Source organism: Chengkuizengella axinellae (genome assembly GCF_030730905.1).
In the GTDB taxonomy this organism is placed as follows: domain Bacteria; phylum Bacillota; class Bacilli; order Paenibacillales; family KCTC-33759; genus Chengkuizengella; species Chengkuizengella axinellae.
Map to the genome: position 1 here is coordinate 57,672 of NZ_JAVAMP010000007.1, position 115,343 is coordinate 173,014.

The 115,343-nt window shown below is 35.7% G+C and carries 95 protein-coding genes, 8 pseudogenes, 1 riboswitch and 2 other annotated features (2 of these 106 cut by a window edge); of the genes and pseudogenes, 28 read left to right on the forward strand and 75 right to left on the reverse strand.

Annotation, left to right across the window (positions count from 1 at the left end):
• From Q5Y73_RS24880 to Q5Y73_RS14410, 9 genes and pseudogenes are all read right to left on the reverse strand, one after another.
• Positions 1-4,675: the 5' portion of an S-layer homology domain-containing protein gene (locus Q5Y73_RS24880; protein WP_371320219.1), read on the reverse strand. Its footprint begins 3,941 nt before the window's first position; 4,675 of the gene's 8,616 nt are visible here — the first part of the coding sequence; the start codon lies at positions 4,673-4,675; its stop codon lies beyond the left edge, outside the window.
• A gap of 42 nt (positions 4,676-4,717) precedes the next feature.
• Positions 4,718-6,049 (reverse strand): annotated as a pseudogene (locus Q5Y73_RS24885) (cadherin-like beta sandwich domain-containing protein); the annotation flags it as partial.
• Positions 6,029-6,553: pseudogene (locus tag Q5Y73_RS14385) on the reverse strand (RCC1 domain-containing protein); the annotation flags it as partial. The pseudogenes Q5Y73_RS24885 and Q5Y73_RS14385, both read right to left, overlap by 21 nt.
• Before the next feature lie 6 nt (positions 6,554-6,559).
• Positions 6,560-6,784 (reverse strand): annotated as a pseudogene (locus tag Q5Y73_RS24995) (chromosome condensation regulator); the annotation flags it as partial.
• Positions 6,785-6,889: 105 nt separating this feature from the next.
• A pseudogene (locus Q5Y73_RS14390) lies at positions 6,890-7,717 on the reverse strand (cadherin-like beta sandwich domain-containing protein); the annotation flags it as partial.
• 1,136 nt (positions 7,718-8,853) lie between these two features.
• Positions 8,854-9,831: a leucine-rich repeat domain-containing protein gene (locus Q5Y73_RS14395; RefSeq protein ID WP_305992608.1), complete on the reverse strand. Its 978-nt coding sequence runs from the start codon at positions 9,829-9,831 to the stop codon at positions 8,854-8,856.
• Between the two features lie 371 nt (positions 9,832-10,202).
• On the reverse strand, positions 10,203-11,633 hold the full coding sequence (gene ltrA / locus Q5Y73_RS14400) for a group II intron reverse transcriptase/maturase (protein WP_305992609.1): 1,431 nt from the start codon (positions 11,631-11,633) through the stop codon (positions 10,203-10,205).
• Positions 11,634-12,104: 471 nt separating this feature from the next.
• Complete coding sequence (locus tag Q5Y73_RS14405) at positions 12,105-12,398, reverse strand: hypothetical protein (protein WP_305992610.1); 294 nt, start codon at positions 12,396-12,398, stop codon at positions 12,105-12,107.
• Positions 12,399-12,585: 187 nt separating this feature from the next.
• A complete protein-coding gene (locus Q5Y73_RS14410) occupies positions 12,586-14,610 on the reverse strand; it encodes an S-layer homology domain-containing protein (protein WP_305992611.1) in 2,025 nt (674 codons plus the stop codon).
• Positions 14,611-15,301: 691 nt separating this feature from the next.
• On the opposite strand from Q5Y73_RS14410, the gene Q5Y73_RS14415 reads away from it, so the two are divergent.
• The gene (locus Q5Y73_RS14415) at positions 15,302-16,654 is read left to right on the forward strand and encodes an alanine/glycine:cation symporter family protein (protein ID WP_305992612.1); all 1,353 of its coding nucleotides are present in this window, start codon (positions 15,302-15,304) and stop codon (positions 16,652-16,654) included.
• A 195-nt stretch (positions 16,655-16,849) separates the two neighbouring features.
• Here the strand turns inward: Q5Y73_RS14415 and Q5Y73_RS14420 are convergent, their stop codons facing one another.
• From Q5Y73_RS14420 to Q5Y73_RS14460, 9 genes and pseudogenes are all read right to left on the reverse strand, one after another.
• A complete protein-coding gene (locus Q5Y73_RS14420; RefSeq protein ID WP_305992613.1) occupies positions 16,850-17,470 on the reverse strand; it encodes a hypothetical protein in 621 nt (206 codons plus the stop codon).
• Positions 17,471-17,689: 219 nt separating this feature from the next.
• Entirely contained in the window at positions 17,690-19,033 is a 1,344-nt protein-coding gene (locus tag Q5Y73_RS14425; protein ID WP_305992614.1) for a GH1 family beta-glucosidase, read from the reverse strand.
• Between the two features lie 316 nt (positions 19,034-19,349).
• Positions 19,350-23,003 (reverse strand): glycosyl hydrolase, encoded by a 3,654-nt coding sequence (locus Q5Y73_RS14430; protein WP_305992615.1) that lies wholly within the window; start codon positions 23,001-23,003, stop codon positions 19,350-19,352.
• Positions 23,004-23,710: 707 nt separating this feature from the next.
• Positions 23,711-24,229, reverse strand: coding sequence for a DinB family protein (locus tag Q5Y73_RS14435; protein ID WP_305992616.1), 519 nt, complete (start codon positions 24,227-24,229; stop codon positions 23,711-23,713).
• A 37-nt stretch (positions 24,230-24,266) separates the two neighbouring features.
• Positions 24,267-24,680 (reverse strand): GNAT family N-acetyltransferase, encoded by a 414-nt coding sequence (locus tag Q5Y73_RS14440; protein WP_305992732.1) that lies wholly within the window; start codon positions 24,678-24,680, stop codon positions 24,267-24,269.
• 6 nt (positions 24,681-24,686) lie between these two features.
• A pseudogene (locus Q5Y73_RS14445) lies at positions 24,687-25,129 on the reverse strand (GrpB family protein); the annotation flags it as partial.
• A gap of 54 nt (positions 25,130-25,183) precedes the next feature.
• A complete protein-coding gene (locus Q5Y73_RS14450; protein WP_305992617.1) occupies positions 25,184-25,354 on the reverse strand; it encodes a hypothetical protein in 171 nt (56 codons plus the stop codon).
• A 49-nt stretch (positions 25,355-25,403) separates the two neighbouring features.
• Entirely contained in the window at positions 25,404-25,943 is a 540-nt protein-coding gene (locus Q5Y73_RS14455) for a GNAT family N-acetyltransferase (RefSeq protein ID WP_305992618.1), read from the reverse strand.
• Between the two features lie 82 nt (positions 25,944-26,025).
• Positions 26,026-26,325 carry a hypothetical protein gene (locus Q5Y73_RS14460; RefSeq protein ID WP_305992619.1) on the reverse strand — a complete coding sequence of 100 codons (300 nt, stop codon included), beginning with the start codon at positions 26,323-26,325 and terminating at the stop codon, positions 26,026-26,028.
• Positions 26,326-26,443: 118 nt separating this feature from the next.
• Here Q5Y73_RS14460 and Q5Y73_RS14465 point away from each other — a divergent pair, with 118 nt between their 5' ends.
• Together Q5Y73_RS14465 and Q5Y73_RS14470 are read left to right on the forward strand one after the other, a co-directional pair.
• On the forward strand, positions 26,444-27,739 hold the full coding sequence (locus Q5Y73_RS14465) for a NarK family nitrate/nitrite MFS transporter (protein WP_305992620.1): 1,296 nt from the start codon (positions 26,444-26,446) through the stop codon (positions 27,737-27,739).
• An 18-nt stretch (positions 27,740-27,757) separates the two neighbouring features.
• On the forward strand, positions 27,758-28,948 hold the full coding sequence (locus Q5Y73_RS14470) for a nitrate/nitrite transporter (protein WP_305992621.1): 1,191 nt from the start codon (positions 27,758-27,760) through the stop codon (positions 28,946-28,948).
• A gap of 18 nt (positions 28,949-28,966) precedes the next feature.
• Here the strand turns inward: Q5Y73_RS14470 and Q5Y73_RS14475 are convergent, their stop codons facing one another.
• A complete protein-coding gene (locus tag Q5Y73_RS14475; RefSeq protein WP_305992622.1) occupies positions 28,967-29,482 on the reverse strand; it encodes an undecaprenyl-diphosphatase in 516 nt (171 codons plus the stop codon).
• A 189-nt stretch (positions 29,483-29,671) separates the two neighbouring features.
• Between Q5Y73_RS14475 and Q5Y73_RS14480 the strand changes: the two genes are divergently transcribed.
• From Q5Y73_RS14480 to Q5Y73_RS14510, 7 genes are all read left to right on the forward strand, one after another.
• Positions 29,672-33,355 (forward strand): nitrate reductase subunit alpha, encoded by a 3,684-nt coding sequence (locus Q5Y73_RS14480; protein WP_305992623.1) that lies wholly within the window; start codon positions 29,672-29,674, stop codon positions 33,353-33,355.
• Positions 33,345-34,874, forward strand: coding sequence for a nitrate reductase subunit beta (gene narH / locus Q5Y73_RS14485; protein WP_305992624.1), 1,530 nt, complete (start codon positions 33,345-33,347; stop codon positions 34,872-34,874). The genes Q5Y73_RS14480 and narH overlap by 11 nt, the downstream gene beginning before the upstream one ends.
• Entirely contained in the window at positions 34,864-35,394 is a 531-nt protein-coding gene (narJ, locus tag Q5Y73_RS14490) for a nitrate reductase molybdenum cofactor assembly chaperone (protein WP_305992625.1), read from the forward strand. The genes narH and narJ overlap by 11 nt, the downstream gene beginning before the upstream one ends.
• A 17-nt stretch (positions 35,395-35,411) precedes the next feature.
• Positions 35,412-36,122, forward strand: a complete 711-nt coding sequence (gene narI / locus Q5Y73_RS14495; protein WP_305992626.1) for a respiratory nitrate reductase subunit gamma — start codon at positions 35,412-35,414, stop codon at positions 36,120-36,122.
• A 39-nt stretch (positions 36,123-36,161) separates the two neighbouring features.
• Positions 36,162-36,581 carry a hemerythrin domain-containing protein gene (locus tag Q5Y73_RS14500; protein ID WP_305992627.1) on the forward strand — a complete coding sequence of 140 codons (420 nt, stop codon included), beginning with the start codon at positions 36,162-36,164 and terminating at the stop codon, positions 36,579-36,581.
• A gap of 144 nt (positions 36,582-36,725) precedes the next feature.
• Positions 36,726-37,433 (forward strand): Crp/Fnr family transcriptional regulator, encoded by a 708-nt coding sequence (locus Q5Y73_RS14505; protein WP_305992628.1) that lies wholly within the window; start codon positions 36,726-36,728, stop codon positions 37,431-37,433.
• Between the two features lie 55 nt (positions 37,434-37,488).
• Complete coding sequence (locus Q5Y73_RS14510) at positions 37,489-37,944, forward strand: flavodoxin (RefSeq protein ID WP_305992629.1); 456 nt, start codon at positions 37,489-37,491, stop codon at positions 37,942-37,944.
• Between the two features lie 155 nt (positions 37,945-38,099).
• Here the strand turns inward: Q5Y73_RS14510 and Q5Y73_RS14515 are convergent, their stop codons facing one another.
• The 12 genes from Q5Y73_RS14515 to coxB all read right to left on the reverse strand — a co-directional run bounded on the left by Q5Y73_RS14515 (position 38,100) and on the right by coxB (position 50,093).
• Complete coding sequence (locus Q5Y73_RS14515) at positions 38,100-39,191, reverse strand: bifunctional 3-deoxy-7-phosphoheptulonate synthase/chorismate mutase (protein ID WP_305992630.1); 1,092 nt, start codon at positions 39,189-39,191, stop codon at positions 38,100-38,102.
• Positions 39,192-39,770: 579 nt separating this feature from the next.
• Complete coding sequence (locus Q5Y73_RS14520; RefSeq protein ID WP_305992631.1) at positions 39,771-40,322, reverse strand: TVP38/TMEM64 family protein; 552 nt, start codon at positions 40,320-40,322, stop codon at positions 39,771-39,773.
• A gap of 226 nt (positions 40,323-40,548) precedes the next feature.
• Positions 40,549-41,235, reverse strand: a complete 687-nt coding sequence (locus tag Q5Y73_RS14525) for a hypothetical protein (RefSeq protein ID WP_305992632.1) — start codon at positions 41,233-41,235, stop codon at positions 40,549-40,551.
• A complete protein-coding gene (locus Q5Y73_RS14530; protein ID WP_305992633.1) occupies positions 41,228-42,106 on the reverse strand; it encodes an ABC transporter ATP-binding protein in 879 nt (292 codons plus the stop codon). Before Q5Y73_RS14530 ends, Q5Y73_RS14525 begins: the two co-directional genes overlap by 8 nt.
• Before the next feature lie 6 nt (positions 42,107-42,112).
• Complete coding sequence (locus tag Q5Y73_RS14535) at positions 42,113-42,490, reverse strand: GntR family transcriptional regulator (protein ID WP_371320216.1); 378 nt, start codon at positions 42,488-42,490, stop codon at positions 42,113-42,115.
• 197 nt (positions 42,491-42,687) lie between these two features.
• A complete protein-coding gene (locus Q5Y73_RS14540; protein ID WP_305992635.1) occupies positions 42,688-43,992 on the reverse strand; it encodes an ABC transporter permease in 1,305 nt (434 codons plus the stop codon).
• On the reverse strand, positions 43,985-44,890 hold the full coding sequence (locus Q5Y73_RS14545) for an ABC transporter ATP-binding protein (RefSeq protein ID WP_305992636.1): 906 nt from the start codon (positions 44,888-44,890) through the stop codon (positions 43,985-43,987). Before Q5Y73_RS14545 ends, Q5Y73_RS14540 begins: the two co-directional genes overlap by 8 nt.
• 201 nt (positions 44,891-45,091) lie before the next feature.
• Complete coding sequence (gene ctaG / locus Q5Y73_RS14550; RefSeq protein ID WP_305992637.1) at positions 45,092-46,009, reverse strand: cytochrome c oxidase assembly factor CtaG; 918 nt, start codon at positions 46,007-46,009, stop codon at positions 45,092-45,094.
• A gap of 283 nt (positions 46,010-46,292) precedes the next feature.
• Positions 46,293-46,613, reverse strand: coding sequence for a cytochrome C oxidase subunit IV family protein (locus tag Q5Y73_RS14555; protein ID WP_305992638.1), 321 nt, complete (start codon positions 46,611-46,613; stop codon positions 46,293-46,295).
• A 4-nt stretch (positions 46,614-46,617) separates the two neighbouring features.
• Positions 46,618-47,235, reverse strand: coding sequence for a cytochrome (ubi)quinol oxidase subunit III (locus tag Q5Y73_RS14560; RefSeq protein ID WP_305992639.1), 618 nt, complete (start codon positions 47,233-47,235; stop codon positions 46,618-46,620).
• Positions 47,236-47,237: 2 nt separating this feature from the next.
• Positions 47,238-49,076, reverse strand: coding sequence for a cytochrome c oxidase subunit I (gene ctaD / locus Q5Y73_RS14565; protein WP_305992733.1), 1,839 nt, complete (start codon positions 49,074-49,076; stop codon positions 47,238-47,240).
• Between the two features lie 72 nt (positions 49,077-49,148).
• Positions 49,149-50,093: a cytochrome c oxidase subunit II gene (gene coxB / locus Q5Y73_RS14570; protein WP_305992640.1), complete on the reverse strand. Its 945-nt coding sequence runs from the start codon at positions 50,091-50,093 to the stop codon at positions 49,149-49,151.
• Between the two features lie 434 nt (positions 50,094-50,527).
• Here coxB and Q5Y73_RS14575 point away from each other — a divergent pair, with 434 nt between their 5' ends.
• The 3 genes from Q5Y73_RS14575 to Q5Y73_RS14585 all read left to right on the forward strand — a co-directional run bounded on the left by Q5Y73_RS14575 (position 50,528) and on the right by Q5Y73_RS14585 (position 52,423).
• Positions 50,528-51,190, forward strand: coding sequence for a hypothetical protein (locus Q5Y73_RS14575; RefSeq protein WP_305992641.1), 663 nt, complete (start codon positions 50,528-50,530; stop codon positions 51,188-51,190).
• A gap of 181 nt (positions 51,191-51,371) precedes the next feature.
• Positions 51,372-51,575, forward strand: a complete 204-nt coding sequence (locus Q5Y73_RS14580; protein WP_305992642.1) for a PLDc N-terminal domain-containing protein — start codon at positions 51,372-51,374, stop codon at positions 51,573-51,575.
• Between the two features lie 38 nt (positions 51,576-51,613).
• Complete coding sequence (locus Q5Y73_RS14585) at positions 51,614-52,423, forward strand: Cof-type HAD-IIB family hydrolase (RefSeq protein ID WP_305992643.1); 810 nt, start codon at positions 51,614-51,616, stop codon at positions 52,421-52,423.
• 73 nt (positions 52,424-52,496) lie between these two features.
• Here Q5Y73_RS14585 and glsA read toward each other — a convergent pair whose 3' ends face one another.
• The 12 genes from glsA to Q5Y73_RS14645 form a co-directional block, all read right to left on the reverse strand.
• Positions 52,497-53,420, reverse strand: a complete 924-nt coding sequence (gene glsA / locus Q5Y73_RS14590) for a glutaminase A (protein WP_371320220.1) — start codon at positions 53,418-53,420, stop codon at positions 52,497-52,499.
• A 4-nt stretch (positions 53,421-53,424) separates the two neighbouring features.
• Positions 53,425-53,658, reverse strand: a complete 234-nt coding sequence (locus Q5Y73_RS14595) for a hypothetical protein (RefSeq protein ID WP_305992645.1) — start codon at positions 53,656-53,658, stop codon at positions 53,425-53,427.
• 147 nt (positions 53,659-53,805) lie between these two features.
• Complete coding sequence (locus tag Q5Y73_RS14600) at positions 53,806-54,522, reverse strand: hypothetical protein (RefSeq protein ID WP_305992646.1); 717 nt, start codon at positions 54,520-54,522, stop codon at positions 53,806-53,808.
• Positions 54,519-55,610 carry a hypothetical protein gene (locus Q5Y73_RS14605; protein WP_305992647.1) on the reverse strand — a complete coding sequence of 364 codons (1,092 nt, stop codon included), beginning with the start codon at positions 55,608-55,610 and terminating at the stop codon, positions 54,519-54,521. The genes Q5Y73_RS14600 and Q5Y73_RS14605 overlap by 4 nt, the downstream gene beginning before the upstream one ends.
• The gene (locus Q5Y73_RS14610; RefSeq protein WP_305992648.1) at positions 55,603-56,049 is read right to left on the reverse strand and encodes an anti-sigma factor; all 447 of its coding nucleotides are present in this window, start codon (positions 56,047-56,049) and stop codon (positions 55,603-55,605) included. Before Q5Y73_RS14610 ends, Q5Y73_RS14605 begins: the two co-directional genes overlap by 8 nt.
• Positions 56,046-56,561: an RNA polymerase sigma factor gene (locus Q5Y73_RS14615; protein WP_305992649.1), complete on the reverse strand. Its 516-nt coding sequence runs from the start codon at positions 56,559-56,561 to the stop codon at positions 56,046-56,048. The genes Q5Y73_RS14610 and Q5Y73_RS14615 overlap by 4 nt, the downstream gene beginning before the upstream one ends.
• 175 nt (positions 56,562-56,736) lie before the next feature.
• Positions 56,737-58,203 carry a nucleoporin-interacting protein gene (locus Q5Y73_RS14620; protein ID WP_305992650.1) on the reverse strand — a complete coding sequence of 489 codons (1,467 nt, stop codon included), beginning with the start codon at positions 58,201-58,203 and terminating at the stop codon, positions 56,737-56,739.
• Between the two features lie 13 nt (positions 58,204-58,216).
• Positions 58,217-59,182 carry an FTR1 family iron permease gene (locus Q5Y73_RS14625; protein WP_305992651.1) on the reverse strand — a complete coding sequence of 322 codons (966 nt, stop codon included), beginning with the start codon at positions 59,180-59,182 and terminating at the stop codon, positions 58,217-58,219.
• Positions 59,183-59,204: 22 nt separating this feature from the next.
• A complete protein-coding gene (locus Q5Y73_RS14630) occupies positions 59,205-59,963 on the reverse strand; it encodes a hypothetical protein (RefSeq protein WP_305992652.1) in 759 nt (252 codons plus the stop codon).
• A 74-nt stretch (positions 59,964-60,037) separates the two neighbouring features.
• Positions 60,038-60,808, reverse strand: coding sequence for a glycosyltransferase family 2 protein (locus tag Q5Y73_RS14635; RefSeq protein ID WP_305992653.1), 771 nt, complete (start codon positions 60,806-60,808; stop codon positions 60,038-60,040).
• Positions 60,805-62,289 (reverse strand): alkaline phosphatase family protein, encoded by a 1,485-nt coding sequence (locus tag Q5Y73_RS14640; protein WP_305992654.1) that lies wholly within the window; start codon positions 62,287-62,289, stop codon positions 60,805-60,807. The genes Q5Y73_RS14635 and Q5Y73_RS14640 overlap by 4 nt, the downstream gene beginning before the upstream one ends.
• Before the next feature lie 79 nt (positions 62,290-62,368).
• Positions 62,369-63,589 carry a hypothetical protein gene (locus Q5Y73_RS14645; RefSeq protein ID WP_305992655.1) on the reverse strand — a complete coding sequence of 407 codons (1,221 nt, stop codon included), beginning with the start codon at positions 63,587-63,589 and terminating at the stop codon, positions 62,369-62,371.
• Between the two features lie 223 nt (positions 63,590-63,812).
• Positions 63,813-64,038 (forward strand) — a binding site (T-box leader).
• A 59-nt stretch (positions 64,039-64,097) separates the two neighbouring features.
• Positions 64,098-64,353 (forward strand) — a binding site (T-box leader).
• 42 nt (positions 64,354-64,395) lie between these two features.
• On the opposite strand from Q5Y73_RS14645, the gene Q5Y73_RS14650 reads away from it, so the two are divergent.
• Positions 64,396-65,937, forward strand: a complete 1,542-nt coding sequence (locus Q5Y73_RS14650; RefSeq protein ID WP_371320217.1) for a 2-isopropylmalate synthase — start codon at positions 64,396-64,398, stop codon at positions 65,935-65,937.
• Positions 65,938-65,996: 59 nt separating this feature from the next.
• Here Q5Y73_RS14650 and Q5Y73_RS14655 read toward each other — a convergent pair whose 3' ends face one another.
• The 3 genes from Q5Y73_RS14655 to abc-f form a co-directional block, all read right to left on the reverse strand.
• Positions 65,997-66,335, reverse strand: coding sequence for a winged helix-turn-helix transcriptional regulator (locus Q5Y73_RS14655; protein ID WP_305992657.1), 339 nt, complete (start codon positions 66,333-66,335; stop codon positions 65,997-65,999).
• Positions 66,336-66,449: 114 nt separating this feature from the next.
• Positions 66,450-68,042, reverse strand: a complete 1,593-nt coding sequence (locus Q5Y73_RS14660) for a glycoside hydrolase family 43 protein (protein WP_305992658.1) — start codon at positions 68,040-68,042, stop codon at positions 66,450-66,452.
• A gap of 519 nt (positions 68,043-68,561) precedes the next feature.
• The gene (gene abc-f, locus Q5Y73_RS14665) at positions 68,562-70,217 is read right to left on the reverse strand and encodes a ribosomal protection-like ABC-F family protein (RefSeq protein WP_305992659.1); all 1,656 of its coding nucleotides are present in this window, start codon (positions 70,215-70,217) and stop codon (positions 68,562-68,564) included.
• A gap of 608 nt (positions 70,218-70,825) precedes the next feature.
• Here abc-f and Q5Y73_RS14670 point away from each other — a divergent pair.
• Positions 70,826-71,212 (forward strand): annotated as a pseudogene (locus Q5Y73_RS14670) (ATP-binding cassette domain-containing protein); the annotation flags it as partial.
• Between the two features lie 115 nt (positions 71,213-71,327).
• On the opposite strand, the gene Q5Y73_RS14675 reads toward Q5Y73_RS14670, so the two are convergent.
• From Q5Y73_RS14675 to Q5Y73_RS14690, 4 genes are all read right to left on the reverse strand, one after another.
• A complete protein-coding gene (locus tag Q5Y73_RS14675) occupies positions 71,328-71,927 on the reverse strand; it encodes a cadherin-like beta sandwich domain-containing protein (RefSeq protein WP_305992660.1) in 600 nt (199 codons plus the stop codon).
• A 442-nt stretch (positions 71,928-72,369) separates the two neighbouring features.
• Positions 72,370-74,448 carry a right-handed parallel beta-helix repeat-containing protein gene (locus Q5Y73_RS14680; RefSeq protein WP_305992661.1) on the reverse strand — a complete coding sequence of 693 codons (2,079 nt, stop codon included), beginning with the start codon at positions 74,446-74,448 and terminating at the stop codon, positions 72,370-72,372.
• A 165-nt stretch (positions 74,449-74,613) separates the two neighbouring features.
• A complete protein-coding gene (locus tag Q5Y73_RS14685) occupies positions 74,614-76,680 on the reverse strand; it encodes a right-handed parallel beta-helix repeat-containing protein (RefSeq protein ID WP_305992662.1) in 2,067 nt (688 codons plus the stop codon).
• A 110-nt stretch (positions 76,681-76,790) separates the two neighbouring features.
• The gene (locus Q5Y73_RS14690) at positions 76,791-78,080 is read right to left on the reverse strand and encodes an MFS transporter (protein ID WP_305992663.1); all 1,290 of its coding nucleotides are present in this window, start codon (positions 78,078-78,080) and stop codon (positions 76,791-76,793) included.
• Between the two features lie 210 nt (positions 78,081-78,290).
• Here Q5Y73_RS14690 and Q5Y73_RS14695 point away from each other — a divergent pair, with 210 nt between their 5' ends.
• Positions 78,291-78,905, forward strand: a complete 615-nt coding sequence (locus tag Q5Y73_RS14695) for a TetR/AcrR family transcriptional regulator (RefSeq protein WP_305992664.1) — start codon at positions 78,291-78,293, stop codon at positions 78,903-78,905.
• Positions 78,906-78,941: 36 nt separating this feature from the next.
• Complete coding sequence (locus tag Q5Y73_RS14700) at positions 78,942-79,709, forward strand: hypothetical protein (RefSeq protein ID WP_305992665.1); 768 nt, start codon at positions 78,942-78,944, stop codon at positions 79,707-79,709.
• A 149-nt stretch (positions 79,710-79,858) separates the two neighbouring features.
• Here Q5Y73_RS14700 and Q5Y73_RS14705 read toward each other — a convergent pair whose 3' ends face one another.
• From Q5Y73_RS14705 to Q5Y73_RS14725, 5 genes are all read right to left on the reverse strand, one after another.
• Positions 79,859-80,227 (reverse strand): VOC family protein, encoded by a 369-nt coding sequence (locus Q5Y73_RS14705; RefSeq protein ID WP_305992666.1) that lies wholly within the window; start codon positions 80,225-80,227, stop codon positions 79,859-79,861.
• Positions 80,224-81,264, reverse strand: coding sequence for an S-adenosylmethionine:tRNA ribosyltransferase-isomerase (locus Q5Y73_RS14710; protein WP_305992667.1), 1,041 nt, complete (start codon positions 81,262-81,264; stop codon positions 80,224-80,226). The genes Q5Y73_RS14705 and Q5Y73_RS14710 overlap by 4 nt, the downstream gene beginning before the upstream one ends.
• A complete protein-coding gene (locus Q5Y73_RS14715; RefSeq protein ID WP_305992668.1) occupies positions 81,261-81,989 on the reverse strand; it encodes an SDR family NAD(P)-dependent oxidoreductase in 729 nt (242 codons plus the stop codon). The genes Q5Y73_RS14710 and Q5Y73_RS14715 overlap by 4 nt, the downstream gene beginning before the upstream one ends.
• Positions 81,990-82,180: 191 nt before the next feature.
• Positions 82,181-82,639, reverse strand: coding sequence for a VOC family protein (locus Q5Y73_RS14720; protein WP_305992669.1), 459 nt, complete (start codon positions 82,637-82,639; stop codon positions 82,181-82,183).
• 204 nt (positions 82,640-82,843) lie between these two features.
• The gene (locus Q5Y73_RS14725) at positions 82,844-84,079 is read right to left on the reverse strand and encodes an aminopeptidase (protein WP_305992670.1); all 1,236 of its coding nucleotides are present in this window, start codon (positions 84,077-84,079) and stop codon (positions 82,844-82,846) included.
• 179 nt (positions 84,080-84,258) lie between these two features.
• Here Q5Y73_RS14725 and Q5Y73_RS14730 point away from each other — a divergent pair, with 179 nt between their 5' ends.
• The 4 genes from Q5Y73_RS14730 to Q5Y73_RS14745 all read left to right on the forward strand — a co-directional run bounded on the left by Q5Y73_RS14730 (position 84,259) and on the right by Q5Y73_RS14745 (position 87,518).
• Positions 84,259-84,909: an ABC transporter ATP-binding protein gene (locus Q5Y73_RS14730; protein WP_305992671.1), complete on the forward strand. Its 651-nt coding sequence runs from the start codon at positions 84,259-84,261 to the stop codon at positions 84,907-84,909.
• Positions 84,902-85,687 carry an ABC transporter permease gene (locus tag Q5Y73_RS14735; RefSeq protein ID WP_305992672.1) on the forward strand — a complete coding sequence of 262 codons (786 nt, stop codon included), beginning with the start codon at positions 84,902-84,904 and terminating at the stop codon, positions 85,685-85,687. The genes Q5Y73_RS14730 and Q5Y73_RS14735 overlap by 8 nt, the downstream gene beginning before the upstream one ends.
• Positions 85,688-85,784: 97 nt before the next feature.
• Entirely contained in the window at positions 85,785-86,474 is a 690-nt protein-coding gene (locus tag Q5Y73_RS14740; RefSeq protein WP_305992673.1) for a M50 family metallopeptidase, read from the forward strand.
• A 219-nt stretch (positions 86,475-86,693) separates the two neighbouring features.
• Positions 86,694-87,518, forward strand: coding sequence for a DUF368 domain-containing protein (locus Q5Y73_RS14745; RefSeq protein ID WP_305992674.1), 825 nt, complete (start codon positions 86,694-86,696; stop codon positions 87,516-87,518).
• A 92-nt stretch (positions 87,519-87,610) separates the two neighbouring features.
• On the opposite strand, the gene Q5Y73_RS14750 is transcribed toward Q5Y73_RS14745, so the two are convergent.
• Positions 87,611-88,060, reverse strand: coding sequence for a hypothetical protein (locus Q5Y73_RS14750; protein WP_305992675.1), 450 nt, complete (start codon positions 88,058-88,060; stop codon positions 87,611-87,613).
• Positions 88,061-88,471: 411 nt separating this feature from the next.
• Here Q5Y73_RS14750 and Q5Y73_RS14755 point away from each other — a divergent pair, with 411 nt between their 5' ends.
• Complete coding sequence (locus tag Q5Y73_RS14755; RefSeq protein ID WP_305992676.1) at positions 88,472-88,642, forward strand: hypothetical protein; 171 nt, start codon at positions 88,472-88,474, stop codon at positions 88,640-88,642.
• 39 nt (positions 88,643-88,681) lie between these two features.
• On the opposite strand, the gene Q5Y73_RS14760 is transcribed toward Q5Y73_RS14755, so the two are convergent.
• Positions 88,682-89,575, reverse strand: coding sequence for a DMT family transporter (locus Q5Y73_RS14760; RefSeq protein WP_305992677.1), 894 nt, complete (start codon positions 89,573-89,575; stop codon positions 88,682-88,684).
• A gap of 369 nt (positions 89,576-89,944) precedes the next feature.
• Between Q5Y73_RS14760 and Q5Y73_RS14765 the strand changes: the two genes are divergently transcribed.
• Positions 89,945-90,802, forward strand: coding sequence for an SDR family oxidoreductase (locus Q5Y73_RS14765; RefSeq protein ID WP_305992678.1), 858 nt, complete (start codon positions 89,945-89,947; stop codon positions 90,800-90,802).
• Between the two features lie 81 nt (positions 90,803-90,883).
• On the opposite strand, the pseudogene Q5Y73_RS14770 reads toward Q5Y73_RS14765, so the two are convergent.
• The 12 genes and pseudogenes from Q5Y73_RS14770 to Q5Y73_RS14825 all read right to left on the reverse strand — a co-directional run bounded on the left by Q5Y73_RS14770 (position 90,884) and on the right by Q5Y73_RS14825 (position 103,992).
• Positions 90,884-91,476, reverse strand: a pseudogene (locus Q5Y73_RS14770) (kinase).
• Between the two features lie 111 nt (positions 91,477-91,587).
• On the reverse strand, positions 91,588-92,802 hold the full coding sequence (locus Q5Y73_RS14775; protein WP_305992679.1) for an MFS transporter: 1,215 nt from the start codon (positions 92,800-92,802) through the stop codon (positions 91,588-91,590).
• A 327-nt stretch (positions 92,803-93,129) separates the two neighbouring features.
• The gene (locus Q5Y73_RS14780) at positions 93,130-93,939 is read right to left on the reverse strand and encodes a MetQ/NlpA family ABC transporter substrate-binding protein (RefSeq protein ID WP_305992680.1); all 810 of its coding nucleotides are present in this window, start codon (positions 93,937-93,939) and stop codon (positions 93,130-93,132) included.
• Between the two features lie 22 nt (positions 93,940-93,961).
• Positions 93,962-94,627 (reverse strand): methionine ABC transporter permease, encoded by a 666-nt coding sequence (locus Q5Y73_RS14785; RefSeq protein ID WP_305992681.1) that lies wholly within the window; start codon positions 94,625-94,627, stop codon positions 93,962-93,964.
• Positions 94,620-95,645: a methionine ABC transporter ATP-binding protein gene (locus tag Q5Y73_RS14790; RefSeq protein WP_305992682.1), complete on the reverse strand. Its 1,026-nt coding sequence runs from the start codon at positions 95,643-95,645 to the stop codon at positions 94,620-94,622. Before Q5Y73_RS14790 ends, Q5Y73_RS14785 begins: the two co-directional genes overlap by 8 nt.
• A 272-nt stretch (positions 95,646-95,917) precedes the next feature.
• Positions 95,918-96,026, reverse strand: a riboswitch (SAM riboswitch).
• 126 nt (positions 96,027-96,152) lie between these two features.
• On the reverse strand, positions 96,153-99,245 hold the full coding sequence (locus Q5Y73_RS14795) for an AAA family ATPase (RefSeq protein ID WP_305992683.1): 3,093 nt from the start codon (positions 99,243-99,245) through the stop codon (positions 96,153-96,155).
• A complete protein-coding gene (locus Q5Y73_RS14800) occupies positions 99,242-100,399 on the reverse strand; it encodes an exonuclease SbcCD subunit D (protein ID WP_305992684.1) in 1,158 nt (385 codons plus the stop codon). The genes Q5Y73_RS14795 and Q5Y73_RS14800 overlap by 4 nt, the downstream gene beginning before the upstream one ends.
• Positions 100,400-100,622: 223 nt before the next feature.
• On the reverse strand, positions 100,623-101,480 hold the full coding sequence (locus tag Q5Y73_RS14805) for a tetratricopeptide repeat protein (RefSeq protein WP_305992685.1): 858 nt from the start codon (positions 101,478-101,480) through the stop codon (positions 100,623-100,625).
• A 7-nt stretch (positions 101,481-101,487) separates the two neighbouring features.
• Positions 101,488-102,438: an ATP-binding protein gene (locus Q5Y73_RS14810; RefSeq protein WP_305992686.1), complete on the reverse strand. Its 951-nt coding sequence runs from the start codon at positions 102,436-102,438 to the stop codon at positions 101,488-101,490.
• Positions 102,439-102,585: 147 nt separating this feature from the next.
• On the reverse strand, positions 102,586-102,912 hold the full coding sequence (locus Q5Y73_RS14815; protein WP_305992687.1) for a hypothetical protein: 327 nt from the start codon (positions 102,910-102,912) through the stop codon (positions 102,586-102,588).
• A gap of 34 nt (positions 102,913-102,946) precedes the next feature.
• The gene (locus tag Q5Y73_RS14820) at positions 102,947-103,255 is read right to left on the reverse strand and encodes a DUF5316 domain-containing protein (protein WP_305992688.1); all 309 of its coding nucleotides are present in this window, start codon (positions 103,253-103,255) and stop codon (positions 102,947-102,949) included.
• A 257-nt stretch (positions 103,256-103,512) separates the two neighbouring features.
• A complete protein-coding gene (locus Q5Y73_RS14825) occupies positions 103,513-103,992 on the reverse strand; it encodes a hypothetical protein (RefSeq protein ID WP_305992689.1) in 480 nt (159 codons plus the stop codon).
• Between the two features lie 285 nt (positions 103,993-104,277).
• On the opposite strand from Q5Y73_RS14825, the gene Q5Y73_RS14830 reads away from it, so the two are divergent.
• Positions 104,278-105,501 (forward strand): threonine synthase, encoded by a 1,224-nt coding sequence (locus Q5Y73_RS14830; protein WP_305992690.1) that lies wholly within the window; start codon positions 104,278-104,280, stop codon positions 105,499-105,501.
• A gap of 116 nt (positions 105,502-105,617) precedes the next feature.
• Here Q5Y73_RS14830 and Q5Y73_RS14835 read toward each other — a convergent pair whose 3' ends face one another.
• Positions 105,618-106,106 carry a nuclear transport factor 2 family protein gene (locus tag Q5Y73_RS14835; protein ID WP_305992691.1) on the reverse strand — a complete coding sequence of 163 codons (489 nt, stop codon included), beginning with the start codon at positions 106,104-106,106 and terminating at the stop codon, positions 105,618-105,620.
• 279 nt (positions 106,107-106,385) lie between these two features.
• Between Q5Y73_RS14835 and Q5Y73_RS14840 the strand changes: the two genes are divergently transcribed.
• Positions 106,386-107,399 (forward strand): catalase family protein, encoded by a 1,014-nt coding sequence (locus tag Q5Y73_RS14840; RefSeq protein WP_305992692.1) that lies wholly within the window; start codon positions 106,386-106,388, stop codon positions 107,397-107,399.
• A gap of 322 nt (positions 107,400-107,721) precedes the next feature.
• Here Q5Y73_RS14840 and Q5Y73_RS14845 read toward each other — a convergent pair.
• Positions 107,722-108,197, reverse strand: a pseudogene (locus Q5Y73_RS14845) (GNAT family N-acetyltransferase).
• The gene (locus Q5Y73_RS14850) at positions 108,194-109,582 is read right to left on the reverse strand and encodes a dipeptidase (protein ID WP_305992693.1); all 1,389 of its coding nucleotides are present in this window, start codon (positions 109,580-109,582) and stop codon (positions 108,194-108,196) included. Before Q5Y73_RS14850 ends, Q5Y73_RS14845 begins: the two are co-directional and overlap by 4 nt.
• Before the next feature lie 274 nt (positions 109,583-109,856).
• Here Q5Y73_RS14850 and Q5Y73_RS14855 point away from each other — a divergent pair, with 274 nt between their 5' ends.
• Positions 109,857-110,408 (forward strand): LysR family transcriptional regulator substrate-binding protein, encoded by a 552-nt coding sequence (locus Q5Y73_RS14855; RefSeq protein ID WP_305992734.1) that lies wholly within the window; start codon positions 109,857-109,859, stop codon positions 110,406-110,408.
• 83 nt (positions 110,409-110,491) lie between these two features.
• Here Q5Y73_RS14855 and Q5Y73_RS14860 read toward each other — a convergent pair whose 3' ends face one another.
• On the reverse strand, positions 110,492-110,833 hold the full coding sequence (locus Q5Y73_RS14860; RefSeq protein WP_305992694.1) for a VOC family protein: 342 nt from the start codon (positions 110,831-110,833) through the stop codon (positions 110,492-110,494).
• Between the two features lie 98 nt (positions 110,834-110,931).
• Here Q5Y73_RS14860 and Q5Y73_RS14865 point away from each other — a divergent pair, with 98 nt between their 5' ends.
• Entirely contained in the window at positions 110,932-111,441 is a 510-nt protein-coding gene (locus Q5Y73_RS14865; protein ID WP_305992695.1) for a TetR/AcrR family transcriptional regulator, read from the forward strand.
• Between the two features lie 68 nt (positions 111,442-111,509).
• On the opposite strand, the gene pdxR is transcribed toward Q5Y73_RS14865, so the two are convergent.
• Complete coding sequence (gene pdxR / locus Q5Y73_RS14870; RefSeq protein ID WP_305992696.1) at positions 111,510-112,928, reverse strand: MocR-like pyridoxine biosynthesis transcription factor PdxR; 1,419 nt, start codon at positions 112,926-112,928, stop codon at positions 111,510-111,512.
• Between the two features lie 112 nt (positions 112,929-113,040).
• On the opposite strand from pdxR, the gene Q5Y73_RS14875 reads away from it, so the two are divergent.
• A complete protein-coding gene (locus tag Q5Y73_RS14875) occupies positions 113,041-113,613 on the forward strand; it encodes a GNAT family N-acetyltransferase (protein WP_305992697.1) in 573 nt (190 codons plus the stop codon).
• Between the two features lie 514 nt (positions 113,614-114,127).
• On the opposite strand, the gene Q5Y73_RS14880 is transcribed toward Q5Y73_RS14875, so the two are convergent.
• Positions 114,128-115,343 carry the 3' portion of an RtcB family protein gene (locus Q5Y73_RS14880; RefSeq protein ID WP_305992698.1) on the reverse strand. It continues 11 nt past the right edge of the window, so the window shows 1,216 of its 1,227 coding nt (coding positions 12-1,227); the start codon falls outside the window, past its right edge; its stop codon occupies positions 114,128-114,130.

Below are 115,343 nucleotides of genomic sequence, written 5' to 3' on the forward strand. Positions count from 1 at the left end.
ACTCCAATTTCGCGATTGTTGTTTCGGCTGCTAACAAGACATTCAGGTTCGTGATTTCACTTTCCGTTGCTCCTTTTGTGAGCGCTAAATTTACTTTTGTTCTTGCTGATTCCACTGCTGATTTTTCTGTCAACGTAATGGTGTCTGGTAAACTAGCAATTACTGTTTTCGCTTCATCTATCGCTGTGGCTTTCTCTAACTCCAATTCCGCGATTGTTGTTTCGGCTGCTAACAAGACATTCAAGTTCGTGATTTCACTTTCCATTGCTCCTTTTGTGATCGCCAAATCCACCTTTACTCTTGCTACTTCCACTGCTGATTTTTCTGTCATCGTGATCGTGGCTGGCAAATTATCGATTGCTTCTATTGCTTCGGCTATTGCTGTCGATTTCTCTGCTTCCAACTGTTCCAATTCTGCGATCGTTGTTTCGGCTGCCACCAAGACATTCAGGTTCATGATTTCGCTTTCCGTTGCTCCTTTTGTGAGCGCTAAATTTACTTTTGCTCTTGCTGATTCCACTCCTGATTTTTCTGTCAACGTAATGGTGTCTGGTAAGCTAGAGATTGCTACTATCGCTTCATCTATCGCTGTGGCTTTTTCTATTGTCTGTTTTGCAACGTTCACCCTTTCTTCTAATGCTGTTTTATCCTCACTTTCAGAAAGGGCTGATAATGTGTTTTCTGCTTTCTGTAATGCTTCTGTAGCTGTTATCAGATTTGCTTCTATTGATAAATCTTCTTTCACTGCATTTTCTAACTCCGTGAATACATTATCGTGTAAAATCCAGGCTGACACATTTATCTGATCATAACTGTTCGATCCTGCTGCTACCACCGTTCCATCTGATTTCAAGCCTATTGTATGATATTCGCCTACTGATACCTGCTCTATATTAATCCAGCCTGACACATTCAACTGTCCATACCAATTGTTCTTTCCTGCTGCTACCACCGTTCCATCTGATTTCAAGCCTACTATATGAAATTTGCCTGCTGCGACCTGCACAATGTCTGTCCACATAGAAACTTCCGTCAGTCCTTCACCCAAGTTAACAAATCCTCCTACAGCTACCACCGTTCCATCTGATTTCAAGCCTACTGTATAATTACCTCCTGAGGATACTTGCACAATGTCTGTCCAGTCTGATACATTTATCTGACCATAACTGTTCCATCCTACTGCTACCACACTTCCATCTGTTTTTAAGCCTACTGTATAATAAAGCCCTGCCACTACCTGCACAATGTCTGTCCAGTCTGACACATTCAACTCTCCATGGGAATTACTCCCTACAGCTACCATGGTTCCATCTGATTTCAAGCCCACAGTATGAGAATATCCTACTGCTATCTGACCGATATCTGTCCAAGCTGGATACAAATCTGACAAAAAATTCATCTGTCCATAGTTATTACTTCCTACAGCTACCACACTTCCATCTTTTTTCAACCCTACCGTATGATGCTGTCCTGTCCCTATCTGTATGATATCTGTCCAAGCTGACACTTCCAGCTGTCCATCATCACTTTTTCCTATAGCTACCACGTTTCCATCTGTTTTCGATCCTACTGTATGATAAGGTCCTGTTGCAATGAATGTAGCTCTATTGACGATAAGGGTATACTCTCTTCTCGATCCATTTTCTAAGGTAATAATGACTTTAATATGATTGAGACCAACATCTAAATCAATAGCATTAGACTCAACTCCACTTGGTACTAGATCACCATCCACTGTAATCATGGTTTCACTTGCAGCTGTTGGTGTAACTGTAATGGTTTCTGTTTCGTTTCTTACATTTATTTGATAATGACTAGCGAGGACATCAAACGCTGGCTTTAATGTCCCTTCACTGACTTCTAATCCACTTAAGAAGACACTGCCACCTAATTCGATTCTTACCTTTATGATCTTTCGTTTTGCATTGTTTACTCTTTCTTCTAATGCTGTTCTATCTTCACTATCAGCAAGGGCAGATAGCGTGTTTTCTGCTTTCTGTAATGCTTCTTCAGCTATAATCAAATTTGCTTCTATCGTTAAATCTTCTTTCACTGCATGTTCTAATTCCGTAAATACTTTATCGTGTAAAATCCAGGTTGACACTTCTGTCTGTCCTTCATCACTCTTTCCTACAGCGATTACAGTTCCATCTTTTTTCAAGCCTACGGTATGATATCCACCTGCTGCGATCTGCTCGATATCTGTCCAGCCTGATACTTCCGTTTGTCCATCGTCGTTCAAACCTACGGCGATCACACTTCCGTCTGTTTTTAAGCCTACAATATGTTGTTCTCCTACGGCGATCTGCTCGATATCTGTCCAGCCTGATACTTTCATTTGTTCCTCATCGTTCAAGCCTACAGCGACCACACTTCCGTCTGTTTTTAGGCCTACAATATGTTGTTCTCCTGCGGCAATCTGCTTGATATCTATCCAGCTTGACACTTCCGTTTGTATCTCATCATTCAAACCTACAGCGACCACACTTCCGCCTGTTATTAAGCCTACGGTATGTTGTCCGCCTGCTGCGATCTGTTTGATATCTACCCAAGCTGACACTTTCGCTTGTTCATCATCATTCAAACCTACGGAGACCAGACTTCCATCTGGTTTTAAGCCTACAGTATGTTGTTCTCCTGCTGCGATTTGTTTGATATCTACCCAAGTTGACACTTTCATTTGTTCATCATCATTCAAACCTATGGAAACCACGCTTCCATCTGGCTTTAAGCCTACAGTATGTTGTTCTCCTGCTGCTATATCTATAATATCTGACCATACTGGCGCCTCCAGTTGTCCTTCACCGTTCAGACCTGTGGCGACCACACTTCCATCTGTTTTGATTCCTACAGTATGATATCCGCCTGCTATAAGGATTGGATCTAACTTTGCAGCTCTTGTAACTGATATCGTGTATTCTCTTGGCAGTCCACCTTCTAAAGTGACATTCACTTTAATGTCATTTTGACCGATATTTAGATGAATAGCATCAGATTCAAATCCACTCGCCACTGGATCACCATTCACTGTAATCATACTTGCAGCTGTTGGTGTGACTGTAATAGTATCTATTTCGTTTTTTACATTTATTTGATAATGAGTAGCGAGGAGATCAAATGATGGCTTTAAAGTCCCTTCACTTACTATTAATCCACTTAAGTAGACACTATCACCTAATTCGATTCTTGTCTTTATGATCTTTCGCTTTGCATTGTCTACCCTTTCTTCTAAAACTGCTTTATCTTCACTATAAGTAAGGGCTGACAATGTGTCTTCAGCTGTTTGTAATGCTGCTTCAGCTTTTATCAAATTTGCTTCTATTGTTAAATCTTCTTTCACTGCATCTTCTAACTCCGTGAATACATTACCGTGTAAAAGCCATGATGATACATCCAATTGACCAAAGTTAATATTATGTCCTTCTCCTCCTACGGAGACCACGGTTCCATCTTCTTTCAAACCTACTGTATGATATTCTCCTGCGGCTATCTGGACAATATTAGTCCATTCAGACACATTCATCTGACCATAGTTTTTATCTTGTCCTCCTCCTACGGAGACCACAGTTCCATCTTCTTTCAAGCCTACTGTATGATATCTTCCTGCGGATACTTGGACGACATCTGTCCATGTTGATACTTCCAGTGCTCCATAATGATACTGTCCTGCGGATACCACCGTCCCGTCGGATTTCAACCCTGCTATATGACTGTACCCAACGGATATTTGTTTGATATCTGTCCACTCTGATACTGAATTATAATAATCCTCCGATGTTGCCATTACTACGGTTCCATCTTCTTTCAACCCTGCTGTATGAAACTCATATCCTGCTGAGACCTGTTTGATATCTCTCCAGCCTGACACTGCCAAACCAATGTCATCCCTGGTACTTACTACAGTTCCAGTTGATTTTAATCCTACTGTATGATCATATCCCGTGGATAACTGCACGATATCTGTAAAGTCTGAACCACCCAACCTTCCAAAAGTTGCGTTACCAAAGTTTTCTCCTACATGAACCGCGGTTCCGTCTGACTTTAACCCTACCGTATGCCAATATCCTGCGGATACCTCCACGAGATCTGTCCAACCATGATTAAACAATGGATCTGACACCTTATCCTCTCCTGCGGCGACTGCTGTTCCGTCTGTTTTTAACCCTACGGTTTGAGCTGTGCCTGCTGCTATAAGGGTTGGACCTGAGTTTACATTCACGAGATCGGCTCTTGTAACAGTAATCTTATATTCTTTTGTCAATCCATTTTCTAATTTAACAATAACTTTTATGTCATTTTGATCGACATCTAAATGAATCGCATTAGATTCAACACCACTTGCCACTGGAACACCATTCACAGTAATTTCTGCAAGTTCATTTTCAACTGTTGGTGTGACTGTAATGGTTTCTGTTTCGTTTTTTACATCTATTTGATAATGACTAATGAGAACATCAAATGTTGGCGTTAAAGTGCCATCACTTACTTCTAATTCACTTAAATATGCAATGCCTAAATTGATTCCTGCCTCTATAATCGTCTGTTTTACATTGTTTACTCTTTCTTCTAATGCTGTTTTATCCTCACTATCAGATAGAGCAGACAATGTACTTTTTGCTCTTTGGAATGCCTCTTCAGCTTTTATCAGATTAGCTTCTTTTCTTAAATCTTTCATCACTGCACTTTCTAACGTCGTAAATACGTTATCGTGTAAAATCCAGCCTGATGTATTCGTCTGTCCCCAAACGTGATATCCTACGGCTATGACAGTTCCGTCTGATCTTAAGCCTATGGTATGGTTATTTCCTGCGGCGATCTGCACGATATCTGTCCAGCCTGACACATTCTTCTGACCATAAGAGTTATCCCCTGCAGCTACCATGGTTCCGTCTGTTTTTAAGCCTATTATATGTTTCAATCCTGCTGTGACCTGCACAATATCGTCCCATTCCCACACTTCTTCCACACCAGAAACATAACCTGCTGTTACCACGCTACCGTCAGATTTTAAACCTAGGGTAAGATTCCGTGTTGCGAATACTTGCACAATATCCGTCCAAGTTGAAACTTCCAGCTGTCCAGAGCCATTTTGTCCAACTGCTACCACACTTCCGTCTGTTTTTAAACCTACGGTATGATCATATGATGCTGAGACCTGCACGATTTCTGACCAGCCTGAAACATTCATCTGACCATAGGGATTCCCCCCTACAGCTACCACACTTCCGTCTGTTTTTAAGCCAACTGTATGGTTCAATCCTGCTGTGACCTGTTTGATATCTTTCCAGTCTGACACATTCGTCTGGTCCAAAGAACCACTTCCTGCTGCTACCACACTACCGTCTGTTTTTAACCCTAGAGTATGAGAATATCCTGCTGCTACCTGCTTAATATTCGACCAGGTTGACACTTCCGTTGTCTGACCACTAGTATCACTTCCTACTGCTACCACACTTCCATCTGTTTTTAACGCTACTGTGTGCATTTCGCTTGCTGCAATTTTTCCTCTGAATGCTCTTGTGACTGTTATGGTGTATTCCCTTGTTAGTCCATTTTCTAAGGTGACAATAACGTTTATGTGATTTTGGCGAAAATCTAAATCAATCACATTAGATTCAATCCCACTTGCCACTGGATCACCATTCACTGTAATTTCTGCAAGTTCATTTTCAACTGTTGGTGTGATTGAAATGGTTTCTATATCGTATTCTACATCTATTTGATAATGACTTGTGAGAACATCAAATGTTGGCATTAAAGTCCCTTCACTTAATTCTAATTTACTTAAATATCCTAAACTAACCCCTGCTTCTATAATCTCCTGTTTTGCATTGTTTACTCTTTCTTCTAATGCCGTTTTATCCTCACTATCAGGTAAGGATGACAATATGTTTATTGCTTTCTCAAGTGCTTCTTCTGCTATTGAGAGATTTGTTTCTTCTGTTAAATCTTCATTCACTGCACTTTCTAACTCCGTGACTACGTTATCGAGCAAAATCCAGCCTGTTACATTCGTCTGACCATCATCGACCTTTCCTACTGCCACCACACTTCCATCTGATTTCAAGCCTACAGTATGAAAATTCCCTGCGGCGATCTGCACAATATCGGTCCAGGTTGACACTTCCGTCTGTCCTTGATCATTCAATCCTACGGCGACCACACTTCCATCTGATTTCAAGCCTACGGTATGAGCATCTCCTGCGGCGATCTGCTCGATATTAGACCAGCCTGACACTCCCGTCTGACCTGATGTGCTAAGTCCTACTGCTACCACAGTTCCACCGCTTTCCAACCCTACCGTATGAGATTTTCCTGCTGCCACCTGCTTAATATCTGACCAATCTGACACTCTCTTCTGCCCTGAAAAACCATCTCCTTCAGCGACCACGCTTCCATCTGTTTTTAAGCCTACGGTATGATAATATCCTGCTGCCACCTGCTTAATACCAGACCAGTTTGACACTTCCGTCTGACCCGACTTGTTCAATCCTTCGGCGACCACGCTTCCATTTGCTTTTAAGCCTACAGTATGATATGCGCCTGCCGTCACCTGAATGATATTGGTCCATCCTGTGACATTCGTCGTCTGACCATCACTATTCTTTCCTGTCGCTTCCACGCTTCCATCTGCTTTTAAGCCTACAGTATGATAATATCCTGCTGCGATCTGCTCAATATCTGTCCAGTCTGACACATTCGTTTGTTGATCATCATTCAACCCTACAGCAACCACACTTCCATCTGGTTTTAAACCCACGGTATGTTTATCACCTGCTGCTATAAGAGTTGGAGTAATGTCTGAGACATTGAGGAATAGAGATTGAGATGCATTTAGAGAACTAATTTCATGCTGAATAGTCACCGTACGACTCGCTTCTTGTTCTTCCGTTTCATTACTCACAACCGTGACAATACTCACCACTTGACCATTGAGCAGGTCGTCGTTTGTGACTTCATAAGTTTCTGTTAATGCTCTACTCTCAGCGACTTTAAGGGTTGGAATGGTTTCATCCATCTCAAGCAAGTCATTCTTTACAATGACTTTGGTGAGTGGTATCGTACCTTTGTTCGTGACTGTCATGGTGTATTCAATGGACTGTCCAACTGTATAGACCTCATCCTCTGAAGTGATGTCCAATTCCAATTCAGTTATCTCCATTGCTGCTGCACTTGTTACTGTGATTGTATACGTTTGCTCTATTGCTTCTCCTGTTGTTTCATCTTCTGCTGTCACATTGATTTTAATTGTGGTCTCTTTCTCTGTCTCTAAAGGAATGTTTACCTCACTTCCACTAGTTACTGTATCTCCGTCTACTTTGATCGTTACGTTTTCGTGATCAACTGTGGGCGTGATCATAATAGAATCGAGTCTATTATCTACCTCTACCACATATTCGGTCTGATTCGGATCAAAAAACAAGTTTCCAGCATTTAAAGTTAAATCGCTTAAATTGGCGTTATTAGATAATGTCGAAAATTTTTCGTTTCTACTTCCGTTATCAAGTTGATCATTTTGACTCGTATCTATCTCAAGATCCTGTTGACCTAATGGTATATCTGGCTCGACCCATTCTTTATCCTCGCCTAAACTGGATTCTGTTTCAATACCTTGACCTTGATTGATTTCCCCTTCATCCCCATTTGCGACTACATTCATTTGTTGTTGAAATACAGGTTGATTAAATAATACGATGACTAATAATATTGATATCATTTTATAAAAAAGATTTTTCACTTGTTCCTTCTCCCTTCACAATACGGATCATTTTGTTCAAAACATACATTTCCATTTCAACTTATTTTTTTCTGTCCATTCCATTTCAACTTATTTTTTTCTGTCCATTCCTTCCCTCCTTCTCATTTTTCTCGTACTGTAAGAAGGCTGTACATTGGATTCACTTTGCCGTATTTTCCTGTCAAAAAATTCATGATGAAATGATCTCAAAAGCAACTGAGTGACATATCATCACCTCCTTTTTTCCAACTCCACATTTCTGAATCAAATGAATGAGGTAAACCATCACAGCTAATGAAATTAATATAGGTTTCTTCGCACAGAGTAGTGTGAATTTAGCAAAGATTTATATATAAATAACAAGCTGGCAGGATGGACTTATCTTCAAACTGTTCATAGACTTACAATTGCATAATTACATTTCAGAGACATTATAATAAAAGCCCCTCTCAACAAACTCTCAAAGTTTTGTTTTTGAATCACTTGTCTCATGAAAACGTCATATACATTTTTCTTTTAAATGTATAAAGCTGATTGGAAAATCTGTTGGTGAATATATGATTGAATCCAGTATTGAAAAAGCGGGGTATTTGTTGTATTACAGGAATGGAACAGAAGTATGAAAATTAGAAAAAAAATAAGGTACTCATCCATTTAAAATCTGGTATGAATACCTTAAAACACTTTACTTATGTAGGTTTATCCATGTTTTTCAAGTTACAATTAGCCGTAGTTTTATTCGAATAATTTCTTAAGAATGCTATTTGCCTTCGATTAGGGTGATTAAAGAGTACATCTTTAATTTCATCCATTTGGCAAATAAGTAGTATGGAATTACTATTCACATTAAAGCTTGTATCAACGTATTCACCCCCTGTAACTTTGAAGCCAAGTGATTTGAGGAGATGATAGCTATCACTATTGACAACAGTATCTGCCAAAACATATTAACACCCCATATTAAGAAGGCTATTGAATACTGCTTGAACTAAATGAGGACGATTCCATTTATAATGCCTGCTTTGGATGCTACTTCAATATAAGGGTAAGACCATCTCTCTTTGTCCACAACGTTAAATCCGAAGTTGTTAGTTCTGGAGTTGCAAATTGCTTTGTTACATATTTAATTTTCCATTCAACTCTTCCGCAATAAAATCTGTATATCCTTTAACAATGGTTCCATTTGAATTGATGTCAGGACCCCATATATAAAGGATTTCTAAATTCGTCAGATTTCCTAGGTTTGTAATACCTGTGGTGGTGAAGCTATTACTACCTAAATAAAGGTTTCTTAAATTTGTCAGATTTTCTAAATTTGGAATTTCTTCAATTAAATTACACTCTAAATTAAGGGTCTCTAAATTCGTCAGATTTCCTAAACTTATTATATCTGTGATCTTGTTCCAAGATAAATCAAGACTTGTTAAATTTTTTAAACTTTCTAGACTTTCAACATCTGTGATGAAATTCCAAAATAAATCAAGGGTCGTTAAATTCGTCAGACTATTTAGGTTTGATATATTTGTGATAACATTCCAAGATAAATTAAGGGTCGTTAAATTCGTCAGACTATTTAGACTTTTAATTTCTGTGATATTGTTCTTTTCATCGGTAATAAAATCGTAACCTAAATAAAGATTTGTCAAATTCACAGCATTTTCAATACCTTCAAGGCTGTTAATACCTAACCCTGTAGCATCTAATTCAGTTAGTTTTTCTAAGTCTGTTACTTTTAAATCACCTGTTATGTCTAATTTAACTTTTATCGCTTGTTCTAAGTTCGAGTCTTTAATAATTGGATCCAAATTGCTTAAATTTACGTTATTAGATAGTGTTGATCCCTTTTCATTTTCACCTCCATTATCCAGCTGATCATTTTGGCCCGTATCTATCTCAAGATGCTCGCCTGAATTGGATGGTGTTGTTAAATCTTCATTGATTACACCCTCATCCCCATTTGCCAATAATGTTTTTAAGTTAACATTAGTTGATTGAGGTGCTGCACTTACATACATCTGTTGTTGAATTACAGGTTGAATAAATAAAACGATGACTAAAAATAGCGATATCATTTTAAAAAGCAGATTTTTCATTTGTTCCTTCTCCTTTCACAATAGAAATCATTTTGCTCAAAACATACATTTCCACTTCCATCACATCCAATGAAATTTAAAAACAATGATTTCTTCGCCTTGTAGTATGAATTAAATAAAGCTCTATACGAAAATAACAAGCAGGATGGACTACATTTCCAAACTGTTGATGCACTTACATTTGCTCATGAATAGAATTCAGACCCATTATAATAAAAGCCCCTCTCAATAAAATCTCAAAAGCTTAGTTTTTAAACCCTTTGTCCTTATGAAAACGTTCTATAACAATCGGGTAGGAGGCTACCCATTAGTTGAGTAGCCGACCTCCCACACCACCGTGCGTACCGCTCGGTACACGGCGGTTCCTAAGTTTACACAGTGACTTGTCGATAATATTCTGAAAAGAAGAGGAATCCAAATCCTTTGATTCGATTGTTTCCAAGGGATTTGGAGAGGATTGGACTTTTGGATGTTCTCCAGTAGCTCTTTCTTGTATTGGCATATTCCCATGCTTTCTGTTTATGAATTCCGAGGGATTGAAGCATTTTAAATCTTGTCTTTATTCGCTTCCATTGTTTCCAGTAAACCATGCGGATTCGCCTTCTCATCCATTTATCCGTCTGATGGAGCAACTTCTTCATATCCGCAATTTTGAAGTAGTTCACCCATCCCATGATATATCGTCTAAGTTTCATGGCTCTGTCATCGTTACCTATTCCATGACTTCTTGAAGTCAATTCTCTTACTTTACTTCTCATCTTTGCAATAGATTTTGGATGAATTCTGATTTTCGTTTCTCCCTTGTTTTGGTAGAATGAGAACCCAAGAAATTTCACTTTCCCTACATAGTCAACCACAGTCTTTTCCCTATTTACCTTAAGAAACAATTTCTTTTCAATAAAAGGAAGGATGTTTTTCAATGTACGCTCGGCACTTCTTCTGCTTTTGCAAAAGATGAGCAGATCATCCGCATATCGCACAAATCGGTGACCTCTTCTTTCGAGTTCTTTATCTAATTCATTCAGCATGATGTTGCTAAGAATTGGACTAAGTGGTCCTCCTTGCGGTACGCCGACTTTCGTTTCTTCGAATTTATGTTTTACCATCGCTCCAGCTCTCAGGTATTTGTGAATTAGAGATATGACTCTACCATCTTCAATAGTTCTCGATAGTATTTCTGCTATTTTACTCTGATTTACGGTGTCAAAGTATTTCTCCAAGTCCATATCTACCACATATTTATATCCTTCATTTATGTTGTTCTGACTTTTCCTGATTGCCTGATGTGTGCTTCGTTTAGGTCTAAATCCAAAGCTGTTGTCTGAAAATTGCTCTTCGAAGATAGGCGTTAGTATTTGATTGATCGCTTGCTGTATGACTCGATCCACTACAGTCGGGATTCCTAATTTTCTTTTCTTCTTCCCGTCCTCTTTCGGTATCTCTACTCTTCGAACAGGATGAGGACAATATTTACCGTCCAGAATGGATTGCTTGATGAGGTTCCCGTTTTCTTTGAGATACTGTAGAAGTTCATCTACTTTCATCCCATCGATCCCATGAGAACCTTTGTTAGCTTTTACCTTCTTGAATGCTTGATTCATGTTGTCTCTCCTCACAATTTTCTCGAGTAACCCTTTCTTCGACTCGTTTGCGTCGGTGTTGTTGTTTTCAGTTATCCGCCCAAGATTGTGCACTCCTGCATATCCTTCATGTTCCGCACTATTCTTTTGCAGTGAACCTTCCACCCAATTTTCATCTGTTGGAAGTTGGCTGCCCTTCGCTCCTGTATTGGTAACATTCATTAACTAACACCTCCTTAGGTTCAGCCCTTCCTCGGAAGTTTCGACAACCCCGAGTACTATGGCTTCTGCTGACTTCTCATGATAAATCTTGTTTCAACCGTGATTCAAACTCATTTCCTCACGTCCATGAGACCTCCCACGGTAAGACGATTCACTTTCCTTCCATGTACCCACATCATTTACATCGGTATGTCCGTGTAGTTATTGGACTTCGTTTTGTTTGGCAAACTCATCCCATACCTATGCCTGATGATGTTCGTGTTCCTTGGGTCGGAATTTTGACTCCAGCTTCCTTCAGATTCCACCTCGCAATGGACACCCTTGCTCTTAGCTAATGGTTGGTAACTACAAACCCCCATAATGGACTTTCACCACCTAGTTAATCGCCATGCGTGGCACACCAAAAAAAGCAGGGAAAGATACGATCGTATCTTTCCCTGCTTAAATATCATTTGAATCATTTTGTTATTATCAATTATCACCATCAACAAGTTCTATTAAAAATGGATAGTGGTTATTTGCACTTGGGATGATATTTACTCTTTCCAAAGGAACAGTGATCATCACATCAGTTATTGTGCTGTGTAATACATTATGATGAGCATAGACCTGTTTACCAATTTTGAATGAAGTTAGACTCCCTATATTTATAAAGAAACTAATCGAACCATTATTACTTAAACCGTGATTAGTACTTTCTTCAACAACATTATTGTCGATTCCAACATGATTCTTTTTGAATAATTTATTATAAAGAGCTTTCACTCTATCACCTCATTTTTAAATCTCTAGTTGTTCTACATCAGATAATGAGAGTTCTAAAAGTAGATTAGCTGACTTTTATAGTCAAATAAACGCTCTTCCACATTTTCAAGAAACAAAGCTTCATCTGTTTCCTCGATGTTTAGGCTTTGCTAGAAGTTAGTTCAATCATAAGTTAATGTGAAAGATTCTATTCTCCTCCATTTAATGCATCTGGTGCTACAGTATCTACATAAATTATTTTCTCTGCTTTTTCTGAAATGTTTCCAGCTTCATCAATTGCATATACGTAGTACTCCTGACCATCTATTTCCTTAAATAAATCATCTCTACTATAATCTATGAAATAATTTCCACCCTCTATTACATTGAGAGCTATAATATACTGATTTTCTAAACCACCGAAACTGTCAATTGGATCATCATCTGAAGATAACACAAGGTCTACCCCTGCTTCTGAATAATCCTCAAGTCCAACTAATGTTTCTAAAGAGTCTCTATTATTAATAGTAACAGTAACATCTTCAACATCATTATTTAAAATAGGTTGGGCTACTTGGGTATCTATTATTATACTTTCATCTGTTGGAATTATCTTATCACCGATTTTTACAGATATATCATATTCACCATCAGCCCAACCTGATATATCAATTTCAACCCATCCAGATTGATCAACACTAAATATTTCTTCTTTATCAGATAAGATAATTTTTATATCTTGATTCGGATTGCCCATATATTCCAAATAAGAAGTCGGGTCTCCCATATCCATAGCCTCTTTATTAAAAACAGAATCTCCAGAATTAAGTAATAGATTTGTACTGATGGTATGATCTGCTTTTTCAGAAATACGGTTTGGATCTTCAATATCGATGGCGTAAACATAATAAACATCATCTAAATTGTAATATTCATAACTGCACAATAGATCTGTACATTCCTCAAATAAAGGAGCCTTGCCTGTTATATCAAAATAACTATATGAAAGATCAATCACTCCTTCTGGAAATATATTAGATTCAATGATGATTGTTCTATTATCATTTTCGTCTTCTAGTCCTTCTAATCCATCCGAAGGATCTCCATCTGTACTTATTACCAGCTGGACTGTATCATTATCATCATTATTTTTAATTGTTGTTGAACCATATTCAGATTGTTGCTCAAATAAATAAAAATGATCAAAAAACTTTACGTTATTACCATTTACATTTTCGCTGTTAGCATTTAAAATAGGTTTTTCTATTGGATCAGGTTCTGGCTCTGGATTAGGTTTAGGTTTAGATGGGGATGTTGTCACTTTAATGTTCTTTTTCACTTCAATTTCAAATACGATGAAATCATTGAGATCACCTGCTAAATCTTTCACTGAGGCTTTTTTTATATAGATATTTACTTTTCCTTCAGGAAATTGATTCTCGTTGAAGTTTAGTTTCATTTCATTCCCATCAATTGAGAGATCAGCTTGCCGCTCATCATTTTCATCAACCGGATATGCATTACATGTGTGGAAGTAGCTCAACATATCTACATCCATCACTTCAATATCTTCACTGAAGATTAACGTGACCCCTGTTGCTGTGGCATTTTTATAATTAACAACATGTGGTAGTTCTAAATTAGGCTGGATGTCAAGTGCGATATATGTTTCATAAGCAGAATTTACTAAAAATTTGCGATCTCCATCTACTTTGTAATCCTCTTGTTCATTGATTAAATTCCACTCTAACGCTTGTGCAACATAATGCTGTGCCCATTCACTTACACTTGAACCCACATAACCAGACTCATCAATTTCTAAACCTTTATATTCTGCATATCCTACAACAAGCAATTTTGCAAATTGTTCTTTAGTTACATTGTTTTTGGGGTCAAACAAACCTTTGCCTATTCCATCAATAATACCAGCAGAAGTCCCTGCTTCAATATACGAATATGCCCAGTTCCCTTCTGTTTTTACATCAGAATAGGTTCCTGATGCAGGTGGTTCCGCTGAATCAAGTAAAAATAATAATGTAATTACTTTTGCCGCTTGTTCACGCAGCATATCATCTTCTAAATGAGGTAAACAATCACCATAACCATCAAAAATCCCTTTTCCTCTCAACACATCAAACTTCTCTTCTACAGTTAACTCTTCCACTGCTGAACTATAAGGAACCATTGAAAAAAACAGGGCAAAAGTCAGCAATATAGATAAGATTTTCTTCATTTTTTTATTCTCCTCCTAATGGATGTTCAATCCGATATTATAAAATATGACTTCTTCTACTTCAGCTTAAGATTTTAATTAAATGATCCCCCTTGTTTCCATTTCTACTATTTTTGTAAGAAGATAGAGACTACGCATAATGAATTGTAAAAATATAGTTTTCTTAGTCCTGTCTATAAGATTAGCTTCGAAAATGACAAGTAGAATGGACTACATACTCAAACTGTTCTGTTCATGCACTTTAATTTGCATTTTTTTGGAGTTCAGACAAATTATAATAGAAGCCCCTCTCAACAAACTCTCACAATTCTTGGTTTAAAACTTGAAGGAATCTATTTCATCTAATTTAAGAAGCTTGTTAACTGAAGAATCTTTACTTAACAAGATTGAATTAAGAATTGAACGAGCGGAGTGTTTGTTACTTTACAAAGGAATGAATGTAACAGAGGTTAATTCACGATTGTATCTTTTCATTGTTGAAACTACGCTTCTTTTTCTTTTAGTCATTAACCCTATAAACCTCCAAATTTTAATAATAGTAGACTGTAATTTATCAAGGCAAAATCCCCTCACAAATATATAGAATAAGAGCATCACTTTTACATGTCATATTTTTCACCCTTCTAAACTTGTTTATTGTGTAATAACTATGAAATAAGCATGTTCTACAATTTTTTGAAGGAGGTTCAATATGCAGGATATAATAAACGAAATATCAAGTTTTGTTTGGGGACCACCACTTCTTGTATTACTTGTTGGAACTGGGATTTATTTAACCATTCGATTAACTTTTTTACAATTTCGTCTTTTGCCTTATTCCTTAAAACTTGCATTTACTAAAAAGCAGGACAAGAAATCTGAAGGAGATATTTCTCACTTTCAGTCATTGATGACAGCACTTGCAGCTACAGTAGGGACGGGGAACATTGCAGGGGTTGCAACGGCGGTTTTCCTTGGAGGACCTGGAGCTGTATTTTGGATGTGGATTACCGCATTGTTTGGGATGGCAACCAAATATGCAGAGGCCATCCTAGCCGTTAAATATCGTGTTAAAGATGCGAATGGGGAAATGTCAGGCGGTCCAATGTACTATCTTGAAAAAGGCTTGAAGCAAAAATGGCTCGCTATTCTTTTTGCGTTATTTGGTGCTATCGCAGCGTTTGGAATAGGAAATTTAGTCCAATCTAACTCAGTTGCTGAAGCGATGGAGTCTACTTTTTCAGTTCCAACTTATGCTACAGGGATTATCTTAGCTCTCTTAACTGCTATTGTGATCATTGGTGGAATCAAAATCATAGGAAAAGTCACATCATTTTTTGTTCCTATTATGGCATTATTTTATGTTACAGCAGGTTTAATCATATTGATATTGAATGCTGAATTGGTACCGAATGCTATTGCACTTATCTTTACAGATGCCTTTACAGGTCAAGCTGTTGCTGGAGGTGCTATCGGTGCAGTTATTCGTTGGGGTGTTGCTAGAGGGGTATTTTCCAATGAAGCTGGTTTAGGATCTGCTCCAATTGCTGCGGCAGCTGCTAAAACAGATTACCCTGGACGTCAAGCGCTAGTTTCTATGACACAAGTATTTATTGATACGATTATTATTTGTTCCATTACTGGAATCACATTAGTCATGGGAGGTTTGTATCAAGGAGAAGTCAAGGGAGCTGCTTTAACATCTAAAACATTTGAAATGTTCTTGCCTTCCGCAGGTTCCTATATTGTTACGATCGGTTTAGTTTTCTTTGCCTTTTCAACGATTATAGGATGGTCTTACTACGGCGAGAAATGTTTCACCTACTTGTTTAAAAATCCTGCAGTCAAATACTTATATCGTGCATTGTTTGCTGTATCTGTGTTTTTTGGTTCTTTATGGTCATTAAATACCGTTTGGGGCATCGCAGATATTATGAATGGATTAATGGCGATACCGAACTTAATTGGACTGCTCGGATTATCTGGTGTAGTGGTTTATGAAACGAAAAAATTCTTGAAAGTGTTAAAAGAGGAGAAAGAGAAGAAATTGAGCAATCAAACATAACCACCTTGTTTTTATCATTTTATTAAATATATATTCAAATAAAACCGATCAATAGCTCCTCAGAAGCTTACATGATCGGTTTTATTTTTCATGTAGAATGTGATAAAGTCGGGCACTTCTCTAGAAAAAATAATCCATTCATTTTTTCTAGTTGCTCAACAAAATTCCAATGGTCATATTCTGTGCCCTGCAACCTCATTCTTCCTGCTTTTCAACTTTAAGCTTTAATATCAACACAAGCTCATACTCCTTAATCATTCCATCTATTCCTTCTGGTGTGTAGTCATAACCACCTAGAGAATGATTATCGTGTCCATATACACCTAGTATTTTAGTTTCTCCAGATTTTAAACTAATTGTTTCATCAGGAATTGCATAACTCCATCCACGAATGCCTGAAGAATATAAACCGTTAAGTTCAACTTCCAACGGTACTTGAGATACTTCGGGAGAATACAAAAAGAACAAGGGATTAGGATTGGTGGAGTGAATAATTCCAAACCCCATTGAACCTTCACTCTTTTTATTTGGACTGTAACCATATGATAACTGCGTTAAAGGAGAAGAACTTATTTTCTTTCCAGATTCATATCCCTCAACCCAAAGATTTACCCGGCTTTTGTCCGCATATGGAAGTTTGAGATGAAAGTCAAACAATTCACCAATTCCTAACTCTTCTAAAGATTTCTGATGTACAGAATCTTTGTTTACTTGTATAGAAGCTATATTGTTTTTATCGATCGTTGTCTCCTTACTACACCCTATAAGAATTATTATCATCATTAGAATTAGTACGATATAGATTCTTCGATTCAAAATAGCACCTCCACGCCTAACTTAATTACAATTATTTCAAATTGTATTGATTTCCACAACAATTAATTCAAATGTAATAGCACTAACGCTCCATTCGGTACACGGCGGTTCATATCATATTCAGTAAATATGCATGTACAAAAATTTTTATAATGGAATTTTGGCGCACATGAAAAAACTCATGAATCATATCCTGATTCATGAGTTTTTAAACGTTTTTTATACTTCATGGTAGTTATTTTTAATCAACTTCTGATACCAGTAATAACTCTCTTTAGGTGTTCTCTCTTGCGTACGATAATTCACATGGACTAATCCAAAACGCATGCTGTAACCATATGCCCACTCGAAATTATCCATCATAGACCAGCACATATACCCTTTTACATTCACACCAGATTCGATACAACGGTGAAGTTGCGTGATATGTTTTTTCAAGAATGAAGTTCTACCCTCATCATTTACAATACCATCTTTAGGCTCATCGTTGTAACATGCCCCATTTTCAGTAATGTAAATAGGAACTTGTCCGTATCGATCTGTTATGAATTTTAAAACGTAATACAACCCTTCAGGATAAATGTCCCAACCAATATCTGTTTTATCTCGACCGACATTAATCCCCTCATTGTCTAATATATCAGAGTTCTCCTTATATTTTACAACCCCGCCAGTGTAATAATTAATACCTAGGAAATCAATGGGCTGATGAATAGCTTCCATATCTCCCGGCTGAACATTCATTTTCACACCTTTTTTCTCAAACCAATCCACCATAAATTGAGGGTAACTTCCTTTAAACACAGGATCCATAAACCATTCAACATACCATGCTCTACCTCTATCGGCTGTATCAATATCTTCTTGTTTGTTGCTGTATGGTTCATTCCAAGTCACGTTAGGAGCATATCCAATTTGTCCTTCTGCTCCAAGTTCTCTATACTTGCTTACTGTTTTCCCATGTGCAACCAATAAATGATGAGCGACATCCACTGCAATTTGTATATCTCTTTTGCCTGGTGCATGATTGCCATAATAGTTGGACAAGAAAGCACTACACCACATCTCATTAAAAGTCATCCAGTTTTTAATTTTACCTGCAAATTCTTTAAACATCGTCTCTGCAAAATTAACAAATGCATCAATTGTATCACGATTTTCCCATCCACCTTGATCTTGTAAAGCTTGAGGAAGATCCCAATGATATAAAGTACAATACGGCTCAATACCATTTTCCAATAATTTGTCCACAAAGTTGTGATAGTACTCTAGTCCTTTTGGATTAACCTCTCCCGTTCCATTCGGGAAAATTCTTGGCCATGAAACAGAAAAGCGATACACTTTAATTCCTAATTGTTTCATTAATTCAATATCTTCTTCATATCGATGATAGCTATCACAAGCCACATCTCCATTATCTCCTTCAAATACTTTACCAGGTATACGAGCGAAAGTATCCCAGATTGACATTCCTCTACCGTCTTTATTGTAAGCCCCTTCGATTTGGTAAGCTGCTGTAGCAGTTCCCCATTTAAAATCTTTAGGAAATTGTAATATTGTCATCATTTCACCTCATAAAAAATTTCTTATTGATAAGCCATGAAATTAACAAGTTCATTTTGATATAGTTTAAGCTGAATTGCAAATTTGAACCTAATTATAATCAATATAAAGTAATAATGATATTACCATATTAGGCTTTCGTTTATGCTATTTTGGGATTTAGAGAAGCAAACCACAATGAATAATAAACTTTTCATGAGCTAAAATCCAATTATTTCTTAATCAAAAAAGCTAAAAAACTGCGAGAATATAAAGCTTTCCCGCAGTTTTTTTGGATTGTACTTTAAAGGTAAAGATTATTTCCTTTTATAAATAATTAGTTGAAAGAATACTCATATTTTGGTGTATCGTAAGCTAGTTCTCCTTTATTATACGTATAGAAGAAGCTGATCTTACTTCCAGTCTGAAGTCCTGAAATTGTGTATTCCCAAGTCCCATTATTATTTACTGTTCTTACATTTTGCTGTGCGCCATTGTCAATTGTGTAGTGTAGATCTACAAAACCAGAATCAGACGTTGGTACAAACTTTAGTACAGCTTGATCTTCATTTAGCTTTTCAATAGAAATGTTATAATCTGGCGCAGTAATCACTTCATTATTAGGAACATTAGGTTCAGAAGGTACTGTTGGTTCTTCACCACCAGATGGAACTTCAACACTAGATCCTACTGTGTAATCGTACCAAGGTGTACTATATGCAGGTGTTCCTTTTGTATACGTATATGAATAACTAATCACACTACCTTCGCTAACACCTTTTATCGTATATTCCCATACTCCATTATTGTTTTCTGCCCTTACGTTTTGTTGTACACCATTATCCACTTTGTAATGTAAGTCTACAAAATTTGATGCTACAACTGGAGTGAAGGACAATGTTACATCAGATCCATTTCTTTCAATATTGATCGTATAATCTTCTTCTACAATATCACCAGAATTTACAGGAGGTTGTTTTGTAGTTACAGTCACCACATTACTAGCTTGTGATTCATTTCCTGATTCGTCGTAAGCAACAACAGAGTAATTATACGTTGTACCTGCCGTCAAACCACTATCCTGAACATTTGTTTCCGATCCAGTATATACTACAACTCCGTTTCGGAATACTTTATACCCTGCTAAAGCTTCATTATCAGTAGAGGCTGTCCAAGATAAATCAGTCGTTGTTTCTGTAACATTAGATGAACTTAGCACTGGTACAGTCGGTGCTTCTGTATCTGGCTCCGGTTCTGGTGTTGGTTCTGGAGCTGGTGTTTCTCCACCGCCTGAAGCAGATCCAACCGTATAACTGTACCATGGTGAATCATAAGCAGGTGTTCCTTTTGTATACGTGTATGAAAATTGAACTTCACTGCCTTCATTCAAACCAGTAATGGTATAAGTCCAAACACCATTTTCATTCGTTGCTCTTACATTTTGCTGTGCGCCATTGTCTACAGTATAGTGTAGATCAACAAAACTAGAAGCTTCAGAAGGATTCATTGTCAATGTAACATCTGCTCCATTTTCGGCGATCTCAATTGTATAGTTTTCTTCTGTAATCACATTTCCGGGTTTTGTCGGCTCGCTAGGTTCTGTTGGATCAACTGGATCTGTTGGTTCTGTTGGATCAGTTGGTTCTGTTGGATCAGTTGGTTCCGTTGGCTCAGATGGATCTGTAGGTTCTGTCGGATCTACAGGATCAGTTGGATCGATTGGTGCTGCTTCACCGTTTCCAATATTGAATTGGTAAGGTTCAACCGTAATCACTGTACCATCAGAGAATGTAACATCTCTTGTTTGACCTGTCATGTTATAAGCTACATAAGTTAATTGATTATCTTTTTTGAATACTGCATATAAAGGATAATCAGCTGTGATAGATACATCCTGCGTACCCACTGCGTTCAAATTATGAATCCAGTGATACGTGTTCGCTTTTGAATTTCCACCTTCAGGTGTATAAACATCAGCTCGTGCATTATATTGATTAATTGCATCTTGAGGATTTTCGATTGCACGGTACATCCAAATTAAATCTTCCCAAACATCCCAATTGGTTCCGCTATTTTCAGCTACTAGAGCATCATAGTTTTCTTTTGTGTATTCAGGATATTGAGTTAAATATAAAGATGCACCCGTGATTGGAAGCCAGTTGATACCATGAACTTCTTCTGGATTACCTGTCCACCAAACGGCATCACCAACAGTTTTTCCTCCCCAGACCATACTAGCTGTTGATTTCGTAAATCCTTCATCATAATTCTCTCCAGTTACATCAAACCAATATTCATTGATAGCATTCATTTCCGTTGTATATAAATAAATTCCTAAGTCTCGAAGTTCTTTGTCTCCTGTTGCTTCACCCCAAAGAATAATTCCTGCCCAAGCATTCATTGCTTCAGAGGAAGACTCATTGTTATTTCCATCGAAGAATTTAGCGTGACCAGATGCCCATGAATGTCCCGCATACATATCAAAATTTCTAAGGAATGGGAAGGTATCATCATTACGATCCATATTCGCGATATCTTTAATTAAAAGTTCAACCATGGAACCCCAATTGCCATCACTTGCCCAATTTTGATCTACACGAGCAATCTCAGCTGCTGCTTTGATGAAATATCCATAATGGAAATGATGGTCATTCATTTCTTCTACACTACCAAAACTATCTGGATAACCTAGTAGAGTTCCCCAGTTTTGATTCAAATAAAATACTCTCTCACTGTCTAAATTACCACTGTTATCTGCAGTAAACCAATCCTCTAAGCTAACTTTTATTTCATTACGGAATTGATCTGCTGCCTCCATATCTCCAACCTGTTCAGCGATAGGAGCTAATGTGGCTAATTTCCCGATATCTTTTCCGTACCAATACGTATCTTTATTCTCAGAATAAACTTCAGTTTGCGCTTCATCAATATAACCAGCTAATGTGTTTTTATCATAAGTGCCTAAATCAGGAAGTGAATGTAATACCCCATTAAAAGCCATATTCGTTGTGAATGAACTTCCCTCAGCTACCTTCATGGTTCCACGTACAGAATCATACGTATAAGATAATAGAGGAGTGTTTGAATTTTTCCATTGGTGAGGGTAAAGTGCGAATATCGTTCCTTGTTTAGACCCTTCTTTAGCTGTTGTTTCAAATGTATACGTCGTTTCTACATTGCTTGTTGCCTCGTCATAAGACCAATCTACTCTAGTATCAGTTACGAAAGAGTAAGCATATTCTTTAAACTTCTCCAATGTTTCTACAGAGTTGTCTGGTAATGCGGCTACTGTAAAATAATTCTTTCCGTTTAAGTTGTTAGTCAATGTTGTTGATCCGATGCCTGACCATGTTGATCCTGTTGGTCCAAACAATGCATAGTGACTCCCTTTTTCAGTTGTGATACCTAGTACATTGCTGTTTGCATCTCCATACCATACATTAGGTGCTGCAGAAGGAAAAGAAAGCTGTGGATTTCCACCCTCAAATTCAGCATATACATATGGTGATCCATGACCATATGTAACAGATAAAACAGAAGATCCATTTCTGGATTCGTTTGTCACAAACCAGTCATTAAAATCATCTACTCTAGTATCTTGAAACGTGCTTGTACCAGTATGTCCTAAAACAAAATCATCTATATCATTTATCCAACCTTTTACAAAGCCACCCTCTCCACTAACGTGAGGACTTGGGTTATAGATTCGTAGTCCATTCTCTTCATTGCTTACTGCCAAAGGATGTGGATATTGGGGTTGTGCATATTGCTCCCATGCTGTTGAGCTCCACCAATCATTTGTAGGCATTGCCCCTGAAATATTAGAAGTTTTATAGATTTGAGACTGAACATCGGATACGCCATCTGGTTTTACAGTGGAGTAACTACCCGCTCCTAAGTTAACCTCTCCTGTGAATGCATCCGTTTGTGCAGCTGGAAAGATGGAAATCAATAATGTCATTGCTAAAAAAATAGAAAGTAATTTCTTCATAGATTAATATTTCCTTTCTTGGTGTCATGTTATTTTTGTTGTGGAAAAATATTAATAATATTCAAGAATACACTTTGGGAGATTCCAAAGTTTTTGATGCTGTTTAAAATTGAATTCGATTTCAAAATCAATTTTTTTTATGTAAATATCGCCCCCTGATTCCATTCCCATTTTTATGGTAACAAACATTACTTGTTGATCCAATGAAAAGTCATGGAATTGCAGTGTAAATCTGGATGGGATTGTAAAAAAGTAACTGTACATGCTCCAGAATTAGGGGGTTAGACTGATAGAAATTATGAAATATAAAAATTGAAGGGCACAGTGTAGGATTGCATGACAGTGATCAATCACATGAAATTGCTCATGTATGGGTAACTAACTCCCTTCCCTTGACTTGCGTTGAAAATAAAGGAATTTCGTTCCCTTATTTCACTTCAATCATCAAAAACTCAAAAAATAGAGGAACTTTTGTTTAGCCTTATTTCAATCATATCCTATGACTTATAAGAGAAATTCCTGAATAAGACCCTCTGATCTGATCAAATCAAACTAAAGACTCAAAATAAGGCCCTTGATTTCCTCTATTTAACAAATCAGGACGATTTGATGCATCGACTTCGAAAAGCAACTTCTGATACAACTCTTTCGAACCTTCTCACTTGTTTTCCTTTAAAGTTAAACATCCTGCTGTAAACTCGCTCATATTATATCTCTCTTTCTATCTTCATCCGAAGATTCCTTTCATTTAATCCATTTTGGCAAAATTGATACGATTGCCCAGTGATGTGCTGCGTACGATCAACGATTTGACCCAAATGATAACTCACGTGCTCTATTAAATGGTACATCTTATGTATATCGATCTCTCCACTATTTACCGTCGAACTTTGAAAGTAAAGTTCTTGACTATGAAACCAGCTTTCAAAAGTTTGTTTAACTACCTCTATTAATTCATCAGAAGTGAGTTGTTCATCAGGGAAGAAATTCTCTATTCCTTTTTCCTCTTGAGGGTTGGTTTTTCTAAAAGAAGTTCTGTTATCAGTCCCATCAGTGTTTCTTTTTATATGCTCACAAATATGAAGCACCAAGCCACCGATAGAATTTAAATAAGCTTTGTCTTTTTTCCATACCTGCTCTTCGTTCAGCACCTCAAGACACCTGATCATTTTTGGTAAATAATGCTCTGTCATTCTAAGTTGAGATATTTTCATGAATAGTTTCATTGTTTTATCCTTAATGAAAATCCCCCCACTCTCTACTTCACTCTACTTCAAATTCACAACGATATCTCTCAACTCCAGGATATTTTTCTCCTAAACTATATATTGTAAAACCACTACTGCGATAAAAATCTACTGCATCGTCATCTGTCTCAGCTATAACTTGGTCTGATTTAGTTAGGTTCATCATTGCATTAATCATCAAACTGCCTATTCCTTTATATCTTTGCTCTGGAGATACAGCAATATGTTTAAGCTCCATTTGGTTCTCGTGCATTCTATAACCAATGATGCCAATGACCTTTCCTTCCGCTTCAAAGCCATACAACTCAAGTTCATTCTGCTCCTTATAATCCTCTACTGTTTGCTCTACACGATCGGAACTTGATCCAGCACAAAAAGCAAGCAGTTCAATAATTGTTGGTTGTTCTATTCTATTTTTAATATTGATCATTTGTCTCCTTTCAAAAAACTGAAATGCCTTCTCATCAATCTCTTTAATTAAATCTTCTTTTCCATTAGAATAGCTTCCTGGATCATTTGCATATTTACTTGCTAACTCTACTTTTAAATCTGCATATTCTTTCGCCATTTCAGGGTGAGCTATTAAATAATCACGAAAATATAAGTGCCTTCTAATCTGTTGATCTCCTTCTTGAAATACATGCACATGATATGTGCGATCATCTCCACCCTTCGGAAAATATCTCCTGCCTGGTATGCCAAACTCTCCTCTGGGATCATATCAATAATAGGTTTGGCTTTCAAACCAGGTACGGAGGTACTGCCTATATGATGTATTTCTAATAATTGATCTCCAAAAATTTCTTTTAGTTTATGAGCCTCTTCTTCGAACTTATTAACCCATTCCATTTGATATGGTACTACTTGAATTTCTCTCATAAATAAACCTCCCCCATTTTTTAAGAGCGTGTCATTTAATTATTACATTTGTGCTTATTCTTCCTTTTGTTCAGATTCTTTCATTGATTTTAAAATCCCTTTGATTTGTTTTATTTCAGCTGCCATATTTGAAGTATCCACTGCTGTTCTTACGACACGTTCTAAAATCACAATACAGATTACAATCAAAATTAAGATAATAATTAACACTAGGAACCCATTCAAGAAGTTCACCTACTTTTTATCACGTTCTAAATGCTGTTAAACTCGGGCTTTACTGACCCCAATCTTCTTTGAGTAAACCATACACAACATGATGAATATAACGGTCGTTTACCCACTCTGCTTGACGAACGATCCCTTCCTTTTCAAAACCAAGTCGTTCTGGAATAGCTCTGCTTTTCAAATTATTCACACCAGCACGAATCTCTATACGATTTAATTGTAAATCATGAAATGAATAGTTAATCATTGCTTCGCAGGCTTTAGTCATGATCCCTTTTCCTTGAAGAGATCCATCCAACCAATATCCAACAGATGTTTTTTTATTAAGCCAATCTAGTCTATGTAAAGCTATAACCCCTACTATACGATCATGATAAAAAATACCACAATCAATCCCATCGTTATTTACGAATTTCTGCAGGGCAGCTTCTATGAAACCTTTAGTATTCTCTATTTTATTTCCTTTTACCCATGGCAACCATTCCGCTAAGTGCTCTTCATTCCGACTAACTAAATCATACAATTGTTCAGCATGCCTTAATTCTAACAGTCGAATATCTAAATTTTCTTCAATAATATGTTTAAACATGATCTTCACTCTCCAGTTTGTATCTAATTACAATTTTCTTCTAATCGTATTATTTCTTTTGATCATCATACTATTTCCCTAATTATTCTGCATCTCTTAGTTTCAAACCACATGATCTACATTCCTTTTCTTTAAGAAATACCTGGCAGCCACATGCAGGACAGTTTTCTCCATTTAATAATACTTTTTCTGCACAACCTGGACACTTTTCATAAATTTCATTTGTTAGTACTTTATCATGACTTTGATCTTGATCCTGATCGTTCAAACTTTCTTCTTGAATCAACCCACTCTCCTCTAACTTTCGATTCAACTTTTTGATCTCCTCAGTTAACTCTGAATTGTTGATTGCAGATTGAACAACCAAATATATTTCATCCATTTACTTCCTAGTACTCATAAAAACAAAGATGAATAAGATACGAAAGCGATTGGGACAGTAAATAGAAATGATCGTAATACTTACAGTCTATATACCTCCAAGAAAGGAGATAGCTCAAATGGCAAGAATCGGTTTGGATTGGAATCCCGAAGATGAACAGTTTTGGGAATCTGAGGGTAAGAGACATGCACGACGTAATTTATGGATTTCTGTCCCTGCCTTACTTTTAGCATTTGTAGTATGGCAAATTTGGTCTGTTGTAGCGGTTCGATTAAATGATGTTGGTTTTAATTTTACAAAAAGCGAACTCTTTACTCTAGCTGCACTGCCAGGTTTAACTGGAGCTACATTGCGTATATTTTATACTTTTTTAGTTGGAATTTTTGGAGGGCGAAACTGGACTGTCATTTCGACCGCATCTCTAATCATCCCAGCTATAGGAATAGGGATGGCAGTTCAAAATCCTAATACTTCATTTACAACTATGGCCATATTAGCTGCGCTTTGTGGTTTTGGTGGTGGTAATTTCTCATCATCTATGTCAAACATCAGCTTCTTTTATCCAAAAAAATCAAAGGGTGCAGCATTAGGTATCAACGCAGGAATCGGAAATCTTGGTGTAAGTGTTGTACAATTTGCTTCTCCTATTGTGATTACAATAAGTATTTTTGGCTCTCTAGGCGGTACAAATCAAACCTTATCTGATGGTTCACCGATATGGATACAAAATGCTGCGTTTGTATGGGTCATTCCCATTATTTTAGTGACTATAGCTGCATTATTCGGCATGGATAACATTCCATCTGCCAAACAATCTATTTCAGATCAGTTTATCATTTTCAAAAGAAAACATACTTGGATTATGACATGGTTATATACGATGTGTTTCGGATCATTTATTGGGTACTCTGCAGCATTCCCCTTATTAATCAACTCAGAATTTGCAGACTTGAATGTATCCCATCTAGCATTTATAGGTCCATTGTTGGGTGCGGGGGTTCGCCCTGTCGGTGGCTGGATTTCAGACAAACTTGGCGGAGCACGTGTAACATTTTGGGACATTATCATCATGATCATCGCAACCATTGGTGTCGTTTATTTCTTAACACTACAACACTTTACTGGTTTTCTGATTATGTTCTTAATTCTCTTTACAACAACTGGAATTGCTAATGGATCAACCTTTCGTATGATCCCATTTATCTTTCCTGAAAAGGAGGCTGCTACAGTACTTGGTTTTACGGCAGCCATCGCAGCGTATGGGGCCTTTTTTATTCCGAAAATTTTCGGATGGTCTATCGATAGCACCGGCACTGCAAATACTGCTTTATACTTTTTAATCGCCTATTATGCCGTCAGCTTGATCATCACATGGTACTACTATGCAAGAAAAAATGCGGAGGTAAAATGTTAGGAGATGAAATTAAAATAAATGAACAGACTTAAAGCGTTTTTTAAAACTGGAAACACCCCAACCCTTTTTGCTTCTTTTTTATATTTTGACATCAGCTTTATGATTTGGGTCATCTTAGGACCAACAGGTACTTTTATTGTTGAGGATTTAGGATTAACCGCCTTTCAAAAGGGTATGATGGTTGGAATTCCCGTTTTGGGTGGCGCATTGCTTCGCATACCTATGGGATTATTAGCAGATCATTTTGGTGGAAAACGCATGGGGATGATCGGTATGATCTTAACGATGATCCCCCTTTTTTGGGGATGGTTACTGGCAGACAGCTTACCCCAAATCTATGCTCTTGGTTTTTTATTGGGGATAGGTGGTGCAAGTTTTGCTGTAGCTCTACCATTAGCAAGCAGATGGTATCCCAAGGAACATCAAGGTTTAGCCATGGGGATTGCTGGTGCTGGGAATAGCGGCACCGTTTTAGCCACGTTATTTGGCCCGCGTATAGCTGAAGCTTATGGCTGGCAAAGTGTATTTGGTTTTGCACTTATCCCTTTAGTAATTGCTTTTATTGTGTTTGTTATTTTTGCAAAAGAAAATACGTCCGCTGTAAGACCAACAAAAGCATCGGAATATATGCAAGTTATACAACATAAACACACTTGGTTGTTCAGTTTTTTTTATAGTTTATCTTTTGGGGGATTTGTCGGTTTAACAAGTTATCTCACGATCTTTTTTTATGATCAATATGGAGTGAGTAAAGTTACTGCAGGAGATTTTGTGACAATTTGTGTGTTTGCCGGCAGCTTTGTTCGCCCGATTGGTGGATTTTTAGCAGATAAGTACGGTGGATTAAGGCTGTTAATATTTTTATTTGGAGGTGCCATGATCACCTTGTTCATTGTCGGATTGTTACTACCTGTCTATATCTCTTTATCCATGTTGTTCTTTACATTAATTTTCTTAGGGACCGCCAACGGTGCACTATTCCAGGTCATTCCCGTTCAATTCCCAAAAGAAGTTGGTCTTCTAACTGGGTTTGTCGGCGCAGCCGGTGGAGTTGGAGGGTTTTTCCTACCGAACATATTAGGTATTTTTAAAGAATGGACTGGATCCTATGCTTATGGTTTTTGGTGGGTAGCAGCAACCATTTTCATTGCTATTTTATTCATGATATATATGCAAAGGGATTTAAAAAACAGAGAATCCCATTCTTAATCAATTAGTTGTGATAACTTAAAGAAAAGAACCTGTTCCAAACCTTTTAAACCTAGAAAATATATGAATGATCATGCTGGTTAAACTTCCAATTACAGCGCTCCCTATAATATCAAAAGTGTAATGATGTCCTAACCAAATGCGTGATATTCCAGTTAAAACGGATAATCCCAATAAGATGAATCCTACAAAACGTTTGCATAGAATAAATGAAGTGGATATGGCAAATACAAGCAACGTATGTTTACTGGGAAATGAAGAATCCCTCTTAGATGGGATAAGGATATCAATATCACGCTCCATAAACGGACGAGGCTTAAAATAGAACTTTTTGATTATAGCATGAATTAACAAAGTAACTGCGGCAGACTTCAGAGCATTTAAAACTGTGTTTTTACCGGAAGCCTTTCCAAACCACAAGAGACCTAATGCAAAGATAAAAACATAGCGGATTTTATTAGAGATGAAGATCATGAGCATATCCATTAGAACATTACGATTCGTATTTTTATTTCTGCATAAGTTGTATTTCATAAACAAAATTCCTTTCTTTTATAGGTATTAGTACTATTCCCGCCTTAGAAAAAAACATGTCAAAACACACGGAAAACTTCTTGTGTTTTTTGTTTGCATAATTATCCTCAAACAGGAAATAACAGTAAAGAAAACTCGTCGATTAATGAGCAATAGGCGAAAACTTTTAACATCCCGAAAGGAGCAACCATGAGCAAAAAAATATCCCCGCTTATGAAAAAACTAAGTTTTTTTGGTCGCTCTCAAAAACTTAACGAATATAGTGAGCTATCACCCTATGATAGAGAATCTGAAAAGGTGTATCGAAGACGTTGGCAGCACGATAAGGTTGTTCGTTCCACTCATGGTGTGAATTGCACAGGGTCGTGCAGTTGGAAAATCCATGTGAAAGATGGAATTATTACGTGGGAAACACAGCAAACCGATTATCCTACAACAGGTCCAGATATGCCAGAATATGAACCAAGAGGATGTCCAAGAGGAGCTAGTTTCTCATGGTATACATATAGTCCTTTAAGAGTGCGATACCCTTATATGCGTGGTGCATTATTAAAACTGTGGCAAACTGCATTAGAAAATGAACCGAATCCCGTAGAGGCATGGAAAAGCATTTCTGAGAATCCTGATAAAGCTAAAAAATATAAAACAGCTCGAGGAAAAGGTGGTTTTGTAAGAGTTTCATGGGATGTTGTCAATACAATGATCTCTGCTCAGTTAATCCATACGATTGAAAAATATGGCCCGGATCGTATTCTTGGTTTTTCCCCTATTCCAGCTATGTCCATGGTTAGTTATGCTGCAGGAAGCCGCTTCTTATCCTTATTAGGATCACCACTATTAAGCTTTTACGATTGGTACGCTGACCTCCCCCCTGCTTCACCACAAGTTTGGGGAGAGCAAACCGATGTACCTGAAAGTTCAGATTGGTATAACGCAGGTTATTTACTCGTATGGGGTTCAAATCTTCCTCAAACTAGAACACCTGATTCACATTTCATGGTTGAAGCACGTTATCGAGGAGCAAAGGTCGTTGCTGTAAGTCCAGATTATGCCGAGTTCGTGAAGTTTGCGGATAACTGGTTGGCTGTGAATCCTGGTATGGACGGAGCACTCGCTATGGCCATGACACATGTTATTCTGAAAGAATTTTATGTGGAGAATGAAACGGAGTACTTTAATCAATATGTGAAGAAATACACTGACTTACCTAATTTAATCACTTTAAAAAAACAAGATGGACAGTTTATTGCTGATCGATTTCTAAGAGCTAGTGATCTAGGTATGCCTATGAACAAAGCGGAGTGGAAAACGGTAGTTTTTGATGAAAAAACGAATCAGTTAGCTGTACCCAATGGAAGCATAGGACACCGATGGGAGGATAAAGGAACTTGGAACCTGCATTTAAATGATGAGGAACAAAAAATAAATGAAATTGAACCCTGCCTAACATTACTAGGCAAAGAAGATGAAATTGTTAACCTATCTATCCCCTATTTTGATGAAGAAAACAAATCGATTTTAAATCGTTCCGTCCCTGTGAAAAAGATCAAACAAAATAAAGAAACCATTTATGTAACCACTGTGTTTGACTTGCTGCTGGCCAATACTGGAGTAGACCGAAATCTCCAAGGAGATTACCCCAAAGATTATGATGATCCTAAACCGTTCACTCCTGCTTGGCAAGAAGCGATCACAGGCGTGGATCGTAAAGTAGTAGCTCAAATTGCCAGAGAATTTGCCCAGAATGCAATCGATACAAAGGGTCGCTCCATGATTGTCATGGGATCAGGAATCAATCATTGGTATCACTCGGACACCATTTACCGTACCATATTAAACCTAGTTCTCTTAACAGGATCACAAGGTGTAAATGGCGGTGGCTGGGCTCATTATGTAGGACAGGAAAAAGTACGTCCTTTAGAAGGCTGGCAATCCGTAGCTTTTGCAAGAGATTGGGGAGGTCCACCCCGCCTGCAAAATGGAACTTCTTTTTTCTATTTTGCAACAGAACAATGGAGGTACGAAGAAGCACCAGTAAGTGAATTAACATCACCTCTAATCAAAAAACCGCGTTATGAACATAATGCTGATTATAATATATTAGCTGCGAGATTAGGATGGCTCCCCTCCTATCCACAGTTTGACAGAAATAGCTTGAATTTAGTTGAAGAAGCAGGCTCCAAGTCTAACGAACAAGTCATTCAATATGTCGTGGATCAATTAAAAGAAGGAAAGTTAAAATTCGCCATTGAAAATCCTGAAAATCCAGCTAACTTCCCAAAAACACTATTTGTATGGAGAGCCAACTTACTAGGTAGCTCAGCAAAAGGTCACGAATACTTTTTAAAACATTTATTAGGAACACATCATGCCAATCTAAGTGAGGAAAATTCAGATCTACGCACAAGTGAAGTGCACTGGGACGAAAAATCTCCACAAGGTAAATTAGATTTATTGGTTAACATTGATTTTAGAATGACAGGCACTGGCTTGTATTCAGACATCGTTTTACCTGCGGCAACCTGGTATGAAAAATATGACATTAGCAGTACAGATATGCATCCATTCGTCCATCCTTTTAACCCTGCAATCTCAGCACCTTGGGAGACTCGGTCCGATTGGGATACTTTTAAAAAGCTAGCGAAGACATTCTCAGAATTAGCAGCCAAATACTTCAATGAACCCAAAAAAGATATTGTTGCTACACCTTTATTACACGATTCACCTGATGAAATCTCACAGCCGTTGGGTCATATTCCGGATTGGAAAAAAGAAAATGTAGAGCCTGTTCCTGGTGTGAATTTACCTAGACTGCATGTGGTAGAAAGAGATTATACGAAAGTTTATGAAAAAATGATTGCGCTAGGCTCCAAGATCAAAGATGTCATTGGAGCAAAAGGTATTAGTTGGAACCCCAATGAAGAGTACGAAAAACTGAAAGGTATTAATGGCACCGTAGATAAGGATCAATATAACGAAGACTATCCTAGTTTATTTACAGATAAAAATGTAGCAGAAACGATTCTAACTTTATCCAGCACAACAAACGGTTCATTAGCTGTCAAAGCATGGGAAGCCTTAGAAAAGAAAACAAACTTAAAACTAAAGGATCTTGCCCATGAAAGAGCCGAGGAACATATGTCTTTTAGCGAAATTACGGCTCAGCCAAGAAAGGTGATTACCTCTCCTGTGTTTAGCGGGACTGAAACAGGGAATAGACGTTACTCTCCTTTTACAACAAATGTGGAACGAATGATTCCTTGGCGTACGTTAACCGGAAGGCAGCATTTTTATCTAGATCACGAAATGATGTTTGAATTTGGCGAGGAACTGCCAATATTTAAACCTCCTTTACGAAAAGCTGCATTTTATGATACAGACCATCGTCCAAATGTAAGCGGCCAAGAGATCACCTTGCGTTATTTGACCCCACATTTCAAATGGTCTTATCACAGTACGTATGGAGACACACTACCCATGCTTACTTTATTTCGAGGCGGTCCTCATGTATGGATGAATAACGAAGATGCCGAACAAGTAGGGATTAAAGATAACGAGTGGTTAGAGATGTACAATCGTAACGGAGTTGTTGTTGCACGTTCCGTTGTGAGTCATCGATTGCCTAGAGGAGTCGCATTTATGTACCATGTACAGGATCGTGTCATCAATGTACCTGGTTCACCAACAACAAAATTGCGTGGAGGAACCTTTAACAGTCCTACAAAAATCCATGTCAAACCTACGCAGATGATCGGTGGATATGCCCAATTAAGTTATGGGTTCAACTACTATGGTCCTACAGGAAATCAACGGGATGAAAAGGTGATTATACGCAAACTGAAGGAAAATGAGGTGGACTGGCTTGAAAATTAAAGCACAATTTGGCATGGTCATGAATTTAGACAAATGCATCGGGTGTCATACTTGCAGTGTGACCTGTAATAATACTTGGACCAATCGGCCAGGTGCTGAATACATGTGGTGGAACAATGTTGAGACCAAACCTGGTATTGGCTATCCAAAGGAATGGGAGAATCAAGAAACCCATAAAGGCGGCTGGGTACTAAAAAACGGGAAATTAGAGTTAAAAGCCGGTGGGCGTGCCAACAAGTTATTAAACATTTTTCACAACCCAAATATGACGCCTATTGATGAATACTATGAACCGTGGACTTACGATTACGAGAAATTAATCAATAGTCCTGCCGGGGAGCATCAGCCTGTCGCCAGACCTAAATCTCAATTAACGGGCGAATACATGGATATTAAATGGGGACCCAATTGGGAAGATGATCTTGCAGGTGTTCACGAAACAGGTTTGAGAGATCCTAACATTACGAAAATGGAAGAGCAGGTTCGGATGGAGTTTGAACAAACCTTTATGATGTACCTGCCTCGCATTTGTGAGCACTGTATCAATCCACCATGCGTATCCTCTTGTCCTTCTGGTTCCATTTACAAACGAGACGAGGATGGGATTGTGTTAGTAGATCAAGATTCATGCCGAAGCTGGCGTTTTTGTATGACAGGTTGCCCATATAAAAAAGTATATTTCAATTGGAAAACAAACAAAGCAGAGAAATGCACCTTTTGCTTTCCTAGAATTGAAGCTGGTTTATCCACAATCTGCTCAGAAACTTGTGTGGGACGAATACGATATATCGGCTTAGTGCTTTACGATGCTGACCGTGTGGAAGCTGCCGCTTCCGTTCCAGATGATAAAGATATTTATGAAGCGCAACTAGGCATTTTCCTTGATCCAAATGATCCTGAAATCATCAAACAAGCTAAAAAGGACGGGATAAGTGAGGATTGGATTGAAGCAGCACAGCGTTCACCGATTTATAAGTTGGCAGTGGAACAAAAAATCGCACTGCCGTTACACCCAGAATATCGTACATTACCTATGGTTTGGTATGTTCCACCATTAAGCCCGATTATGGGTGCCTTCGAAGGTCAAATGGACGTACTTGATCCAAATGTGATTTTTCCAACGATTGATCAATTAAGAATTCCGATCGAGTATCTTGCCAATCTATTAACAGCAGGGGACAAAGAAGTCATCAAAAATGCATTAAAGAAAATGGTTGCTATGCGGAGTTATATGCGGAATGTAAACATAGGCAAGAAAAATGATCCTAGCTTTTTAAAAAGAGTAGGACTCACTGAGAAAACGGTTAAGGAAATGTATGAGTTATCTGCCATTGCCAAATATTCAGATCGTTATGTCATCCCCCCCTCTCATCGTGAGCAAGCAGGAGACATGTTTGAAGGACAAGGTACTGCAGGTTACGATTTTCAAGAAGGATGTTCCAATTGCAGCTGTGGCAGTGAAAAGGATGAGCAATATCAATTTGGTGAAAAGTATTGGAGTGAAATGGATGGAAGATAGTCAAAAGATTTTTAAATTAGTTTCAATCCTTTTACAATATCCTGAAAAGGAATGGAAAAATAATAAAGAACTGCATGAGGAAATCTCCAACCTACAGGATGCGGGGATTAAAAAACGATTCTTAACATTTTTAACTTATTTAGATAACCAAAGCATGAATGAACTTTGGAAAAACTATGTCAACATCTTTGATTTTAATGAAAAAACAACCCTTTATTTAACCTATATTATTTTTGGAGATAATCGTGAACGGGGTCCTGCCTTTGTCAAACTGAAACAGGAATTTGCAGAAGCAGGTTTCATGTTAGAACATGACGAACTTCCTGATTATCTGCCACTAATATTAGAGTTTGCTTCTATAGCGCCTAGAGAAAATGCAAGCAAGTTATTTAAAATACATCGAAAAGCGATTGACCTTCTTCATGTTGAGTTAGAAAAAATGACAAGTCCATATGTAAACCTGCTGGAGATTTGTAGAGCAACTATCGATAGCTACATGAAAGAAAGTAAAGCATCTTAGGAGGTGAATAATTACAGATGAGTTTATTGGATCAATTTTTATGGTTGATTTTCCCCTACTTAATGTTAACCATCTTTGTAGTGGGACACATTTACCGTTACAATACCGATCAGTTTGGATGGTCAGCAAAATCCAGTGAATTTTTAGAAAAAAGACAATTAAAGTGGGGTAGTTTATTATTTCATTGGGGGATTATATTTGTCTTTTTTGGTCATGTAGCTGGAGTACTTGTACCTAAAGCTTTTTTCGACTCCATTGGCATCACTGAAGAAATGTATCATTTTGGTGCAGTTTGGTTTGGAGGAGCAGCAGGCGTCATGGTGGTTGTAGGTGGCTTCCTGTTGACACTTCGCCGTGTTACTGTAAAACGCATTTACAAAAACAGCAGTAAAAGTGATTTTATTGCACTGATTATGTTGGGTGTTGTTGTATTACTTGGTTTTACCAACACTGTAGGTTATACTGCATCAGGCGGTACATTCGACTACAGAGAAAACATTGGACCTTGGTTCAGAGGCATCCTTACCTTCCGACCTTTGCCAGAGCTTATGATTACGGCCCCTTTAGGATTTAAGCTTCATATTTTATCTGGTCTTGTTCTGTTTGCAATGTGGCCATTTACTAGATTAGTTCACGTTTGGAGCATCCCGCTTACTTATATGAAAAGAAGATACGTAGTATTTAGAAAAATGAACCCGAGAAAAGCACTTAAAGGGACACAAAAATAAAAAGAATCTAAATATCGATAAAACGAATAAGGTGATCATATGTCAGGACCTTCATTAAAAAAATTAAATTCTCATCGCTCTATCCATGATGGAGTCATTACTGAAGGAAGAGATTTAATGGAAAGATTTTTAGAGTTATATAACAACAATCAAATTAAAAAAGCACGTATGGTTACAGATGAATTAACAGAACATTGGGAAACCAGAGCAATAGCACATGCTGATGCTGAGGAGGAAGGGTTTTATCAAGAGAAATTAGATCAAAAACCTGAGCTATTAGAGAAAATAAATATGCTGAAACGTGATCATGAATTATTGCGTATTTTACTTCGTGAAATTAAGCAGCTGCTCCCCAAGGAAGAGACACATCCAGATGTAATCGATCGTTTTAAAGCCATGCAGCTGCTCATGCAAATACATAATAGCGAGGAAGAGAAATATCTGCTATCTGACAGCTGAAAAAAGGTTCATAATCAGTTTGATCACTAAGCTCTCATAATGGGAGCTTTTTTTGTTAAATTTGATCTGCATCAAAGTTTTTATCCTAATCTTATTGTATGATGTAATTGTAAGACACCCTATGATCCCAAGGAGAGTTTGCTTATGAAGTGTCATCATCATGGTAACCATAACGGAGAATTTGAGCTTTGTGTTTCTAAAGTTCCTATCTTCAACCATTTAAATCAAGAAGAAATGAAAGAAATTGCTTCCCTAATCCAAAGCAAGACTTTTAAAAAAGGTGAAGTCATCTTTTCAGCAAACTCTTCTATAAATGAACTATTTATTATCCATACTGGCAGAGTGAAAATATATCGCCTATCCGAATCAGGACGTGAACAAATTTTAAGAGTACTTGAGGCGAAAGAATTTATGGGTGAGCTTACTCTTTTTAATGAATCGTTAACACAAAATTATGCTGAAGCAACAGAAAAAACAGAAATATGTGTTATCCAAAAACTTGATTTACAAAAGTTGATTGAAAAGAAACCTTCGATCGCCCTTAGAATACTTGAGGAGTTCTCAAGAAGATTAACAAATGCGGATCAACTCATTCAACAATTAGGCAGTGCTGATGTGGAAACACGTTTAGCATCTGTAATAATTGATTTAAGCAATAAACAAATTTCCCGCACTGTGACTCTCCCCATGAGTAAAAGGGACCTAGCTTCTTTAATTGGAACAACTCAGGAAACGATAAGCAGAAAATTATCTACTTTTCAAGAACATGGGTGGATCAAGCAAACTGGCCAAAGAGTTATTACTATTTTAAACATGGAACAATTAATATCTTTTACTGAAGGCAAGAAATAATGCAAGCTCTATAAGTTCAGTGTTCAGCATTAACCAGGGAAAGGGGAAAATGATTATGACTAAAATCATCATGATCTATGCAAGTATGTCAGGTAATACTGAGGAAATGGCAGAAAAAATCGAAGAAGTGATAAAAGAACAAGATATTTCTTTAGAAGTAAAAATGGTAGATGACGCGAACACCTCAGATTTACTTGATTATGACGGTATTATTTTAGGCAGCTACACATGGGGTGATGGAGAGCTTCCAGATGAATTTTTAGATTTCTATGATGAAATGGATGAACTAAATTTAGATCATAAAATAGGAGCTGTATTTGGTTCTTGTGATTCCTCCTATCCTGAGTACGGTGCAGCAGTTGACATTTTAACAAATAAATTAAAAGAACTAGGGACCTCCATCGCTGTAAAAGGTTTGAAGGTGGATGGTATGCCAGATGAGCAATCTTTTGAAGAATGTACTGATTTTGCTAATCAATTTTTACAGCAGTTATTAAACTTTCAGAAGTAACAAGGGATTTCTGTCCACAAAACCTATAATTTAGGTTGGGATTACATTTTATTTTCTTATTCAGCTATTATATAAATAACGCCAACAGAAAAAAACACCCTCATCACTTGACCCTATAGGTGTAAAGTATTGAGGGTGTTTCATTCATTTCATGATTAAACATTTACAGTTGATTTATATAGTCCAGACGCTTTTAGTTCCTTAAAGAAATCTTCGAACTGTGGGATATCCAATTGCTGCTGCGAATCAGATAAAGCTGTTGGAGGATCGGGATGCACTTCTACCATGACTCCATCAGCACCCGCAGCCAAGGCAGCTTTCGCACATGGTAGCAAAATGTCTTTTCGACCAGCTGAATGAGTAACGTCCACTAATACAGGTAAGTGACTTTCTTGTTTGATAATCGGTACTGCTGAAATATCTAATGTATTACGAGTCCATTTTTCATAAGTTCGTATTCCACGTTCAATTAACATCACTTGTGTATTTCCTCGAGAAACAATATATTCAGCAGCATGCAGGAATTCCTCCATCGTAGCTGACAGCCCTCTTTTCAGTAAAACAGGAAGGTTTGACTCCCCCGCTTCTTTTAACAATTCAAAATTGTGCATATTACGAGCACCAATCTGAATGATATCAATATAATCAGCAGCTATTTCAATATGACGAGGATCTACGATTTCACTAATTGTAGTTAGACCAAATTCTGATCCAACTTTTTTCATGATTTCCAACCCTTCAACACCTAAGCCTTGGAAATCATAAGGTGATGTTCTAGGTTTAAATGCTCCACCTCTTAAAACAGGAACACCTGACGCTTTCAATGCAGCACCTACTTCTCTTACTTGCTCGTAGCTTTCCACTGAACATGGACCCGCAATCAATACGGATTCACTTCCACCGATTATAGTTCCGTCTTGGAGTTCAATTACAGTATCTTCCGCTTTTTTCTTGCGACTAACCAACAAGTGTTTTTTATGTTCTGCAGATTGAAGATCCAAAGAAGCTTTAAATATTTGTTTGAATAAATGACGTACCGTTCCATCATCAAAAGGACCTTCATTTAACGATACAAGCTGCTCCAGCATTTTATTTTCACGAACTGGATCAAATTTAGGCACTCCTTGCTTTTCTTTAATGTCACCAATTTCCTTTGCAATATCTGCACGTTTAGATATTAGCTTTAAAAGTTCTTTATTCATTTGATCCATTTCTTGTCTCAAATGATCAAGTTGTATATTTGACATTGAAATCACTCCTATAGTTTATTTTTATAATCTTCTCTGAGAGAGTATAATTCATCCCTATAAACCACCGACATAAGTGGAGATTGTCCATAAATTCAAGACTAGTCCAATATGAAGATGAATATACAAAAAAAGCCTTATCATCCTCAAGGGACGAAAGACCGCGGTACCACCCTATTTAAAAACAAAACTGCAACAGAATCCATAAACAGTATTGCTTTTCACTCAAACATGATAACGGTTTGAAAACCGGTAACTTCTTTCAATGAAACAGTCCTTAATATTAAATACTCGACCCGGGTCAGACCGTTTCAAATTTTCCAAAGCCGACTCCGGAGTGAACTTCAGCGACTACTTTCCAAGGCTTGCTTTCAGTCTGTGGCTTGCCCTCCCTGTATGGTGCATCTTCGCTTACTCTTTCCATCAACGTCTTTAAACTTTGTATGAGATTGTAATTGAAGCTTATTATAACGAATAACAAATGAGATTTCAACTATACAATTTAAAGCGTTTAATTATTAGTATGGTAATGCTTTAAATTAACAATGTGTAGTTGTATTTTTAGTTTAGTTGCTCTATTCATTTCCACTTCCTTTTTTTTAACACAAAATAAATCATAATGATCATAACCAATGTAACGATTAGATTTACATACCGTTCTTGAATATAAAACAAATCATAACCTATCATCGATTCAACCAAAACAGTTGGTATTTTACCAATAAATGTAACAAGTAAAAAATCCAAAAACCTCATCCCAACAGCCGCAGCTGCAAACGTAGCAGCTCCTGACGGCACCATTGGTGCAAGCCTTGCTGATAATAAAACAATTGCTTGTTTCTTTCTGGTTATTCCCTGCAGCTTCTTTACCCATTTCCAAGAAAGCTGATCCCCTTTCCACTTTCTTAGCCCCCAACGGTATACGGTATAGGCTGCACCTGCTCCAAGTGTTTCTCCAATAACTGATATAAATACGCCATAAACAGGACCAAACACTACCACATTGGCACCAGAAAGAAAAAGGGATGGCAATATACCCACAACACCGATGATCATATTAATGATTAAACTGATTAGAACAGCCCACACGCCAAATTCACGAAGCCATTCCGCTGCTGTTTCAACTTCCAACATGTCACTTCCCTTTCAGACATTACCATTTCCTAAGGTCTTTCTAAAGCCATTTTTTTGTCACGATCTCCTAGCTGCTGCAATACCCACTATGACACCCAAGTTCACCCACAAACTTTGCATCAGCTCAGCCATGAACCAACCATGATACATCAGTATATCCTATACTAATCTGCCTTTCAAAGGGAAATAGAATCCCTCTGAAAGTTAGACTCTCTTTGACCTATTAAACTTCCCTTCTTTTCGTAAACCACCATCCACTATAGAAAAATATTAAAATAAATGCAATGTTAAGCGCCAAGCCAATCCATATTGAAGGATTAGAAAATACTATAGATAACCCTTTTCCCAATGCATTTCTTAACTCACCTATAGACACGCTTATTGGGATTCCTACAGCTAACACAATGTATAACAAAATCCCTATCATGTGATTAAAACAGGAAAATAACAATGTGATAAACGAAACTATCAATAAGTATGCAAAGAATTGATAAAGGAAACTACCTAGTGTTCCATATTGATCCCAATTGAATATTTCAACGATGTTATAGTAAAAAATATTTTCACTCAAAAAAGAGTTTTCAAATGGAATCCAAACCGTGTTAAACAAAGAAAATATAGCAGCCATAGCAACATAAGTAAATATAATGCCACTGTAATACTCTTTTCTTGTTGCTCCGAGACTCATAATTCTTTTATAAAAATAGATTGGCCATATCGCAGATATAACAAATAAATAACTAGCAATGATGTTTGCAATGGAAGCAGATGTCATTATACCTCCAGCGTTAAAAATGTTATTTAATGTAAAGTTTGTGATAGATACCAACACAAGGGTTATAGCAAAAATTAAAAAGGGAAATTTGATAATTCCATAACTAATCTTCACTATATTAAATGATCTACTCATGTTTATCCCCTCCCATACAATAATAAGAAAAGAACTTTTGCAGAGACATTCCTTCTACAGATAATTCCAATTCCTCTGCCTCCATTATTTCTTGCTTGCTCATCGTATTAAAAACAGCTGCTATTGTAATTTTTCCATGTTGATCTTTATGAATGACATTTTTATGTTTCAAAATAGACTCAACCACATCGCTTTTTCCTGATACAAAATAAGATTTATTTCTTATGGTGTCCATGTCATCAAATAATTTGATTGAACCTGTCTCCAAAATCATAACTTTCTCAACAACCTTTGATATTTCATCAATTAAATGTGTAGACATCAATATCGTTCTTGGATGTTCAGCATAATCCTTCAACAAAATATCATAAAATTTCTCCCTCATCACTGCATCCAAACCTAAAAGGGGTTCATCAAAAATAGTGATTGGCGCTCTACTTGCAAGTCCTATCATGATCCCAACGGTTGATTTCATACCTCTGGACAGCTTTTTAAACTTTTTGTTAGGATCTAATTCAAACTGTCTTAAGAGCTCATTTGCAAAATTCCAATCCCAATGCTCATAGAATGGTGCAGCAAAATTTAACAATTGAATAACCTTAGATTCTTCAAAAAACTGGTGATTATCTTTGATATAACATATTTCTTGCAAAGAATCTCCTTTATTTAAGGTTTTCCCAAAACCTTTAATTTCACCAGAGTCGGGGAATTTATGACCAGTTAACAAATTTAATAAGGTTGTTTTGCCCGCGCCATTTCGACCAAGCAATCCATAGATTGTATTTTCCTCAAGTTTGATACTTAGATTTCTTACCGCTTTTGTTTTTCTGTAATTCTTTATTACGTTTTTTGTTTCCAAAACTGTTTGCATTTCAAATCAGCTCCTATCACCATTTTTGATCATTTTGATGACATCATCTGTTGTTAATTCAATCTTCCCTGCTTCATTCAGTAATTTCATCACATAGTCACGATAAAAAGAATCTTTTCTTTTCGTGAGGATCTTTTCCTTTGCGCCCTCAGCTACAAACATTCCCAACCCTCTCCTTTTGTACAAAATTCCTTCTTCAACCAACAAATTAATTCCTTTAACCGCAGTAGCAGGATTAATCTGAAATGTTTTTGCGAATGCTGTAGTTGACATGACCTGTTCGTTTTCACCATATGTTTTATTTAAAATATCATCTTCAATCATTTCAGCTATTTGTTGAAAAATGGGCTGCCCTTCATCAAAGCTAGCCTTCAATATAATCACCCTCTAATTAGAATCAAAACCACTTTTCCCTAATTGGTTAATTACTCATGTAACTAACTATATAACTATTGGTTTGATTTGTCAAATTATAAATTAAAAAATTAGAAATATACCTACGGATCTATCATCAGATAAAACAAAAAAAGCCCCAGTTGAGGCTCCTAAGTATTATTCAATTCAAACTTATTTCAATTTCATTACACCTTAAAAGCTTTCATCGCTTTACGCAATTCTTTAATAGATGGTCTCTTCCCATACATCAACACACCTGTACGATAGATCTTTGCTGACAGCCAACCAACACCTAATATGGAAACAAGTAATATTCCGATAGAAAGCCAAATTTCCCATCCTGCAGGATCACCAGCACCAATGCGAAGCGCCATCACAAACGGGGTGAAAAATGGAATAAATGAAGACCAAGTCACTAGTGCTGAATCCGGAGAACCTATACTAAAGATTGCAATATAAAATCCTGCTATAGATGTAAAAGTAACCGGCATGATCGCTTGACCTAAATCTTCTGTTCGACTTACGATAGAACCCACCGCAGCAAACAAAGTTGCGTATAAAAAGAATCCCATAAAGTATAACAAAACAACATAAAACAGGATGCCTAGAATCAATCCCATATTCACTGTACTCATATCTAAATTGATTTGGTCCATTACATTAACGTTATGAGGCATCATGATATTTACCCATATCACCGCAACAAATATGATGATCTGACTTATACTCACAATAAACATTCCAATAATTTTACCGAACATTTGAGTTAACGAAGGGACAGAGGTTACTAAAATTTCCATCACTCTTGAGCTTTTTTCTGTTGTAATTTCAGTTGCAATCAATTGACCAGAAATCATAATTCCCATAAAAAGAAGAATGATAGCTGCATAAGAGATAAATACTGACAGCTTCTCTTCCGATTCATTTTTCTTCTCTTCTTTTACTATCCCTTCACTGGTATCCGTTAATACTAAACTTTCAATACTTACAGGAGACAACAATATATTTTGCTCATCACTTGATAACCCTAATTGTTTTGATACCGCATCTGTTTTTATATTTTTAAAAACATTCTGCAATTCTGATTGGAGGTTGAATCCTAATTCACTTTGCCCGGTATACATGACGATCGGAAAACCATCTACTTCTTCATTTTTCAAATGAATGAAACCTTCTATTTCACCATTTTCCATCTTAGTCATAGCTAATTTTTCATTTTCTTGGGAGGTCTCTTTTTCTCCAATTAGTATAATTTCAACATCTTGACTGTCCTGTTGTTGATAGTAGTCCTGAACACTGTTAGGAATATTTGAATCATCTTCTATAAAGCCAATCTTTGTTGGTTCATCAGAAGAAAAAATAGTTACAAAGTAAGGAATATTGATTCCAATCGTCATAATGACTGCGATAATTAGTGTGGTTATAATAAATGCTTTCGTTTTCATTTTATTTCGTATCGTGAATCCAGCCACAGTAAACAATTTATTCATTGCTCTCACCCCCTACAACCTTAATGAAAATTTCATTTAATGTTGGTTCTAGGATCTCAAAACGAGTAACGTTCCCTTGTTCCATGGCCATCTTTAATACTTCTTGTGCTGCCCCATCATCTGATATCTTCACTTCATAACCGAAAGATTGTTTTACAACAGATTTCACACCTGGAATAGAAGGCAAATCAGAAATCTCATGATCTACACCTAAGATCACTCTTTCTTTTGGATATGTATTTTTTATTTTTTTAATATCTCCTTTAAGTACCGTTTTGGATCTGTGCAAAATGGATATACGATTGCATAATTCCTCTACATGTTCCATTCGATGAGTAGAAAACAAAATACAAGTCCCTTTATCTCTCAAATCCTTTACTGCTTTTTTGAGTAATTCCACATTCACAGGATCAAGACCACTGAAAGCCTCATCCAAAATTAAAAATTCAGGATCGTGAATGACGGAGGCTATGAATTGTATTTTCTGCTGATTTCCCTTCGATAGCTCTTCTATCTTTTTGTTATAATATTCTGTAATTTCAAACTGTTCAAGCCAGTCTTTTAGATTTTTATCCGCTTTTTTCTTTGAGAAACCTCTTAATTGAGCTAAATACAATAATTGATCGTTAACCTTTACTTTTGGATATAATCCTCTTTCTTCTGGCAGATAACCCAGCTTACTAGTCATTTTCTCATTAAATTTTTTTCCATTATATAAAATTTTACCTTCATCAGGATATATTAATCCTAACACCATTCGCATTGTTGTTGTTTTCCCTGCCCCATTGGCTCCTAACAAACCATAAATTTCACCATGAGAAACGGATAATTCCATCTGATCAACAGCTGTTTTAGCTCCAAAGTTCTTCGATATTTCCTCTAACTTTAAGGCCTTCATGCAAAAGACTCCTTTCCACTTCATAAACTTTACCATCAAATAATCAAATTTGTTGAAACATTGAATTTGTAAAAGTTATACATTCTTAATCTATAAAAAAACGACCAAAAGAATGCTAAAATGTCCATTACAAAAATGTACATTTTATATTCTCTTAATCGTTTTTTACGTCAAAAGATCAATTAAGTTTCATAACTAAGATTAAACACGTTGACCATGCCTGTTTAATAAACGTTCTTCTACGTCATTTGCAGCATTTTTCTTTTTCTCTTTAGCATACCATTGACGGAATGTGTATAGTAAAAATCCACCATACATAAACTCTTGAATTAATTTCATAATCACACCGCCAAGCTGTTGATCCTCTACAGGTTTTGTAAAGGCAAAAGCTTGAGGACCTGAGAATAAATTCAAAATTTCTGTTGAACTAGCAGGGAAACAATATCCTAATGCTTGAGCCCAAATCGTGGGATCAGTAAACGACCCGTAAATGGATGTACGTGAAAATATAATCAATGCACATGCTGGAGTGAGCAAAGCCCCATTTAAAAAGATGTATCCCATCTTTTTCACGCCCCATATATTATCCATTTCAGGGACTGGACATACTATCGGCCACCACATCATCATTGAAGCAACAAATAATAGAATGTAATAAGCTGTATGCACATTATAATGAGTCATAACAAAATCATGAACCATTGGAATGTGATAAATCGAAAAGGCTACATTAAAGAAAAGTACTGTAAAGATGGGATGAAGCAAAAATGTACTTTTTTTAATCCATTTCAAATTAAAAAAGGCTCTTAGAAACCAAGCTGGCAATCCTAGAATAAGAAACGGAGGTGCAACCAAGTACACAACGGACATCATGATCATATGTCCTGTAAAAGTTAAATGAGCTAATATGTCGAGTGGTCCCCCATGTGATAGATATACAAGGAATAAACCGAATAAAAATGATACTTTTTGGGTAAACTTTACTGGTTTTGAATCTTTGAAACGCTCTCTACCAGGACCCACCAACCATAAATACAAAGTTGCAATAAATAAGCTGAACATTAAAAACAATGGGCTCCAAACCGCACTAAAACCAAATTGTTCGACTAAACCAAACATAAAGCATCCCTTTCTCTGTACCCCAAAAAGTGAAGAAACAGCTGTAAATCCCAGTTCTTAGAAACTGTTGTCGACGTTGTCCACATGGATTTAGCGTGGTTTTAGTCGAGCGATTCCTTTTGTGAGGTCCTTAAGTAATAATATTTTGAAAAAAATTCATAAAGTTGAAAAAATAAGGTCAAATAAGAATCCATATTTTACATAAAATAGTGAATATATGCTCTTTGTTTTTAAAAAAAGGAGCAAATCTTTAAATTTGCTCCTAATTGTATTGCTCTTACTCCTACCACCAAACCCAATATACTGCCATAATAAATGCGGTTATAGCTACAAATGCACCTGTAGCCAGGAACAAAATTTGAAAGAAATGACCACGATCTTTCATATGCATCCAAAACGCTAATTGGATTACGGCTTGAAAAACAGCTAATATAACGATAAAGATTTTAATGAAAGTTGCATCTAATGCTGAATTTGCAACTGCCATAAATGCAAGCAATGTTAAAAAGATTGAAATTCCAAACGCGATAATATGATTCCTTGGTCCTTCATGAATTCTGCCGCGTTTAACTCTATCCTGTACTTGTTCTTGATTAGCTTCCATCTTATTAACCTACCTTCCCCATAAGATATACAATGGTAAAGATAAATACCCAAACAACATCGATAAAGTGCCAGTACAATGATGCTACGTAAATCTTAGGTGCTGTCACAGTAGTTAAACCCTTTTTCTTGATTTGAAGCATAAGTAGTGAGATCCATAAAACCCCTAATGCTACGTGAGCTCCGTGAAACCCAACTAAAGCATAAAACGATGAGCTAAAAGCACTAGTCGTAAATCCAAATCCATCATGAGCAACATACTCGTAAAACTCATATATCTCTAACACTAAAAATCCTAATCCTAAAACAACCGTTACACCTAACCAAGTTAACATATTTTTTATGTTTTTATGGTGCATTGCTTGAATTGCAAAAACACTTGTCAAACTACTAGTCAATAAGATAAAAGTAGCTATTGCAGTAATGCTTAATGAAAATAACTCTATTCCAGTCGGTCCATCCAAAACACTGTTTCTTAATGCGATGAATGTTGCAAATAAAGTACCGAAAAGAACGGTTTCTCCACCTAAAAACAACCAAAACCCTAATACTTTATTTCTGCCTTCTAATGTCGCCTTTTCCGGTTCAGGAGGCAGTTTATCTAAATGAGCTGCTTGACTCATGATTAACCCTCCTTCTGCAATTCTTCAACCTCTATATGATAACCGTGATCATCATATACAGATCTTAAGAACATACAAACTAATGTGATAGCTAAACCAAAGATTGCAATAATATTATAACCAAACAGATTATTCATAAACGCACTTTCAAATTCATATCCACGATACATAAAACCGAAACCTGCTATAAATAGTCCAAGTGACATAAAGAACGGTAATATTGATGGTGATGGCATATGAATTGGACCTAATGGTTCTGCAGGAGTCATTTCTTTTTTACCATCCATTTTTTCCAACCAGAATGCATCTAAACCTCTAACTAATGGTAATTGTTTAAAGTTATACTCTGGTGATGGTGATGCAATTGACCACTCCAATGTACGTCCATCCCATGGATCTGCTGGAGCTTTAGGTCCTTTAATAGAGATGATTGCGTTGATCAAAATCACGATCACACCCGCAGCCATGAAAAAGGCACCAATTGAACTTACAAAGTTTGCAGTATCCCATCCTTGATTAGGCAAGTAAGTGAATACACGTCTAGGCATTCCCCATAATCCTAAGAAATGTTGAATAAAGAACGTTAAATGGAAACCAATAAAGAATAACCAGAAACTCCATTTACCTAATGTTTCGTTCAACATACGACCAAACATCTTTGGCCACCAATAGTATGCTGCAGCAAGCAAACTAAGTACGATTCCACCAACAATGACGTAATGGAAATGTGCTACGACAAAATAACTATCATGAAACTGGAAATCCGCTGGAGGAATAGCTAACATTACACCTGTTACTCCACCCATTACAAAAGTCGGTATAAATGATGTTGCATATAACATCGCAGTCGTAAACTGAATTTTACCGCCCCAGATTGTAAATAACCAGTTAAATACTTTAATTCCCGTTGGAATGGCTATGAGCATCGTGGCGACCCCAAACAGGGCATTCGCAATATCCCCCATTCCTACAGTAAACATATGGTGCGCCCATACCATGAAGCTTAAAAATCCGATAAGTGCTGTTGCAAAAACCATAGAGCTATATCCAAACAAACGTTTTCTAGCAAATGTAGGTAAGATCTCTGATATCGCTCCGAATGCAGGAAGCACTAAGATATATACCTCAGGATGTCCGAAAATCCAGAAGATATGCTCCCATAAAATCGCATTACCACCTGTTGCAGTCACAAAGAAGTTCGCATCAAACAATCTGTCAAAAGAAATATAAATTAACCCTACAGCTAATGCTGGAAAAGCAAAAAGGATAATTCCAGATGTGATGAAAGAAGTCCAAGTAAATAGTGGCATTCTCATAAATGACATACCCGGCGCTCTCATATTAATAATTGTTACTAGGAAGTTAATCCCACCTACTAATGTTCCAATCCCTGCAATCTGTAACCCTATTGCATAATAATCCGAGCCTGTTCCACTAAATTCCTGTCCAGAGAGTGGTGCATAAGCAGTCCATCCGATGTCAGGAACCGTACCTGTAAACCAACTAATATTTAATAATACTCCTCCGAAGAAGAATGTCCAAAAACCCAATGAGTTCAAGAAAGGAAACGCAACGTCCCGCGCTCCTATCTGCAGTGGAACTACTGCATTCATTAATCCAAAAACCAATGGCATCGCTGCTAAGAAAATCATGGTTGTTCCATGCATGGTCATAACTTCATTATATGTTTGACCATCAAGAATATCGAAGGTTCCCTTTGGGAACATCAATTGAAGTCTGATCAAAAGCGCTTCAATTCCACCAATAACAAAGAACAAGCCACCCGCCGCGAAATAAAGTATTCCAATTTTTTTGTGATCGACGGTCGTGATCCAATCCATCAATCCTCTATACTTTTTAACCGAGTGCGCCACTATGTATTTCCTCCTCGTATCTTGTTAGTTCTTATAAATCTACTCGAGTTTGAGCGTTTTTAAATATTCAGCAATATCTTGATATTGCTCATCCTCTAAAAATAAACCTGGCATTTCTACCCTATCTCCCTTAAAGTATGCAGGGTCTCTGATCCATTTGTACACATTATCATCTGTCATTTCAAGAAATCCAGCGACAACTTCACGATCAGCAAATCCTTTAAGATTTGGCCCCAATCCTGGAGATCCTGCATCAATCGCATGACATGACATACAATTTTGTTTAAATAATTCTTCTCCAGATTGCACATCCGCACTAACAGTTGTGTTAGCTGGAGTTTGCATATCTTCTACCCATGCATTATAGTCTTCTTCACTAAGAACGATCACCTTGAAATCCATCAAAGCATGAGATTCTCCACAAAACTCTGCACATTTCCCTTTTAATACTCCCGGTTCAGCAGGAGTGTCTAAGTATAATTTATTGATCATTCCTGGGTTTGTATCCATTTTCCCACCCATTGCTGGAATCCAGAAGGAATGAATAACATCTGAAGAAGTCAATTCAAACTGAACTCTCTGATTAACTGGAAGTACTAAGTCCTGTGCTGTGTAAATGCCTAAATCTGGATATTCAAATTCCCACCAAAATTGATGCCCAGTTGCTTTTACTTGAATAACCTCTGGATCATCTGAGTAATCCACATCTTGTGAAAAAGTAAGTGCTACTGAAGGAACAGCTAGGATAAACAATAAAATCATTGGAATCACTGTCCAAATGATTTCTAGCTTATGGCTGCCTTCCACCTGCTTAGGAATTGTGTTATCACCTGGTTTACGGCGATACTTTACAATTGCATAAAAATATAAAACAAACACTACTACAGTTACTAAAATCATAATCCCTAAGGACAATAAAATAAGTCCGTATTGCTCTTCTGCAACGGATCCTTTAGGATCAATTGGATTCGATCCTTGTCCCACCAAACTACAGCCTGTTAATAATAAAGAAAATACCATTAACAAGGGGATTATACGTTTCCATAAATGCCACCGATTCACTGAATATCTACCCCGCTTCTAAGTTTTAATTGCTCTCATGGTCCAACTTTCTTCAAAAACATTGTTTTACCATGGATGGCTTTCCTTGTCAATAAACTTAATCACTTTATTAAATATAAATTCACCTTACATATTTGTCAATCTTCCTATAGAAGTTCACAAATTGTTCTTAAAAAAGATCCGTTTTTTTAAAAATTATACTCAACATACTTTTTTATGACCAACCTCTCATTGACTTTATTTCCAATTCCTATTTTTATTATGCGTATATGTATAATTCTTAGTCAGAAGTACAAACCTAAATTTAAAGACCCATATCTATTTTAAAAAAACATATATTTTTGGGGGGGTTTGTAATGAAAACAATGAAGACTACGTATTTTATCCACGCTTTAATCATCATGGCACTACTTACATCATGTAATTATAGAGAAGAATACACACAAAGCGAACAAAACTTAAATGAACGGACATTAAATGAAATGTCCAATATTAAGATGAAAAATGTACAAGGACAAGATGTAAAAACCATAGACGCTCACGAAAATACAAGCATTCGTTTCAGTCCCTTTACAGCTAAAGAAATTATGGACATTCCCGGCATCAGTCACTCCTATGTAATACTGACCAATCGAAATGCTTATGTTTCCCTTGTGTTAGATCATACAGCAACTGGCGGTTTTGCAAAAGGAAACATACATGAACAAAACAATTCTGGGAAATCTGACAACGGATATAATGAGAATGGCGGAATTACTTATACCAGTCCCAAAAATTTAGTTACAGATACAAATTCAAAATTTACTTTAGAAGATGAAAACAATATATCCAGCAGGTTAAAAGAAAAAGTGATTATGGAAGTGAAAAAGTTAAATCCTAGAGTGGATGAAATATATGTGTCTGCCAATCGCGCATTTGTAAATCAATTAAATGTATACGCTCAAAAAACCTGGAGAGGAAACTCATTAAAGCCTTATGTAAATGAATTTAATGAATCAGTAAAGATTTATTTCCAGTAACGATGTTTCTTTTTCATAAACCGCATAGCCCATTATTTTCTTCCAAGACAAGGTTATCCTACAAAATAGCTTTGTCTTTTTTTTTGAATAGTACATAAATCAGCATTTCACTTTTATGGAGAATTTAGTGTTATAATTGTGATTGAAAAGTGTTATGGACTTGTGTAGGGGAGGTCATTTTATGGAAGCTTTTGCAGGTGTGATGGTTTTATTTTTTCTTTTTGGACTTTTTTTATTGTTTCTAAATGTCATCACAAGTATTTGGGCATACAGAGATTCTGTAAGAAAAGGAAAATCGAAGGAATATGCAATTATAGTTTTAATTGGAACGATCTTTTTTCCTGTATTAGGTTTAATAATTTATTTAGTCATTAGGAACGACTAGCAATAAAAGAGATATACTTGGAGGGAGACCATACTGAAATGAAATATAAAATGGTAGCAATTGATGTTGATGATACACTAATTAATGATGACAGAATCGTTACAGAAGCTACAAAAGAAGCTTTATTTAAAGCTGTAGAACAAGATGTTGTGATCACTTTGGCAACAGGAAGAATGTTTGCTTCTGCTAAACAAATTGCCACACAAATTAATTTAAACGTTCCTATCATCACATATCAAGGATCACTTGTTAAAAATTTGTTGGATGAAGAAATCATTTATGAACGTTCAGTTCCACAATCGGTTAGTGAATATATTATTAAATATGCTGAGAAAAACAAACATCATCTTCAGGTTTATCATGGAGATGAATTATACGTAAAAGAAGATAATGACCTTGTAAAAGAATATGCTATGGTTTCTAAGGTCCCATATAAAGTTGAAACTGATTTTCCAAGCCTTGCTTCAAAACCCTTAACAAAGCTGCTAATTATCAATCATCCAGAGATCATAGATCAAATAGCAGAAGAACTGCAAAAGGAAATTGGGGATCAGGTTCACGTTACAAAATCTAAACCGTACTTTTTAGAGATTGTGCATAAGGAAGCAACAAAGGGACATGCCCTTCAGTTCTTAGCAAAACACTACGGATGTGATATTTCTGAAGTGATTGCTATTGGAGACAGCTGGAATGATCACGAAATGTTAGAAGTTGCAGGTCTTGGGGTAGCTATGGGAAATGCTATCCCTACACTTAAAGAAATTGCAAATTTTGTCACACTTAGCAATAATGAGGACGGAGTTAAACACGTCATTGATAAATTCATCTTAAATGAAGCCAAGGTATAAATGTTCTGAAAAAACCGCCCATATGGTCACTTTTGAATGGGCGGTTATTCTATTGTTATGTATATCATTATGATTAAAAGATCGTTAGATCCCACTCTTCTGATAAACGGGTTAACAGTCTTATTCCAGCAATACTGTTTCCTTTACGATCTAGTGCTGGACCTATTACTCCAATTCCCATATTAGGAGCAACGGCTAGAATACCTCCGGACACTCCGCTCTTTGCAGGAATACCAGCTTCAATCGCAAATTCTCCTGAAGCATTATACATACCACAAGTAATCATGAACGTTTTCGCAATTTGAACATATCGCTTTGGAATCAGTTGCTCTGAAGTTTCAGGGTCTTTCCCACCATTAGCTAAAATCATACCCATTCGAGCTAAGTTTGTGCAGCTTGTTTCAATCGCACATTGTTTAAAGTATACCTCTAAATGCTCTTCTACATCTCCTTCTAATATCCCATTATCCTTTAACAAATGTGCTAGCGCTCTATTTCGATGTGCTGTATGATTCTCAGAATGATACACCTTTTCATTATAATAAATAGAGTCATCTCCACTCAATTTTTGAATAAATGATAAAATACGTTCAAAACGCTCATTTACATTATCCCCTTCAATGAAGGAAGTAACTGTAATGGCTCCTGCATTAATCATAGGATTAAAAGGTTTTCCAGGTGTTACAATCTCAAGCTTCATTAAGGAGTTATACATATCCCCTGTAGGCTCCATTCCTACTTTTTCAAAAACTTGCTGCTCTCCGCGATCTATCAAAGCCAGTAATAATGCAAACACTTTTGAAATACTTTGAAGTGTGAATTTAGGCATACATTCCCCAGCTGTCACAGGATCCTTTCCAACCTCGTGCACTGTAATGCCTAATAAATCTCCTGAGACTTTTGACAATTCAGGAATATAACTCGCCACTTTTCCTTCATTGCACTGATTTCTACTTTCTCTTATTAATGGTTCTAAGATTGAATAATCCATGCACATCACCCTAATTTTCTTCATTTTCAATACGAGACATATAATCATTGTAAAGTTGATCATCATTTTTCACAACTTTTCTGATTATTCTTGTTTCTTGGGCAATAGGATCTAATTCCGTTTGTTGTCTAATTTCATACTTAGAGTGGATGTGATCCACAGCAGCATCTTCAGCGTTTTCTGTTTGATACTCACCTTCAGTTAGAACTTCAGTCACTTTTTCTTCTATTTTTCTTTTTTTCATTGTGCTATTATTCCCCCTTGGTTGTTCCCTTTATTTTTCCCAAATCACTTTTAATTATTTGAAACTCACCTATCGATCACTTTTATTTCCTAAATAAAAAAAGGATGTCGTGTTCCAATCCTGAACACCACATCCTAAACATTTACTCTATTCTTTATTCATCATTACAATATCCCAGTTCTCTATTTCACTTTCTGTCAACAACACAACATTTTGCTGTCTCGCATCCATTTCCACCTTTATATCCTCAGGTAAAACCAATGTGACTTCCATATAAAAATATTCACTAGCAAAACCATTTTTCCTAGGTGGGGTTTTCAAGGAAATATACAACGTATCTCCAACAGTATTTAAACTAACATAATCATCCGATTCTATTTTTATTTCTTCGTCTGCTGAACGTATGAATGCATTGCCAAATATATTTAGTTGGCTCTCTTTTGTTGAGTCAATTTGAATAGAATGATAATATGAATGCTTTGTCTGCAATACAACTCGATTGATTTCATCTGAAAGGGATTCTTCCACCTCTGGAAGCTCCTGATTGCTCTCCACCTCATTGATAACATATCGAACTTCTTCTATTAATCCCGTTGATGTAAATATGAAAAGCATGATACATAGTGTACCTATAAAACCAATAAACAAAATACTGAACACATCATATTTAACCACTGAATTTTCCTTTTTAGAAATGAATAAATAAATTAATATCTCTAGACCTATTAATATGATAATGAGCGGCCACCAAGTGAAAACAACATCTATAAGATCATAATCCCATATTTGAGATGAAAATAATACGATCCCCAAAAGAATTAAAGAACACGCCATGGATAATGTACCTACACGCCATTGTTTCATTTTCTTCCCCCATATTTTTTCTTCTTATTTCCTTTAAGTAATTTAATTCCTCCAACAATAAATAAAACAGAAATCAATGTAGTTTGAAAATATTGCCCAAATGTGTATCGTATATCAAAGTCTTGAACAACGTAGGTATCAATGTAATACAGAATCACTTCATCAAATAGATAATAAATTCCAAGCGCTAACAAACCGTATCCAAGCCACTTTTGATGATGAATAAACCAATCAAAAATTGGAGTATCCTCTAGTTCCTCATCTTCATTGTATTTAGAAACATTTTGCAAAGCATCAAAAAAACTATAGAACCATATGAGTGGTATAAAAAATAAAAATAGTGATAATCTTAAAACGTCAAGAATATATAGTGAAATTAAAAACCCTGCCATAAGTTGAAGTCCACGTTTTTGCAAACCTAAATACAAATGTCCTGCCCCAGGAAATATAGACAATAAGGTTGCTGCAACTTTACTCTTCTTCCCGGTTTCTCTCTGTCTTTCTAAATCTTCAAATACAGAACGATCCTCTAACTCTTCTCCTTTTTGTTTTCTGTTTAACATCTGAATACAATCAAACAAGCTATATAACCATATAACTGGCATTGCAGCTAAAAAGACAGCAAACGCTTCATTTATTACAACAGTTACGAACCCAATCATTGTAAATAAACCAAAAAATCCAGCTAAAAACGTCAAACCTCTATTCGTTAAACCTAATTGAAAATGTCCTAAACCAGGGATAAAAGAAAGCAAAATGGTGAAAAACCTTTCATTATGCTGATTATTACTTTTGTTCATAACACTATATCTACTCTCCTCTGTATATGATGGGTTCTCATATTTTGGCATAGAACTCAAGGTGATGATCATATCAATCATATTGACAGCGCCAGCCAATAAAGCAAGCATACCACCAAAAAAGAAAAAACCCTCATCATAACTTATAAAAGTTAAAACCAATCCTAAAAATAAGGAACCGAAAAATCCAGCTGCATATAAGAAAGCACGAACCTTACGCTCTAAATAAAGATGCCCTACACCAGGAATAAACGATAGAAAAAAAGCTAAACTTTTATTTTTATTCATTTTCTTGACCCCCTCTTAAATTTGTTGGTATCTCATTAAGAAAATCAGATACTTTGTGTGTCAAATGTTCTGAAATCGCTGTTCTTTGTTGTGATTCGTCTAATCGATGATGATCCTGCTGCATTGCTATACGCTCAAATACACCGGATGACATAAGAATTAAAGTAATGCTGGCTGCCACCACATATTGAAAGAAAGGTTTGTGAATGAAGTGCTGTTTTGTTTTATTTGGTTGAATGGATTCCATAACCTGTTTAGTAAATTGAGGTTCATCTTCAATCACAGGCAGATTCAAAGTCTGGTCCTCAATGCTCTGAGTGTATGTCTCCAAACACTGCTCACAGGTATATAAATGATCTTCATACTCCAATCGGTCTGTATCAGATACTTGATCGTTTATATAATTCAACCATTGTTGCTTTGTAAAATGTTCATTCATTTAAATTCCTCCTCCTTCCAATTTTTCCGGATCCATTTTTTTGCTCGATATAGCTTAGACTCTACACTCTTTACTTCTATCCCTTGATCTTTTGCTATTTCACGATATGTCTTATCCTGAATGTAATAAGCAAACATTACATCTCTATAATTTTCAGGCATTTCATTTAGTCTCGTTTTAACTAAATGTACTCTTTCTCTTTGAATAGACTCCATTTCTGTTACATTTCCGTGTGATATATGTTCAACCTTTTCTATCTCCGTTAAATCTTCTTTCTCTCTCTGTTTTTTACGTTTCAAATCAATCGCTTTATTTACAGCAACCCGTGACATCCACGTTTTAAACCCCTGATTTTTATACTGAGGGAGAGCATGATAAATGCGGATAAATACTTCTTGTGTCACATCTTCCGCATCCTTTTGGTGACGAAGAACGGAATATACAACTTGAAAGATATAAGTTTGATATTTTTCCATTAATTCTCGAAAAGCTTCTTGATCGCCGGCTATCACTTTTTCAATTATAACTTCATCTGTAATATCTGCTCCCCCCTCTCTGATGTAATAGACGCAACTAGTTAAAAGGAACCCTGCACTAAAAATTAAAAAAATTTTTTTATATGAAAAAAAACATCATACCATGTACTAAGTATGATGTGATTTATGTTTTAAAAATATCATTATAAGTTTATTTCCACTTATAAAGTGTAATTTCATAATAAACAGGATCAAATAATGGATTTGAATAAAATGTTTTTATAGGCGTAATTCGATGGCTTAGGTCACCAACCTGCTGTTCAAATCCTCTTAATACTTGTTCTGTCATCATTACCTCTTTATAGGGTGTTCTTTTAATTTCTTGTAAAAAATAATCATAAGTGAATACGCGTTGATGAGCATAAGGGGCCTTCAAATATTGAAAGACTCTAGTTTCTTCCCAAGTATATACGATAAAATCGCGTTCCTGAAGTGATAAAAAGTCGTTCAGCTGATAAACAGCAGGTTTTTCTTCGGCATAGCTTTTAACTAGATCTGCTCCATGAACTACTTGAAAAGCAATAGAAATAAGTACAATCATTAATAACATTTTTGATTTATAACTCTTTAACAAGTATTGAATCATCAAGAGCGCTATTGGACCAACTAGAGGTGAAATATGCCTAGGTTTGTCCAAATTTTGTGCAAATAAAGCCCACAAAAAATAACAAATCAACATCACTGCGAGAATCATAGAGAAATCATTCATCTTTATTCTTTTTACCTGAAAAACCTTGTAAATAATCAGTACGAGAAAAACAGAGGTAATTACAGCTAAAATAACCGATTGAGCGCTAAACCCTGTCCAATACAAATTATAAAATAATAATTGGATTATTCTAGAAACAATGGGGTCACTAGCAACATCGTAAGCCCCTCCCCAATCGGAAAAATGACCTGCTGTAAAAGATAAAGATAGCTGTATAAAACCATTTAAGCTTCCTTCTGACACAACGAGTCCAATCACCCATATACATTGAAACAGCACTAAAAAAAAGAACTGTATCCCGTACCTTCTTAACGAAGGACGTTCCCTTTTCAATTTCAACCACCAAAGCAACACAATTCCAACACCAAACACTAAATAAGACAAACGTATGCCCATTAAAACACTAAAGAGGAACAGAGGTAATAAAGAAATCCAAGTGCTTTTTTTATGTAAGGAATAATTTATACTCCAGATATACCACCATAACACCGCAATGGCTGCACCTTCAGACATCGGTTCTACACTCATTACAGATATATAACTAAAAGACAGCACAAAAAGAACTGCAACCAAACTCAGCTCTCTAGTTAACATTTTTCTGACCAGCATATATATTGGGACAGCTGAAAACATAGTCATCAGCACATTAAATAATACTAAAGCTTGAACAGGATCACTCACCCAACTATTTATCATCGTACCACCAAGAATAAAATACGGGTATCCTGGAAAATGTGGTTGCATAGCCAATAGGTCAAAACGGTCTAAAGCCAGTGCAAAGTCTACAATATCCCATGAACGAGCAAAAGACGAGATGTGCATGAATCTCCAGCTGAACATTCCAACGAAGATAAAAATTACAATCATGCTACTCGCCCATTTGATTTTATAATTATTAAATGGATTCATCATTTATCTAATCCTATATGTTGACAACTTTTTTACTGTGAACCACCTTAGCATCCTCTGCTTTACGCAAGTTTTTCTTCTCTGATGGTCTCTTCTCAGAAGATTTTGTCTCTGTATTTTCATTTCTTCTAGATTTCAATAATAACAGAATACCTGCAAAATAACCAAAATATACAAGAATCTCTTCAATGGATGGTGTAGCAGCATAACCTAATAATGCGGTGAAAAAGATACCAACATCACCAGAGATTAAAGGTTCGCTTCCAGTATCCCTCAAATATTGAGTATAATCTGTTGGATGTTCTGGCAAGAACCAAGTTAGATCATATACCTGCGGCATTACACTTCCGATGATTCCTACGTCCTGCATCATGCCAATACCTTGAACGAGCAATCCTGCAGCGATGATAATAATCATAGCTCCTGTAATTCTAAAGAACGTTTTTAATGGAATTCTCATTGTACCTTTAAAGAAGAAATAACTTACTCCGGCAGCAATTAGGATACCTGCCAGTGCTCCCCAGCTTTGTATCGCCTCTTGAATGTTACCGCCCGTGATTGCAGCAAAGAAAAATACCGTTTCAATACCTTCTCTTAATATAACGAGAAAGGAATGAACCACCATACCGATCACACTGCCTGCTGTAACGTAAGTTTTTAACTTCCCTTCAAGTTTTCCTTTCATATCTCGACTGTTTTTAGACATCCAGAATACCATATGGGTTAATAACATGGAGGAAATGAGCATAATGGAGATTTTAAGATATATTTGGCTTGCCATCATAGCAAAGCTTGTTAGCACTACTTGAAAAACAAAGGCTACACCTAAACTGGCAACCAAGGCCAAACCAGCACCCAACCATACATATTTTGTGTATTCGGGATGGTTCATTTTTTTGAGATAGGTAACAATAATACCTATAATTAGTAAAGCCTCTAATGTTTCCCTAAATGTAATCAGTAGTGCCTGCAGATCCATGTTGATTCCTCCCAATTTATCTTTAGACTGATGATCCTCTATTACGCTTCTTTAATGCATATACAACAATCAAAATAATGACAATAAAAATGATAATAATCGGTATCCAATTTTTAATATTGTTTAAATCTACAAATTTAGGTGCTTGACTTACCTGACCTTCTTCCGGCACAAAGTGGCCAACCTCAACATTTTCAAGTTGAAATTGTTCCGATAATATATTAAGGATTTTCTCTTTGCTATTTACAAATGCATCTATATCTGATTCCTTCTCACCTACACCAAACAATCCTGGGTTTCCTAAGGCATCTAATGCTAGATTAAACTCTTGTCGCATCTGATCATCCAATTGTTTGTCGTTCTCAATGATGATAGGTGATAGAGCATCGTATGTTGCAAGTCCTTTTGCCAGCAGCAGCTTTGTCGTTGCATAATCGTCAAAGCCTTGTTCAATATATTCTAAACGTCTTGCTATATTAAGTACTAGTATGTTTTCCAACGCAGTCATAACTGCTTCTGAATCCTCTGCTTCTAAAGCGTCCATCACAGCTTGTGAAGGTTCGATGCCCATATGTAACTCAATATCCTCTTTCACTGTCAAATAAATGGTTTCAGCTTCAGTAAAGTTCGGAGGATCCACATTTAGTTGAGCATCCATTGCTTTATAGACTTCAGCGATAAGTTCTTCATTAGGGTCCCCATAAGTATATGCATGAGATACTTGTTGATAAGATCCCAGAAGTACAAAAAATATTACAATAATCAAGATAGCCTGTTTCATGAATTGTCTCCCTTTATCAATGATTACACTCTAAATGATAACGATTATCATTGTTAATGTCAATAAAATCTTCACTATAATTGTGAAGATGATTTAAATTTTGTCTCATTGCGAACTTTTTCACTCTTATTTTGAGGCAAACCCACTTTATTTACCGGGCGCAACATCTCTTTAACAATGGCTTTGCACACCTTAGGGATATAAGCCTTAAATGTGATAAAAGATTGTCCCTGTGTTCTTACTTGATAATGAATCGGTATTTCCTTCATTCGAAACCCTTTTCGTACAATATTCAAAGTCAATACTTGCGCATAATTGTAATCATGAATAATTTCAGCATGCTCCATCACTTCTCTTGAGAACGCCCTCATGCCTGACTGTCCGTCATAGATCCATTTTCTGAGTAGAAGGGTTTGTATAAACGTAAATACGTAATTGCCTAAACGGCGGTGAAGTCTCATCCCTTTCATTTTCCCAAGAAATCGAGAGCCCATAACATAATCAGCTTGGTTCTGTATAATCGGCTGAATAAGCTCAGGAATTTGCTCAGGTGGGTATTCACAATCCGCATCAATCATGACCGCAATATCTGCACCCCGTTTATAGCCTTCAACAAGACCTTGGCGAACTGCTGCACCCAGACCTTTATTTCTTTCAAATGAATGAACCGCATCTGCCCCAGCTTTTTTAGCAACCGCAACTGTATGATCAAGCGATCCATCATTAATAACTAGTACTTCTATAAACACCTGTGGATTAGCGTCACGAGGAATTCGTGAAATCACTTCTCCTATTGTTTTTTCTTCGTTATAAGCTGGTATGAATACAACTACATGTTTTTTCAACTTTTGTTTTCCTCTCCCTTTAAATTTAATGCATCTGATAATACTTTACCTCTGCTGTGACTAGGGTAAGGAGCTCCCAATAAGGTGGACACGGTTGGAGCAATGGATATTAAACTGTGTTTCTCCTCCACTCTTTTTCCACCGTGAATCGATGGGCCATGGATGAAAAATGGAACATAACGCTCTCCTTCGTCTAAATGACCATGACCTCCAATTCCATCCGCTTGACCATGATCTGCACAAACAATAAATGTTGTATTCTCTTTTTTTCCCTGCTCATCCAACCACGTTACAAACTGTTCTATCAAGGAATCAACTTCTTCAATTTTTTGGATATAATCATCGTAATGCACGCCTCTGCTGTGCCCCGTTTGATCCGTTCCGATAAACTGAACAACAAGAAAATCAGGGTCCTGTTCACTCATGATCTGTTTGGCTCTATTCATAATATTTAAATCTGCTACATCATTGTTCATCACAGCTGTAACCGACTCAACATCTTTACCGAAGCTATCAATTAAATGAGCAATACCTAACAGACGCCCCTTCTTTCCAACCTTCCTTAAGCTGTCAAAGATGCTTTCAACCTTTATACCAAGCTTCCAGACCATATTTGAAGTAATTCCATGTTCCCTAGGATAAGTGCCAGTAAACATGGATGAGAAACAAACTACGGTGCGTGCTGGATACACGGTTTCCATTTGTGTATATTCTGTTCCTTTTAAACGCATGTCATCCAAAAATGGAGTGTTAGCCTCTTTAAACTTATCTTTTCTCATCCCATCAATTACAATGACAATCACTTTATCGTTTATTGATTTTCCTGTAGGATTAGACGACTTTTCTTTCGTAAACCCTTCATCTTCTTTAGGTTTCCAGTCAAATATATACCTATGAAGCACCCAGCTAAAAATAAAAACAGCCACTGCAAAGGATAATAATGTAATCCAAGGTAGTTCATTCAATCCTGTTCCTTGAACATTCATATGCTCATAAACATACTGCCAAATCCATAATAACAAAATAAACTTTGGAAGTTGCTCTTGTGCATTTCCACTTGTGGAATCACTATTTTTCAATACTAACTTCCAAAATCTTGTGAAATTTAACCAAGAGGTTCCTATTCTTAAATGATAATAGAACGTCCCCCAAAAAAACACTGTGAAAAAAAAGTACAGACCAACCGCTAATAATACAAGAGGAAGGTTAACTTCATTAAAAAGGATCAAGTAAGCGATTAAAGGTAGCCATAAATAATTTCTTAGATATAGAGGGAAATCATAATGGTAATATAGGATAAATAATGGAAAAGTGATACACAAACTCAGTCCTGAATTTAACCAAAAGGAAGGCTCTGTCCAATACCCAAAATGATATAAATAAAATACACCTACTACAAAAATAGGCGTAAATGGCTTTCCTTCATTCAACAAATTCCAGCACCTTGCAGCAATAATTTCAAACCAAGAAGCTTTTTTCATAAAACACCTCACAAGATGAAGATGCTGCCAAAAAAAGGTACTGTACCCATTTGGACAACATCTATTAGTCTACTATATTTTAGAATAATTGATTCAATGCTTCAACTATCTCTGCACTAATGGAACTAGCTTCCTCGGCATTTTCATTGCTTACTGCTTCGAACCAAGCTTCACCCTTTTCCATCAGATCGGCAGCTTGCTCTTCTCCAAGACGTTCAATAGTCTCAAGCTCGATTGCCTTCATAAAGACATTTGCTTCCATAGCTTCAACTCGAGCATCAGTAATGTTGCCTTCCTCTATTGCAACTGGAACCTTCCCATGGTAACCAATTATTTTCCCAACAAATGTTTTTACGAATAAATCTGCAACTTCATCTGCATTCATCGTTTCAGGATCTGTTTGACCTAAATCAAAAATAGTATCCAATGCTGCAGCAGCTTCTTCATCTCCACCAGAAAGCGAACCTTTAATCGCTTGATAAAAACCCCAAGCTTCTGCTTGTTTAATTTGCAAGTCTACTTTTTCTGCTCCACCCTCTTGCACTGCAGCAGCTATTTTTTCAGCATAAGAGTTAGCTGCAAGATAGTAACTACGATATACGGTTTTATCCGTCATTTGTTTATACACTTTTAAATCATCTACATTTCCTTGTATTAAAGCTGCTTCTTGAATGCTTAATCCATTTTCAATTTGAATTTGCATATCTACACTATAATATGAATCTCTTTTAGCAGCTGTTGGTACTAATACTTCCTCTGCTAAATATTTAAGCTCTGTAAAAGCTAATTCTGCAACTTCTTGATTTCCTTCCTCTAATGCAGCTACTACATCAGATTGAAGATTTTTTTGTTTTTTATAAAAATAAGATTGAGTTGTTTTATCAACTACTTGAAGAGCAACTACCGTGTCCAACTGTCTGTTTGCACCTGCTTCAAGCGCAGCTGAAATTGCAACATCCAAACTATCATCTGCTCCCACAATCGTTTCTTTTAATCCATCAGCATAAAGAGTGCTTGCTAGATTCCAATCTGCAGCTTCCCCTTCTTTCTCTTTGCTTAGCTCATCTATAATTTGTTTATAAGTATTAACTTCTGAATAAGTAATTGTATCTTCTATAGAAACTTCCTCTGCTTCAACTTCTTCATTCTCTACTGTATCTGTATTTTGAGAACCTTCCGTTTGCTCAACCTGTTCTTTTGGTTCCTCGTTCACAGCTTCCTGTTTTTCTGTTCCACATGCTGATAAGACCACACTAGCAATTAACACTGTGGATAAAGCAGTTGTAAGTTTGTACTTCATGTTTTTTATTCTCTCCCCTAATTGATAATGATTTTCATTTACAATGAGATTATATCGATAATGATTCTCAATGTCAACGGAAAAGTAGAAATTTAATTATAACTTTTCAATTTCCCTTGACAATCTTCATTATATATATTAATATTTTTTCCAATACAGAATTTTCAAACAATTATATACAAACAGTTCAATAAGATAACACTTCATTATTGAACAATATTCTATAAACACTTTGATTGGGACTAGTAAGGTTCATTCATTTTTTAGAGAGCTGCGGGTTGGTGAAACGCAGTAAATGAAAGACCTGAACTCACCCAGGAGTGGTAAATGGGAACGGTTCAAATGAACTGAGTACTGTTTAATGGCTGACCACCATCATCTGGTTTCGAGTGGGTTCAATTTTTGAACCAACAAGAGTGGTACCGCGACTATAACCTGTCGTCTCTTACATGAGACGGCGGGTTTATTTATTTCCTGTCGATGTCGATGTTACCCTCAACAATATAACTGAAACACAATGATTGGGAGTAGTAAGGTTTGTTCCATTTTCAGAGAGCTGCGGGTTGGTGCGACGTAGTAAATGAGAAACCTGAACTCGCCCAGGAGTGGTAAATGGGAACAGCTATCGCCTAGTACTATTTAACGACTAACCTTCGTTTAAGGTTTTTGTGAAATCACAGGCTAGATGTTGTTTTACAAAATTGAGGTGGGTTCTTTTTGAACCAACAAGAGTGGTACCGCGACTATAACCTGTCGTCTCTTATTTGAGGCGGCGGGTTTATTTTATTTTTAGGAGGATGATTATGATGAAAAACATTAGAATTTTTGACACTACTTTAAGAGATGGAGAACAAGCTCCGGGAGGTTCCCTTTCGATTGAGGAAAAAGTACGCATCGCAAAACAATTGGCTAATTTAGGTGTGGATGTGATTGAACCAGGATTCCCTATTTCAAGCCAAGGGGAATTTACAGCTGTTCAGCAAATCTCAAGAGATTTGCTGCATGTTGAAATTTGTGGTTTCGCTAGAGCTGTAACAGAGGATATCAATCGAGCAATAGAGGCAACACAAGATGCGACAAAAAGAAGTCTACATTTATTTATTTCTTCATCAGATATTCATTTGGATTTTCAGCTTAAGAAATCAAGAGATCAAGTGATTCAGATTGCAAGAGAAAAAGTAGCCTATGCAAAACAATTCGTAGACAGGATTGAATTTTCGCCGATGGACGCTTCCAGAACAGGCAATGAGTTTTTGCTTGAGATGGTTGAAGCCGTGGTAGCTGAGGGTGCAACATTGATCAACATTCCAGATACTGTTGGTTTTGCATTGCCAAATGAATATGGCCAAATCTTCAAAATGCTGAAAAACAATGTACGAGGCGGGAAACATGTGGAATATAGCGCTCATTGTCATAATGATCTTGGTATGGCGGTTGCAAATAGTCTTGCTGCGATTGAAGCTGGAGCAACCCAAATTGAAGTCACTGTCAATGGGATTGGGGAAAGAGCTGGGAATTGTTCATTAGAAGAACTTGTGATGGCCATTGAAACTAGGAAAGAAGCATTGGGAGTGCAAACAAATATAAACACAGAGGAAATTTTTGAAACATCTAGATTAGTCAGTAGAATTATGAATTTCCCTATTGCCTTTAATAAACCTATCGTAGGTAGGAATGCGTTTCAGCATGAAGCTGGCATTCATCAAGATGGGTTGTTGAAAAATCGAAACACGTATGAAATTATGAATCCTGAAAAACTAGGGGTTCCAAGAGAAATGATTATTTTGGGCAAACACTCAGGAAGACATGCGATCAAACACAGAGTGAGTGAAATGGGTGTTCCATTAAACCCTACACAGCTTGAGGACCTATATACTCGTTTCAAAGCTTTTGCTGATCAACATAAATCAGTCACAGATGAGCAACTAGCGCAACTTGTAGGGAAAGCTACAAATACAGTGATGGAAAACTATATGATAACAGATATAAAAGTGTTTACACAACATCATAAAAAAGCAGCTACAGCAACTGTAATCAATCAAATTACTCATGAGGAGAATACTTTTTTAGGTAAGGGAAAAGGTCCTGTAGAAGCTATTATTAGCAGCATAAAACAAGCAATTCCATTAGATGTGAAATTTATAGATCTTGAATTGTACTCTCTTTCATCTGGTGAAAATGCAAACGGTGAAGCTATTGTAACGATAGAAATTGAGGGAAGGAAATTCAAAGGCACTTGCATAGACGAAGACATCATGTTTTCCATTGCAAAAGGTTTTATAAGTGCGATTAATCAGTGTATTCGAGAAAACAACATTCAGGAAAGCTCGAAGATCATGAATCAATAATTTCTATACATTGGGGCAAAACCTGCCCCTTGGTCAAGATTAAGGGGGAGTTCATAACCTTAATCTTGACATATATCCTCCATAGGGAGGGATTCAGCCCACTCTTGTATTGCATTAATAATAGGTTCCATTGCTTTTCCATTTTCAGTAAGCTCATATTCGATACGTACAGGAACTTCTGGATATACATGACGAATAACCAATTTATATTTTTCTAGCTCTCTCAAACGCTCAGCCAATAACTTTCCACTAATTGGAAGCGACTTTTCTATATCCCTGAAACGTTTAGGACCGGTTAAAAGTGTGAATACAATCAGTCCTACCCAACGTTTCCCAAATAACTGCATTGCTGATGTTAATCTAGGACATAATTCCTCTTGCTGTGATTGTTTACTCATTCTATTCACCTCCACGTTAATTACAGTATACCACGTTACTTACTTTTTATCATCTAGTCATTCTATCCAACTAAATGAGGAAAAAAAATCTAAAATTTATCGATATAAGAACGATTATTCATCCAGCTCAAAATAAGTGAAGTAGTCAAAATCAGCATGTTTTTTCATTCCACTTAAATCTTGAACACAAATACCTATAAAAGAACCTGTAAACCCTAATTTGTTATGTTCATCAGACAGCTGTGCTGCTTCAAACACTTTATCAATTTTATACCATTTGACCGCATCGTCAGAATAAGAAAATTCGATAGATTGGTTAAACACATTTACTCTAAGATATACTTTAGACCAACCCTCTATGTTGATTTCTTCATCTAAAGGTTCGTCTAATTCTCCACTATTCATATGATGGATAGCCAATGTTTTCCCTAACTCTTCATTACGGCTAATGCGAAGATAAATATAATCATTTGTATCATAAAAACAAACAAGTCCTGCCATCTGCTGAAAATGTTCAGGCTCAAATTCTATACAGGTTTCCGCTTCACATCGAAAAGCTTGCTGTCTTCTTGCAACTAAGCTTTGTCTATGTAATGAACTTAGCGACTCTTGCCCTCTTAATCTTATATGTCCACGTCTGTCAGTAAGTGAAAACCAGCTTTCATCTGGCGGTATTCTGAGCGTATTTAAATGTATATTGAATTCAGTATGATCAAAATCATTTTTACAACGTAATCTCTCAAAGCTGTGTTCAGGTAAATCCGGAGCAGGCACTTCTACCTTAGGTTCGTTTCCTCCACCAACAAGGCGAAGCCAACCATCCTCACTCCAATACACCTTCTGTATGCTTGTTTCCCTACCCAAATTACATTTCATCTCTGGTCTTAAGGGACGACCACATAAATGAGTGATGTAAAACTCTCCATTTTGTGTTTCAACTAGTGAAGCATGCCCCGCCTTTTGCAATTCTAATTTTGGGTTGTTAGCCGAGGTCAACATCGGATTTTGTGGATCCACTTCATATGGTCCCCATATATTTTTTGATCGTGCCATTGTAACTGCATGTTCCCATGAGGTCCCACCCTCTGCCGTCATTAAGTAATAATAATCATTTCTTTTATATAAATGAGGGGCTTCCGTTACTCCTAGTTCAGTCCCTTCGAAAATATTTTTGACTGGTCCTACTAGTTTCTTTTCTGTTAGTGAGAACTCTTGCAGTAATATGCCAGCAAATGGATTCTTCCCTTTACGGATATCATTCTGCATATTCACCATCCATTTTTTTCCATCCTCATCATGAAACAAAGATGGATCAAATCCACTGCTATTTAAATAGATAGGTTCTGACCATGGACCCATAATATCTTTTGCTGTAGTCACGTAATTATGAGAATCTTTAGTTACATTGGAGGTATGATGCCAGCTTTTCACATCTGAATATACTAAATAGAATAAATCCCCATCATAACTTAAACAAGGGGCCCATACACCACCTGAATTTGGATTTCCTTTCATATCTAATAAGGACAATCGATCTAAAGGACGTGTCATCAATCTCCAATTGACTAAATCCTTTGAATGATGAATTTGCACACCAGGAAACCATTCGAATGTTGAAGTTGCAATATAATAATCTTCCTCGACTCTGACAATAGATGGATCTGGATTAAAACCTTTTAAAATAGGATTTTTAATCATTTTTGTCATCTTTCATCCTCCTGTACTAGAGTTGTATTGATCACTTTCTCATATCACTCCCTCTTCTTCAAGAAGGAGATAACAGCATATATTCATCAAGAATATGGTTTACATCTAAAATCAGTCACGTCCTGTGCGCCGTCAATAACTGCCACATCCTATGGCATTTCCTGCACTAGCTCATCCATGAGCCAGCTAATGATGCATCAGTACATCCTGTACTAGTCTAACTTTCAGCAAGAGCACTGAAACCAAGATTCTCTTTATATTAAAATCATATTAAATCGAAATAGATAATATTTAATAAATTTGCTAGTTTTAATTAAATAAAAAAACAATAACTTCTATTTTAAATATTTATATTTTTCTTATATAAAGCGCATTCAGAGCAAAATCATTATACCATATGAATTACCATTTATCACTAAAATAGAATATTTATGCAACTATTTAATAACGTTGAAAAATAAAAACCTTTGACAATGTATGTCAGAGGTTTTTAGAATCCCTACTATTCATATTATTACTCTAAGTGACTTTTAATTCTCTTTTTTGTTTCAACAAGCTTTCATATCGATTCTCCAAATCCTGCTTTACAGAAAGATCGGTAATATACCCTAGTTTTCCAATGACTTCGGATAATTCATGTTCAATTTTCAATAGTTCCTCTTCGTTTGAATCAATAAAAGAAGACTCTTTGGTTTGGCGTTCCTGTCTCCTTTTCAACAAAGCATCATAATTACCCTCATGTAATAACCCTTTTTCGTTTTCAATAAGCAGTGTATAGGTCGCTAACTGATTTATTAATCTTCGATCATGCGTAGCAAATAAAATTGTACCAGGATACTCCTTCAATACTTTCTGCAAACTTTCCTGAGTAGGAATGTCTAAATAATTTGTAGGTTCGTCTAACAGCAACAAATTCGCATCACTTACAAAACATTTGGCCAAAGCAACCTTTACTCTCTCTCCCCCACTTAAAACACTTACTTTTTTATGAACTTCATCTCTTTTAAAAAGCATCCTAGCAAGTATTGTTCTCACTTTTTCTTGTGAGTACGTACTCGTTTCAAGCACATTTTCTAAAATTGACTGACCCTGGTTCAAATCATTCAATGTTTGGTGCAAATAGCCTATTTTACAGATCCCAGACACAGAAATGCCTACTTCTTGTTTCGCAATCATTCTTAATAAGGTAGATTTTCCAATACCATTGTTTCCGATCAAAGCAACCTTCATGCCGGGTTTTATCATCACATTCAGGTCTTTAAATAAAGTACGGTCTACCATTTGTTTATTTACCAATTCCATTTTTATCACGAATTTGTTGTGTATCCTTTTGTGTTGACTTGCATCAAAGATAGCCTGATCCTTTTGAATTGGTTTTTCCTTTTTCTCCAATTGTTCAATTCGCTTCTCAATTGTCTTTGCAGAACGGTTAACCTTCGCTTGTTTACTTCTAGCTTTTTCAGCACCAAGATTTGCTTCCTTATAACTCATTCGTTTTGGTTTCTTTTTCATCGTTTTAGCTTTACTTTGTTTTTCTTTAAAAGCTTGCTGCAAACGTGATTTCTCCCGAGTATATTCGTCATATTCAAATTGAGCACGGTTTAAATGCACCTCTTTTTGTTCCAAATATGCACTATAGTTGCCCTGATATTCAATCATTCTTTCATTATCTATTTCAATCATTTTCGTACAAACCGCATCTAAAAAAGCTCGATCATGCGAAACGATAATAACTGCTCCCTGAACGTTTTTAATTTCTTGTTCTAATTTCGTTATGCCCGATAAATCTAAATGACTAGTGGGTTCATCAGCAAGCAGAAGATCAAATGGACGATCAAGTGCTTCAGCAATTTTCATTCGCATTTTTTCACCACCACTCATGCCAGCATGCATTTCTTTACCTATTCCCCATTTGGACAAGTTACAACTGAATTCAACACTAATACTTGCTTCTTCATTCTGTGAAATCTCTATCATATTTATTTTGTGACTAATCGTGCCAGCATCCAATTCTGCTTTACCTGCTAACACGGATAAAAATGTGGATTTTCCCGCTCCGTTTAAGCCCACAATTCCAATCCGATCATTTTTCGAAATGGTAATTCGACCTTCTAATTTAAACAATAAACGTTCTTTAATATATTTCTGAATGTTATTCATCTCTAATATTGTCATAAAAAAACCTCCCTAGTATGTTCTAGAGAGGATTAGTTCGTTTGTTGTTCCATTCATTCCATGTTCACTTTTTATAAAACAGATCACTGCTAAAACGGACAGGACGATCTGGATCGACTAAAATTGATCACATCTTTATGATAAAGAGAATCCTGCTGTTACCCCCTTGAATAACAGAGTTGCAGCATACAGAATGTGATAAACATCGGTCAAGCTTGATGTATTGGAAATAAAAAAAGGTACTATGAACAAACAGGTTGTGTATTAACACATCCCGAAAATGGACAGACTAATCCTACCTCTAGTTTCAAATCAATATTTACATTGAAAATGCTAGAATACGTAAGATTACTTCTCCATTGTTCACATTACCTCCGAAATTTAGTTGGTTTTTATACATTAGTTAGTATAAGATGATTCCCAAGTTTTTGTCAAGAGTACAAAACCCCTATCAAAATTCACAATGATAGTCAGATCCTTCTTATAAATTACACCATTGCTTTTGTAATTTTACGAACATATAAGCTACGTAAAATGAAGAAATTATGAAGTAAATAAATGATATACACCAAAACCGTTATACCACTCACAATAATCACAGATGTTCAATACTGACAAAAAGGACATATGAAGTGTCTGGAGGACAGCAGCAAAAAGCGGCAATTGCAAGAGCAATCATTCAAAATCCAATGCTCATTTTTGCAGATGAACCTACTGGTAATTTGGATTCAAAAGCTTCTAAGGATGTAATGGAGACTTTAATGAATCTTAACCATCAGTTTGAGACTACGATATTAATGGTGACCCATGATCCATTTACAGCTAGTTATTGTAATCGAATTCTGTTTATTAAGGATGGCAGGTGTTTTGCAGAAATTCACAAAGGTACAAATAGACTGGTTTTTTTTCAAGAAATCCTAGACGTATTATCTTCAAGTTCAAGCTGTGCAGATACAGTCTTTAATCGATGCTGTATTTCCACTACCTTTATATGATCCAATGTTAATGGGAGCATAATATTTTCACCGATGGTCAGTGTATCTATTAAATTATTTTGTTGGAAAACAAAACCTAAATTTTTCCTGCGAAAAAGAGCTTGTTGATTCGGAGTCATTTGTTGTAGTGTTTGCCCATTATGCCTAATAATCTAATAACAGTTAAAGTATATGTCTTTTGTGTTACTCCATCTGCGGCTGTCACATCTATAGTAATAATATTCTCCCAATAATTTAAAGGTACGGTAACAGGCTGCTCCTGACCATTAACTTTAATTTGTGCATCTTCATGCTCTGGGACAGCGACAATTGTAATCTCAGAAACATTCCCGTCGACTTCTTTTGTATAAAATAAAGTATCTACATCAAATGTTTCTTCAAAATCACCATGTATTTGGGTAGTTAACACGGATAGATCCGCATTATTGCTTAACTCTTGATTATGTGTTTCTTCCCATTGTTCAAAGGAAACAATCTCCCAGCTCTCTCCCGGATCTAATGTTTGATCTATACTATCTTCAACATCTGTATCATAATTCCATTGAAGATAGTACCCTGCATCTGTATCTTGATTTGGATCTGCTTCATTTGATAGGTTTCCTTGTAAAGCTTGGAGAAAACCCTCGTAATAATCCCCTCCAAAATACCCAGAAGCAGGTGAAGAAGGATCACCAAAAGAACTCATCATCCCGCTAGCATTTTGTAAAGAAATCATATTTTGATCTCCATCCCAAGTCGCAGCTGCATTGTCGTATCCTCCAAGGTAAGGTATGAGTTAGTGGCATGACCCCTAAGATAATGGTGAAGCATAAAAATAAAATACTAATCTTTTTCATATTCAATCTACCCTTTGTTTAATCATATTTTCATTGTCTACAACTGCACGTTTGTATGTATATTAACCTATAAATTTGAAAATCAGACTCTCCTCACTTCCTTTCGATTTCTATCTCACATTGATAGAGTATATAAAGAAGTTGTAAATTCTCATATTGATTTGTCTTTCAATTTAAAGAGCCTAGCTTACGATTTTGTCACTTTAAAGTTTTAATTAAATGAATTATGAAAACAAAAATATATAAAGTACCAAAACTAAAGAGCCTTTCTAGAGAAAATTACACTTTGAAAGACTCTTTACATTTAACTACTTTTTATATTCAATTATCTTCACAGACCCCAGATTGATTACTCGTTTGACAAATATTTTCGTCAATGACATTATCCATTCCGCTATCTTGAATATCAGGGTTATTGCCTTTTAAACAGTTAGAACGCACTGCATTATCATTTGACTCCAATAATATTCCCGCTAATTTGCTATTGATCAATTTATTGTTATCAACAATATTAGAATCAGAATTTTGAAATACAATGATGCCTTCTTCATTGTGATTTTGCACAATATTTTGAATCAATCTATTTTCAAATCCATCCACGTCAATCCCATTGTCCATATTATTAGCGCTAACATTGCCCCAAACTAAGCTATTATTATTCACTTCAAATCCATCATCCATATTTCCACAAGCTTTATTCCAAAGGATTAAACATGCATCGCTTTCAATATCAAAACCATCTAAGCCAGTTTGATTTATCGCAGTATTACATATGATAAAATTTTCATTTGCCGTAACAGTTGTTGTTATACCTGCTCCACTATTCCCATCACATACATTTTGAAAAACTAGATTAAAAGAGCCATTTAAACAAATGCCTGCATCACCATTCCCCTTAAATTGACTGCAAACAATATAATTATTGTTTCCATTCACATCAATTCCGTCAGCCGAATCTCCAGTATTTCTGCTAGATTTACAATGAATGATCAAATTTCGTTGTCCTCCCCCCTCAATTAAAATTCCATCATCCACATTATCAACTGTATTTACACATTGAAGAATATTATCATCACTGCTCATTCTAATCCCATGACTATCAAATTTTTGAACAGTCAGATTTTCAATTGTGATAAAGGAAGCCTCTATATCAATTCCAGTTTCACCAGGTAAATCAGTCCCATCAATAATTGTTTTTCCTCTACCCGCACCAACGATACGAATTTTATCTTGATTTCCGCCTATGTTATTAATTGTGAGTGACTCATTAAAGGTTCCTTTTCCTAACCGAATTGTAAAACCTTCTTCTGGAACATTGTCTATGGCAGCTTGAATACTCTCACCCTCATTTACGAAAATTTCGTTTATCTCATTACATAGTCCTGGAGGTTCACTCGTTGTACAGCTGTTAGCATCAAATAATGTTCCCATTCCTTCATCATTTAAGTCTGGTGTATTTCCTACTAATTGATTGGATCGAATTACATTATCATTGGAATTTGGGTTTATCAGTATTCCTTGATTGACATTATTTTTGATACAGTTATTATCGATCAAGTTGTCATTGATACCCTCTACAATTTCAATCCCTATATTTCCACTGTTAATGATCGTATTATTTATGACTCTATGTTGTGCTCCACCTCTAAGTCGTATCCCTGTATCGCCATTACATCTAATATCATTTGCCCAATATAAATTCATAACACTGCGGTTTTCTATTCCATCATTTTTGTTCTTAAATATTTTATTAGCAAAAACAAAATCATTCGCATTGTTCCCGACACCAGAAAGATTATTTAAAATCAAATTATTAATAATTAAATTATTTGCTGCTCTTGCTGTTACACCCTCCTCTAAGTTTCCTTTAATGATATTTTTTAGAACTAAATTATTGTCCCCTACTACACGTATCCCTTCTCTTAAATTATTTGAAATGCAATTGGATACTACATAATTCTTTATCGATCCATTGATGATAAAGATACCATCTAATATATTTCTATTTATTTCTGATGACATGATCATATTTCGAGATCCATTTGAAACTATCGAAATACCTTCCTCCCCATTTTCTGCTACCTCAACTTTATGAATGATGTTTTCATTTGATTCAATCATAATACCAGTTCCGCTAAAGCATCGAACAGATAAATTTTCAATCTTTACTAAACTAGAGTCCAAAATATTTATACCAATTGAGCCAGCTGGAAGACCCGTTCCATTAATAATCGTTTTTCCTATCCCTGCCCCTACAATGCGTATTTGGTTTAAATTTGCTCCACTTATGATAATTGATTCATTACAAGTGATCGCTGCTACTCTAATGGTATCGCCTCGAGAGGCTATACCTAAGGCAGCATTAATAGTAAGTTCATCTTCTGGTACGTTGATTACCATAACAAGAACACTCCTTTCCCATTTTTTGATACTCCATTGTATTCAGTGAGAAATCAAAAGGTATGGACAGGAGTGGAGAAAACAAAAAATCTTTCCTCGATAAGCTCATTTATTCTCATCAAGAAAAGATACTTGCTTCCATTTCTAAATTACTATGTTTTTATATCACTGATTACATATCCCAGGTTGATTACTCGTTTGACAAATATTTTCATCAATGACATTATTCATTCCGTTATCCTCAATATCGGGATTATTCCCTTTTAAACAATTAGAACGAACAGCGTTATTTTGACTATTCATAAATAATAAAATCCCTGCTTCTGTTTGATTTATGATGGTATTGTTATCAATGATATTCTGCGTATCGCCCCCACTAGTTTCCACACCAACTCCTTTATTGTTCTTTAAAATATTGTCTCTGATTCTGTTAGAAAATACAGTAAACATCCCCCTAGTCTCATTATTACATATCCTATTTCCCCAGACTAAATTATTATCTTCTATTCTTATTCCTTCCTCAGGATTACCAATTGCTTTATTCCAAAGAATTAAATTACTATCAGCTGTAAAAATACCATCAGCAAATCGACTATTCAATGCACAATTACCAATAATAAAACCATTATTATCAAAGTCGACTCCATCACCATTATTTCCTTCACTGAAATTATTTAGTGCTAAGTTAAAATCACCTCTAACGCGAATGCCATTCCCAACATTTTCAATGGTCTGGTTACAAACGACATAATTGTTATTCCCGTTCGAAACAATTCCATCGCTTGTATTCCCACAAGAATTACAATTTATAACCAAATTCCTTTCTGAACCAAAATCCATTTCAATACCAGCACGTTGATTATCAAATACATTTAGACATGAAATTATATTGTCTTCACCATCAATTAGAATCCCTCGATTTTCAAATTTTTGGACAGTAAGATTTTCGATTGTTATAAATCTAGCGTCTATGTCAATACCAGTTGCACCAAGCAGATCCGTTCCATCGATAATCGTTTTACCACTACCTGCACCAATGATTCGAATTTTATCCCGATTTCCTCCCATGTTATTAATTAAAAGTGCCTCATTAAAGGTTCCCTTTCCTACTCGAATTGTAAAGCCTTCACTTGGGACGTTGTTTATCGCAGTTTGGATACTCTGACCTTCTTTTACGAAAATCTCGTTATCCTCATTACATAAACCAGGTGGATCACTTGTTGTACAGCGATTAGCATCAAATAATGTTCCCACTCCTTCATCATTTATATCCGGTGAATTTCCTACTAATTGATTGGATCGAATGACGTTATCATCAGCACTAGCATTAATTTGTATGCCCTGATTTACATTATTTTTGATACAGTTATTATCAATGATATTCTCGTCTTGGTTCATTTCAATCATAATTCCTGTGTTTCCATTTTTGAAAAATGTATTATTTTTTGTTCTTTGCTGTCCACCACTTCTAATAAACAGCCCATTTTGATCATTACATCTAATGTCATTTGCCATAAACAGATTTCTAGCACCACGAGTTGTAATTCCATCCCCCTTATTTTTATATATCTTGTTTGCAAATATAAAATTGTCAAGTCCCACAAACAAACCATCACCCTCATTTTTTATGACAGTATTGTTGACAATTATATTATTAGGTTGAGCTGATGAAATTGCAGTACTACCATTACCCTGTATGAAGTTTTTTAAAGCTAAGTTATTATCTCCTCTTAGACGTAGCCCTTCTCTTTGATTGTCTAAAATGCAATTTGTTACTATATAATTATTTTCTGAATCCAGTACAGAAATGCCATCTAATGTATTATTTTTTATTTTTGAGTCTATGATTATATTTCTTTCTCCGTTTTGAAGCCCAGGTTCTATGTTAATCCCGTTGTCTTCATTGCCTGATACATCTACCTTATGAATAATATTGTCGTCCGTACTGATAAAAATGCCAAAGCTAGAAAAATGATTTACTGTTAAATCCTCAATCGTTACAAACGACGATTGAATATTAATCCCTATAGATCCTGCTGGGAGACCTTTACCATCTATTATTGTTTTACCTATACCCTCACCTATAATTCGAATACGGTCTAAACCGGGTAAAACCGTTATCGCTTCGTTACAAGTGATTGCTGCTACTCTGATTGTATCTCCTGGATCTGCAACAAGTAATGCGGCATTTATTGTAGGTGCAATAATACTAGGAACGTTAATTACAGCCATAATAATCCACTTTCCTCTCTGAATAATTATGCTTCATTATATTCAAAAAAAAATAAATGGATTGGACGGGAGTGGAATTTTAGAAAAATACGATGACAACGTTACCTTAATCAAACCTGCTCTACATTAGGACTCACATCATGAACATTATTTTGTTGTAAGTAAATAAATGAGGTTAAACAGATCGCCAGCATGATCAAACCAGACAATATAAATACACCGCCAATTTGAATCCATTGTGCTAAAAACGAACCTAATAAAGGGGCAACAACCAACGCAGTTGTTCCAAATGCACTCGCAGTGCTTGAAACTCTGCCCATTAGATCAGTAGGTGTATTTACTTGAAGTAAAGTCCCATAACAAACAGAGATAACAGCTAAAAACAATCCCATTAGAAACCAAACTATAAGCCATAATATGAGATTAGGAGGTAATATACCAAAACCACCTAAACCCACCAAAGACAAAATCACAGATAAAAACAGAGAGGAATAAATCATTAAAGAGAATTGATTCATTTTTGATCCTAAACGACTTGTCATAATAGCTCCTGCAACAGCTCCAAGCCCTGACACACTCATAAAAAGACCTATAGATTCTTCACTAAACTCCATTTCTTTCGCTAAAAGTACCGCCAGACTTTCAAATAAAAAGATGACAAAGTTTACTCCCGTAATATATAGAATAAGTATGATTAAGATTTTATTTGAAAGAATATACTGAATCCCTTCTTTAAAATCTCGAGAAAAATCCTTCACTTTTGTTTTAAGTTTCTTTTTCTTTTGATCCATCTCGCTTACATTTGTAGTAGAAAGATGCTTTTCATATTTACCTAGAGGAATCATAAAAAGTATAAGTGCAGAAATAAAAAAAGAAATTCCATCAATGACAAACGCAGTTTGTGGCGTTGAAAATACCAATAATAAACTGCCCAAAGCAGGACCGATAATTCTTGAACCTTGAAAGGAAAGCTGACTAAGTGAATTTGCACTTAACAATTGATCATCGGATAGCAATAATTTTATCGAGGTTTGTTTTGCTGGTTCAAACAGTGCACTGAATAGGCCTTTACATACCATAATCAAAACAACAAAATATAGATTCGGTGCAATTAATAAAAATAACACCAAAATGCCCCTAAACACATCACTTAAAATCATGACTGTTTTTTTAGGAAGTTTATCCACAAAGACACCTGCAAAAGGACCAAATATGACCCATGGCAAACCGATAGAAACAGTATAGATAGCTATGGATACAGCTCCTAAATTCCAATGATAAGCAAGCAGCACAATAATGGCTGTCATATCAAACCATGTTCCTATATCCGATATCACTTGTGAAATAAACAAGTGGCGAAAGTTTCTATTTTTTAATGGAGTTACAATGGAATGATTCAAGATGAACACCTCACATTAATTTGATTGATTAATCAATCAAATTATATCACAATCAGCTCTTTTGTGTAAAGCTTAGTATTCCATTAAATTACTTTAAGCTTTACAAACATGGGTTAGCACGCTATATTGAACTTGATAATGAAGTTATTTGCTTTCCAATGATTTCAAAAGAGAAGAAGACTAATCGAGATATATTTTAGGGGGATACTCATGCCAAGACCTAAAGGTGTTACCGACAAATTAAGGGATGAAAAAAAAGAGAAAATATTAACGACTGCCATAGAATTATTTTCAAATGACGGTTATCACAACACTACCATCTCGAAAATCGCACAAGCTTCAGGTGTTAGCTTTGGAATGATTAATTATTATTTTGAAAACAAGGATAATTTGTTCAAAGAGGCTGTCCTTATTCCAATAAATGAACTTAGAAAATCTTATTTCCTAATTCAGAATGTTGATGGTTCTGCTCTAGATCGAATTAGCGAAATGGTAAGATATCAAGTGAGGGAATTTACATACAACAAGCAAAAATTTGCATTAGTTCATTATGTTTTGGGACGTCAAAATAGTTTCCCTGAACTCATGCAGGAGCTCTTCGCCTTTTTTGATGAATCAAGAGATGCTGTCATACCAGTCATTTTAGAGGGTCAGAAAATAGGCGAATTAGATGAGGTTGATCCTGAAACTGTATTTGCTTCTTATTTCTCCTATTTAAATGGGATAGCGATATCCGTTTTTGATCCACCAGACCATCCTTTTTGGGAACAACTGATTCAACAGGGGATTCATTTATTTCACCCTATTCATCCATCCAACAAATGAAGGAATAACCTATATACTATAAAGAAGGCGATTAATTTGAAGACTGCAAAACTAACTATGAATGTCCTATTATTGCTGTTAATAACATTAGTCGTAATAGGATGCAGCAATAAACAAGAAACTTTATTGGAGGTTCATGGTACTGACTTTACTTATAGCGAGTATTTTAAAGATGTTGATCTGCTTGACAAAAGGAAAAGTGGAGCTTATTATCAACCTCTTCCATTTGAGGATATGATGTCCTATATTCCAGATTCAATGAAGAATAATATAAATCTAATTGATAAACAAAACATACCTTTTGAAATAAATGAAGAAACAGCCTATCTTGTTACATCAAAAGATATAGACGGAAAGTTGCAGCATCAAGTACAATACACTTATTTACACAATTCTTCATACGGAAGACCAAAGGAATTTTTAATCATTTCTGTCACGGAGATTGATGAAAACCCACTTGCAAAATATGATTCTTCAAAGGAAAAACATGATATTTTTGGAAATGAAATCATCAAAGCGGATTTAATAAACGGCTATCCTATATTCCATAAAGTTACTAGTACGAATGGTGGACTTGTGTATAAATACTATGGCTACAACAAGGAAGAAAATAGAGTTTCAATTACAGTTACCTCTGCAAATGAATTATATAGCTATTACAATGGACATGTTTATCATGTGGGGTATTTAATTAACGGAAATAAATATAACAAAGAGATACAAGAACAAATCCTAGCATTAACACGTGATTTTATTTTAGGAGAAAACAATAAAGAGAATCTAACTTTCAGTGGGAGTTTTTAATCTCCCGCTGAAAGTTAGATGACCTTATCAGGTGAAATGATGATGTTATCTCCCCTTTGAAGAAGAGGGAGTCTTACAGCATGAGAACGTGATAAAGAATCAAACTGATGTTGGACAATCCCCCTTCAGTTTGATTCTAATCCTCTTTTTTAACATTGCATAAATTCAAGTATTTCACCATCATACCCTTTCACAAATATTGTCCGCCATCCATTTTCCAAGTTGAAGGGACCTTCTGTAATTATTAATTTATTCTCTGTAATCCAATCTAAAATTCCACTCCAACTTTCCACTTCAAAAGCTAAATGCATCTGCTTATCATTACTTGACTTATTAAGTGCTCCTTCAACTTCATAAAGCTCTAAACGCAAATGCTCTCTTACTAAAAACACCACTTCCTCACCTTGAAAATCTATTGATTTCTCTACTGTGAACCCTAGTGTTTTGTAAAATTCTACTGAACGTCTTAAGTCACTTACTTCAATCGCCACATGATGAATGTTTTTGATATTGTTCATAGTATTAAATTCATATCACCAAACTCATGCCATAAATAGGACTCATTAATAGCTTGATGATATGCCCCCATCAGATTTTCCTCGTCAATAAATGCGGATAACAGCTGTAAGTGGCTAGCTTCAGGTTCATGTAAACCTGTTATTAACCCATCGACAACTTTGAGCGGGTAGTTCTTCGTAATGTACAGATTCGTCCAGCCTGATTTTTCGATTAAATCGCCATGTTTATTTACTGCTGTTTCAAGTGCTCTAACTACGGTAGTGCCTACTGCTACAACTCTCCCGCCAGTTTCTTTTGCTTTTTGAATAAGTTCAACTGTTTCAGTAGGAATTTGGTAACTTTCTGTATTTTCGGACGGCGCTTGATGATATTTATCATCCAACAAATAACTTAATCCTGTATGAAGTTGTATAAAGGCTACTTTCACTCCTTTACGCTGTAATTTCAGAAGCAGCTCCCAGCTAAAAGCACGACCAGCAGAAGGCATCTCAACAGAACCTGGCACAGAAGCATATACCGTCTGGTAATAATCCAATCCCCACTCCCCTTCAATATATTCATAACGAACTGGTTCTCCTAAGTTATAGATTTCGTTATATAGTTGAGCATTTGACAATGAAAATTCTAATATATAAAAAGGTTCTCTCGTACCATTTATGATAATTGTTGCAGATAGCTTTGATGAAAAATTCAACCGATCTCCTTCCACTACATTTTCAGACACAATCAAGGCTTCCCAACGATCTTCAGATTTTCTGTGTGCTAATCGAATTTCTACTTTAGGATCGATCATTTTGTTACTTCTCAGCTGTTTTGCATTTAGTATAGCGGGAACAGTTCTACTATTGTTTAAAACTAGTACATCTCCCTTTTTCAAATATTGATCTAGATTAAAAAATGTGGAATGATCTACTTCTCCATTATTTTTATTTAAAACCATCATGCGTACAAAATCTCTACGAATCCCTCTTCTCTCAGGCGGTTTGGCTGCATTCAATTGTTCCGGTATCTCAAACTTCATCGCTAGAGCATTCATGATATCTCACCTTCCTCCACAAATTGTTGAGCACTTAATCTTTTTCCATTCATAGGATTAGATTCTTCTGAAGCAAGATAAATAAATATATCTGTTAAATCATTTGGATCCGCTAATTCATAATCCGTATCTGGTACAGCCAAAGCATGCATCTCAGTATCCATCTCTCCAGGATCAACCATATTCACTCTAACCCCAGTACCATCTACTTCATCAGCCCATGTTTCTGTTAATCCCTCAATAGCAAACTTTGAAATACCGTAAGCTCCCCATCCAGCATATCCTACATTTCCTGCTTCTGAGGTTACATTGATGATAGAACCTTGGTTACGCTGGAGCATTCCTGCTATAACTCTACGAGTGACTAAAAAAGGGCCAACCGTATTTACTTTCAACACCTGTTCAAAATCTTCTTCAGGGAAATCCAACAAATATGGCATTGGACTTGGACCTAGAATAGATGCATTATTAATGAGTACATCAATATGTCCAAAAACATCCTCTGTTAGAGCTACAAATCGTTCTACATCCCGTGAATTAGAAGCATCTGCTTTCACCGCCAAAACTTGTATATTAAACTGTTTTAGTTCATTGTGAATAGCATCCAATGCTTCCTGCCCTCTAGCGCAAATGGCTAAATCAGCACCTTGCTTCGCAAAAGCTAAAGCTAATGCTTTACCTAGACCTTTTGATGCACCTGTAATCATAACGACTTTGTTTTTCATTTCAAACACTCTCCTTTGTTTTTATCGTAATTTAAGTTTACATTCATAAGGTAAAATAAACGTCGGGAAGAGGTTTGAAATGCTTCTACTCAATTGGACTAAACATTTCCTACTACTAAAGATGTAGTTCATATAGTCAGACATTTTCTCATAAATACAAAATAAAGACGCTGGTTAGCCTCCTTATTGGCTTATTCTTTTTCTTTCCATTCACTTAAATAAGATTTGTTATCTACATTTACGTTTGCATCATCAATTTGTAGTGGCGTGATCAATTCAAGTGAATTTCCGTCTGGATCATGGAAATAAATCGCTGCATGAGTATGTGGTTTATTCAATAAAATAATAGGCTCTTTAGGTGGAATGCCAAACTCTTCACGAACTTCAATCCCTCTGTCCATCAACCAGTGTTTTGCTTTTCTTATATCATCTAAATCAACTTGAAAGGCAATATGTCTTAAAGATGGATGATATGGTGTGTTGACTTTGTCGGTTTTCCATAATCCTAACCAACTCTTCTCTTTTTCTATCCAAAAAAATACAACTTTCTCACTTTCACTTGCTAATTCTAATCCGATCTTTTCATAAAACTCTATCGAACGAGTTAAATCTTTAACAGGTAGATGAGCCTCATAGAGTCCTTTGATCATTCAACAACACACCCTTCAATAGAAATGATTCTTTTAATATAAAGATAAGTAACATGATTCACATCAGTAATCTTCTCATACTCTTTAGACTATTTACAAAAAAAATAACCCCTAAAAGAGGTTATTAATTCATTTTGAAAAACATCTCCAGCGATTTCATATTTATAATCATGTCCCTATCTATGTATCAGGTTCTTTTCAGTATTAAATAACCCAGTTCCCTGCACGGAAGATCGGTTCTACCAAACCATCCTCTGTTTCACCATCAATATCCAACTCTGCAGATCCAATCATGAAATCAACATGTGTCAGACTTCTATTAAATCCCATTGCATCAATGTCCTCTTTGCTTTTTTCTTCCACATTTTCAATACACATTTGAAGTGCATTTCCTAAAGCAATATGACATGATGCATTCTCATCATACAAAGTGTCATAAAACACTAAATTAGAATTTGAAATTGGAGAATCATAAGGAACTAAAGCCACTTCTCCTAAAAATTTTGCACCCTCATCAATGGACAATATGTTTTTTAATATGTCATAACCCTCTTCTGCTTTGAAATCTACTACCTTACCCTCTTTAAATGTCAAGCTAAATTGATTGATTAACTTTCCACTGTAAACCAAAGGTTTTGTGCTGGTTACAGTCCCGTTTACACCATCTTTATGAGGAATTGTAAACACTTCTTCTGTTGGTATATTAGGTACAAACTTTGTTCCTTTCAAATTGGTGAAGTTTGCACACATCCACTTATGATCCTTATGTAGTTCAATGGTTAAATCTGTACCAGGTGCTTTATAGTGAAGTTTTTTATATTTTTTCTCATTCAAAAGTTCAGCTCTCGTTTCTAAACCTTCAATGTGCTCCTTCCAACCATCTACAGGATTTTCCTGATTGATTCTTGTAACTTCAAACATGGCATCCCATAATTTCTCTACTGCTTCTTCTTCAGTTAACTTTGGAAACATAAGCTTTGCCCATTCTGGAGATGGATAACTAAGCAATGTCCAGCTAATTCTCCCTGTTGATATATAATTTTGTGAATATTCTTTACTCTCTATACGACGTACTTTGTCAACCATTGCAACACGATCAGGATCAATATCCTTTAACAATTCTGGATTTTTAGGTCGGATACTTAAAAAAGCCGCATTGTTGTCCGCCATCTCAAGGATCCCTTTGGTCTTCCACGAAGGAAATGCCTTTAATCCTTCATCAGATGCCAATTGATACTTTAATAAATCGACTTCATCATCAACATAGTCCACTAACACTTGTCTAGCTCCTGCCAAATATGCGTGTTTTACTAACTTTCGCGTAAAATTTGTTGCATAGACTGGGACGCTAATATATACATCCTGCCCCTTTTGTACATTCAAACCTACTTTTACCACTGTTTCTGCATATTTATCTAGTTTGTTTTCAAATTCACTCAATGAGATAACCTCCTTATAATTCTACCTTTAACTCCCTCATTCTTACATTATCATATCCTATTCCACTAAGCACTTTACTAAGATAAATATTCCCTGCGTTCATAAAGTTGAACATTATTTTTTCAAATATAAAAATGATATAATCAAGCTATACTCCATTAATTGGAAAGGATGACCTTATGTTTCAGCTTAAAGATGTGAAAGTCGACCCTATCTTGAATATTAAAGCTCTACATTTTGAACAACGAAGAATCACAAGTATTATCGGAAAAAGTGGAAGTGGAAAATCCACCTTATTAAAATTGCTGAATCATCTAATTAGTTATGATAATGGAATTATTCAATACAATGGACAGGATATCAGCACAATGGATCCCATTCAATTACGTCGTGAGGTAGTCATGTTGTCACAAACTCCTTCTATATATGATGGTACAGTAAAAGACAACTTACTAATTGGCTTAAAGTTCAGTGAGAAAGATACCGATTCGATCCATGATCAACAGTTGCATGATCTTTTAGAAAAATTTGACCTTCATAAAAAACTAGATGAAAATGCAGATGATCTTTCTGGCGGGGAAAAGCAGCGCCTTGCTTTTGCGAGAATTATTTTAATGGACCCTCCTGTTTATTTACTGGACGAGCCAACTTCAGCTTTAGATGATGAAACAGCGGATGAAGTGATGGAGCGTTTTTTCCAATTTATCAAATCGAATCAAAAAACAGTAATCATGGTTACCCACTCCTTAAAAGTTGCAGAAAAATTTTCAGATAAAATCGTTGATATAACTAATATAAATGATAAAGAAATGAGTGTGACCCATGGATAGCATTCAAGATATCACTTTAGTACAGCTATTTACTTCGTATATTTTTATATTGATATTAATTGCAATCGTAAAATGGTTAGGTATTCGAAGGGAAAAAGAAATTTTAATAGCCTCCTTTCGTATGAGTATTCAATTAGCGCTTGTAGGTTATCTTTTAACTTATGTTTTTGAAAATCCAAACCCATTCATTACGGTATTCATCATCTTATTTATGCAGGCGTTTGCCGTATATAATGTATACAATAGGGTGAAAACAAAGATTTCTACAGAGCTCAAAAAAATTATTGCATTTGCTTTATTTTTAGGAACCACTTTAAGTATGCTTTATTTTGATTTTATCGTCATACAATTTACTCCATGGTATGATCCACGTTATTTCATTCCAATTGCTGGTATGATCATTGGGAATTCTATGACTGGAATCACATTAGGAATCTCAACATTGATGGATGGAATGCACAGCAAAAGACAATACATAGAATCCTCATTAATGCTCGGGGCTACGCCAAAAGAAGCTTCACGATTTATAGTTAGACAATCTTTTGATGCAGCTATCTTGCCAACAGTGAATAGTATGGTGGGCACAGGTATTGTGTTTCTGCCAGGTATGATGACAGGGGTAATTTTATCCGGTGCTGATCCAATGATTGCCATCAAATACCAAATTGTTATTTTACTTGGAATAACAGCAAGTGTCTCGCTTTCCATTTTGTTATTATTGCAACTAGGGTATAAAACTTTTTACAATAATAAAGCACAATTAAAAAAAACTACCTGATATTCTTCCCAATACTTTATGACAGATTATGATCAACTTACGCATATACTTATATAAGCAAAGTTATACGACGGATCTCAAAAGGAGTACAAAAATAATGAGGTTAAAAATCATTTACATGTCTATTCTCACTATCATCTTAATGTACGTGCCTTTTGTAGGTACGTTCCTTAGAGTTACAAATACGATGATTCACGAAACAGGGCATGCTCTTATTACTCAATTTACTAATGGTGAAGTGACCAAAATTGAATTATTTTCGAATCTAGAAGGGGTAACTTTCACAAGGTATTCTCTTTGGATCGGGGGGTTTTTATCTGGTATCGGCGGGTATGTATTTGCCTCCATGATGGCATTCATATTTATCTGGTTATGGAATAAAGGAAAATACAAATGGATGATTCATATCTTATTGTATATTTCTTTGATTAACCTCATATTTTGGGTAAGAAATCTATATGGTGTCCTTTGGCTGTTCTGTTTTATCCCTTTTTTAATTTATTTTCTCATGGAAAAAAGCCAAAAGTTTTTAGAAAATGTCACCCTAATTCTCTCCATTCTACTGCTCACAACTTCATTTTTCTCAACTGTAGACATTCTAGTATTAAGTCTCATTTCTCCAAGCAGAGCTGGAGATGCTGCATTTTTAAATTCAGTGACATACATTCCGACTTTGGTATGGGGAATCTTATTCTTTTTTCAAGCTCTATGTTTTGCTTATTTATCCATTAAAGTTTTAATGCCTAAAAAAAGTAAAGTCATCAATAAAAGTTCAATACAATATTAATATTCAATACACATGTTATGATCAAGAGAACTAGAGGAAATTCATCCCCTAGTTCTTTTCATGTGTTCATTTCTTACCGAATATATCAAAAGAAACACCTTTAACTTCACCTATCTAAAATGTTACAATGAAACAGGCAACCAATAGAAAACTATAAGACAGGTTTTATTTGTTTTCATTTATACTAAAAGTAATTACATAAGGTTAGGTGTGGTGAGTTTGGACTGGAAAAATTTATATAAAGGTTTTTTAATGGGAACAAGTGATATTATCCCTGGAGTCAGTGCTGGAACTATTGCTGTTGTCGTCGGTGTATATGATAAAGTATTAGAATCTATAAATGGAATATTCAGCAGAGAGTGGAAAAGACATCTCCTATTTTTATTACCCATTGCAATCGGAATGTTGGCTGCTATCGGGTTTTTAAGCAATATAATGGAATTGTTATTAGAACAATTTCCACAGCCTACATTCTTTTTCTTTTTAGGTTTGATTATTGGGATTCTTCCCTTTTTGTTTATTGAGGCTGGTGCCAAAACAAACTTTACAGCCAGACACTATATCCTGTTAATCATTTTTGGAATCGCTATTGCATCTATGAGATTTTTTCAGGAAGAATCAAACGCAGCCATTTGGGATACAATTGGACCTACTGAATTAGTTTTATTATTTTTATCTGGCTGGATGGCTAGTTCTGCAATGATTTTACCTGGTGTAAGTGGTTCATTCCTACTATTGCTTTTTGGAGTCTATCCTACAATTATACGTGCTGTATCTGATTTTGATCTAGTTATACTTGCAGTTGTAGGACTTGGGGTTATTCTAGGCCTCGCTATTATGAGCAGACTGCTGCATTATCTTATTTCTAATTTTTCTACAATGATGTACGCTATTATCATAGGAATGGTTTCGGGTTCTACTATTGTTATTTTCCCAGGTCTGGATGGAGAGATATTGCTCAGTTTAATAACTCTTTGTTTGGGACTTGCTGCTGCTTATGCTTTAGGGAAAATTGAACATTCCAGCAAATCAAAAAAGTTATAAATTGTTATGTTATAAAAAAGATATATTGCATAAATAAAAACATCTCAACCACTTAATGGAATGAGATGTTTTATTTTGGTCTTTTCTTTATTCTAAATATTCTCATCAATACTTTCATCATAATTTATGAGATGATCAATAACGGAGTCAAGCATTTCATTTGACCTCATATCATCAAATTTCCTTAGCACTTTATTGAATTTATTACCAAAAACAAAGATCAAATTTCTTTTCCATTCAAGGGTACTATCAGGAAAGTAGGCTTCAACTAAATTCACATAATCATTCATCATTTCAGAAGGTTCAACTTTGTTAACAACATACACACAACCCTCATCTATCTGATTATTAATGACACCATACATGATGACTGGTTCATAGGTAAAATAACAACCAAAAATGATTTGACAAGGAGCGTTATTCTCCTCTTCTTCATCTTTGGCAATCGTCCTATGAAATTTAGGAATTGTTACAGCGGGTTTTGAATTCATAATCTCATGTAACTCCGTTAAGATATTCTCAAACGATCCTATCACTTCCATTCCTTCATCCTCTCCTCTCCAATAGATTAAATAAATCCGGGGATACCGAAAGAAGCATACTTGAAGATCGTTAACATGGATCATACATTCATAAGAATCAAAACACTTTCAAGGAACAAAACCTTCCTTAATTTATTATATCATAATATTCAGAAAATTTACTAAAATAGCCTCATTTATATGGACCAACTGTTAAAAATAGTCAAGCACACAGTACTCACGGAGAAACTCGAATAATGCGCCATGCATATGGGGAGGTACAATATTACGTCCATTGCTGCTAAGAACTCAAATAAGAAAGGAATAACCCAACTTATATAGAAATACTTATACTAAAGGATATTTTACAAAACATTGTTAAAGTTTAAAAGTCATGAATATTAATAAAGAATGAAATGGGAGGGTCTTCAAATGAGAGTCGCAAAAGAAAAAAGCTCGTATAAGTACGTATCCAATGGCATTACATTTGGATCAGCATTGGCTATAGCAATATCTTGGAGCATTCATAAATCCATTATCTGGGCGATTATACACGGCATCTTTAGTTGGCTATACGTTCTTTATTATGTAATAACTAGGTGAATCAAACCTCTGTTGAGACTTAGAATTCATTAACTGAATCTAAGTCTTTTTCATTCTAGTACTATATAAAATCCCGATAATCACCAGTAACATACCCATCACATGACCTAAAGTAAGCTTTTCATCTAAAAATAAGTAAGAACATAACAAAGTTGATAAAGGTAATACGGCTGTAAAAACACCGGCTACATTCCCAGAAACATTCGAAACCCCATTATACCAAAGGAAAAATGCAAGAACGGTTACTATGATTGCAAAATAGATGACATAAAACCAATCTTTCATGGTCGGTTGAATAAAATCAAATTTCATTGCCTCGTAAATGGAGAACGGTAAAAATAAAAGAAACCCAAAAAAAGAAACAAAGGTTGAAATAGCTACTGGACTCAATTTATTCGAAAGTAATTTACCTAAAATCGTAAATATAGCTTCTCCAGTCACTGCAACAAGAATCAATAGATTACCCCAAATAGGAAAATAACCATTTGCGCTACTTTCCCCGCTGCCAAGGTTTATTGCTAAAATTCCACATACAGCAAACAATATCCCCATTAGAATGTTTCTAGTTATTTTTTCTTTTAATATCATGTATGAAAATAGAGCAATAACCATTGGAGTTGCACTTGTAATCACCCCACTATCTAGTGCTGTTGTATATTGAACTCCATATAATAAACAAACACTGAACAAAAATACACCCGTGAAAGATTGAAGAAACAGGACTAAATACTGCTTCTTTGTTAACTTCGGTATACCTCCTTCCAATATAAACAGCAAGAAAAACAATAGCACTGAAGCTAATCCAAAACGAATCCCTGAAGCTAAAAAAACAGGGATACTCTGCACCATTAATTTTCCAATCACAATGGAACTTCCAACAATAAACATGGCAGAAGTAAGATAAATATAAGGCATTAAATTCCTAAACGACATCTGATGAACACCTACTTTTTTAAAAACAAATGTAACACCTTAAATGGGAAAAGTTAAGCACCACTGTTTAGGTATTTTCATAGTACCATTGATTAAATACTTATTTACCAATCCACTTGACTTAGAGTTAACTCTAAGGTTTATAATCAATTCTAAAAGTAAAAACAATAAAGAGAACATATGGTATAACAAATCGGTAAAGGACAAACTGACACAGTAATTAATAAAGAAATCTGATAAAGGAAAGGATAACGAGTGCCAAATCATTCGTTTTTATCAAACATAAAGCAAACTAAAAAAGAAATAGATTGTACAATATCGATTTTAGTGCCAGTTAACATGTAATAAAAAAAGAAAGAAGGATGAATAATGGAAAAACAAATCGCGGTCATTACAGGAACTTCGACAGGTCTTGGTCTTACATTAACACAAAAATTAGCAAATGAAGGTTGGAAAGTCTATGCGACAATGAGGAATTTGGAAAAAGGACAATCCATTCGAGACTTACAACAATCAGGGTTAAGCGTTGAACTGCTGCAGTTAGATGTACAGTCACAAGATTCAGTTGATAAAGCCATTCAGACGGTAATCGACCAAGAAGGACAAATTAACTTATTAGTGAATAATGCAGGAATTGGATATATTAAAACGACCGAACAATCTACTGAAAAAGAATATACAAATGTGTTTGATATTAATACTTTTGGAGCAATTCGCTGTACAAAAGCTGTCCTTCCGCACATGCGTGAGAGAAAACAAGGAAAAATTGTAGCCATTTCTTCAGTAGGTGGTTTAGTGGGACAACCATTAAATGAAATCTACTGCGCATCGAAGTTTGCTTTGGAAGGTTATTATGAAAGCCTCGCTACTTATGTAACTCCTTATTTCGGAGTAGAATTCATGATTGTTGAACCAGGTGGAATTTCATCTGAATTTGCGAATAGCGTTCTTGCCGGTATGGCTAGTAATGGAGGTTTCTACAAGGATGATTTTGAACCTGTTGTTAATGACTATATGGGAACAAGATCAGAACGATCAGATGGTAATATTTATCAAACCCCTTCTGAAGTTGCAGATGTAGTCCTAACTCAATTAAAAACGAATCCATTTCCTTTACGAGTTAGAACATCTGAGTGGGCTGAAGATTTCTGCCAATATAAAACAAAAGAAGATCCGACAGGTTTAATTCAAACAAAAAATGTTGTAAAACAAATGTTAGGGAAATAAACATAAAGCCTAATTTCCATCAGTGGGAGTTTTCTCTCATTTCCCACTGATAAATTTTTTCAAAATAGTTTATTTTTAATATTATCCTTTTAAAACCATATCTGCCTTCTTTTCAGGAGATTCTGTGTTCAAATAATACTCCTCCGCCATCCAATATCTATTTTTAAACTTTGTAATGTTCTTTTGTGTCTCTTCATTCTCGCGATGAAACCTTTTATCCCTAGGACAGTCCAAATATACTAAATAATCAAAGAAGCCCCTCCACTCTTTACGCTGCAGAAAAACACCTTCAATTACGATCACACCATCATGAGGCAATTTTATTTGTTTCATAAGATGATCATCGGATTGATCAAGATAATATGGAAGACTCAGTTCATTTTCATATTTCATCTTTTCAAAAAAAGAGAACTCAATCCATTAACATCCCACTGTAAATGATAATATTCGTACCATTCATCGTACCCAGTATGATATCGTTTTTTACGCTCAACAATATGATCATCAATATGAAAAACATGAAACGAAATGTTCTCTTCTTTCAAGCAGTGACTTAGCTTTTGCACAAGCGTCGTTTTACCTGAACGACTTAACCCGTCGATCCCCAAAATGAACCGATTCCCACCCTCAGCAGTATTTATCACATTCAATAGTTTTTTTATATTATAATCCATAACAAATCCCCCATGTTCAATTCTCATTTTCTAAAAAGAAAAAGGGTCAAATCCACTACAGACTTAACCCTCATTTTTTAGATTTATTCTTTACTTTATTTTATCAAACCATTAAGCATCGATTCTTCTAAACTGTTTTCTGAAAATGATAGATACTATGCTAGATAAAAATGTAATGGCTGCAGCGATAACAAATACACTTCTAACTCCTAACATATCTGTTAAATAACCAAAAAGCAAAGTGGATACAGCAAAAGTAAACGTCAGCATCGCATCTTGAGCTGAATAGACTTTAGGCAAAATCTCATGATCTGCACTAAATTGGACAATGGTCTGCTGAGCAATGGATTTGAACTGTAGTGATATCCCTATACTAATAGAAATTACTAATGCTAACCATGGAGCACTTAACAAACCAAACCATAGTGTAAATCCAGCATATAACAAACAGCCTAACATGATAAACAAATAAAGATGCTGCTTAATGATTTTTTCCATTCTAAAACTAAACATTCCACCAATGATTAAACCAATGAAGAATGTAGCATTGATATAACCCCACCAAGCTTCACTTTTTTGTATTACTTCTTCCACATAAATATATAAAATAGCAGCGATCCATACGACGCCTGCAATTGAATCTAATATATCAATTAACGTAATTCCTTTAAGGGACGGTTTGTGCCAAATCGTTGTCCATCCTTCCTTGAAAGACTCCCACTGTGTTTTAGATTTCGTATCTTCCTCAGAAGTCACTGTTGGGTCATTCAACAAAGACATCAAAATACTAGAAGCAACAAACAACATAAACGTAATAAATATGAGTAAGTCATTTCCTAGCACTGCAACGATGATCCCACTAATCGCCCATCCGCCTAGTTGAACAGATTGATCTACAATAGATAAAAAGCTATTTGCTTTCACTAATTCCTCTTTATCAACAATTCTTGGTAACATTGCATTTCGAGCCGGGTTTGCCCAACCATCTAAAAAAGCAATGATCGATGCAAACAAAAATAATAGAAATATATTTTCTAAGTGTAGACCAGAAAAAAGAATGATGGTGAAAACAAGAAGTAAACCTGTTTTAACCGATTGAGAAGTGACCAATACAGACTTTAAGCTTAGTCGATCTAAAACCCAAGGAGCAGCAATCCCTCCAAAAAAACGGCTAAAAGCAATGACAAACGGTACAAAAGCCATAAAAGCTGCGGAGCCTGTCACATAATAAACCGTTGTAATCATTGAAACAATATAAAAAACATCTCCTAAATTAGCCAATGCTTGACCAGCCCATAGGAAATGAAACGATAATCTATTAGACATCGTCAATCTATCCCCTTCCAATATTCAGTTTTAAGTTTTTTGTTAAGGAATAGATATTTTTACACCGGAGCACCTCTCTAAACAATTTAAAAACAATTATACATAATTTACAAGAAACCGTCCACAGGATATTAAGTCTACATACAGGAAGAAAAGTGATACTCCCGTATAAATAGAAAAAAGCTTCTTTCACATGGTTGTGAAGAAGCTTTTCAAACTTAGAAAGGATGTGTATGCTGTGAAGATCCAATAACAAATTAATTTATTATCGATCCATACACCATCTTATGTTGTTTAACTTAAAAATGTTACTGATTGATTCTAAAATTATTCAGAAACAGGAACAACTGAATTGTTGTACTCTTCTAAGATAAAGCTTTGAATTTCCTCTGAACGAAGAACTTCAACTAAGGTTTGGATCTCTTCGCGTGTTTCATCCCCATTTCTTACCGTGATGATGTTTACATAAGGAGATTCTGATCCTTCAAGGGCAATTGCATCTTCAACAGGGTTCAACCCAGCATCAATTGCATAGTTTGTGTTGATTAAAACTGCATCCCCTTCACCATTGTTATATACTTGCGGTAAAAGTCCTGCTTCAATATCTGCAGTAAACTCAATGTCTCTATAATATTCAACAATATCTTCAATTGTAGCTTCTGTTATATTCACTGATTCATCTACTTTAATTAATCCTTCATTTTGCAATAAAGCTAAGAAGCGTCCATGATCAGCTACAGAATTACTCATAATGACTTCAGCACCATCTGGTAAATCAGCTAAGCTTTCATATTCCTGAGAATAGACACCGATTGGTTCAATATGAATCCCACCAGCATTGACAAAATCATATCCATGATCCGCAATTTGACTTTCTAAGTATGGAATGTGTTGAAAATAGTTTGCATCTAATTCTTTTTCAGCTAACGCTTTGTTAGGCAGAACATAATCTTGGAATGTAATAATTTCTAATTCAATCCCTTTTTCCTCTAGAATCGGAGCTGCTTTCTCTAAAATTTCAGCATGAGGTACATTGGATGCCCCAACAACTAATTTACTTTCTGCGCTATCGCTGCCACAAGCAGCTAATGCTAATACAAATGTCAATATTACAACTGATAATAATACTTTCTTCATGATTTCTCTCTCCCCTATTTTTTTATCTTTTATCTATTTTTGAAGTGACATAGTCACCTACAAACTGAATTATAAATACAATCATTAATATTAATATTGTAGCTACCCATGTATAATCATATTGGGAACGTTGATAACCAAATAAATAAGCTAAATTCCCTAATCCACCTGCACCTATTACACCAGCCATGGCAGTATAACCTACTAGAGCAATTGCAGTTACTGTAATACCTGATACAAGCGCTGGCATAGCTTCTGGTAGAAGCACCCTCCAAATAATTGTGGTAGTTTTTGCACCCATCGCTCTTGCAGCTTCAATTACACCTTTATCAATTTCCTTCAATGCAATCTCCACCATACGTGCATAAAACGGAGCAGCGCCTATAATTAAAGCAGGTAATGCAGCATTTTGACCTAACATTTTGCCAATTAAAATTATAGTAAAGGGAATTAAAAGAACAATTAATATGATAAATGGAATGGATCTAAATATATTAACAATAGCTGCAACAATAGCATGGATGATTTTATTTTCATATAAATTACCCTTTGACGTTAGAAACAACATTAAACCTAATATAATCCCAAGAATAAAAGTGGCGAATACAGAAACACCAGTCATATATAAAGTCTCAAGTGTAGCTTCATATACCTTTTCCCACCGTATATTAGGAAGCAACTCACTCATGGCTCAACACCTCCGCCTTCACCTTCTGCTGACGAATATATTGAATCGCCTGCTCTACTTCTTTGATATCCCCATCCACATGTACAAACATCGTTCCAACTGCTCCCCCATGCGTTTGAGAAACCTTTCCTTGCAATATATTAAAGTTAACATCAAATTTCCTGATCACATTTGTGATTAAGGGCATCTCAGCTGTATCCCCTACAAAGGTTAATTGAATAACTTTTCCTTCTGGATGTTGAGATAATAAGTTCTCGATCATTTCGTTAGAAGATTCAGGTTCAATCACTTGATTCACAAACCTTTTTGTCATAGGTTGCTCAGGGTTTTCAAATACGTCTAGTACATTTCCTTCCTCAACTACTTCTCCATCCTCCATCACTGCAACACGATGACATATTTTACGGATGACATGCATTTCGTGAGTAATGAGTACGATGGTTAACCCAAGTTTCTGATTGATATCTACTAAAAGCTCTAAAATAGAATCTGTGGTTTGTGGGTCTAACGCTGAGGTAGCTTCATCGCATAATAGCACCTTCGGTTTATTCGCGAGTGCTCTTGCGATACCCACACGCTGCTTTTGACCACCACTTAATTGTGAAGGATAAGCTTTCTCTCTTCCTTCTAATCCTACAAGCTTAATCAATTCTTTCACGATTTTTGATCTCTCTTTTTTAGACATGCCAGCAATTTCTAGTGGAAAAGAAATGTTCTCCTCAACTGTTCTAGACCACAATAAGTTAAAATGCTGAAAGATCATACCAATCTCTTGACGAGCTTTTCTCAATTCGCGCCCACTGATGTGATTGATTTCTCTATTAGCAACCATGATTGTCCCTTTAGTAGGGGTTTCTAAGCCATTTAACAGGCGTATTAAGGTACTTTTCCCAGCCCCGCTATAGCCTATAATGCCAAAGATTTGACCTTTATTAATATTCATATCTACATTTTTAACAGCTGTCACTGTACTGTCTTTTAATTCATAGATTTTTGTAACTTGTGATAGTTTAATCATGACGATTCACCAGCCTAAAAGTTTAGAAAAAACTGTCCATTGATGTTTTAACTTGATGTGCTATCTAGAAAGACAGTTTATTTTCCATATATTATATATTTATAACTAACCTATATCGTATTGAATAACTCATCCAAGGGAATGCAATCCCTTCATAGAATCAAATAAATTCTCTATCGGTGATCTTTGGAAGATGTCGTCGAGTCCTTCTATAGAAACTAAAAAACCTTCCTGCATGAGCAGAAAGGTTAATTCATCTATCGTTTACCTTTCTCTCATCTTCCAAAGTTTACACTTTGTGCGAATTGGCACCATTTCAATTCGTCAATTGACGGTTGCCGGGTTTCATAGGGCACATCCCTCCACCTCTCTTGATAAGAGCAGTTCAATTATGAAATTATGATATTTACTATTTTATAAATTGCTTTTAGATATGAAGATGATTCTAACATGTCTATCATACCCTGTCAATTCTTTCACAGAAAAGTCAAAATCTATTGGAATGTATTACCTTATATCAAACGCTGTACTGCTAGTTCCTTCTTTTGTTTTTCTAACATCTAACACAGCTGGAATAGCTTGCTTTAATTCCTGAACATGTGAAATAACACCAATCATCCGACCTGATTTTTGTAACTCAATTAACGTATCGATGGCTTTTGTCAGAGACTCTTCATCCAATGAACCAAAACCTTCGTCAATAAACATCGTTTCTATCGAGATCCCACCCTCATAGGTTTGAATGACATCTGCCATACCTAAAGCCAAACATAGAGAAGCATTAAATTTTTCCCCACCAGACATTGTTTTTACATCTCTCAACTGACCTGTGTAATGATCATATACGTCTAATCCAAGACCGCTTTGCCTTCCCCGCTTTTCCAAGCGATCACTGCGCAATAATTGGAATTGACCATTAGATAGTTTTTGCAATCTCCCATTTGCCATTTGAATGATTTGTTCTAAAAATTCAATCTGTAGATAACGTTCAAAGGAAATTTTTTTTACATTGTCCCCTCGTATCACATCATATAAATCTTTAATCAACTGATACCTGTCTTCTGCTTGCTGTACTTTTTCACTCACAGATAATATGTTTTGTTTCCCTTCCTCCGCTCGCTCAGTATAATTCTGTACTTCATAATATTGTGTTCGTATTTGCTCAACTAGTTTTTTCAACTCATCTAGGCTGTTTTGTATCTCGTTTAGATCTTCCCGTTTTTTATCCTTTAACTCTCCCTCTAGCTCATCAATCTGTTTTGATACAGTCGTGAGGTTAGATTTCCAATCTTCCATTTGTTTTGTAAGCTGTAACCTGATTTCCTTTGTCATTTTTGCCTTCTGATAATCCGACTCCTGAAGGAAACCCGCTTCTACTAGGCTTTGAGAAAATTGATGATTTACTTTTTCTAGTTTTCCCTGTGTTTCCTGTACTTGAGTTTCAGCGTTTACTAGATGAGCACCCACTTCTGAACGTTTTATTTTTGTTTGTTCAAGCTGCTCTTGCACCGTCTTCCATCGAAGTTCTAAAGCCGATTTTTGACTTTGAATTTGCTTCATTCTTTCCTCTAACAACGCAAGTGATCGAACTTCCTCTGGTATGTTGACAATGCTTTGCTCTAAAAGTGCTTTTTCAGTAGCATGCTTCGTATTTACTTCGTTTAAATCTGATCGTATTTTTTCTTTTTCCTTTGTTTTTTGATCTAACCATTGATTTAACTCATCTAACAAAGGTTTAAGTTGATCTAAATGATTTTGTTTTTCTCTTAACAGCTCTACTTCTTTTTTTAAGCTTTTCCCTAATTGAACAAAGTGATCATACTCTTCTTTTATATTTTCTAAATGAAAACCATATTGAATCACTACTTGTTGTTTTTCATTCATTTGTAAAGAGAAGTTTTCTACTTTAGCTTCTACCTTTCGATATTCATCTAGTGCTTCTTCTTTTGCTTTTCTGGCTGTATCTAAAACTTGTTTTGAAGGAATTTCCTCCGTGTTTTTAGTTTTAGATGGATGTTCCTTGCTCCCACAAACTGGGCACATCTCCCCATCATGAAGATGAGCTGCCAAAATGCTTGCCTGACCTTCAATCCAACGTTTTTCGATGGTATCATAATGATGTTGGGCTTTTTCAAAGTTGGATTTATTCAAAGCTACTTCTTCCCTTGCTTCAAACACAGCTTGCTGTAATTTCATATATTCTGTGAGCACTACCGATTGCTCTCGTTTTTCCGCTAACATTTCTTGTTTCTCAGGTAAAGAACGAAGCTGAGTTTCTAACGTTTTTATTTCTTCTATAACCTTATTTCTCTCTGTTTGTTTCGTTTGCATCTGTTTTTCTAGTGTGTTGAATGTTTGCTGTAAATGTCCGCTTTTATGCTCAAGATCTTTTATTTGTATTTGCTTCTGATTTAAGTCCTTTACAATAGGCAGCCATTCTTGAAGATGTTCCAGTTGTTTTGAGATGCGCTCTAGTTCAGGTTGTTTCTTTTCTTCTTCTTGATATTCCTGCTTCGCATTTTCAAGCCTTTTCTCAGCTTGCAGATCAGTTATTTTTGCTTTTTCCAATGCTTTGTTTTTAGACAGGAAATCTTTTTTTGCTTCCATTTGATTTTGCTCGACAAGTTGGATGCGATCCGTTTTTTCAGCCAACTCTATCTTTTTTTTCATAGACGCCATTTCAGGCAATTGGCTTTCAAGTTTTTCTTTGTATGCCTTCTTTTGCTCGAGTATATCAAACCGCTGATGAATCGCTTCCGCATAATGATATTGTGCCGTAATATCCTGCAATTTTTTTGTTTCTCGTTGGAGCCTCAGCTCATTGCTGCTCACTTCTTCTTTATAATAAGAAATCTCTTCCTCAAGTGCCTCTAAAATTTGAAATGTATTATATAAATCTTGTCCAAAAACTTCAGTTAACTGGGTACCCTCCCGCATAGGCAAGGCTGTTTTTAAGCTATTAATGTAGATGCCTCTTTCTTTAATTTGCTGTTCAAAAATAGATTGAGATTGTTTTCTCCTCTCATTCAACATACTCTCTACATTTTTATATAATCCAGTTTTGAAAATACGGCGTAAAATTTCTTCTTTATTTTCTGTATCCGATGTTAAAAGCTTACGAAATTCCCCCTGTGGCAGCATGACAATTTGATTAAATTGTTCTTTACTAATTCCTAATAACTGAAGCACTTTTTCGTTTACTTGAGAAACGATAAAACGTTCACACATCGGTTTTTCCATGCCATCTGTCGTTTCAAAAAACTCATACCGCTCTCCTGTAGCACTTTTATTGCCTGATTTCACATGAGAAAGCTGACGGAATATACGATAGGTGTGTTTTTTTAGCTCAAATTCAAGTTCAACAGATGTATATAATTCGTCCTCTGCAAACTGACTTCGCAGCATTTTTGAATCATTTCGATCCTGACCACTTGCTTCACCATATAACGCAAAACAAATCGCATCAAAAATGGAAGTTTTTCCTGCCCCTGTTTTCCCTGATATGACAAACAAACGATGTTCGTCGAGCTCTGTGAAGTCAATGATCTCCGTCAGTTTATAAGGACCAAATGCGGTCATTTTGATTTTTAACGGCCTCATTTTCGCTCACCTTCTACCTGCAGCATTTCCTGCAATACTTCAGTAAACTGTTTTTCTGTTTCCCCAGTAACTTCAGTTCCCCTTACCTCTTTGTAAAAAGCTTTAAATAGTGAAAGTTCATCCATTTTAGACCTTTCTACAACCTGTTCCTCTTGATCATTTAGTTGAGTCATTGATATTTTTCGCTCCACATGCATTGCATTAGGAAATACTGTCCGGACACGTTCCATAGGAGATAACACAGGTGTTTCATCCAACAGTCGAACAAATACGTAATCCTCATTTTTATCCATCTGTTCAATTTCTTCTAATTTTCCTTCGATCGTATACATATCTCTCTTAGGAGTTAACGCGCGTTTTTCAATGTTTGTTTGTCCTTGTTCATCTAGTTCAACGATATAAAACACTTTATTATGTTTTTCTTCCGAGATAGAGTACTTTAAAGGTGATCCAGCATATCGGATGGTTTCATTTTTCACGTAATGAGCTTGATGCAAATGACCTAAAGCGGTGTAATGGAATGAAGAGAAATGATCCGCACTGACATACTCTGTTCCTCCCATAGATAACGGGCGCTCTGATTCACTTGTATTTGCTGCTTTCTCTCCATAAGGTGTAACAAACGCATGGCCTACAAAGACATGACGTGCATTATGATCCATGTTTTCTTGAATTCGTTCTACAGTAGCTTCCATAGCTTCATCATATGTACGAATTTCATCCTTTTGTAAAACATATCTCACTTTACCTGGCTCAGCATAAGGGACTAAATGAAAGTGAACTTCTCCAAATTCATCATGCAAAACGATAGATTCAAATTGATCTGAAAACTCTCCGACCATGTAATAACCCGCGGCATTCATCATTTGACTTCCAAATTGCAGCCTACCTGGACTGTCATGGTTTCCTGCTACAGCAATAACAGGTATTTTATATTCAATTACGATCTTTCTAAGTACCTCATCCAACAAATCAATGGCTTCCGTTGGAGGTACCGCTCTATCATACAAGTCTCCTGCAATAATAACTGCATCTGGTTTCTCTTGTTTCACAGCCTCAGTAAATTGATTCAATACAAATCGTTGATCCTCTGTCATATACACTCCCTGAACCAACTTGCCTAAATGCCAATCTGCTGTATGAAAAAACTTCACTTTCACACACCTGCCTCTCCGTTATTTCTTCATTTTTGAAATTAGTGTACTCTCTGTTCATCTTATATTGTTCCTATTATTATACTATTGATAGAAACAAGTTTAATAGATTATAGATTATGTTATTTCGTCTAATAATTTCCTACAATAGATCAAAAAGCAATGTATTAAAAAACACCCCTTATATATTCATTCGAATACCATAGAGGTGTAAGCTGGTAATCTATCTTTGGGAAAAGGACCATCCAAATATTTTGACATGAACCAATAGCTTTGTAAGCCAATGAGAGGCGATGTACAAAACGATAAATAAGAGAATCAGGGGTCTAAAAAGAAATGCCGCTACAAGCCATAGAACTAAAAATAGATAACGGTTTTTGGCAAACATCTTGCTTGGGTATATAAGCATCCGATAAAAGAAATATTGCTTCTGTAAACTCTCAAGATACTCATCGCGAACCTGATTATTATTAGGATTTAATCTTATTGCATTCTCAAAATAACTCAAAGCTATTTTATGATCCCCTCTTCTATCTGCAGACCAGGCTAAGTACATAAATACCGATGAATCCTCCACTTCCTCTTGCAATGCCCTTTTTTCATATTGCAAAGAACCTTCCTTTTCATTTAAATGTGCCAAAAGATAACTGTAATTTGCCAAATATAAAGCGTATTTAGGGGATATTCGCAGTGCTTGTTCCATTTGTTCCATTGCTTCCTTAAATTTCATACGACTCGATAATTCATTTGCTTTTAAATAATAAAAATGACTTTCTGTAGGAAAGATCCGAAACGCATCATCTACCAAACGGTTGAACTCACGCCACTTTTCCTGTGTATACGCAATGCTCACCTGTAATTCCCACGCTAAAGCATCCTCTGGGTCTTTTTTCAAAGCCTCTTCAACCCAATATATTGCTTTATCGTAATCATCTTTTTGAGTATATACTTTAGCCATTAGAGCATAACCTAATGACTCTTCAGGATCATTCTGAATATACTTTTCAATTTCTTCTATTGCCTCTTTATATTTTCCCCATTGGATTAATTGATTAATCGCACTAGTTGTTTGTACGTTCATAATCCACCTACTTTACTTTATTTTCATGAATATAATCCAACACCTGCTGATAATCCTTATTCACGTCACTAAAAGTTGCATAGTTTTTAGCAGATGAAAACCATTCTAATGTAGTAGGCTTCCTACCTTTCAACGCTTTTAATAAACTATCATTCGTTAATGGCAATAACTCTCCTACTTCCAATGATTTCTGCAAAACGACATCAATCGCATCCTGGATGACTTGTCCGAGGTCTGCACCTGAAAAATGATTCGTTTTTTTAGCTAGTTTATTTAAGTTTAAAGATTCCTGAGGTTTCCCTTGTGCTTTTAACGAAAGAATCGTTTCTCTTTCCTCCAATGTTGGAGGTGGAATAAACACCAAATGATTGAATCTTCCAGGTCTTCTCAAAGCAGGATCAAGGTACCAAGGTGTGTTAGTAGCTCCAATCACATAAACTTGTTCATTAAAGGAATGAAGACCATCCAATTCTATTAATAATTGATTAACCAGCATTCTCTCATGATGCTGCCTCATGTTATGTCGGTTGCCACCTAAAGCATCTAATTCGTCTATAAAAAGAACACAAGGTTTCTGCTCCCTTGCTTTTTCAAATACATCATGAAGGTTATGCTCACTCTGTCCTACATACATTGATAAAATGGCTTGAAGTTCAAGGTGAACAAAATTGGCATCGATTTCTCCAGCTATCGCTTTTGCCAAGTAGGTTTTCCCACACCCAGGGGGTCCGTACAACAACAAGCTACCTCCAGCTTCTTTACCGTAAGCCTGAAAAAATTCGGGTTGTTGAAGAGGAAGGATAAAACTCATTTTGATCTTTTTCTTAACCTCATCTAAACCACCCACATCCTCAAACGTTTCCTTTGGTTGCGACGATTCTATCAGCGTATTTTTATCTTTATCAAACTGAATGACTTTTAAGTTTTTCCGTTTTTCATTTTTATCTTTTGAAGACATCTGGCACACCTCCGAGTAAGTGCAATAGTAAAAATTTGTTTATTGATATTATACTAGATGCGTAAGAATAAATATATTTAATTATGATCATAAGTCGTATAATTATATTTGGTAGTTTTTGAGAAATGTATATATAAGCGTTTGATTCTAGTTGAGGAAAAAAACAACAATGGCCATTAAAAAAATAGTCATTGACATGAGAAAAAAACTGGAGGATTGACGCATTCTCGATACTCGATCTTCTCTTGTATCCCTTTGAAAATTTACAATATGTTGATGGTGCCGTTCAAGTCCACCTGTTTGAGCATTGGAACCTAGAGATGCCACTAGTAAACATATGAAACCAATTATAAACAAAACAACACCTAATGTATCTATTTTTCCTATGGCCGCAACGATGAATGCTACAATGATCACAATCATCATTCCGTAAAGCATCGGTTTTACAACTCGATTTAATATCCAGCGAAGCATTCAACCATCACTCCTTTTATATTAAACAGTGTATTCATACTAAAGATATGACCCCAACAATTAAACTTGGTATTGACATCAAAAATAAGTTTTTAGACCATCTCATTCTTGAATATCTATCTTCCTTAGTTTCATAAGCAAAATTAGCCCTCATACGATCCCCACTAACAGCTGATCCAGAAGTAATAACTGCTAGTACGATAAAAACAATAGCCACTATAGAAGTTATGCTTCCGAATGAATTTATTGTACCGGTCATTAAAGAAACGACTAACGTTACAAATAATATTATTACTCCATAAATCAGTGGTTTTAAAATTCCATTAAACATCACCTTCAACATACAAATCGCTCCTTAAAAAAGCTTACTTTAAACAAAATTATCACGTTCTACTTGCTTGACTCCCATTGAAAGCAAGATTCTCTTCATAATCTATACGCATTTTGAGCCATAAAGTTACATGAGTTGTATTTTTACAAAAAAAGATTCCCAACAATACAAAAAAGGACGCTGTAGCAGCACTTTTCATTTTCAAAACTTCAAGTTATCACGTTCTACAAGACTCCCTCTTCTTCAAGGGGGAATGCTGATACCTAGCTCTACTTTGATTCAAACACTGTTGCTACAAGACTTCTAGATCCAACAGTCACATCAATTCGGGCAACACATAATACATCCGTACATCTCAACACATATTGATTTATCCCAGGATCAGGATTATTATCAATGATCGGGTAATTAGGAAAGTTATTATGTCTATCTACATCATCAGAACTTGTATCGTATTGCATTTGATCATTAATGAGTGCAATTCGCTGATTATTACGTAAAACTTCATAAGTTACTTGAAAAGGGGTAACATCTTCAGTTGTAGATATATTTACTGCAATTTGAGCCATGGAATCAATACGCACCTTTGTTTTTCCAGGTTGTTTGACACATACATCAATTGTTAAGACATCTTCAAAAGAACCAGGTGGATCTTTTGGAAGCAGTATAACATCAGGATCAGTAGTATCATATGGATCATCCACTGATATACTTTTAGAAACAATAAATGGTCCTTTATTTAATCCCATAATCTTCTCCTCCTTACAAATCGAATTAAAATTATTTCCTCATGATATGATATGTTCATTGTAAAAGTTTGCTTGGACTCCTATCCGTAGTCCATAGTGTAAATTAATAAAGTGAACCTTCTAAGACCATAAACATTCCTTATTTTAAGTATAATAATAATCTATTTTAGTTATCTTCAATTATCATTTATGATGGATAAAGAATATATTAGAGGTTGTTCAATCATTTTGGATAATCCTATTTATTAAATACATACTAGTTATGATTAGGAGGAGAAAATAATAATGTCCCAAAGAAAACCATCTAGTTTCGTTTCTCATTTGGAATGTCCAAAGTGCAATAAAACATATAGTGTTGATGAAGTAAACCAATTATGTGATTGTGGAACTCCCGGAACTCCTTTACTTGTAAGGTATGATCTGAAAAAGCTTAAGACAGAATGGAGTAAATCCGATTTACTTACAAGAGAGCCTAGCCTTTGGCGCTACCGCGAACTTCTTCCTGTGAAATCTGATGAAAATGTGGTGTCATTAGGTGAAGGAATGACGCCTTTAATTCCGTTAAAAAAATTAGGTGAAAAGGTAGGTATGCCGAACCTATTGTTAAAAGATGAAGGAACTATTCCATCAGGATGTTTCAAGGCTCGTGGAGCAGCAGTAGGTATATCCAAAGCAAAAGAACTTGGTATCAAATCTTTAGCCATGCCTACAAATGGAAATGCAGGTGGAGCATGGTCCCTATATGCAGCTAGAGCTGGTATTGAAGCGAACATTGTGATGCCAATCAAAGCACCAAAAATTACAAGAAGTGAAACTGCTATTGCAGGTGCTAAGTTATATTTAGTTGACGGATTGATTAGTGATGCAGGTAAAATTGTAGGACGAGCAGTACAAAAAAATAATTTTTTTGATGCTTCCACGCTAAAAGAGCCGTATCGTATTGAAGGTAAAAAAACAATGGGGTTAGAAATTGCAGAGCAACTCGATTGGGAAGTACCTGATGTCATTCTATATCCAACTGGTGGTGGCGTAGGTATTATTGGTATATATAAAGGACTGAAAGAGCTCCAGGAAATTGGATGGATTGGGGAAAAGATGCCTCGTCTAGTTGCAGTTCAGGCTACAGGTTGTGCTCCAATCGTAAAAGCCTGGGAAGAAAACAAAAAAGAATCCGACATGTGGGAGGACGCAGATACATTAGCTTTCGGTATCAATGTACCAAAAGCAATTGGTGATTTTCTAGTATTAGAGTCTATATATGAAACAGATGGCTGTGCAGTTGCCATTGATGATGAAACCATTGTAAAATGTCAAGAAGAAATTGCTTCTATTGAAGGATTATTCGTATGTCCTGAAGGTGCTGCTAATTTGGCTGCAGCTAAAAAATTAAGAGAAGACAACTGGATTAAAGAAGAGGAAAAGGTTGTATTGCTTAATACTGGGGCTGGAATAAAATATCCTTATGATCCTGGTAAACCTGCTATTCTTCAACCTGACGAAGATATTTAAATCAAAAAAATTGATCCGCTACTAATTGAAGTAGCGGATTTTATTTATTTAAAAAAGAAGGGAGTAAAAACTCTAGAAAGAGCCTCTTAGTGTTTCGTCGATTTGACTCAGAAGAGTTACTTTTGATATTCAGGGTGTTTTTCTATGTATTTATGTAATTTCTCATTTACTGTGCTTTGTAATTTCCTTCTAAAAAATGAAGTCCATCCGATTAAAAATCCTATAGGTCCAAAAGCCATCTTTGACCATTTATAAAAATCAAATTCATCTACATGTCTAATAATTTTCCCATCTTGAAATTCAAAAGAAGCATGAATAACATTCGTAACCTCTCTTCCCGTTTGTGAAAATGGATACTTAGCGATCCATCTAGCCTGCCCTTTAAAGTTATCCGCCTTCACATTATCAAAGGTAACTTTAACCTGATCATTATTTCCAAACAGCATATGCCACATTGCACTGGGTTCCTTCCCTTTTAGATTGGTAAAGGCTGGATCATTAAATGTTGCTTTTTCATGATAACAGGATCGAATTGTGGCAAAATCTTTGTTTTGAAAGCTTGTATATAACTTATGGATTAATTCTTCATTCGCATTCGCATTCACACTTATCACCTCACTAATTAAAAATCCTATACAAAAAATTCCTAATATTTTCATTATACACTAACTAAATCCTCCTAATGTTTTTCTTGCATATTTTTTTACTTAACACAAATAATATATGGAATAAAATTCAACTATTATAAAGGTATATCCTAAATATCCAAAAAAAGTTTGAAAACAGGTTAGTAATCAACTAATATGTACTATATAGTTACTAATAACTAATTTTATTCTATACAGGAACTATTTAATCCCTATTATTGATATAAGGAGATCATTATGAAAAATACGTATTCACCAACCAAATTTGAATCCATCCCAGCTGATGAAGCCTCTGTTATTCAATCTATGCAGAATTTATTGCAGGGGAAAATGGATAGAAGTTATGAAAAAGGTAATACAAAAAGGGATGCGCACCCTAAACATCTCGCTTTATTAAAAGCTGAATTTGAAATCGCTTCAAACCTTCCAGAAGAGCTCAAAGTAGGTCTTTTTCAAAAGGAAAAAACTTACTCTGCTTGGATCAGAGTGTCCAATGCTAGTGGTACGCCGCAGCCAGACAAAAAGAAAGATTTTCGCGGGTTTGCGATTAAACTAATGGGTGTGGATGGAGAAAAATATCTTAAAGAGGAGAAACAAACACAAGATTTTGTTCTAATGAGTCATCCGACTATGCCACTTGGCACAGCTAAGTTATTCCATGATGCAGTTTATTATGCGCTTAAATGGAATCCTCTAGTGTTACTGTTAAATTTCACGTTAACTGGAAAAGGCCACATCTTAAAAGAGTTGAACAAAGGCAAAAAAAATCATACTTCTCCTTTAGATATCCGTTATTGGAGTACAACGCCTTATTTGTTTGGTGAGAACCAAGTTGTAAAGTATTCTCTTGTTCCTACATCCAGTAATAAAAGTTCATTACCTAATGAGCTTACCGATACCTATTTAACAGATAATATTGAAAAACACCTTAGAGAACATGATGCCACTTTTGATTTTTTGGTTCAGTTTCAAAAAGATCCCCTACTCATGCCAGTTGAAGATGCTGCTGTGGAGTGGAAAGAAACCGATTCTCCCTTTATTAAAGTTGCTACATTAAAAATACCTCAGCAGACCTTTAGAACTAAAGAAAGAGATGAACTAGCTGAAGAAATGTCATTTTCACCTGGTCATGCATTACTGGAGCATCAACCTATTGGTGGAATTAATCGCGCGCGTGTGGAGATTTACAAAAACCTGTCCAAATTTAGACATGTTAGAGATAATCGGAAGATGCTTGAGCCGAAGGATTGATTTCTCAATTAGAATAGGAGGAGTATTAAACTCCTCCCTATAGCCATTACCATCACTAATGGACATACTAGTTATTTCATACAATTCATTAGCAATTCAATTATTTCCTCAAAAGCATCATATTTAAATTGTTTAATTAAATAACTCTAATGCCTCTTTTAGATGAAGTTCGTCTTCATTATATTTCAAATGTTCAGATATTATTTTCTTGCATTCTGCCTTAGTCTCTTTTGGTAGATCCTTAGCAATTGGTTCTAGTAACAGATATGACTCATTACTAACTTCATAACTGTTGTCGACAAAATCCCCTCCTTAGACCCAACTATACAGAGTAACTCAAAATTAACTGCTCTCCAATTGGCCCCATCTTCCTCCGATCAGTATCAATGAATCCCGCTTTTTCGTACAATTTCTGTGCAGCCATATTCTTTTGTTTACCGCTAAAACAATCTCATTACAAAATGGAAATTCTCGATTTACAAAAACCTTTAACTGCTTCATAGCTTTCATTGCATATCCTCTACCTTGTTGTGAATGATCAATCGAAAGTGCTGCTAGTAACATACCATTTGAATTATCCGTATACTCTTTCACTCTATCACTTGAATGTAACACGAAGAATCCAACTGGTTCATTGTGATTTACAATAACAATTGGATGTTTCTCATGTGTAACTTCCAACCTCTTCTTTGGCAATGAGGTAAACTGTTCTTGTTCTTTAGGCAGCTCAAATTCAGATAATGATTGCAGGTATTCAAGCTCATATCGCTTTAAATTTATTTCATCTACTATAATCATTGTTCAACGTTGCCCTTTCCTAAAGATAAGTAATAGTTACTAAGTGCTGCAATTGCCTTTTCAAATTTTTCAACAGACATGTTCTCGTTGATCGAATGTACATTTGATGTAGAGTGGCCAAAGCCAAAACCGATTAAAATGGCAGGAATACCGAGTGCTCGATTCATCATTTCAACAGCGGCAATGGTTCCCCCTGCCCGAATAAGCTGTACTGGTTTATCAAACACACTTTGTAATGAACTTAGTGCTTTTAAAATGTAAGGATGGTCTGGTTGAATAAAAAATGGATCTGAACATTTATTCCACTCTATATCTACTTTTACTCCTACAGGTGTATTTTCTCTAATGTGTTGATCAATCATAGATTTTAATTGCTCGGCATTTTGATTTGGGACGATACGACAAGTTACTTTCGCTTTTGCTTTTGCTGGAATAATACTTTTCACTCCTTCACCTTGGTAGCCGCCCTCAATTCCATTGACTTCTAGCGTCGGTCTAGTCCAAACTCTTTCCAAAAAAGAATACCCTTTTTCTCCAAAAAGTTGTGTCACACCAATATCCTCTATAAGCTTGTCTTCAGAAAAAGAAATGGATTCTAGGGCTTCCTTTTCTACGTCTGTAAGTCGTTTTACATCCTCATAAAATTTGGGGATTGTTATATATCCTTGGTCATTTTTCATTGAATTTAAAATATGAACCAGTGCATATATCGGATTCTGAACCACCCCTCCATAAATACTTCCTGAATGCAAGTCTCGGTTAGGACCTAGAACCGTTAATTCAAATCCAATCATACCTCTTAATCCATGGCAAATCGCTGGAGCTTCTTTCTTTATTGATGCTGTATCAGAAACAACTAATAAATCAGCTGATAAAAGCGATTTATATTTATCAATGATCTCAGGCATCGTTTTACTTCCAATCTCCTCTTCACCCTCTATAATTAACTTTACATTCACAGGTAAAACATTATTCTGTTTAAAAAGAGTTTCTAATGCCTTAAGCTGCATAAATAGCTGTCCTTTGTTATCGGTTGCTCCCCTGCCGTAAAGATATCCATCTCTAATCTCTGGTTGAAAAGGATGAGATAACCAACCTTCTAAAGATTCTGCAGGCTGGACATCATAATGCCCATAAATTAACACCGTTGGTTTTCCTTTTTGATGCATCCAATCTGCATATATAGCTGAATATCCCCCACCATTTAAATTTTGAATATTTTCAAATCCGATTCTATTTAAATACGTTTTTATGTAATCAGAACAACGCTGCATATCCTTTTCATAAGAACTGTCCGTACTAACACTAGGAATTTCAATACATTGGATTAAATCATCTAGCAATCCAATTCTCTCATTCATTTTCAATGATATGTTTTGATCCATTTCCTAAAAAACCTCCAATTTTTTCTGTACATTTATTATAATCCTATGTTTTTTTATTTAAAAATCAAATTATTAAATACATTCTATTCATTTTTTAAATAATTTAATAACAGTGGTGACATCTTGGAATATGAGCAAATGAGAGCATTTCTAGCTGTTACACAAGTAAGAAGAATCAAAAACCGTATTACCTTTAATTAAAAGAAGTCTAGAAATTATTGAAGAGTGTCAGCTAAAAGCAAAACTAGAAGAAAAATATACGGAGCATTTTGTCATTGGCGGAGTCCATTCGATTTGGGACTATTATTTATATTCATATGTAGAACAATTTCAAGCTCAGTTTAAAAAAGTAGCTTTTCGTCTCGTTACAGATCACACTGGAAATATTACGCAATCTATACTAGATGGAACAACTGACTTAGGGGTAGTGTATTCCCCACCTCAACATCCAGATATTGAGATTATCACTTGGAAAGAAGAAACCTTTAAACTAATTGCTTCAAAAGAATTAAACCTATCAAAACATCAAGTAAATTTAAAAGGACTGAACAAGTATTCATTTATTTATCAAGAGTGGGGTGGCGAATTTCATGATTGGTTCCATAAGGAAGCAGGAAAAAACTTTCTCCCTTCTTTAGAGGTAGGTCATGCTCATTTATTATTGGAGCTAGTTAGTAATAATAAGGCGATGTGTTTTATTTTAGATTCCATCCAATACAAAGCTGTCAGTCCTCCACCAATTCAAAAGCTGTACATTATATATTCTAAGAAAAATAGCAAAAAGCTTTTGATTCAAGGTTTAGTAAATAAATTAATGCATAATTAGATAAAACAAGTCAGTTTACAATGATCACTCAAAACGCTTGCAATCAATGTAGAGAGCAAGCGTTTTGAGTATGTATACCATGATTATTTATCATTCGTTAAATCAAGAATTCTAATGACATTGTTTGAAACATCATTAAATATTGCGTATCTTCCTGGAGGAATATCCATAGGTTCCTTTACGAAGGTTAAAGTATCTTTATTCTCTGCAAAGAATTTATCCACATTATCTACTACAAACAATCCGCCAGGCGGCAAACCAATTTCATCATCCTCAATCATTAATTGCACATCTGTACCTGGCATTTGAAGAGCTATAGTATGATTTCCTTCTCTCCATGCTTCCTCAAATCCTAACTGATCTCGATAAAATTTCAGTGATTCCTTTATATTTTCTACGGGTTGCACTAAAAAAGCTAATTTCATTCCAACCTCTCCTTTAACATTATTTTCTAAAAACATAACTTAATTATGTTATAGCATAAACTGTTTATTTTAACAAGTACATATGTTATGATTTAAGTATGAAAGATTGGATACCTATACCAGGCTCGATTAAAGAACAGTTAATTACAATTGCATTAGAAGAATTTAAGAAAAAAGAATACAAGGAGGTCAATATTTCACAATTAGCAAATGAAGCTAATGTTACAACGGGCGCCATTTATCATCATTTTGGATCGAAGATAAAACTATACTTACTGATTCGGAATGAGATGGAGCAGCGAATTATAGATAGAATGGAGGGTGCAGCCGCTTTATTTGAAGATGACCCTAACCAAGCACTGACAGCAGCGGTTAAAGTTGGCATTGATGCATGTGTAAAATTAGATTGTTGTAAGCTTTTAAGCGAATTGCCTTCAGATAAGGTGAACGATCGTATTGGAGAGTTTATGGTTTCATTAAATAAAAAGACAATAACAGGCATTGAGTATATTCTACTCCCCTCATGGCGTTCTTTGTTAAATGCTATTTATGAGAAACAAATAGATCGAGAAAATGCAAAGCAGTTAATATCGCGAATTCTAAAATAATGAAAAGAATCGTTCAAAACAATCCTAGAACGATTCTTTTATATGTGTATAGTTATGATGAGTATAGGTTATTCCCTTTCAAACCAGACATCATAAAGCAATTTAATTCCATCTTCAATTTTGTCCATTTCAATTCCTGTAAACCCAAGAATAAACTCCCTCCTCTCCTCTTTTGGAAGAGAAAACCACATATAAGATGTTGAAGCTATTCTTATTCCAGAATCATTCGCCAATCGAATTAATTCTTTTTCTGATTTGGTTGAGTGAACCTTTAATAATATATGAAAACCTGCATTTCCTCCCATTATTTCAGCTTTCTCCCCAAAACAATGATGAATAACATCTATTATCAAATCATGTTTTTTTCGATAAATTTTTCGCATCTTTGAGATATGTTTAGTTAAATATCCATTTTCCATAAATAGCTGTAATGTCCGTTGGTGTATAGGTGAGGAAGATTGTTCAAACAATAAGTGCTGTTGCAGCTGCATAAAATCATCCAAAAGAGTTTTAGGCAACACCATATAATGAATGCAAAAAGCAGGAGCTAGTACCTGAGAGAATCCACTCATGTAAATAACATTAGAATCGGGCAGCAAACCTTGTAATGCTGGTATCGGTTTTCCGTGATACCTAAACTCACCATCATAATCATCTTCGATAATAAAACCATCTCTTTGTTCTCCCCATTCCAGCAAAGATAGCCGCTTGGAAATTGGCATAATCATTCCTTTTGGATATTGGTGAGAAGGTGAGACACTAACAACTTGCGCCTTGCTATCATATAGTTTTTTTATACTGATTCCATCTTTCTCTAATGAGATTGGAATCGTATGAAACCCCTGCTGTTGAAAGGTTGACTTCATTAAAACATAACTCGGGTCCTCAAATGCGATCCTTGCACTATATTTTTTTAAAACTGCACTAATAAAAGTAATTAAAATATATTGATCCGCTGCGACAATAATTTGACCAGGGGAGCAGTGAACTCCTCTGTATTGGTGAAGATATTTCGATATTTCAATTCTTAACCCTTCATCACCATGTGGATCGCCATAAAATAACAAGTCCTTTTGTTCTAAATTCAGCATCTGATTATGTAGTTTACGCCAAGTTTGAAACGGAAAAGCTGTGAAATCATTTTTTGCTAAATGAAAATCATATTTGTAAGTTTTTTTAGGCGTGTATCTTTGCGGTTCTTCTTTATAGCCAGAAGAAGTTACTCCTAAACCTATCGTTTCAGGTAGCGTTTGAACAAAAAATCCACTTTTAAATTTACTTTTAATAAAACCTTCATCTAAAAGTTGATTATATGCAAGTTCAACCGTTGTGGCACTTATATCTAGAAAATCAGCTAACTGACGTATAGAAGGAAGGCGGCTATTTTCCGAAATATGACGAGAGATAATCTCTGATTTTATATACTCATAAAGCTGTTCATACATTGGAATTTTGCTTACTTTATCTAATCTCGGTACGAGTAACATTTGATTTTATTTCCTTTCTTATCTGTCCTTTAGTTTTATATGAATCTGTATATTTTAATAAATACACAATGTTGATAAACTTATTTTATATCTTTTGCAGGAGGAATGCACAATGAAGACAGAGACAAAGATGCCAGTCCATTTTTTAAAGGGGAACAAGGTTTATTTAAGACCGCTAGATATTGATGATTCAGAGATTTATTTTCAAATGGTATATAATACAGAAACACGACGACTTACAGGAACTCAAAAAAGTTATACTAGAGAACAGATTTCTAGTTATATAGAAAATAAAGCTGGGGATTCTTCATCAGTACTTCTGCTCATTGCTTTAAAAGAAACAAATGAAGTAATTGGTGACATTGCTTTACAGGATATCGATACAATCAATCGAAGTTCTCATATAAGAATCGCGATTGATGCTGAACAAAATCAAGGAAAAGGTTATGGAAGTGAAGCTATTACTTTGATGTTGGAATACGGATTTGGAATACTGAACTTACATCGTATTGAATTAGAGGTCTTTTCTTTCAACAACCGTGCAGAGCATGTTTATGAAAAATTAGGATTTAAAAAGGAAGGCATTCAACGAGATCGATTATATTACGATCATCAATACCATGATGCTATACTAATGAGTATGTTAGAAGATGAGTTTCGAGCTATGAAAAAACAAATGAAATGATATAAGTGGGAAGCCCTTTAAAGATTCTTAATATATTCCTATTACTTAAAACTTCCCAATATATTCATCATTAGGTACTGTCGCCAGTGATGGATCTTTGTATGAATCTGAAAAAACTAGTCTCTCTATTTAATTCAATGACTAAGTGGATAAAAGACACTAAAATCAATATTTCAGTTCTACCCATAATATATCACTCCTCTAATCTAGAAGATAATATATTATATGTTAGATTGATATATTCCGTATAGACGAGTTAAGTAGTACAAGCGCATATTTATAACAAATAATAATAGAGGTAGGTATTGGATCTGAAATTTAAGAAAAAATGTCTAACCCAAAGAAGCCATTTCTTTTTTTGTATGGCTTCTTTCTTAATACTAGATTTTTTTTGAAATAGCATAAGCAATTTTTCTATCATTAGGAGTCACTTTAATTGCATCCGTTACAAAACACTATTGATCCAATTCCATCAACACCTTTTCTAGTAAAATATCGATTAAATCATGTTCATTTAGTCTTTATATGGATCGAATTCATTCGCTCCTGCCATACAAACCCCAATAGGTTTTAAAGTGTGTAATACTTCAATCGTATCACTATGTGCATCTAAAACATCTTGTAATTTTCGATATACAAACGGGCTTTCATCTGTTCCTGCTCCTCTTAGCTCAACTCCATATTTTCGGATCGCTTTATACATCTCTTTCTCTGTGATTTGTCCACCAGAACGTTTACGAGTTTTCCAATTCATTTTTCCAGCAGCTTGTGTTCTGCTCATAATCCTACCTGCTCCATGGACTGTGCTATAATAAGCATCTTTGTTCTCCTGTGTATCTTTTCCTTTCACAATGACAGATATATCTGCCATGCTTCCACCGATGAAACCAAGCTGTCCTGGAGCAGAAGGCGTTGCACCCTTCCGCACAACGTTATACGTTTTTCCATGATGTTCTTCTACCCATGTATAGTTATGGTGATTATGCACTTCAAAATCTTGCTCTATGCCTAATATAGATAAAACTTGATCGACAACGTAATCACGACCTGCATATGCGTATTTCCCTGCTAACTTCATAGCTTCAAAGTACATTTGACCTATCTCGTCTTCCATATTCAACAACATCGGCGGTTGGTCCATCTTTTCTCCCGGTGCTTTACCAAAAAACTCTCTTCCTGCTGCAAGATTGATGAATCCGCTTGCTGTTTTGTGTCCAAACCCACGACTACCAAAATGGACTGCAACCCATAAACATCCAGTATCCGTTTCTTCAAACAAATCAACAAAGTGATTTCCGCTTCCGATGGTTCCCAATTGTTTCTGCGCTAATTTTTTTAACTTATCATGTTCTTGACTTCCAATTGCTTTATATACAGACCAGGCTGGATCATCAAATAATGCATGATCTACACGATTTTTATTCACTCTTCCTATTCCAAAGGAAATTTGTTGTGCGATTTCATCCATATAGTATTTTAAATTTGATTTTATATCTGAAGCTTGAACATTCGTTCTTACTGCTTTGTTTCCACAAGCAATATCATATCCTACCCCAGAAGGTGATATTTGTCCGTCATAAACTACCACTCCCCCTATTGGTTGACAATATCCCTTATGATGGTCAGCCATTAATAGGGTCTGAACCGCATTTCCTGTTTTTGAACAGGTAATCGCTTGATTCACAGCTCCTTCATCTGGATCTCCCCAAATGCGAACTCCTTTTATTTCT

Excerpts from the sequence above, each read along its gene's own strand:
- Q5Y73_RS14455 (WP_305992618.1), bottom strand. The coding sequence starts at position 25,943 with ATGTTTAAACATATTATTGAAGAAAATTTAGATATTCGACTGTTAGAA.
- Q5Y73_RS14710 (WP_305992667.1), bottom strand. The coding sequence starts at position 81,264 with ATGAATGCTCTAGCGATGAAGTTTGAGATACCGGAACAATTGAATGCA.
- Q5Y73_RS14650 (WP_371320217.1), top strand. The coding sequence starts at position 64,396 with ATGAAAAACATTAGAATTTTTGACACTACTTTAAGAGATGGAGAACAA.
- Q5Y73_RS14515 (WP_305992630.1), bottom strand. The coding sequence starts at position 39,191 with ATGTCAAATATACAACTTGATCATTTGAGACAAGAAATGGATCAAATG.
- Q5Y73_RS14705 (WP_305992666.1), bottom strand. The coding sequence starts at position 80,227 with ATGAACAATATCAAAAACATTCATCATGTGGCGATTGAAGTAAGTGAC.
- Q5Y73_RS14750 (WP_305992675.1), bottom strand. The coding sequence starts at position 88,060 with ATGGAAGTGATAGGATCGTTTGAGAATATCTTAACGGAGTTACATGAG.
- abc-f (WP_305992659.1), bottom strand. The coding sequence starts at position 70,217 with ATGACAATATTAGAGATGAATAACATTCAGAAATATATTAAAGAACGT.
- Q5Y73_RS14715 (WP_305992668.1), bottom strand. The coding sequence starts at position 81,989 with ATGAAAAACAAAGTCGTTATGATTACAGGTGCATCAAAAGGTCTAGGT.
- Q5Y73_RS14850 (WP_305992693.1), bottom strand. The coding sequence starts at position 109,582 with ATGGATCAAAACATATCATTGAAAATGAATGAGAGAATTGGATTGCTA.
- Q5Y73_RS14610 (WP_305992648.1), bottom strand. The coding sequence starts at position 56,049 with ATGAATGAACATTTTACAAAGCAACAATGGTTGAATTATATAAACGAT.
- Q5Y73_RS14540 (WP_305992635.1), bottom strand. The coding sequence starts at position 43,992 with ATGAATAAATTGTTTACTGTGGCTGGATTCACGATACGAAATAAAATG.
- Q5Y73_RS14435 (WP_305992616.1), bottom strand. The coding sequence starts at position 24,229 with ATGAAACTATTCATGAAAATATCTCAACTTAGAATGACAGAGCATTAT.
- Q5Y73_RS14620 (WP_305992650.1), bottom strand. The coding sequence starts at position 58,203 with ATGAATCCATTTAATAATTATAAAATCAAATGGGCGAGTAGCATGATT.
- Q5Y73_RS14660 (WP_305992658.1), bottom strand. The coding sequence starts at position 68,042 with ATGACAAAAATGATTAAAAATCCTATTTTAAAAGGTTTTAATCCAGAT.
- Q5Y73_RS14760 (WP_305992677.1), bottom strand. The coding sequence starts at position 89,575 with ATGTCGTTTAGGAATTTAATGCCTTATATTTATCTTACTTCTGCCATG.
- Q5Y73_RS14790 (WP_305992682.1), bottom strand. The coding sequence starts at position 95,645 with ATGATTAAACTATCACAAGTTACAAAAATCTATGAATTAAAAGACAGT.
- ctaG (WP_305992637.1), bottom strand. The coding sequence starts at position 46,009 with ATGTTTGGTTTAGTCGAACAATTTGGTTTTAGTGCGGTTTGGAGCCCA.
- Q5Y73_RS14830 (WP_305992690.1), top strand. The coding sequence starts at position 104,278 with ATGTCCCAAAGAAAACCATCTAGTTTCGTTTCTCATTTGGAATGTCCA.
- Q5Y73_RS14840 (WP_305992692.1), top strand. The coding sequence starts at position 106,386 with ATGAAAAATACGTATTCACCAACCAAATTTGAATCCATCCCAGCTGAT.
- Q5Y73_RS14695 (WP_305992664.1), top strand. The coding sequence starts at position 78,291 with ATGCCAAGACCTAAAGGTGTTACCGACAAATTAAGGGATGAAAAAAAA.
- Q5Y73_RS14440 (WP_305992732.1), bottom strand. The coding sequence starts at position 24,680 with ATGATCAATATTAAAAATAGAATAGAACAACCAACAATTATTGAACTG.
- glsA (WP_371320220.1), bottom strand. The coding sequence starts at position 53,420 with ATGTGCATGGATTATTCAATCTTAGAACCATTAATAAGAGAAAGTAGA.
- Q5Y73_RS14510 (WP_305992629.1), top strand. The coding sequence starts at position 37,489 with ATGACTAAAATCATCATGATCTATGCAAGTATGTCAGGTAATACTGAG.
- Q5Y73_RS14775 (WP_305992679.1), bottom strand. The coding sequence starts at position 92,802 with ATGTCTAATAGATTATCGTTTCATTTCCTATGGGCTGGTCAAGCATTG.
- Q5Y73_RS14500 (WP_305992627.1), top strand. The coding sequence starts at position 36,162 with ATGTCAGGACCTTCATTAAAAAAATTAAATTCTCATCGCTCTATCCAT.
- Q5Y73_RS14430 (WP_305992615.1), bottom strand. The coding sequence starts at position 23,003 with ATGAAGAAATTACTTTCTATTTTTTTAGCAATGACATTATTGATTTCC.
- Q5Y73_RS14865 (WP_305992695.1), top strand. The coding sequence starts at position 110,932 with ATGAAAGATTGGATACCTATACCAGGCTCGATTAAAGAACAGTTAATT.
- Q5Y73_RS14410 (WP_305992611.1), bottom strand. The coding sequence starts at position 14,610 with ATGAAGAAAATCTTATCTATATTGCTGACTTTTGCCCTGTTTTTTTCA.
- Q5Y73_RS14600 (WP_305992646.1), bottom strand. The coding sequence starts at position 54,522 with ATGAAACAATGGCGTGTAGGTACATTATCCATGGCGTGTTCTTTAATT.
- Q5Y73_RS14575 (WP_305992641.1), top strand. The coding sequence starts at position 50,528 with ATGAAAACAATGAAGACTACGTATTTTATCCACGCTTTAATCATCATG.
- Q5Y73_RS14480 (WP_305992623.1), top strand. The coding sequence starts at position 29,672 with ATGAGCAAAAAAATATCCCCGCTTATGAAAAAACTAAGTTTTTTTGGT.
- Q5Y73_RS14860 (WP_305992694.1), bottom strand. The coding sequence starts at position 110,833 with ATGAAATTAGCTTTTTTAGTGCAACCCGTAGAAAATATAAAGGAATCA.
- ctaD (WP_305992733.1), bottom strand. The coding sequence starts at position 49,076 with ATGGATTGGATCACGACCGTCGATCACAAAAAAATTGGAATACTTTAT.
- Q5Y73_RS14755 (WP_305992676.1), top strand. The coding sequence starts at position 88,472 with ATGAGAGTCGCAAAAGAAAAAAGCTCGTATAAGTACGTATCCAATGGC.
- Q5Y73_RS14730 (WP_305992671.1), top strand. The coding sequence starts at position 84,259 with ATGTTTCAGCTTAAAGATGTGAAAGTCGACCCTATCTTGAATATTAAA.
- Q5Y73_RS14685 (WP_305992662.1), bottom strand. The coding sequence starts at position 76,680 with ATGGCTGTAATTAACGTTCCTAGTATTATTGCACCTACAATAAATGCC.
- Q5Y73_RS14795 (WP_305992683.1), bottom strand. The coding sequence starts at position 99,245 with ATGAGGCCGTTAAAAATCAAAATGACCGCATTTGGTCCTTATAAACTG.
- Q5Y73_RS14465 (WP_305992620.1), top strand. The coding sequence starts at position 26,444 with ATGGCAAGAATCGGTTTGGATTGGAATCCCGAAGATGAACAGTTTTGG.
- Q5Y73_RS14395 (WP_305992608.1), bottom strand. The coding sequence starts at position 9,831 with ATGAAAAATCTGCTTTTTAAAATGATATCGCTATTTTTAGTCATCGTT.
- Q5Y73_RS14560 (WP_305992639.1), bottom strand. The coding sequence starts at position 47,235 with ATGAGTCAAGCAGCTCATTTAGATAAACTGCCTCCTGAACCGGAAAAG.
- narI (WP_305992626.1), top strand. The coding sequence starts at position 35,412 with ATGAGTTTATTGGATCAATTTTTATGGTTGATTTTCCCCTACTTAATG.
- Q5Y73_RS14645 (WP_305992655.1), bottom strand. The coding sequence starts at position 63,589 with ATGAAGTACAAACTTACAACTGCTTTATCCACAGTGTTAATTGCTAGT.
- Q5Y73_RS14555 (WP_305992638.1), bottom strand. The coding sequence starts at position 46,613 with ATGGAAGCTAATCAAGAACAAGTACAGGATAGAGTTAAACGCGGCAGA.
- Q5Y73_RS14720 (WP_305992669.1), bottom strand. The coding sequence starts at position 82,639 with ATGATCAAAGGACTCTATGAGGCTCATCTACCTGTTAAAGATTTAACT.
- Q5Y73_RS14530 (WP_305992633.1), bottom strand. The coding sequence starts at position 42,106 with ATGCAAACAGTTTTGGAAACAAAAAACGTAATAAAGAATTACAGAAAA.
- Q5Y73_RS14875 (WP_305992697.1), top strand. The coding sequence starts at position 113,041 with ATGAAGACAGAGACAAAGATGCCAGTCCATTTTTTAAAGGGGAACAAG.
- Q5Y73_RS14815 (WP_305992687.1), bottom strand. The coding sequence starts at position 102,912 with ATGCTTCGCTGGATATTAAATCGAGTTGTAAAACCGATGCTTTACGGA.
- Q5Y73_RS14825 (WP_305992689.1), bottom strand. The coding sequence starts at position 103,992 with ATGGGATTAAATAAAGGACCATTTATTGTTTCTAAAAGTATATCAGTG.
- Q5Y73_RS14525 (WP_305992632.1), bottom strand. The coding sequence starts at position 41,235 with ATGAGTAGATCATTTAATATAGTGAAGATTAGTTATGGAATTATCAAA.
- Q5Y73_RS14805 (WP_305992685.1), bottom strand. The coding sequence starts at position 101,480 with ATGAACGTACAAACAACTAGTGCGATTAATCAATTAATCCAATGGGGA.
- Q5Y73_RS14640 (WP_305992654.1), bottom strand. The coding sequence starts at position 62,289 with ATGAAAAAAGCTTCTTGGTTTGAAATTATTGCTGCAAGGTGCTGGAAT.
- Q5Y73_RS14735 (WP_305992672.1), top strand. The coding sequence starts at position 84,902 with ATGGATAGCATTCAAGATATCACTTTAGTACAGCTATTTACTTCGTAT.
- narJ (WP_305992625.1), top strand. The coding sequence starts at position 34,864 with ATGGAAGATAGTCAAAAGATTTTTAAATTAGTTTCAATCCTTTTACAA.
- Q5Y73_RS14765 (WP_305992678.1), top strand. The coding sequence starts at position 89,945 with ATGGAAAAACAAATCGCGGTCATTACAGGAACTTCGACAGGTCTTGGT.
- Q5Y73_RS14820 (WP_305992688.1), bottom strand. The coding sequence starts at position 103,255 with ATGTTGAAGGTGATGTTTAATGGAATTTTAAAACCACTGATTTATGGA.
- Q5Y73_RS14740 (WP_305992673.1), top strand. The coding sequence starts at position 85,785 with ATGAGGTTAAAAATCATTTACATGTCTATTCTCACTATCATCTTAATG.
- Q5Y73_RS14605 (WP_305992647.1), bottom strand. The coding sequence starts at position 55,610 with ATGAATAAAAATAAAAGTTTAGCTTTTTTTCTATCGTTTATTCCTGGT.
- Q5Y73_RS14655 (WP_305992657.1), bottom strand. The coding sequence starts at position 66,335 with ATGAGTAAACAATCACAGCAAGAGGAATTATGTCCTAGATTAACATCA.
- Q5Y73_RS14595 (WP_305992645.1), bottom strand. The coding sequence starts at position 53,658 with ATGAAAAAAAGAAAAATAGAAGAAAAAGTGACTGAAGTTCTAACTGAA.
- Q5Y73_RS14580 (WP_305992642.1), top strand. The coding sequence starts at position 51,372 with ATGGAAGCTTTTGCAGGTGTGATGGTTTTATTTTTTCTTTTTGGACTT.
- Q5Y73_RS14460 (WP_305992619.1), bottom strand. The coding sequence starts at position 26,325 with ATGGATGAAATATATTTGGTTGTTCAATCTGCAATCAACAATTCAGAG.
- Q5Y73_RS14475 (WP_305992622.1), bottom strand. The coding sequence starts at position 29,482 with ATGAAATACAACTTATGCAGAAATAAAAATACGAATCGTAATGTTCTA.
- Q5Y73_RS14585 (WP_305992643.1), top strand. The coding sequence starts at position 51,614 with ATGAAATATAAAATGGTAGCAATTGATGTTGATGATACACTAATTAAT.
- Q5Y73_RS14625 (WP_305992651.1), bottom strand. The coding sequence starts at position 59,182 with ATGGATCTGCAGGCACTACTGATTACATTTAGGGAAACATTAGAGGCT.
- pdxR (WP_305992696.1), bottom strand. The coding sequence starts at position 112,928 with ATGTTACTCGTACCGAGATTAGATAAAGTAAGCAAAATTCCAATGTAT.
- Q5Y73_RS14785 (WP_305992681.1), bottom strand. The coding sequence starts at position 94,627 with ATGAGTGAGTTGCTTCCTAATATACGGTGGGAAAAGGTATATGAAGCT.
- Q5Y73_RS14545 (WP_305992636.1), bottom strand. The coding sequence starts at position 44,890 with ATGAAGGCCTTAAAGTTAGAGGAAATATCGAAGAACTTTGGAGCTAAA.
- Q5Y73_RS14470 (WP_305992621.1), top strand. The coding sequence starts at position 27,758 with ATGAACAGACTTAAAGCGTTTTTTAAAACTGGAAACACCCCAACCCTT.
- Q5Y73_RS14630 (WP_305992652.1), bottom strand. The coding sequence starts at position 59,963 with ATGAAACAGGCTATCTTGATTATTGTAATATTTTTTGTACTTCTGGGA.
- Q5Y73_RS14505 (WP_305992628.1), top strand. The coding sequence starts at position 36,726 with ATGAAGTGTCATCATCATGGTAACCATAACGGAGAATTTGAGCTTTGT.
- ltrA (WP_305992609.1), bottom strand. The coding sequence starts at position 11,633 with ATGAATGTTACCAATACAGGAGCGAAGGGCAGCCAACTTCCAACAGAT.
- Q5Y73_RS14780 (WP_305992680.1), bottom strand. The coding sequence starts at position 93,939 with ATGAAGAAAGTATTATTATCAGTTGTAATATTGACATTTGTATTAGCA.
- Q5Y73_RS14425 (WP_305992614.1), bottom strand. The coding sequence starts at position 19,033 with ATGACAATATTACAATTTCCTAAAGATTTTAAATGGGGAACTGCTACA.
- Q5Y73_RS14680 (WP_305992661.1), bottom strand. The coding sequence starts at position 74,448 with ATGGTAATCAACGTACCAGAAGATGAACTTACTATTAATGCTGCCTTA.
- Q5Y73_RS14810 (WP_305992686.1), bottom strand. The coding sequence starts at position 102,438 with ATGTCTTCAAAAGATAAAAATGAAAAACGGAAAAACTTAAAAGTCATT.
- Q5Y73_RS14675 (WP_305992660.1), bottom strand. The coding sequence starts at position 71,927 with ATGATTTCTTTACAAAATGCTAGCGGGATGATGAGTTCTTTTGGTGAT.
- Q5Y73_RS14415 (WP_305992612.1), top strand. The coding sequence starts at position 15,302 with ATGCAGGATATAATAAACGAAATATCAAGTTTTGTTTGGGGACCACCA.